Annotated in this window: 102 protein-coding genes, 1 pseudogene and 1 riboswitch (2 of these 104 running past the window's edge); of the genes and pseudogenes, 58 read left to right on the top strand and 45 right to left on the bottom strand. The window is 65.9% G+C overall.

Annotated features, from left to right (window positions below):
• The 5 genes from AC1DIQ_RS15035 to AC1DIQ_RS15015 form a co-directional block, all read left to right on the top strand.
• Positions 1–1,267: the 3' portion of a CsgG/HfaB family protein gene (locus AC1DIQ_RS15035; RefSeq protein ID WP_346467241.1), read on the top strand. Its footprint begins 377 nt before the window's first position; 1,267 of the gene's 1,644 nt are visible here — the last part of the coding sequence; the start codon falls outside the window, past its left edge; it ends in the stop codon at positions 1,265–1,267.
• Positions 1,268–1,357: 90 nt separating this feature from the next.
• On the top strand, positions 1,358–3,007 hold the full coding sequence (locus AC1DIQ_RS15030) for a M28 family metallopeptidase (protein ID WP_152153011.1): 1,650 nt from the start codon (positions 1,358–1,360) through the stop codon (positions 3,005–3,007).
• Between the two features lie 228 nt (positions 3,008–3,235).
• Positions 3,236–4,495: a sensor histidine kinase gene (locus tag AC1DIQ_RS15025; protein WP_121042413.1), complete on the top strand. Its 1,260-nt coding sequence runs from the start codon at positions 3,236–3,238 to the stop codon at positions 4,493–4,495.
• The gene (locus tag AC1DIQ_RS15020; RefSeq protein WP_121042416.1) at positions 4,485–5,258 is read left to right on the top strand and encodes a LytR/AlgR family response regulator transcription factor; all 774 of its coding nucleotides are present in this window, start codon (positions 4,485–4,487) and stop codon (positions 5,256–5,258) included. Before AC1DIQ_RS15025 ends, AC1DIQ_RS15020 begins: the two co-directional genes overlap by 11 nt.
• A gap of 29 nt (positions 5,259–5,287) precedes the next feature.
• Positions 5,288–5,632, top strand: coding sequence for a hypothetical protein (locus AC1DIQ_RS15015; protein WP_121042418.1), 345 nt, complete (start codon positions 5,288–5,290; stop codon positions 5,630–5,632).
• 39 nt (positions 5,633–5,671) lie between these two features.
• Here the strand turns inward: AC1DIQ_RS15015 and AC1DIQ_RS15010 are convergent, their stop codons facing one another.
• Positions 5,672–6,286: a hypothetical protein gene (locus tag AC1DIQ_RS15010; protein WP_026070179.1), complete on the bottom strand. Its 615-nt coding sequence runs from the start codon at positions 6,284–6,286 to the stop codon at positions 5,672–5,674.
• A 318-nt stretch (positions 6,287–6,604) separates the two neighbouring features.
• On the opposite strand from AC1DIQ_RS15010, the gene AC1DIQ_RS15005 reads away from it, so the two are divergent.
• On the top strand, positions 6,605–7,522 hold the full coding sequence (locus tag AC1DIQ_RS15005) for an oxygenase MpaB family protein (RefSeq protein ID WP_478050310.1): 918 nt from the start codon (positions 6,605–6,607) through the stop codon (positions 7,520–7,522).
• A 1,090-nt stretch (positions 7,523–8,612) separates the two neighbouring features.
• On the opposite strand, the gene AC1DIQ_RS15000 is transcribed toward AC1DIQ_RS15005, so the two are convergent.
• Complete coding sequence (locus tag AC1DIQ_RS15000) at positions 8,613–10,733, bottom strand: M13 family metallopeptidase (protein WP_478050309.1); 2,121 nt, start codon at positions 10,731–10,733, stop codon at positions 8,613–8,615.
• A 305-nt stretch (positions 10,734–11,038) separates the two neighbouring features.
• On the opposite strand from AC1DIQ_RS15000, the gene AC1DIQ_RS14995 reads away from it, so the two are divergent.
• A complete protein-coding gene (locus tag AC1DIQ_RS14995; RefSeq protein ID WP_478050308.1) occupies positions 11,039–13,987 on the top strand; it encodes a bifunctional diguanylate cyclase/phosphodiesterase in 2,949 nt (982 codons plus the stop codon).
• A 32-nt stretch (positions 13,988–14,019) separates the two neighbouring features.
• Here AC1DIQ_RS14995 and AC1DIQ_RS14990 read toward each other — a convergent pair whose 3' ends face one another.
• The gene (locus AC1DIQ_RS14990) at positions 14,020–14,904 is read right to left on the bottom strand and encodes a LysR family transcriptional regulator (protein WP_478050307.1); all 885 of its coding nucleotides are present in this window, start codon (positions 14,902–14,904) and stop codon (positions 14,020–14,022) included.
• A 99-nt stretch (positions 14,905–15,003) separates the two neighbouring features.
• On the opposite strand from AC1DIQ_RS14990, the gene AC1DIQ_RS14985 reads away from it, so the two are divergent.
• Both AC1DIQ_RS14985 and AC1DIQ_RS14980 read left to right on the top strand, forming a co-directional pair.
• Complete coding sequence (locus AC1DIQ_RS14985; RefSeq protein ID WP_152153021.1) at positions 15,004–15,813, top strand: dioxygenase family protein; 810 nt, start codon at positions 15,004–15,006, stop codon at positions 15,811–15,813.
• Between the two features lie 131 nt (positions 15,814–15,944).
• Positions 15,945–17,588, top strand: a complete 1,644-nt coding sequence (locus tag AC1DIQ_RS14980) for a Na+/H+ antiporter (protein ID WP_121042433.1) — start codon at positions 15,945–15,947, stop codon at positions 17,586–17,588.
• Between the two features lie 85 nt (positions 17,589–17,673).
• Here AC1DIQ_RS14980 and AC1DIQ_RS14975 read toward each other — a convergent pair whose 3' ends face one another.
• On the bottom strand, positions 17,674–17,925 hold the full coding sequence (locus tag AC1DIQ_RS14975; RefSeq protein WP_088432755.1) for a DUF3297 family protein: 252 nt from the start codon (positions 17,923–17,925) through the stop codon (positions 17,674–17,676).
• A 136-nt stretch (positions 17,926–18,061) separates the two neighbouring features.
• Here AC1DIQ_RS14975 and AC1DIQ_RS14970 point away from each other — a divergent pair, with 136 nt between their 5' ends.
• Positions 18,062–18,604: a DUF6630 family protein gene (locus AC1DIQ_RS14970; RefSeq protein WP_121042435.1), complete on the top strand. Its 543-nt coding sequence runs from the start codon at positions 18,062–18,064 to the stop codon at positions 18,602–18,604.
• A 42-nt stretch (positions 18,605–18,646) separates the two neighbouring features.
• On the opposite strand, the gene AC1DIQ_RS14965 is transcribed toward AC1DIQ_RS14970, so the two are convergent.
• The 5 genes from AC1DIQ_RS14965 to msrB (AC1DIQ_RS14945) form a co-directional block, all read right to left on the bottom strand.
• On the bottom strand, positions 18,647–18,922 hold the full coding sequence (locus AC1DIQ_RS14965) for a DUF4031 domain-containing protein (protein ID WP_121042437.1): 276 nt from the start codon (positions 18,920–18,922) through the stop codon (positions 18,647–18,649).
• 14 nt (positions 18,923–18,936) lie between these two features.
• Complete coding sequence (locus AC1DIQ_RS14960; protein ID WP_152153024.1) at positions 18,937–19,434, bottom strand: hypothetical protein; 498 nt, start codon at positions 19,432–19,434, stop codon at positions 18,937–18,939.
• Between the two features lie 101 nt (positions 19,435–19,535).
• Positions 19,536–20,483 carry a flagellar motor protein MotB gene (gene motB, locus AC1DIQ_RS14955; protein WP_478050306.1) on the bottom strand — a complete coding sequence of 316 codons (948 nt, stop codon included), beginning with the start codon at positions 20,481–20,483 and terminating at the stop codon, positions 19,536–19,538.
• 9 nt (positions 20,484–20,492) lie between these two features.
• Positions 20,493–21,347 carry a flagellar motor stator protein MotA gene (gene motA / locus AC1DIQ_RS14950; protein ID WP_088432758.1) on the bottom strand — a complete coding sequence of 285 codons (855 nt, stop codon included), beginning with the start codon at positions 21,345–21,347 and terminating at the stop codon, positions 20,493–20,495.
• Between the two features lie 91 nt (positions 21,348–21,438).
• Positions 21,439–21,906 carry a peptide-methionine (R)-S-oxide reductase MsrB gene (gene msrB / locus AC1DIQ_RS14945; RefSeq protein WP_121042443.1) on the bottom strand — a complete coding sequence of 156 codons (468 nt, stop codon included), beginning with the start codon at positions 21,904–21,906 and terminating at the stop codon, positions 21,439–21,441.
• A 127-nt stretch (positions 21,907–22,033) separates the two neighbouring features.
• Between msrB (AC1DIQ_RS14945) and AC1DIQ_RS14940 the strand changes: the two genes are divergently transcribed.
• The gene (locus tag AC1DIQ_RS14940; RefSeq protein WP_121042837.1) at positions 22,034–22,450 is read left to right on the top strand and encodes a classical arabinogalactan protein 4; all 417 of its coding nucleotides are present in this window, start codon (positions 22,034–22,036) and stop codon (positions 22,448–22,450) included.
• A 174-nt stretch (positions 22,451–22,624) separates the two neighbouring features.
• Positions 22,625–22,795 carry a lana protein gene (locus tag AC1DIQ_RS14935; protein WP_121042445.1) on the top strand — a complete coding sequence of 57 codons (171 nt, stop codon included), beginning with the start codon at positions 22,625–22,627 and terminating at the stop codon, positions 22,793–22,795.
• Between the two features lie 85 nt (positions 22,796–22,880).
• Here the strand turns inward: AC1DIQ_RS14935 and AC1DIQ_RS14930 are convergent, their stop codons facing one another.
• Positions 22,881–23,360 (bottom strand): Lrp/AsnC ligand binding domain-containing protein, encoded by a 480-nt coding sequence (locus tag AC1DIQ_RS14930; protein WP_046272909.1) that lies wholly within the window; start codon positions 23,358–23,360, stop codon positions 22,881–22,883.
• A gap of 149 nt (positions 23,361–23,509) precedes the next feature.
• Between AC1DIQ_RS14930 and AC1DIQ_RS14925 the strand changes: the two genes are divergently transcribed.
• Both AC1DIQ_RS14925 and alr read left to right on the top strand, forming a co-directional pair.
• Entirely contained in the window at positions 23,510–24,820 is a 1,311-nt protein-coding gene (locus AC1DIQ_RS14925) for a D-amino acid dehydrogenase (RefSeq protein ID WP_478050305.1), read from the top strand.
• Positions 24,799–25,869 (top strand): alanine racemase, encoded by a 1,071-nt coding sequence (gene alr / locus AC1DIQ_RS14920; protein WP_478050304.1) that lies wholly within the window; start codon positions 24,799–24,801, stop codon positions 25,867–25,869. The genes AC1DIQ_RS14925 and alr overlap by 22 nt, the downstream gene beginning before the upstream one ends.
• Positions 25,870–25,877: 8 nt before the next feature.
• Here alr and AC1DIQ_RS14915 read toward each other — a convergent pair whose 3' ends face one another.
• Positions 25,878–26,444 (bottom strand): DUF3016 domain-containing protein, encoded by a 567-nt coding sequence (locus tag AC1DIQ_RS14915; protein ID WP_282263381.1) that lies wholly within the window; start codon positions 26,442–26,444, stop codon positions 25,878–25,880.
• A 217-nt stretch (positions 26,445–26,661) separates the two neighbouring features.
• Between AC1DIQ_RS14915 and AC1DIQ_RS14910 the strand changes: the two genes are divergently transcribed.
• Positions 26,662–28,665 carry a hybrid sensor histidine kinase/response regulator gene (locus tag AC1DIQ_RS14910; RefSeq protein ID WP_259462196.1) on the top strand — a complete coding sequence of 668 codons (2,004 nt, stop codon included), beginning with the start codon at positions 26,662–26,664 and terminating at the stop codon, positions 28,663–28,665.
• A 65-nt stretch (positions 28,666–28,730) separates the two neighbouring features.
• A complete protein-coding gene (locus tag AC1DIQ_RS14905; protein ID WP_121042456.1) occupies positions 28,731–29,021 on the top strand; it encodes a DUF3247 family protein in 291 nt (96 codons plus the stop codon).
• 31 nt (positions 29,022–29,052) lie between these two features.
• Here the strand turns inward: AC1DIQ_RS14905 and AC1DIQ_RS14900 are convergent, their stop codons facing one another.
• Positions 29,053–29,316, bottom strand: coding sequence for a hypothetical protein (locus tag AC1DIQ_RS14900; RefSeq protein WP_121042458.1), 264 nt, complete (start codon positions 29,314–29,316; stop codon positions 29,053–29,055).
• 142 nt (positions 29,317–29,458) lie between these two features.
• Between AC1DIQ_RS14900 and AC1DIQ_RS14895 the strand changes: the two genes are divergently transcribed.
• From AC1DIQ_RS14895 to AC1DIQ_RS14885, 3 genes are read left to right on the top strand one after another with little or no spacing between them, the layout of a single operon-like run.
• Complete coding sequence (locus AC1DIQ_RS14895; RefSeq protein ID WP_152153033.1) at positions 29,459–30,580, top strand: class I SAM-dependent methyltransferase; 1,122 nt, start codon at positions 29,459–29,461, stop codon at positions 30,578–30,580.
• Positions 30,577–31,281, top strand: a complete 705-nt coding sequence (locus AC1DIQ_RS14890) for a pseudouridine synthase (RefSeq protein ID WP_121042462.1) — start codon at positions 30,577–30,579, stop codon at positions 31,279–31,281. Before AC1DIQ_RS14895 ends, AC1DIQ_RS14890 begins: the two co-directional genes overlap by 4 nt.
• Positions 31,278–31,970: an HAD family hydrolase gene (locus tag AC1DIQ_RS14885; protein WP_478050303.1), complete on the top strand. Its 693-nt coding sequence runs from the start codon at positions 31,278–31,280 to the stop codon at positions 31,968–31,970. Before AC1DIQ_RS14890 ends, AC1DIQ_RS14885 begins: the two co-directional genes overlap by 4 nt.
• A gap of 76 nt (positions 31,971–32,046) precedes the next feature.
• On the opposite strand, the gene fabB is transcribed toward AC1DIQ_RS14885, so the two are convergent.
• Positions 32,047–33,255: a beta-ketoacyl-ACP synthase I gene (gene fabB / locus AC1DIQ_RS14880; protein WP_121042466.1), complete on the bottom strand. Its 1,209-nt coding sequence runs from the start codon at positions 33,253–33,255 to the stop codon at positions 32,047–32,049.
• Complete coding sequence (fabA, locus tag AC1DIQ_RS14875; RefSeq protein WP_070471641.1) at positions 33,255–33,770, bottom strand: 3-hydroxyacyl-[acyl-carrier-protein] dehydratase FabA; 516 nt, start codon at positions 33,768–33,770, stop codon at positions 33,255–33,257. The genes fabB and fabA overlap by 1 nt, the downstream gene beginning before the upstream one ends.
• A 231-nt stretch (positions 33,771–34,001) precedes the next feature.
• Between fabA and dinB the strand changes: the two genes are divergently transcribed.
• The gene (gene dinB, locus AC1DIQ_RS14870) at positions 34,002–35,084 is read left to right on the top strand and encodes a DNA polymerase IV (RefSeq protein ID WP_478050302.1); all 1,083 of its coding nucleotides are present in this window, start codon (positions 34,002–34,004) and stop codon (positions 35,082–35,084) included.
• 282 nt (positions 35,085–35,366) lie between these two features.
• Here the strand turns inward: dinB and AC1DIQ_RS14865 are convergent, their stop codons facing one another.
• Positions 35,367–36,290 carry an MBL fold metallo-hydrolase gene (locus AC1DIQ_RS14865; RefSeq protein WP_478050301.1) on the bottom strand — a complete coding sequence of 308 codons (924 nt, stop codon included), beginning with the start codon at positions 36,288–36,290 and terminating at the stop codon, positions 35,367–35,369.
• Positions 36,291–36,341: 51 nt separating this feature from the next.
• Positions 36,342–36,980 (bottom strand): NAD(P)-dependent oxidoreductase, encoded by a 639-nt coding sequence (locus tag AC1DIQ_RS14860; RefSeq protein WP_478050300.1) that lies wholly within the window; start codon positions 36,978–36,980, stop codon positions 36,342–36,344.
• Positions 36,981–37,077: 97 nt separating this feature from the next.
• On the opposite strand from AC1DIQ_RS14860, the gene AC1DIQ_RS14855 reads away from it, so the two are divergent.
• Together AC1DIQ_RS14855 and gph are read left to right on the top strand one after the other, a co-directional pair.
• Positions 37,078–37,980, top strand: a complete 903-nt coding sequence (locus tag AC1DIQ_RS14855; protein WP_478050299.1) for a LysR family transcriptional regulator — start codon at positions 37,078–37,080, stop codon at positions 37,978–37,980.
• A gap of 85 nt (positions 37,981–38,065) precedes the next feature.
• Entirely contained in the window at positions 38,066–38,716 is a 651-nt protein-coding gene (gph, locus tag AC1DIQ_RS14850) for a phosphoglycolate phosphatase (protein WP_478050298.1), read from the top strand.
• A 115-nt stretch (positions 38,717–38,831) separates the two neighbouring features.
• Here the strand turns inward: gph and btuB are convergent, their stop codons facing one another.
• A complete protein-coding gene (gene btuB / locus AC1DIQ_RS14845; RefSeq protein ID WP_478050297.1) occupies positions 38,832–40,673 on the bottom strand; it encodes a TonB-dependent vitamin B12 receptor in 1,842 nt (613 codons plus the stop codon).
• Between the two features lie 124 nt (positions 40,674–40,797).
• A riboswitch (cobalamin riboswitch) is annotated at positions 40,798–41,029 on the bottom strand.
• A 152-nt stretch (positions 41,030–41,181) separates the two neighbouring features.
• Here btuB and AC1DIQ_RS14840 point away from each other — a divergent pair.
• On the top strand, positions 41,182–41,760 hold the full coding sequence (locus AC1DIQ_RS14840; protein ID WP_461770676.1) for a histidine phosphatase family protein: 579 nt from the start codon (positions 41,182–41,184) through the stop codon (positions 41,758–41,760).
• Between the two features lie 37 nt (positions 41,761–41,797).
• On the opposite strand, the gene AC1DIQ_RS14835 is transcribed toward AC1DIQ_RS14840, so the two are convergent.
• Complete coding sequence (locus AC1DIQ_RS14835) at positions 41,798–42,169, bottom strand: TfoX/Sxy family protein (protein WP_121042482.1); 372 nt, start codon at positions 42,167–42,169, stop codon at positions 41,798–41,800.
• Positions 42,166–42,648 (bottom strand): GAF domain-containing protein, encoded by a 483-nt coding sequence (locus AC1DIQ_RS14830; RefSeq protein WP_121042484.1) that lies wholly within the window; start codon positions 42,646–42,648, stop codon positions 42,166–42,168. The genes AC1DIQ_RS14835 and AC1DIQ_RS14830 overlap by 4 nt, the downstream gene beginning before the upstream one ends.
• Positions 42,649–42,767: 119 nt before the next feature.
• Here AC1DIQ_RS14830 and bioD point away from each other — a divergent pair, with 119 nt between their 5' ends.
• Positions 42,768–43,451 carry a dethiobiotin synthase gene (bioD, locus tag AC1DIQ_RS14825; RefSeq protein ID WP_121042486.1) on the top strand — a complete coding sequence of 228 codons (684 nt, stop codon included), beginning with the start codon at positions 42,768–42,770 and terminating at the stop codon, positions 43,449–43,451.
• A 3-nt stretch (positions 43,452–43,454) separates the two neighbouring features.
• On the opposite strand, the gene AC1DIQ_RS14820 is transcribed toward bioD, so the two are convergent.
• The 4 genes from AC1DIQ_RS14820 to msrB (AC1DIQ_RS14805) all read right to left on the bottom strand — a co-directional run bounded on the left by AC1DIQ_RS14820 (position 43,455) and on the right by msrB (AC1DIQ_RS14805) (position 48,098).
• Entirely contained in the window at positions 43,455–44,885 is a 1,431-nt protein-coding gene (locus AC1DIQ_RS14820) for an aminotransferase-like domain-containing protein (RefSeq protein WP_226956653.1), read from the bottom strand.
• 157 nt (positions 44,886–45,042) lie between these two features.
• Positions 45,043–45,786, bottom strand: coding sequence for a peptide-methionine (S)-S-oxide reductase MsrA (gene msrA, locus AC1DIQ_RS14815; protein WP_478050296.1), 744 nt, complete (start codon positions 45,784–45,786; stop codon positions 45,043–45,045).
• 11 nt (positions 45,787–45,797) lie between these two features.
• Positions 45,798–47,555: a cytochrome c biogenesis protein DipZ gene (locus AC1DIQ_RS14810; RefSeq protein ID WP_478050295.1), complete on the bottom strand. Its 1,758-nt coding sequence runs from the start codon at positions 47,553–47,555 to the stop codon at positions 45,798–45,800.
• Between the two features lie 36 nt (positions 47,556–47,591).
• Positions 47,592–48,098: a peptide-methionine (R)-S-oxide reductase MsrB gene (gene msrB / locus AC1DIQ_RS14805; RefSeq protein WP_121042494.1), complete on the bottom strand. Its 507-nt coding sequence runs from the start codon at positions 48,096–48,098 to the stop codon at positions 47,592–47,594.
• A gap of 146 nt (positions 48,099–48,244) precedes the next feature.
• Between msrB (AC1DIQ_RS14805) and AC1DIQ_RS14800 the strand changes: the two genes are divergently transcribed.
• Both AC1DIQ_RS14800 and AC1DIQ_RS14795 read left to right on the top strand, forming a co-directional pair.
• The gene (locus tag AC1DIQ_RS14800) at positions 48,245–48,967 is read left to right on the top strand and encodes a response regulator transcription factor (protein WP_478050294.1); all 723 of its coding nucleotides are present in this window, start codon (positions 48,245–48,247) and stop codon (positions 48,965–48,967) included.
• Positions 48,964–50,430, top strand: a complete 1,467-nt coding sequence (locus tag AC1DIQ_RS14795; RefSeq protein ID WP_478050293.1) for a sensor histidine kinase — start codon at positions 48,964–48,966, stop codon at positions 50,428–50,430. The genes AC1DIQ_RS14800 and AC1DIQ_RS14795 overlap by 4 nt, the downstream gene beginning before the upstream one ends.
• A gap of 17 nt (positions 50,431–50,447) precedes the next feature.
• Here the strand turns inward: AC1DIQ_RS14795 and AC1DIQ_RS14790 are convergent, their stop codons facing one another.
• Both AC1DIQ_RS14790 and AC1DIQ_RS14785 read right to left on the bottom strand, forming a co-directional pair.
• A complete protein-coding gene (locus AC1DIQ_RS14790) occupies positions 50,448–51,893 on the bottom strand; it encodes an ATP-binding protein (RefSeq protein ID WP_152153064.1) in 1,446 nt (481 codons plus the stop codon).
• Positions 51,781–52,470: a winged helix-turn-helix domain-containing protein gene (locus AC1DIQ_RS14785; RefSeq protein WP_121042503.1), complete on the bottom strand. Its 690-nt coding sequence runs from the start codon at positions 52,468–52,470 to the stop codon at positions 51,781–51,783. The genes AC1DIQ_RS14790 and AC1DIQ_RS14785 overlap by 113 nt, the downstream gene beginning before the upstream one ends.
• 334 nt (positions 52,471–52,804) lie before the next feature.
• Here AC1DIQ_RS14785 and AC1DIQ_RS14780 point away from each other — a divergent pair, with 334 nt between their 5' ends.
• Both AC1DIQ_RS14780 and AC1DIQ_RS14775 read left to right on the top strand, forming a co-directional pair.
• Complete coding sequence (locus AC1DIQ_RS14780; protein ID WP_152153068.1) at positions 52,805–53,416, top strand: porin family protein; 612 nt, start codon at positions 52,805–52,807, stop codon at positions 53,414–53,416.
• Between the two features lie 97 nt (positions 53,417–53,513).
• Positions 53,514–55,433: an asparagine synthetase B family protein gene (locus tag AC1DIQ_RS14775; RefSeq protein WP_478050292.1), complete on the top strand. Its 1,920-nt coding sequence runs from the start codon at positions 53,514–53,516 to the stop codon at positions 55,431–55,433.
• 95 nt (positions 55,434–55,528) lie between these two features.
• Here AC1DIQ_RS14775 and AC1DIQ_RS14770 read toward each other — a convergent pair whose 3' ends face one another.
• On the bottom strand, positions 55,529–55,894 hold the full coding sequence (locus AC1DIQ_RS14770) for a phasin family protein (RefSeq protein ID WP_121042509.1): 366 nt from the start codon (positions 55,892–55,894) through the stop codon (positions 55,529–55,531).
• A 204-nt stretch (positions 55,895–56,098) separates the two neighbouring features.
• Positions 56,099–56,452 carry a 6-carboxytetrahydropterin synthase QueD gene (gene queD, locus AC1DIQ_RS14765; RefSeq protein ID WP_152153074.1) on the bottom strand — a complete coding sequence of 118 codons (354 nt, stop codon included), beginning with the start codon at positions 56,450–56,452 and terminating at the stop codon, positions 56,099–56,101.
• 188 nt (positions 56,453–56,640) lie between these two features.
• Between queD and AC1DIQ_RS14760 the strand changes: the two genes are divergently transcribed.
• The 4 genes from AC1DIQ_RS14760 to AC1DIQ_RS14745 all read left to right on the top strand — a co-directional run bounded on the left by AC1DIQ_RS14760 (position 56,641) and on the right by AC1DIQ_RS14745 (position 65,528).
• Positions 56,641–59,286, top strand: coding sequence for a TonB-dependent receptor (locus AC1DIQ_RS14760; RefSeq protein WP_478050351.1), 2,646 nt, complete (start codon positions 56,641–56,643; stop codon positions 59,284–59,286).
• Between the two features lie 72 nt (positions 59,287–59,358).
• Positions 59,359–61,941, top strand: a complete 2,583-nt coding sequence (locus AC1DIQ_RS14755; RefSeq protein ID WP_478050291.1) for a M14 family zinc carboxypeptidase — start codon at positions 59,359–59,361, stop codon at positions 61,939–61,941.
• Between the two features lie 250 nt (positions 61,942–62,191).
• Positions 62,192–63,043 (top strand): EF-hand domain-containing protein, encoded by an 852-nt coding sequence (locus AC1DIQ_RS14750; RefSeq protein WP_478050290.1) that lies wholly within the window; start codon positions 62,192–62,194, stop codon positions 63,041–63,043.
• Between the two features lie 178 nt (positions 63,044–63,221).
• The gene (locus AC1DIQ_RS14745) at positions 63,222–65,528 is read left to right on the top strand and encodes a TonB-dependent hemoglobin/transferrin/lactoferrin family receptor (protein WP_478050289.1); all 2,307 of its coding nucleotides are present in this window, start codon (positions 63,222–63,224) and stop codon (positions 65,526–65,528) included.
• A gap of 69 nt (positions 65,529–65,597) precedes the next feature.
• Here AC1DIQ_RS14745 and AC1DIQ_RS14740 read toward each other — a convergent pair whose 3' ends face one another.
• Positions 65,598–66,998, bottom strand: a complete 1,401-nt coding sequence (locus AC1DIQ_RS14740) for a DEAD/DEAH box helicase (protein ID WP_259261745.1) — start codon at positions 66,996–66,998, stop codon at positions 65,598–65,600.
• Positions 66,999–67,486: 488 nt separating this feature from the next.
• On the opposite strand from AC1DIQ_RS14740, the gene AC1DIQ_RS14735 reads away from it, so the two are divergent.
• Positions 67,487–68,476 (top strand): fumarylacetoacetate hydrolase family protein, encoded by a 990-nt coding sequence (locus AC1DIQ_RS14735; protein WP_121042521.1) that lies wholly within the window; start codon positions 67,487–67,489, stop codon positions 68,474–68,476.
• A gap of 20 nt (positions 68,477–68,496) precedes the next feature.
• Positions 68,497–69,150, top strand: a complete 654-nt coding sequence (maiA, locus tag AC1DIQ_RS14730) for a maleylacetoacetate isomerase (RefSeq protein WP_282259203.1) — start codon at positions 68,497–68,499, stop codon at positions 69,148–69,150.
• 68 nt (positions 69,151–69,218) lie between these two features.
• Here maiA and AC1DIQ_RS14725 read toward each other — a convergent pair whose 3' ends face one another.
• Entirely contained in the window at positions 69,219–70,346 is a 1,128-nt protein-coding gene (locus tag AC1DIQ_RS14725) for a PilT/PilU family type 4a pilus ATPase (RefSeq protein WP_121042525.1), read from the bottom strand.
• A gap of 98 nt (positions 70,347–70,444) precedes the next feature.
• On the opposite strand from AC1DIQ_RS14725, the gene AC1DIQ_RS14720 reads away from it, so the two are divergent.
• From AC1DIQ_RS14720 to AC1DIQ_RS14645, 16 genes are all read left to right on the top strand, one after another.
• Complete coding sequence (locus AC1DIQ_RS14720; protein ID WP_183073797.1) at positions 70,445–70,828, top strand: DUF4398 domain-containing protein; 384 nt, start codon at positions 70,445–70,447, stop codon at positions 70,826–70,828.
• A gap of 14 nt (positions 70,829–70,842) precedes the next feature.
• Entirely contained in the window at positions 70,843–71,724 is an 882-nt protein-coding gene (locus AC1DIQ_RS14715; RefSeq protein WP_282259245.1) for a coiled-coil domain-containing protein, read from the top strand.
• Positions 71,725–72,088: 364 nt separating this feature from the next.
• Positions 72,089–72,307 (top strand): HP1242/YdcH family protein, encoded by a 219-nt coding sequence (locus AC1DIQ_RS14710; RefSeq protein WP_121042527.1) that lies wholly within the window; start codon positions 72,089–72,091, stop codon positions 72,305–72,307.
• 152 nt (positions 72,308–72,459) lie between these two features.
• On the top strand, positions 72,460–73,830 hold the full coding sequence (locus AC1DIQ_RS14705; protein ID WP_102788976.1) for a pyridoxal-phosphate dependent enzyme: 1,371 nt from the start codon (positions 72,460–72,462) through the stop codon (positions 73,828–73,830).
• Between the two features lie 118 nt (positions 73,831–73,948).
• Positions 73,949–75,151 (top strand): cystathionine gamma-synthase, encoded by a 1,203-nt coding sequence (locus tag AC1DIQ_RS14700; protein ID WP_461770666.1) that lies wholly within the window; start codon positions 73,949–73,951, stop codon positions 75,149–75,151.
• A 52-nt stretch (positions 75,152–75,203) separates the two neighbouring features.
• Positions 75,204–76,562, top strand: coding sequence for a glycosyltransferase family 4 protein (locus AC1DIQ_RS14695; RefSeq protein WP_282259190.1), 1,359 nt, complete (start codon positions 75,204–75,206; stop codon positions 76,560–76,562).
• Positions 76,562–77,350 carry an ABC transporter permease gene (locus AC1DIQ_RS14690; protein ID WP_121042533.1) on the top strand — a complete coding sequence of 263 codons (789 nt, stop codon included), beginning with the start codon at positions 76,562–76,564 and terminating at the stop codon, positions 77,348–77,350. Before AC1DIQ_RS14695 ends, AC1DIQ_RS14690 begins: the two co-directional genes overlap by 1 nt.
• A 2-nt stretch (positions 77,351–77,352) precedes the next feature.
• A complete protein-coding gene (locus tag AC1DIQ_RS14685) occupies positions 77,353–78,111 on the top strand; it encodes an ABC transporter ATP-binding protein (RefSeq protein ID WP_121042535.1) in 759 nt (252 codons plus the stop codon).
• Positions 78,086–80,509 carry an FkbM family methyltransferase gene (locus tag AC1DIQ_RS14680; protein ID WP_121042845.1) on the top strand — a complete coding sequence of 808 codons (2,424 nt, stop codon included), beginning with the start codon at positions 78,086–78,088 and terminating at the stop codon, positions 80,507–80,509. The genes AC1DIQ_RS14685 and AC1DIQ_RS14680 overlap by 26 nt, the downstream gene beginning before the upstream one ends.
• On the top strand, positions 80,506–81,138 hold the full coding sequence (locus AC1DIQ_RS14675; RefSeq protein WP_121042537.1) for an acetyltransferase: 633 nt from the start codon (positions 80,506–80,508) through the stop codon (positions 81,136–81,138). Before AC1DIQ_RS14680 ends, AC1DIQ_RS14675 begins: the two co-directional genes overlap by 4 nt.
• A 4-nt stretch (positions 81,139–81,142) precedes the next feature.
• Positions 81,143–82,267, top strand: coding sequence for a DegT/DnrJ/EryC1/StrS family aminotransferase (locus tag AC1DIQ_RS14670; RefSeq protein WP_282259180.1), 1,125 nt, complete (start codon positions 81,143–81,145; stop codon positions 82,265–82,267).
• Between the two features lie 2 nt (positions 82,268–82,269).
• On the top strand, positions 82,270–83,310 hold the full coding sequence (locus tag AC1DIQ_RS14665) for a glycosyltransferase family 4 protein (protein WP_121042541.1): 1,041 nt from the start codon (positions 82,270–82,272) through the stop codon (positions 83,308–83,310).
• Positions 83,307–84,344, top strand: a complete 1,038-nt coding sequence (locus AC1DIQ_RS14660) for a glycosyltransferase family 4 protein (RefSeq protein ID WP_121042543.1) — start codon at positions 83,307–83,309, stop codon at positions 84,342–84,344. The genes AC1DIQ_RS14665 and AC1DIQ_RS14660 overlap by 4 nt, the downstream gene beginning before the upstream one ends.
• On the top strand, positions 84,341–85,636 hold the full coding sequence (locus AC1DIQ_RS14655; protein WP_121042545.1) for a glycosyltransferase family 4 protein: 1,296 nt from the start codon (positions 84,341–84,343) through the stop codon (positions 85,634–85,636). Before AC1DIQ_RS14660 ends, AC1DIQ_RS14655 begins: the two co-directional genes overlap by 4 nt.
• Positions 85,637–85,689: 53 nt before the next feature.
• Positions 85,690–86,724, top strand: a complete 1,035-nt coding sequence (gene gmd / locus AC1DIQ_RS14650) for a GDP-mannose 4,6-dehydratase (protein ID WP_121042547.1) — start codon at positions 85,690–85,692, stop codon at positions 86,722–86,724.
• Positions 86,725–86,803: 79 nt separating this feature from the next.
• Positions 86,804–87,691, top strand: a complete 888-nt coding sequence (locus AC1DIQ_RS14645) for an NAD-dependent epimerase/dehydratase family protein (protein ID WP_121042549.1) — start codon at positions 86,804–86,806, stop codon at positions 87,689–87,691.
• A gap of 80 nt (positions 87,692–87,771) precedes the next feature.
• Here the strand turns inward: AC1DIQ_RS14645 and AC1DIQ_RS14640 are convergent, their stop codons facing one another.
• From AC1DIQ_RS14640 to AC1DIQ_RS14600, 9 genes are all read right to left on the bottom strand, one after another.
• The gene (locus AC1DIQ_RS14640) at positions 87,772–88,359 is read right to left on the bottom strand and encodes a hypothetical protein (protein WP_121042551.1); all 588 of its coding nucleotides are present in this window, start codon (positions 88,357–88,359) and stop codon (positions 87,772–87,774) included.
• A gap of 53 nt (positions 88,360–88,412) precedes the next feature.
• Positions 88,413–90,599, bottom strand: coding sequence for a hypothetical protein (locus tag AC1DIQ_RS14635; protein WP_147433914.1), 2,187 nt, complete (start codon positions 90,597–90,599; stop codon positions 88,413–88,415).
• A 49-nt stretch (positions 90,600–90,648) separates the two neighbouring features.
• Positions 90,649–91,047 (bottom strand): GtrA family protein, encoded by a 399-nt coding sequence (locus tag AC1DIQ_RS14630; RefSeq protein WP_183073798.1) that lies wholly within the window; start codon positions 91,045–91,047, stop codon positions 90,649–90,651.
• Positions 91,048–91,070: 23 nt separating this feature from the next.
• The gene (locus AC1DIQ_RS14625) at positions 91,071–92,018 is read right to left on the bottom strand and encodes a glycosyltransferase family 2 protein (RefSeq protein WP_121042557.1); all 948 of its coding nucleotides are present in this window, start codon (positions 92,016–92,018) and stop codon (positions 91,071–91,073) included.
• Positions 92,011–92,760 carry an NAD-dependent epimerase/dehydratase family protein gene (locus AC1DIQ_RS14620; RefSeq protein ID WP_259462190.1) on the bottom strand — a complete coding sequence of 250 codons (750 nt, stop codon included), beginning with the start codon at positions 92,758–92,760 and terminating at the stop codon, positions 92,011–92,013. Before AC1DIQ_RS14620 ends, AC1DIQ_RS14625 begins: the two co-directional genes overlap by 8 nt.
• Positions 92,761–94,164 carry a mannose-1-phosphate guanylyltransferase/mannose-6-phosphate isomerase gene (locus AC1DIQ_RS14615; protein ID WP_121042561.1) on the bottom strand — a complete coding sequence of 468 codons (1,404 nt, stop codon included), beginning with the start codon at positions 94,162–94,164 and terminating at the stop codon, positions 92,761–92,763.
• Between the two features lie 15 nt (positions 94,165–94,179).
• Positions 94,180–95,538 (bottom strand): phosphohexomutase domain-containing protein, encoded by a 1,359-nt coding sequence (locus AC1DIQ_RS14610; RefSeq protein WP_121042563.1) that lies wholly within the window; start codon positions 95,536–95,538, stop codon positions 94,180–94,182.
• A gap of 148 nt (positions 95,539–95,686) precedes the next feature.
• On the bottom strand, positions 95,687–96,625 hold the full coding sequence (locus AC1DIQ_RS14605) for an electron transfer flavoprotein subunit alpha/FixB family protein (RefSeq protein WP_121042565.1): 939 nt from the start codon (positions 96,623–96,625) through the stop codon (positions 95,687–95,689).
• Positions 96,625–97,371 (bottom strand): electron transfer flavoprotein subunit beta/FixA family protein, encoded by a 747-nt coding sequence (locus tag AC1DIQ_RS14600; RefSeq protein ID WP_121042567.1) that lies wholly within the window; start codon positions 97,369–97,371, stop codon positions 96,625–96,627. The genes AC1DIQ_RS14605 and AC1DIQ_RS14600 overlap by 1 nt, the downstream gene beginning before the upstream one ends.
• A 261-nt stretch (positions 97,372–97,632) precedes the next feature.
• Here AC1DIQ_RS14600 and rfbB point away from each other — a divergent pair, with 261 nt between their 5' ends.
• Genes rfbB through AC1DIQ_RS14570 form a run of 6 tightly spaced genes read left to right on the top strand, consistent with a single transcriptional unit; the run spans position 97,633 to position 102,465 of the window.
• Positions 97,633–98,688 carry a dTDP-glucose 4,6-dehydratase gene (gene rfbB, locus AC1DIQ_RS14595; protein WP_478050288.1) on the top strand — a complete coding sequence of 352 codons (1,056 nt, stop codon included), beginning with the start codon at positions 97,633–97,635 and terminating at the stop codon, positions 98,686–98,688.
• A gap of 14 nt (positions 98,689–98,702) precedes the next feature.
• Entirely contained in the window at positions 98,703–99,590 is an 888-nt protein-coding gene (gene rfbA, locus AC1DIQ_RS14590) for a glucose-1-phosphate thymidylyltransferase RfbA (protein ID WP_121042571.1), read from the top strand.
• A complete protein-coding gene (gene rfbC / locus AC1DIQ_RS14585; RefSeq protein ID WP_282259158.1) occupies positions 99,587–100,144 on the top strand; it encodes a dTDP-4-dehydrorhamnose 3,5-epimerase in 558 nt (185 codons plus the stop codon). Before rfbA ends, rfbC begins: the two co-directional genes overlap by 4 nt.
• Entirely contained in the window at positions 100,141–101,040 is a 900-nt protein-coding gene (gene rfbD, locus AC1DIQ_RS14580; RefSeq protein WP_478050287.1) for a dTDP-4-dehydrorhamnose reductase, read from the top strand. The genes rfbC and rfbD overlap by 4 nt, the downstream gene beginning before the upstream one ends.
• Positions 101,041–101,099: 59 nt before the next feature.
• The gene (locus tag AC1DIQ_RS14575) at positions 101,100–101,834 is read left to right on the top strand and encodes a CoA transferase subunit A (RefSeq protein ID WP_478050286.1); all 735 of its coding nucleotides are present in this window, start codon (positions 101,100–101,102) and stop codon (positions 101,832–101,834) included.
• A gap of 1 nt (position 101,835) precedes the next feature.
• Positions 101,836–102,465 (top strand): CoA transferase subunit B, encoded by a 630-nt coding sequence (locus tag AC1DIQ_RS14570; RefSeq protein WP_121042580.1) that lies wholly within the window; start codon positions 101,836–101,838, stop codon positions 102,463–102,465.
• Here AC1DIQ_RS14570 and AC1DIQ_RS14565 read toward each other — a convergent pair.
• Complete coding sequence (locus AC1DIQ_RS14565; protein WP_478050285.1) at positions 102,455–105,283, bottom strand: rhamnan synthesis F family protein; 2,829 nt, start codon at positions 105,281–105,283, stop codon at positions 102,455–102,457. The genes AC1DIQ_RS14570 and AC1DIQ_RS14565 overlap by 11 nt on opposite strands.
• A gap of 248 nt (positions 105,284–105,531) precedes the next feature.
• Between AC1DIQ_RS14565 and AC1DIQ_RS14560 the strand changes: the two genes are divergently transcribed.
• Entirely contained in the window at positions 105,532–106,122 is a 591-nt protein-coding gene (locus AC1DIQ_RS14560; protein ID WP_121042584.1) for an alpha-ketoglutarate-dependent dioxygenase AlkB family protein, read from the top strand.
• On the opposite strand, the gene AC1DIQ_RS14555 is transcribed toward AC1DIQ_RS14560, so the two are convergent.
• From AC1DIQ_RS14555 to AC1DIQ_RS14540, 4 genes are read right to left on the bottom strand one after another with little or no spacing between them, the layout of a single operon-like run.
• On the bottom strand, positions 106,100–106,759 hold the full coding sequence (locus AC1DIQ_RS14555; protein WP_121042586.1) for an ABC-type transport auxiliary lipoprotein family protein: 660 nt from the start codon (positions 106,757–106,759) through the stop codon (positions 106,100–106,102). The genes AC1DIQ_RS14560 and AC1DIQ_RS14555 overlap by 23 nt on opposite strands.
• Positions 106,756–107,682: an MlaD family protein gene (locus tag AC1DIQ_RS14550; protein ID WP_121042588.1), complete on the bottom strand. Its 927-nt coding sequence runs from the start codon at positions 107,680–107,682 to the stop codon at positions 106,756–106,758. Before AC1DIQ_RS14550 ends, AC1DIQ_RS14555 begins: the two co-directional genes overlap by 4 nt.
• A 3-nt stretch (positions 107,683–107,685) precedes the next feature.
• Entirely contained in the window at positions 107,686–108,516 is an 831-nt protein-coding gene (locus AC1DIQ_RS14545) for an ABC transporter ATP-binding protein (protein WP_121042589.1), read from the bottom strand.
• A gap of 3 nt (positions 108,517–108,519) precedes the next feature.
• Entirely contained in the window at positions 108,520–109,671 is a 1,152-nt protein-coding gene (locus AC1DIQ_RS14540) for an ABC transporter permease (protein WP_428999465.1), read from the bottom strand.
• A 121-nt stretch (positions 109,672–109,792) separates the two neighbouring features.
• On the opposite strand from AC1DIQ_RS14540, the gene AC1DIQ_RS14535 reads away from it, so the two are divergent.
• Positions 109,793–111,052, top strand: coding sequence for a threonine/serine exporter family protein (locus AC1DIQ_RS14535; RefSeq protein WP_121042593.1), 1,260 nt, complete (start codon positions 109,793–109,795; stop codon positions 111,050–111,052).
• Between the two features lie 89 nt (positions 111,053–111,141).
• Here the strand turns inward: AC1DIQ_RS14535 and AC1DIQ_RS14530 are convergent.
• Positions 111,142–111,516: pseudogene (locus AC1DIQ_RS14530) on the bottom strand (H-NS histone family protein); the annotation flags it as partial.
• Positions 111,517–111,668: 152 nt separating this feature from the next.
• A protein-coding gene (locus tag AC1DIQ_RS14525; RefSeq protein WP_121042597.1) for a proline--tRNA ligase crosses the window boundary here: on the bottom strand, positions 111,669–113,277 show its 3' portion. 83 nt of this gene lie beyond the right edge of the window; only the last 1,609 of its 1,692 coding nucleotides appear in the window; the start codon falls outside the window, past its right edge; it ends in the stop codon at positions 111,669–111,671.

Here is a 113,277-nt window from a genome sequence, read left to right as displayed (position 1 = left end):
GGCGTCGCAGGGAGCCGTGCTGGGCTACGAGATCCTCTCGCAGGAGGAAATCCGTCAGATTGATGAGGAAGTGATTGAACGCGTGCGGGCCAGCGATGCCGGCTTCACGTACGCCGCCTCGGCGTCGGCCAGTGGCTCGGCACAGGCGCAGGCCGACGCGAGCGGACAAGGCGGTTCGGCTTCGGCCAGCGTCAAGCAAAGCTACAAGGAAAGCGCGAAGGTCGATGCCAAGCGGGGGGCGAGTTCGTACGAGTCCGACGTCAGCCATCGCACCATGCGCAGCTACTGGAAGGTCCGCATCCGTGCCGACATCGCCAAGTACCGCGCACCGGACGAGCAGGGCCGGCCGAAGATCGTCGTCGCCCTGCCGCACGTCCGGTCGGGTAGCTATGCCGTCGGCGATGGCCGGGTAAGCAGCGAAGAGGTGGCGCGTGCCATCCGTGCACGCCTGTCCGACACGCTGACCCAGACCAAGCGTTTCATCGTGCTCGATCGTGAGTTCGGCGATGAAATGCAGGCCGAGATCGATCACATCAACAGCGGCAACGTGCGCCTGCAGGACACCGCACGCCTGGGCCAGCAGCTGGCGACGGATCTGATCCTGATTCCGAGCATCGAGCGTTTCGAGTACCCGCGCAGCGTGCGTCAGCTGCGCATGTCCGATCGCCAGGTGAGCTCGTACTCCGGCGGCGGTCGCATCACGTTGCGGCTGATAAACGCGGCCACCGGTGAAGTGGTGATGTCCGACAGTTTCGACCACCAGTTGGCCTCGACCGGGCCGAGCACGCTGCCGCGTGTGGTGGACGGCAAAGGCATGGCCGCGACGATGATGGATTCGCTGTCCGGCCAGATCGGGACCGCGATCATCACCGAGATTTTCCCGGTCTCGGTCGTATCGTTGAGCGGTGACCAGGTGGTGCTGAGCCAGGGCGGCGACGCCCTGCAGGTCGGCCAGCGCTGGCAGGCGGTGATGCTGGGCGAGGCCCTGAAGGACCCGCAGACCGGCCGCTCGCTGGGGCGCAATGAGACCCCGTGCTGCACGATCCGCATTGATCGCGTGGCCGCGCAGACCTCGTACGGGACGCTGGAAGAAGGTGCGGATCTCGGCGGCGCAGGCTTCCGCCCGGGTGCCATTGAACTGCGCAAGCAATTGGGTGCGGTGAAGCCGGCCACGACCGCTGCGGCGCCGTCGGGTAGCGGCAAGGCACCAGTCCGTGCCGCCAAGCCTGCCGCGGCGGCCAAGCCGGCAGAAGATCCGAACTGGTAAACGATGGCGCCGGGCCTTGGCCCGGCGCCTGTCCAGCTGCGGCATCGCCTACACTCGGGGTCCAGGTTTGGTCCCGTTGTGGAGAGAGCGATGAAGCGAGTAGTACTGAGCGTGCTGGCCCTGTCGGTGTCTGGCGCCCTGATGGCGGCGACGCCCAAATTCGACGGCGCGCGGATCTCCGCCGACGTCAAGGAGCTGGCCTCCGATGCCTACGAAGGCCGCTCGCCGGCCACGGCCGGTGAAGAAAAGACCATCGCCTTCCTGAGCAAGCAGTTCGCCGCGGCCGGCCTGCAGCCGGGCGGCGACCTCAAGGACGGCAAGCGCCTGTGGACACAGGCCGTGCCGCTGCTCAAAGGCGATATCGTCGGCACCCCGAGCCTGTCGCTGAGCAGCAAGGGCACGCCGCAGACGCTGAGCCAGGGCAAGGAAATCGCCGTGCGTGCCGCCATGAACGGTGCCAGCGAGGTGGACATCAAGAACGCGCCGCTGGTCTTCCTGGGCTACGGCGTCAAAGCCGGCGAGCGCAACTGGGACGACTTCAAGGGCGTGGACCTGAAGGGCAAGATCGCGGTCGTGCTGATCAACGATCCGGACTTCGAAACCGGCCAGGGCGATTTCGACGGCAAGGGCATGACCTACTACGGCCGTTGGACCTACAAGTACGAAGAAGGCGCGCGCCAGGGCGCCCTGGGTGTGCTGATCGTGCACGAGACCGCACCGGCCTCGTATGGCTGGGCCACCGTGGCCGGCTCCAACACCAACACCATGTTCGACGTGGTCCGCGACAACCCGGCCGAAGCGCATCCGCTGCTGGAAGGCTGGATCCAGCGCGATCTGGCGGTGGAACTGTTCAAGCGCTCGGGCCTGGATTTCGAGGCGCTGAAGAAGCAGGCGCAGACCCGCGACTTCAAGCCGGTCGAGCTGAAGGGCGAGACCTTCTCGGCCAAGTACGCGGTCAAGACCGAGGTGATCACCTCGCACAACGTGGCCGCGCGCCTGGAAGGCAGCAAGCATCCCGACGAGACCGTGATCTACAGCGCGCACTGGGATCACATCGGCGTGGGCAAGCCCGACGCCAACGGCGACACCATCTTCAACGGTGCGCTGGACAACGCCAGCGGCACCGCCTCGCTGGTCGAGCTGGCGCGCGGCTTCGCCAAGGCCAAGCGTCCGGAGCGTTCGGTGCTGTTCCTGGCCGTCACCGCCGAGGAAAAGGGCCTGCTCGGCTCGGAGTACTACGCCAGCCACCCGCTGTATCCGCTCGGCAAGACCGTGGCGCTGATCAACATGGATGGCATGGCGCCCTTCAGCCCGTCGCGTGATTTCGGCATCTACGGCTCGGCCAAGCTGGAACTGCTGGACCAGCTCAAGGACGTCGCCAAGGGCTGGGACATCCGCTACACCCCCGATCCGAAGCCGGAAGCCGGCCTGTTCTTCCGCTCCGATCACTTCCCGTTCGCCAAGCGCGGCGTGCCGGCGGTGTCGTACTCGGCGGGCCAGGATTGGGTGGAAGGCGGCGTCGCCGCGGGCAAGGCGGCGTCGGATGACTACACCGCCAAGCGCTATCACCAGCAGGGTGACGAATGGCAGCCGGACTGGACCTTCGCCGGTGCCTCGCGCGATCTGGAAGTGCTGTACACGCTGGGCAACCAGCTGGCCAACTCGCGCGCCTGGCCGAACTGGAGCGAAGACTCCCAGTTCCGCGCCCCGCGTGACGCCAGCGCCGCCGAGCGGAAGTAGTGCCGGCCGCTGGCCGGCTCCTCGCTTGAATGATCGGAAATGTGGGAGCCGGCCGCTGGCCGGCCTCCCCAGCAGCACGGCCGGGAAACAACGCAGCCGACCAGCGGCCGGCACGACCACCGGCCACCGGCCGGCTTCAATCCCCCAAACGCCGCCTTCGTCGCATGCCGCTTGTTCCCCGTGGCGGCAGGGCTATGCTCGCCTCACTCCCTATGTGATGACGCCGCCGTGTTCGCCAGCCTCTCCCTGATCTTCCGCATTCTGTTGGCCTGGGCCGCCGCCATCGTGGTGGCGGGGTTTGTCTGGAGTGGCTTCTTCCATGGCATGGACGAAGGCCCCGGCTGGGTGTTCGGCTTGTTGGCCCTGTTCGTGATGGTGACGGCCCTGGGCAGCTGCATCGCCCATATTCGCCGGGTCCAGCATGCGGCCGGGCGCCTGGACGCGGCCACCCTGTCCAGCCGCCAGCGGCGCCAGATCGAGGTCCCAATGGATGCGGGCCCCGCCTTCGCCTTGGTCGAAGCCGCCATCGCCGAGCTGCCGCGGGTGGAAGACATCGAAAGCGCTCCGGGCAGCCTGCAGGTCCGTGCCTACGTACGCCGCGTGGATCCCTACAACGGCCGCCCACCGTCACGCTGGAACCTGCCTGCGCGGCTGGCGATCAAGCGCAACAGCGTGCTCGCCACGGTCACGCCGGGGCAGGGCACCAGCAGCGTGACGCTGCTGTTCGAGCCCGATGCCGGGGTCTGGGCCGATCTGCTCGCCGTCGACGAAGGCAGCAACCATGAGAACGCCGAAGCGGTCGGCCGTGCGATCACCCGTCGGGTGGCCGAGCAGCGCCGCGATGAGCAGGCCGCCGCCGAGCAGACAGCGACCGAGAAGGAACTCTCGGTGGCCAAACTCAACCTGCTGCATGCCCAGGTCGAGCCGCACTTCCTCTACAACACCCTGGCCAACGCGCAGGTGCTGACTCGCACCGATCCACCGCGCGCGGATCAGATGCTCGGGCACCTGATCCAGTACCTGCGCAGTTCGCTGCCCAGCGTGGACGAATCGATGTCCACCCTGGGCGTGGAGCTGGAGCGCACCCAGGCCTACCTGGAAATCCTCAAGATCCGCATGGGTGCACGCCTGGCCCTGCAGGTGGATGTGCCGCCGGCGCTGACCAGCCTGCCGCTGCCGTCGATGGCGCTGCAGACCCTGGTGGAGAATGCGATCAAACACGGGCTGGAACCCAAGCCCGGTGGTGGCACGGTGTGGATCATCGCGCGCGCCTTCGAGGACCATGTCACCCTCACCGTGGCCGATGACGGTCTCGGCTTCGGGCAGGGCACCAGCGGTACCGGGATCGGCCTGAAGAACCTGCGCGAGCGCCTGCGCCTGACCTGCGGTGAGCGCGCCGGCGTGGCCATCGTGTCCAATTTCCCCAGCGGCGTGGCGGCAACGATCACCCTGCCGCGCGATGCCCGGGAGGCGATCCATGCAGCTTGATGCACTCATTGCCGAAGACGAAGACCTGCTGCGCCAGTCGCTGGTCGCCCAGCTGCAGCGGCTATGGCCCGAGCTGCGGCTGGTGGCCGAATGCGAGGATGGCGCCAGTGCGCTGGAGCGCTTGGCCGAGCTGAAGCCGGACCTGGCCCTGCTCGACATCCGCATGCCGGGCATCACCGGCATCGAGGTGGCCCGCGCGCTGCCCGAGATCAGCCCGCGCACCCAGGTGGTGTTCGTCACCGCTTACGACCAGTATGCGATCGATGCCTTCGAACAAGGCGCGATCGACTACCTGCTCAAGCCGGTCAGCGATGAGCGTCTGCTCGCCACGCGCGAGCGGATCCTGGCCCGCATGCAGCTGGGCCGACCGGACAGCGGGATGCTCGAGCAGCTGCTGCAGCGCCTCGGCAATCAGCCCGCCGCCGCCTCAAGCGCGCCGCCACTGGCCTGGATCACGGCCAGCAACGGACGCGACACGCAGCTGATCATGCTCGAAGACGTGATCTACTTCCGTGCCGACAGCAAATACACCACCGTGGTCACCGAGCAGGGCGAAAGCCTGCTGCGTACCTCACTGCGCGAACTGCTCGATGCGCTCGACCCACAACGGTTCCGCCAGATCCACCGCTCCACCATCGTCAACATGAAAGCCGTCGCCGCGGTCACCCGCGATGACACCGGCCGCGGCCAGCTGCGCTTGAAGCACCGCGCCGAAGTGCTCAATGTCAGCCAGCCCTTCATGAGTCTGTTCCGCGGGATGTAACGCGCCTTTTCTTTCGTCTGGAGCCTGCCATGCGTATCGCCGTTGTCGCCAGTCTCTGCGTACTGGTGCTGGCTGCCTGCCAGCAATCGAGCAACACCTCCGTCACCCGCATCCGCGCCAATGGCGTGGATACGCTGTACAGCAAGACCACGGTCGACAACGGGGTGGCCAACTTTGATTGCATCGCCAGCAGCAGCGGCCACTGCCATTACCTGGTGCTGGACGCGCGCTGCGGGAAGGACACCGACTGCCCCTATCCGCCGCTGCACCGGCTGTCGGTGGCGGTCGGCAAGACCGAGCAGATGGCCGGGCTGCCGGCCGGCTTCCGGCATTGCGTCAGCGCGGTCCAGAAAGAACAATGCCACCGTGAGTGATCACGGTGGCATCGTGGCTCCCCCCGCGTTTCAGTAGGGTCAGAACGCCGGTTGCAGATGCAGGTTGGTACCGTTGGGCTGCTCGCCGACGTGGTTGAGCTGGCCGACCAGTTCGGTGTGCTGCTTCATCCGGCCGATCTCACGCATGATGCGGATATCCTCGTGGCGCAGCTCGCGCTTGGCGCTCACGGCCTGCTTGTAGTCCAGCACTTCCGGGTAATGCTGGGCCATGTCCAGCGCTTCGGCCACGCACTCCACCGTATCGGCATCGGAGGTGATCCGGGCGCGGCTGTTGAAGGCCTTCATCCAGCGCTCGAAGCCGGCGGTGTGATCGAACATGTTGGCCATGAACCAGATCACGAACAGGATCGACACCCATGAGCCGAACACGATCACCACGCGGGTGAAGGTGATATGGAAGTCATCCTTCCACAGGTAGTTGCTGATCAGGCCCAGGATCAGCAGCGAGGACGCCTGCCACCCGACGATCGAGGCCATCAGCCATTGGCCCTTGGCCTTGGCGAGCACCGCGACTTCTTCGCGGATCTGCTGTTCACTCTTGTTACGCCAATGCGCGACCTGTTTTTCGAACGGGCTGCTGTACAGCTCGTTGTCCTGCAACAGCAAACCCAAACCTTTGAACAAAGCGATCATGACGAGCTCCTTCTGGAACGTGCGGCAGCGCATTGGACGACGTTGTGGCACGTCCAGTTCTAGCACTTTCACGGCGCTTGGCAATGGGCAAAGCGCAAAGATCCGGCGTCATTCCTGCCTGAATGGGCAAACTCGCAGCGGATTTGCGCACTGCGGCACGTAAATCACCGGGTAAATAGGCCGCGGACGCCGGTTCTCATGCTGCAGTTGCACAATGCGCAGGCCCAGCGCCACCGTGCCCTCGCCAGCCCCGGCGGTATCACGCAGAATTGACGCATCCGCGCGAAACGCCGGTCCGCTCCGCCCTCGGTACTGTTGATGTCTTCCCTGCTGCGTTCGCTTGCCCGCCCTGCCACCGCCCCGATCCGCCGCTGGGTGCTGGGCGCCTTCCCCCGCGGCCAGAGCGGGATCGATTACGACCATCCGCTGGGCGATCCCGGCTGGTTCGGCCCGGACAGCATCACCTGGCGCGTGCACTCCGAGTTTCCCGGCATGCTCGCCGGCGGCCTGTGTGCCCTGATGCTGCAGACCCTGCATCCATTGGCACTGGCCGGGGTGTACGACCACTCGAACTTCCGCGATGACCTGGTGGGCCGCCTGCGCCGCACCACCGCGTTCGTCGCCGGCACCACGTACGCACCGAGCGCGGAAGTGGAGGCGCTGATCGCCAAGGTGACCCGCATCCATGCACAGGTACGCGGGCACACCGCCGACGGCCGCGCGTATTCCGCCGACGATCCGGCGCTGCTCACCTGGGTGCACGTCACCGAAGCCTACGGCTTCCTGCAGGGCTCCCGACGCTATTGCCGCGACGTGCCCACGGCGGTCGCCGACCGGTATTACCGCGAGTACAAGCGCGTTGCCGAGGCGCTCGGCGCGACCGATGTACCCGCCTCGGAAGCGGAGGTCGACGCGTACTTCGCGCGCCAGCAATCCGAGCTGGTGTTCGATGCCCGTTCGCAAGAAGTGCTGGCGGTGTTGTCCGGCATCCGCTTGCCGGTGCCGATGGCGGGGCTGTCGCGCGAGCTGTTCCTCGGTGCGGGCGCGGCGCTGTTGCCGGACTGGGCGACGTCGATGCTGCCACGCACGCCGATGCAGCGTGCGCAGTCGCGTGCCTCTGCGGTGATGTTGAGAGGCATGGCGCCTTTGTTCCGACGTGCCCTGCAGGATGGCCTGGCGACGCGCGCATGCACGCGTATGGATGTGCCGGCTGGCGTGCTTGCTGATTGGCCTTGAAGCGGTAGGTGCCGATCGTTGGTCGGTACTCGCGAGTGCCTGTGTCTGATGGTTAGGTCGGACACGTGCAGGCTTCCGGGACCCGCTGCAAGTCCCGCTCCGCGGCCCGGCCCAGCCGCTGGCGGCTGTGCGTTCAGTCGCATGCGAGGCAGTGCCTCGCAAGCAATGCGCCTTCACCCAAGTAAGCTCGAATGCCGCCATCCATGGCGGCAGACGGTCCCTCCAGCCTGCACGTGCCCGCCCCCCGACACTTGGCTGGTGGCCATGCTGAGATCAAAAGCCGGCAAGCGGAGCTGAGCGGCATCGCGGAATAGCAGCGCTGCAGAAGCGCGGAGCAGTAGGGCTAAGCAGCAGACTGAGTAGCAGTGCCAACCAGTGGATCAGAGTGGCGATGCTGGGCAGCTAAAGAGCTAAAGAGCTAAAGAGCTACACGGCTAACAGCTGAACAGCTGAACAGCTGAACAGCTGAACAGCTGAACAGCGAAGCAGCGAAGCAGCGAAGCAGCACAGAAGTGCGGAGGAGCAAAGCGGAGCAGCAAAGCAGAGCGGCAAAGCAGAGCGGCAAAGCAGAGCGGCAAAGCAGAGCGGCAAAGCAGCAGAGCACAGCAGCAGAGCACAGCAGCAAAGCGGCGCTGTGTCGCTCGACGAAGCCGAGCAGCAAAACTACAGAACGAATCTGGGTAGCAAAACAAACGTACTCACTGTCGCAGCTGCGGAGCCAGCGCCAGCTTTTCCCCGTGCGCACCAGCCCACTGTCAGAGGGTGGGCATGGGTGGGGTGGCGGGACCGTCTGCCGCCATGGATGGCGGCATACGAGCTTATTTGGGTGAAGGCGCATTGCTTGCGAGGCACTGCCTCGCATGCGACTGAACGCACAGCCGCCAGCGGCTGGGCCGGGCCGCGGAGCGGGACTTGCAGCGGGTCCCGACACCCCACCCATGCCCGCCCAGTTCAGAGAAGCCGCAAACCCCAGCCGTTGCTCTGCTCCAGCTCCGAAGCTCTGCAGCTCTGTAGCTCTGTAGCTCTACAGCAAAAAAAACGGGCGCCGAAGCGCCCGTTCTTTCATCTCAGCAAAGCGCGATGAAAAGCCTCACCACACCTTGACCCGCTTCTCCGGCGCCAGATACAGCTTCTGGCCTTCCTTCACCTCGAAGGCCGGATACCACGCATCCAGATTGCGCACCGTCAACGCACGGAACTGCCCCGGCGCATGCACATTCGTCAACAGCGAATTACGCAACGCCTGCTCGCGCGCCTTGCTGCGCCACGCCTGCGCAAAGCCCAGGAAGAACCGCTGATCCGGCGTAAAGCCCTCCAGCGTCTGGCCCGGCTTGCCCTGCAACGACAACTGATACGCGTCGTAGGCCGTCGACAGACCTGCCACGTCCGCAATGTTCTCGCCCAGCGTCAAACGACCATTCACCGACACCCCGGGGAACGGACTGTAGCTGCTGAACTGCGCCGCCAGCGCATCGCCGGCCGCGTTGAACTTCTTCAGATCTTCCGCCGTCCACCAGTTCTGCAGCTTGCCCGTCTCATCGAACAGCGCACCGGCGTTGTCGAAGCCGTGGCTGATCTCATGGCCGATCACCGCACCGATCGCACCGTAGTTCACCGCATCATCGGCCGCACCGTCGAAGAACGGCGGCTGCAGGATCGCGGCGGGGAACACCAGGCGGTTTTCCAGCGGCACGTTCATCGCATTGATGGTCTGCGGCAGCATCGCCCACTCGCTGTGGTCCACCGGCTTGCCCAGCTTGGCGATGTTGCGACGGTACTCGAACAGCTCTGCACGCTCGGCATTGCCCAGCGCGTCATCGCGCTTGATCTCCAGACCCGTGTAATCGCGCCACTTGTCCGGGTAGCCCATGCCCACCGTCAGGCCGTCGACCTTGGCCTTGGCACGCGCCTTGGTCTGCGGCGACATCCACGCCAGCGCATCGATGCGCTTGGCGAAGGCGGCAATGATGTTCTTGGCCATCTCGTCCGCACGGGCCTTGGTGGCCGGGTCGAAATGACGTTCGACGTACAGCTTGCCGATCGCTTCACCCACGGCATGGTTGCTGTCATCCACCGCACGCTTCCAGCGCTCGCTCTGCTGGGGGGTGCCGTTGAGCGTGGTGCCGTGGAAGGCGAAGCGCGCATCGGCGAACGACTTGGGCAGGTACGGGGCGGCGCGGTCCAAAGCATGGAAGGCGAGGTAGTCCTTCCAGACTTCCAGCGGCTCGGTCGCGACCAGGCGCGAAATGCCGGCCACGGCCTTGGGCTGCCACACGATGAAGTCCTGCTGGGCGTCCAGGCCGGCCGAGGCCAGGAAGGCGCTCCAGTCCATCCCCGGCGCCTTGGCGCTCAGGTCGGCCTGCTTCCAGGCGTTGGCGCCCTTGGCGACGTCGTTGGTGTCTTCCTGGGTGGCGTGGGCCTGGGCGATCTTGGTCTCCAGCGCGAGGATGCGCTGCGCCTTGGCCGCCGGATCGGCGACGCCGGCCAGCTGCAGCACCTGGGCGATATACGCCTGGTACTGCTTGCGGATCTCGGCCATGCGGCCGCCCTGCAGGTAGAAGTCGCGGTCCGGCAGGCCCAGGCCGCCCTGCACCAGGTAGGGCGCGGTGCGGTCCGGCTGCAGCAGATCCACCGAGACCCACACGCCGAACAGGCGGTCGGTGTAGAAGTTGGTGGCGTTGAGCAGGTCCACATCGGCGCGCAGGGTGCCGCCCAGCGCGGTGGCCAGCGCGGCCTTGTCGCCGATGCCCGCGATGGCGTCCAGCGCTGGCTTGACCGGGGCGGCACCGCGTGACTCGATGCCGGTCTCGTCCATGAAGGCGGCGTAGTAATCGCCGATCAGCTTGGTCTCGCCCTCGGCCGTGGTATCGGCCGCGGCGCCTTCGAGGATCGCGCGGGTGTCGGCCAGGGTCTTTTCGGAAATGACGTTGAAGCTGCCGTAGCTGGAACGGTCGGCCGGGATCTCGGTGTTCTTGACCCAGGTGCCGTTGGCGAAGCCGAAGAAGTCATCGCCGGCGGCGATGCTGCGGTCCATGCCGGCGGCGTCGAAGCCGAAACTGCCGAGCTGCGGCTTGGGCGCGGCCGGTTCGGCCGGAGCGGCGTCGGGCGCGGCCGCGGCCGGCGCAGTCGCCTGGCGGTCACAGGCGGCCAGGCTCAGCGACAGGCTGGCGGCAATGGCGAGCATCAGGGTGGGGCGGCGCAGCTTGGACATTGAGCTTCTCTGCAACGGAAACATCCAAGTCTAATCCTGTCCCGGGCGCACGGTTATGCCGGCTTCGGCGGCATCGGGTACCGGATCTGCCCGTCCCCGGATTCACCGAGGTGAACGGCCTATTGCGGTGCTTCCCGTCCTGCGCGTGCTCGTGCATGCTGGTACGGCACGGATTCCGCGCGCGCCCGTCGGCGCCCGCGTGACGATCATGGCGTCAAGAATCCCGGGCAGCGGCCGCTCAGGTTTGGGGAAACCAGGAAGCGTGTACAGATGAAGTCAGCCTGTCGTTCGGGAAAAGGGTTGCGATGCCCGCGTTGAACCGTGCCCTGGCGCGGCCACTGCGGACGTTCGTGTGGCTGGGGGTTTCCCTGGGCGCGCTGCTGGCTGCCGGGCTGGTGGCGACACTGGTCAATGATGGCCAGCGCCGACAGGAAGCCGCGCAGCGCCAGAGTTCGGCGCTGGCGACCGGCGCCCAGCGCCTGCTGCGGCTGGAGCTGCGCAATCTGGAGCGGGTGATGCAGGGCATTTCCCGGGATGGTGCGCTGCTGTTCCAGCGCGTGCCGGCGCAGGCTCCCGATCTGCTCGATGCCAGCATCGCCGGCGCCCTGCAGCGGCATGCAGAACTGCACAGCATCGTGGTGGTCGACCAGTACGGGCGCGCCCTGACCAGTGGCAGTGGCGACCTGCAGCTGCCGTTATGGGCGGTGGATGACAACCGCGGCCACGGCAGCCAGGTGTTCCTCGGCCCGCCCCAAGCGCTGGATGCCGCGCAGTGGATCCTGCCGCTGGCGCTGCCCATGGGCGGCGACCGCTGGCTGCTGGCGCGGCTGCGCACGGCCGAACTGCAGTCGATCATCGGCGGTATGGACACCGGCGATGCCGGCGTGATCTCCATCACCGACCCGCATGGCTATGTGCTGGCGCGCAGTCCGGACCCGGCCGGGGTGGTGGGGCGTCGTTTCGGCCTGGCCAAGCGCGAGCTGCTGCGCCGGGACGCGTTGACCCCACTGGGGACCGAGATCAGCGCGGTCGATGGCATCGAGCGGATTTCCAGCCTCAGCACGCTGGCGCAGTACCCGCTGGCGGTCTACGCCGGGTTGGGCCGGCGCGATGTGCTGGCAGCATGGTGGCCGTATGTGCAGGCCTCGATCGGCGTCTACCTGCTGTACTGGGCGCTGTTCGGCGCGGTGTATGTGAGCCTGCGCCGTGCCACCCGCGATCAGGACACGCTGAGCGAGGAGCTGCGCACCGGCCATGCCGAACTGCGCATGGCGCACCAGGTCGGCAAGGTCTGCACCTGGTACGTGGATGAGGATGCCTGCCTGCTGCGCTGGTCACCGCTGGCGCGCGAGATTTTCGGCATCGACATCGAGAGCCTGCCGGTCGCCGATTTCTTCGCACGCGTGCACCACGAAGATACCGTACGCATGCAGCAGGCCTTCGACGCCGCGTTTGCCGGCAGCGGCGTGCTCGATGAAATGTTCCGCCTGGTGTTGCCGGGGGGCGCGATCCGCTGGGTGTCCGCGCGTGGCCAGCGGGTGGCGGTGGTGGACCGTGAGCGCCGCATGATCGGTGCATTGACCGATGTCAGCGAGCGGGTCGATGCGCTGGCCCGGGTGCAGCAGGCCGAGCGGCAGTTCCGGCTGCTGTTCGACCGCAACCCGGCGCCGTTCTGGGTGTTCGATCCGGACACGCTGCGCTTCCTGGAAGTCAACGAAGCGGCGGTGCGCCAGTACGGCTACAGCCGCGATGAATTCCTGGCGATGAGCATCCTGGATATCCGCCCGCGCGAAGGCTGGGAGGAGATCCGCGGGGCGATTGCACAGGCCCGCATCGGCGACGTGCAGGATGCGCAGGTGCGCCTGCACCAGCGCAAGGACGGCACCGTGTTCGAGGTCCGCGCGCATCTGGCCCGGCTGGATTTCGACGGGCGCCAGGCCTGCCTGGTACTGGCCGAGGATGTCAGCGAGCGCCTGGCCTACGAGCGCGATCTGGCGTATCACGCCACCCACAACCCGGCGACCGGCCTGCTCAATACGCGTGCGCTGGCCGCGCAGCTGGACGAGGAGGGCGGGGCGTACACCATTGCCTACGTGCAGTTCCGTGGCCTGCAGCTGGTCGCCGATACGCTCGGCCGGGAGGTCGGCGACGTGGTGCTGCAGGCGATGGCCAAGCGCCTGGGCGGGCTCGGCGTGCGCTATGGGCTGCTGGCCTTCCAGCCGGCGGAGGATTTCATCTTCGCCATCCGCGACGACCATCAACGCCAGACTGCGCTGGATACGCTGGTGCAGACCGTCTCAGAGCCGGTGCGCGGGCAGGACTGGCTGCATCAGTTCGAGCCGCGCATTGGCGTGGCGGTCAAGGCCGACGCCGACATCAGCACCGCCGAGCAGGTGATCGGCATGGCCGCGCAGGCCGCGCATGCGGCGCGCGACGAAGGCAACGTGATCGCTTGGTATGACGCCACGGTGAGTTCGCGCTTGTCCGAACGCCTGCGCCTGGCCGGGCGCATCCACAGCGCGATCGACACCGAGTTCGAGCTGTATTACCAGCCGATCTGCCACGCAGGCGACAGCAGTCCAGCCGCGCTGGAAGCCCTGCTGCGCTGGCCGCAGGCCGACGGCAGTTTCATTCCACCGGGTGAGTTCATCCAGCTGTGCGAAGACACCGGCCTGATCCTGGCGCTGGGCCGCTGGGTGATCCGCGCCGCCGCGCAGGCACAGCGGCAACTGGTCGATGCCGGCTGGGACCTGCCGATCGCGGTGAATGTCTCGGCGGTGCAGTTCTTCAACAGCGACCTGGTGGCCGAGTTCACCCGCGCCAGCCAGGAATACGGGCTGGCCCGCGGTGCGCTGCAGGTCGAGCTGACCGAGAGCAGCCTGATGCGCAAACCCGGCCAGGCCAAGCAGACCATGCAGCGGCTGCACGAGCAGGGCATCTGCATCTCGCTGGACGACTTCGGTACCGGCTATTCCAATATGTCCTACCTGCAGCACCTGCCACTGGACATCCTCAAGATCGACCGCAGCTTCGTAGCCGACGTGGAAACCAATCCGCGTAATGCCTCGATCTGCCGTGCACTGCTGTCACTGGGGCACAGCATGGGCCTGACCATCATCGCCGAAGGCGTGGAGACCCCCGGGCAGCACCAGTGGCTGGCTGCGCACGGCTGTGACCAGGTGCAGGGCTATCTGCTCGGCCGCCCGATGCCGCTGGCCAACGTCATCGCGCAGTTGGAGGCGGTGGAGGCGTAGTGCGCCGGGCGCTGCCCGGCCGCCGCCACGCGTCATCCGCCCAGTGCTTCCACCAGGTAGTCGATGAAGCTGCGCACCTTCGGCGCCAGATGGCTGCGGCTGGTGTACACCGCATGGATGCCGATGCCCGGCACCGCCCACGCGGGCAGTACCCGTTCCAGTCGGCCATCGGCGATGGCCTCGGCGACCAGGAAGTCCGGCTGCACGATGATGCCCATCCCGGCGATCGCGGCCTCGCGCAGCACATCGCCGTTGTTGGCACGCACACCGCCACGTACCGGCACGGAGACCTCCCCGCGTGGCCCCTGCAGCTGCCACGCATCCCCGCCGCCCCAGTAGCTGTACTGCAGGCACTCGTGCGCGGCGAGATCTTCGGGTTGCTGCGGCCGGCCATGCGCATCCAGATATGCCGGCGCCGCGCACAGGCTGATCTGCGCGTCGGCCAGCTTGCGGGCGATCAGTGCCGGGCTGGGCTGGCGGGTGATGCGGATCGCCACGTCGTAGCCTTCTTCGACCATGTCCACCAGGCGGTCGGACAGCGACAGGTCCAGCTCCACCTGCGGGTAGCGCGCGCGGTAGCCGGCCAGCAGTGGGCCCAACCGGGCGATGCCATAGCTGACCGGCGCGTTGATGCGCAGCCGCCCCGAGGGCTCCAGGGCCTGCGAGCTGATGCCGGCCTCCAGCGCATCGAACTCGGCCAGCAGCCGCACGCACTCGGCGTAATAGGCCGCGCCCGTGCTCGTCGGGCTCACGCGGCGGGTCGTACGGTTGAGCAGCCGGGTCGAGAGGCGCTTTTCCAGCGCGGCGATCTGCCGGGTCACTCCCGCGGTGGACAGGTCCAGGGCCTGCGCGGCGGCACTGAAGCCGTTGCGCTCGACCACGGCGACAAACACACGCATGGCATCCAGAGTGTCCATTGTTTCTATTTCCGAAATAAACAGCGTCGATACATCGTATTTATTGGTAAGGCTGCGCGCAATAAGCTCAGGGCCGTCGTCGCGCTATTGGAGTCCGTGATGTCCCGCTTGCCCTCCCTGTATATCTCCCACGGCTCGCCGATGACCGCGCTCAACCCCGGTCTGGTCGGCGAGCGCCTGGCGGCCCTGGCGGCGCGCCTGCCGCGTCCGCGCGCGATCGTGATGGCCTCGGCGCACTGGCTGACCCATCAGCCGGCGGTGGGCGGGCATGCCCAGCCGCCGACCCTCCATGATTTCGGCGGTTTTCCGCAGGCGCTGTTCGATCTGCAGTACCCGGCGCCGGGCGACCCCGCGCTGGCGCAGGAGATCGCGCAGCGGCTGACCGCGGCCGGCCTGCCGACCGCGATCGACCCGCAGCGCGGTCTCGACCACGGTGCCTGGGTACCGCTGCGCTTTCTGTACCCGCAGGCGGACATCCCGGTCGTACCGCTGGCTATCCAGCCGTTGCTTGGGCCGGCCCATCAGTTCGCACTGGGCCGCGCGCTGGCACCGCTGCGCGAGCAGGGCGTGCTGTTGATCGGCTCAGGCAGCATCACCCACAACCTGCACGATTGGCGCAGCTACCCGGACGGCAAGGAAGCGCCGTATGTACGGCCCTTCATCGAGTGGGTGGAGCAGCGCCTGCAGGCCGATGACAGTGCCGCCTTGCTGGACTACCGCCGTCAGGCCCCGTACGCCGTGCAGGCGCACCCGAGCGACGAGCACCTGCAACCGCTGCACGTCGCGATGGGCGCGGCCGGTGGCGATGCGCTCGGCGCGCAGCGTATCGATGCCGGGATTGATGCCGGCTTCCTGGCGATGGACATCTATCGCTTCGACGGCGCCGACGCGCAGCAGCGCGCCGCATGAGTGCCGTGCTGTCCGCGAACTGAGCCTGGCGCGCCCCGCGCATTCGCGTGGCGGCGCACGTGTGGTACGTTTTTTCCTGTTTCCGGCGCCGGCTGCCTGCAGCCCCCCCCGCGCTGCTTACTGGAAAATGCATGCATACCATTGAAGTCGTCCTGGCGATGCTGGTGGCGGTGGTCGCCAGCGGCTACCTGGTCCGCGTATTGCCGTTGTCGCTGCCGCTGCCGCTGGTGCAGATCGGGCTGGGCGCGGTCATAGCCGGGGTGTTCAACCGCGGCCACGCGCTGGAGCCGGAGATGTTCTTCCTGCTGTTCCTGCCGCCGCTGCTGTTCCTGGATGGCTGGCGCATCCCCAAGCAAGGCCTGTTCCGCGATAAAGGCGTGATCCTGGAGCTGGCCTTCGGGTTGGTGGTGTTCACCGTGATCGGGGCCGGCTTCCTGATCCATTGGATGATCCCGGTGATGCCGCTGGCGGTGGCGTTCGCGCTGGCCGCGATCATCTCGCCGACGGACCCGGTGGCGGTCAGTTCGATCGCCTCGCGCGCGCCGATCCCCAAACGGCTGATGCACATCCTGGAAGGCGAGTCGTTGCTCAACGATGCCTCCGGCCTGGTCTGCTTCCGCTTCGCGGTGGCGGCGGTGATGACCGGCTCGTTCTCGCTGGCGACCGCCTCGCTGACGTTCCTGTGGGTGGCCGTGGCCGGGCTGGCGATCGGTGTCGCGGTGACGCTGGGCGTGTCCACCTTCCAGCGCTGGCTGTGGCGGCGCTTCGGCGAGGAGCCGGGCGCGGCGCTGCTGGTCAACCTGTTGATTCCCTTCGCGGCCTACCTGCTGGCCGAAGAGTTCAACGCCTCGGGCATCCTCTCGGCGGTCGCTGCGGGCATCACGATGAGCTATGTGGAACTGAGCGGCCGCGTGTCCGGCAGCATGCGCGTGCAGCGCACGGCCGTGTGGAACATGCTGCAGTTCAGCTTCAACGGCATCATGTTCGTGCTGCTCGGCGAGCAGCTGCCGGGCATCGTGGAGCGCGCGATCAAGACGGTCAGCGAAAGCGGGCATCACAGCGCGTGGTGGCTGCTGGTCTACGTGGTGGTGATCAATCTGGCGCTGGTACTGCTGCGCCTGGCCTGGGTGTGGCTGTCGCTGCGCTGGAGCCTGCTGCGCGCGCGCCATCGTGGCGAGGCGCGGCAGGGCACGTCCTGGCGGATCGTGGTGGCCACCTCGGTGGCGGGTGTGCGCGGTGCGATCACCCTGGCCGGCGTGCTGACGCTGCCGCTGTTCCTGCCCGATGGCAGTGCCTTCCCGGCGCGCGATCTGGTGATCTTCCTGGCCGCGGCAGTGATCCTGATCTCGCTGGTCGGCGCCAGCATCGCGCTGCCCCGCCTGCTCAAAGGGCTGGAACTGCCGGCCGATTCGGGCGAACGCAAGGAAGAGGATCTTGCCCGCAAGCTCGCCGCCAAGGCCGCGCTGGCCGGTGTGGAGCGCACGCGCCAGCAGCTGGTGCAGAACCAGACCACCGAGAACGTGCAGCTCTACAACGACGCCGCCTCACGGGTGAGCCTGCTGTACCAGCGCAACCTGGAGAAGGACGCCGGGCCGGATGCCGATCCGGACAAGGTGAAGCGGATGGAGCAGGGCTACCGCCAGCTGCGCACCGCCGGGCTCACCGCCGAGCGCGAAGAGCTGTTCCGCCTGACCCGGCGCGGCAAGATCTCCGATGAGATCTCGCGCAGGCTGATCCGCAATCTGGATCTGCTGGAGACGCGGCAACGCGATTGAGGCCGCACCGTGCCACGGGTGGAGCCACCCCATGGGTGGCTCTACCCTGGCACACGTGGATCAGGCGTCTCCGGCAACCGTGGGATCAGGCGTCCGGCTTCTGATCCAGGAAGTAGGCCACCACGGTGCCCTTGATCTTGATCGTCATCGGGTTGCCGCGGCGGTCGCGGGCCTTGCCGGCCTGCACGCGGATCCAGCCTTCGCTGACCGAATACTCTTCAACGTTGTCGCGCTCGACATCGTTGAAACGGATGCCCACGCCGCGCTCCAGCGCAGCGGCATCGTGGAAGGGGCTGGCCGGGTTGATCGCCAGGTGATCGGGAGGGGTATCGCTCATGGTCACAGGATGCTGACGACCACCAAGGCCGCCTTCTGCCGTACAGGATAAACCGCAGCGGGCCCTGCGCCGAATTTCGCTTCCTGCCAACGCCCTTGCACGGCAGAATGCGCCCCTGTCTCCAGGAATACCGGCCATGCCCGACAACAGCGATTATTTCGACTTCGAAGAAGAGGAACGCGATTTCGACGAGGACGATTTCGAGGCGCGGATCTGGAATCTGTTCGTGCTGATCAACCCGGGCGATGAAGAACTGGCCCTGCAGCAGTTCAACCGCTGGCGCGAGGCGCTGCTGGAGAGCGGCGAAGGCATCGATGAGGACGCCGACTGGCTGCCGCCGATGATGGCGGCGATCGCCTGGCAGTCCGGGTTCGAGGTGGAGCGCAGCGATGCCGATGCGCTGATGTCGGCGGTCAACGAGCTGTCCGCGCGCTGGAACCTGCAGATCGACTGGGGCGGCGACCTGGACGATGAGGATTTCGCCGCCGGGGTGGATGCCCCGATGCTGATGGGCACCGCCCATGACCGCCTGCGCGAGCACAACTACGCGCTGTGGAGCGTGGATACCGGCAATGACACCCTGGCCGGGTGGATGGCGCTGAACCGCGATGACGATGCGATGCTGGCGCTGTGCTCGCTGCTGGGCGTGGAAGTGCGGCCGGGCAGCGATCCGTTCTGAGGGCGCGATTGCGGTCTGCGTGTGCCGACCAACGGTCGGCACCTACGCCTGATACTGGCCGCGCGCGTTTGAGATCACGGCTTTGACCAGCGCACGGTCCGTATGCCGTGAGATGGCCTGTGCGCCCAGGGCAATGGCCTGCAGGCGCAAGGGGGCGGGCACGTCGTAATGCGCCCCGCTGCGGCGGTTCTGGAACGCCCGCCGCGGAATCCCGAGCTGCGCCGCCATGGCGTGCAGCTCGGGCAGGGTGTCGGCCATCAGATGCGCCCAGCGCTCGCCGCGCCAGGGATGTACCGCATCGTCGATATAGACCGTCACCGGATCGCCGTGGCTCAGGCCTGCGGCTTGTCGTCGCTGGCGGCCGGGGCCGGCTCGCCATCGGCTTCGGCTTCGGCAGCAGCGTCGGTCACGATCTCGGCGTCTTCGGCCTCGTCGTCACCTTCGCCTTCCACGCCTTCGAACTCGGAGACCAGCTGCGACAGGTACTCGTCGGCGGTCTTGCCTTCGTCAGCGGCGAGGTCGTCGATCAGCTGCTGCAGCTGGGTCGAGTATTCCAGGTTGACCTTGCGGCCTTCCTTTTCCTGGACGTTGGACAGGTGCTTGAGCATGGCCAGCATCGGGACCGGGTTGTCGGCGTTGCCCATGGTCTGGCCGCCGATGGCCAGCAGCCACTCGGTGCCCTGCAGGCCGATCGCAGCGACGACCTGGCCTTCTTCGTTGGTCAGCACGGCATGGTTCTGCACCGGCTGCTGGGCGTTGAGGCGGTTGATCGGGCGCTTGGGCTGCTGCTTCTTGCGCTTGTCGCGCTTGGCCTTGGACTGCTTGGACATGGGTGCGGTCTATCTACAAAAGGAAGACCCCATTGTAGTGCCGGCCGCCGGCCGGCTCCACGGATTCCCTGAATTTCCCTCTGCAGCTGCCGCCGCGCCGCTCAAGGCGCGACAGCCGGCGCCAGCGTCGCCTGGATATCGGCGTCGGCAGCGGTGGGCGACAGCGCCACTTCCTGCCCGGCACCGGCCAGGGCCGCCGCTTCGGCCGCCTTGGTCATCACCACGATGCTGATCCGGCGGTTGATCGGGTTGTCCGGCTGGGTCTTGTCGAACAGCACCGAGGAGGACAGGCCGACCACACGGGTCACCTTGTCTTCGGTCATGCCGCCATCCAGCAGTGCACGCCGGGCGGCGTTGGCGCGATCGGCACTTAGCTCCCAGTTGCTGTAGCCGTGGGCGGCGTTGTAGGCGGTGATATCGGTATGGCCGGTGATGCTGATCCGGTTCGGCACGTGATTGATGAACTGCGACAGCTCGCGCAGGATCTCGCGCGTATACGGCTTGAGCGAGGCGCTGCCCATGTCGAACATCGGGCGGTTCTGCTTGTCCACGATCTGGATGCGCAGGCCTTCGGGAGTGAGGTCGAGCAGCAGCTGGTCCTTGAACGGCTCCAGTGCCTGGCTCTTGCTGATCGCTTCTTCCAGCTCCTGCTTGAGCGCTTCCAGCTGGCGTTTTTCGCGCTCGCGCTCGTCTTCCTGCGGCACCGGCCTGGAGGCCTGCTGGTTCTGGAAGGGATCGTTGCTGTTGCCGCGCGAGATGTCGGTCGCGCCGCCCAGCTTGATCATCGAGGTACTGGCGCCGCCCGGGCCGGCCATGCCCGGGGCCGGGGTGGAACTGCTGCCGGCCAGCGGGCTGGGGTTGCGGAAGTACTCGGAGACCGCCGCGCGCTCGGGCTTGCTGGTGGCGGCCATCAGCCACAGCACCAGGAAGAAGGCCATCATCGCGGTCACGAAGTCGGCATAGGCCACCTTCCAGGCACCGCCATGGTGCGCGGCGTGGCCGGCCTTCTTGACCCGGCGGACGATGACGGTGGGTTTGGTCTCGGCCATGGCGCTGCCTTACTTGACCGTCTTGAGGTGCTGTTCGAACTCGCTGAAGCCCGGGCGCACGTTGGACGGCAGGGTCTTGCGGGCGAATTCCAGGGCGATCTTCGGGTTGTAGCCGCGCAGGCAGGCCAGCAGGGCGGTCTTGACCGATTCGTAGATGCGCGCGTCCTGTTCGGCACGGGCTTCCACGGCCGAGGCCAGCGGGCCGACGAAGCCATAGGCCAGCAGGATGCCCAGGAAGGTACCGACCAGCGCGCCGGCGACGTGCGCACCGACCTCGGTGATTTCCCCGCCGATCGAACCCATCGTGATCACGATGCCCAGCACTGCGGCGACGATGCCGAAGCCAGGCAGGCCGTCGGCGACCTTGTTGAGCACGGCGGCCGGCTGCATCGCCTCGCCGTGGTGCTTCTCCAGCTCCAGCTCCAGCAGCGGTTCCAGCTCGTGCGGCTCGATGTTGCTGCCGATCATCAGGCGCAGGCAATCGGTGATGAAGTCGACCAGGTGGTGGTCGGCCTGCACCTTGGGGTAATTGGCGAAGATGCTGCTCTCGGCCGGGCGCTCGACGTGGTCTTCCAGCGCCATGAAGCCTTCGCGCCGCGCCTTGTTGAGCAGTTCGTAGAGCAGGCTGAGGACGTCGATGTAGTCCTGCTGCTTGTAGCGCGGGCCCTTGAACACGCCCACGGTGGCCTGCAGGGTCTGCTTCACGGTTTTGACCGGGGTGCCGACCAGGAACGCGCCCAGCGCCGCACCGCCGATGATCACCAGTTCATAGGGCTGCCACAGCGCGCCGAGTTTGCCGTGCGCGCCGACATAGCCGCCCAGCACGCTGAGGATGACGACGAGAAGTCCAACGATGATGAGCATGGGGCCGACGCGGGAAGGGGATACCTCCATGTCGGCCCCTTCACACCTTTTCTGAAGGGGGGCGGTCGCTCGATGTCACACTTTTCCGGATTCAGGCGGCCGGCTCGGCTTCCGCACCACCGCGCTGCAACGGATCCGGATAGGCCTGTCCGTTGGGCGTGAACGATAGCGAGACCGAGTTCAGGCAGTGGCGTTCATGGGTCGGCGGCGGGCCATCCGGGAAAACATGGCCGAGATGGCTGTCACACCGCGCACAGACGATCTCGGTGCGGACCATGCCATGGCTGGCGTCGCGGATCTCGCGGACATGGGCCGGATCGAAGGGCGCGAAGAAGCTCGGCCAGCCGGTGCCGGAGTCGAACTTGGTGCTGGAGCGGAACAGCGGCAGGCCGCACAACCGGCAGCCGTAGACCCCGTCCTGCTTGTTGTCCAGGAAGACCCCGCAGAACGGTGCTTCGGTGCCGTGATGCAGCAGCACGCGCTGCTCATCGGCGCTGAGGCCGGCCACCAAGGCCTGGCGCTGGGCGTCGGTAGGCGGGGAAAGGTCGAAAACGGTCATGGGGAGTCCTCGTGGGGATGCACTCTACATTGGGTCGTGGGCGGGGCGTTCCAAGCGGGCGACATTCATCGTGCTGATACCCGTGGCGGTGCATGGTGAAGACCTGAACCGCCGCCGGGAGATCGCCATGTACCGCCCACGTCGCCTCGCCGCTGCCTTGCTGGTGCTGCTGCCGTTGACCGCGGCCGCGCAGATCGGCCCGCCGCCCACCCCCACCGCGACGCGGCCGGTGGTCACGCCGCAGCGCGCGCCACAGCCCCCGGCCGTGCAACCGGTGCCGGTCGACAGCCTGTCCGACAGGATGGCCCCGGTGAAGTCGTCCTCGCAGACCCAGCAGCAACTGCGCACGCACCCGATCCAAAGCAAAGGCCCGGCGCAGCCCGCACCGATGCAGGGTCCGGCCGTGCAGAGCAAGGTCTACGACCGCCACGGCCGGATCCTTCCGGGGGTCAAGCAGGTAGGCCCGAACCGCGTGCTTGATACCCGCACCGGCCGCTATTACGACGCCGTCCCCAGCGGTGACGGTCAACAGATCAAGCCCTGACTGTTGGAGTGGCAGGCCGGCAACATGAATGGTTTACATCGCTGCCCGCGCAGTCATCCCCGTCAACGCAAGGCCTCACTGTTTTTTCGCCTGTGATTAACCGGATCGGCGGGACCCTGTACACGCGCCGCAACACAGGCGCATCCCCCGAGGTTTTTCGAGAAGAGTGCAATCATGGCTAACCAGCAGAACCGCAGTCCCGGCAAGACGCCGCAGGAGCAGCAGGGCAGTCAGCAACAGAACCAGAAGCCCGGCCAGCAGAACCAGCAGCAGTGGGACCAGCAGAATCAGAAGGGCGGCAAGCAGCAGGACCAGAAGCATCAGGACCAGAAACAGCAGCGCTGATGCGCTTGGCGCAATGAACGAAGGCGGTGCGCACATGCGCGCCGCCTTTTTGCGTTTCAGCCACGCAGCTCAGCACGCGACCGGATCAATCGGGAATCGGCAGGGTCAAAGTTTCCTTGACCTCTTCCATCACGATGTAGCTCTTGGATTCGCGCACGTGCGGCAAGGTCAACAAGGTGCTGCCCAGCAGCTTGCGGTACGAGGCCATCTCGCTGATGCGCGCCTTGAGCAGGTAGTCGAAGTCGCCCGAGACCAGATGGCATTCCAGCACGTTGGGCAGCTTCAACGCCGCGCGCCGGAACTCTTCGAAGATGTCGCCGGATTTGTAGGCCAGGCTGATCTCCACGAACACCAGCAGGCTGGCCTTGAGGTAATGCGGATCGAGCTTGGCGTAGTAGCCGGTGATGGCCCCGTCGCGCTCCAGCCGGCGCACGCGCTCGGTGCACGGCGTGGTCGACAACCCGACCCGCTCGCCCAGTTCCGTGAAGGAGATCCGGCCCTCGGCCTGCAGGATGCGCAGGATCTTGCGGTCGATCTTGTCCAGTTCGCGGGCGCGCGTGGCCATCGGCGTCAGCCTCTCGAGGATGTTGGCGAGACAATACCCTGCCTGATGCTGGAAAAACAGGCGAATTGATTGGTTGCGGCTGACTATACTTCCTCAATTATGGTCCCGGCGTGCTCCTGCGCAGGGAATGATCGGGTTGGAGGGGTGTCATGCGCGTTCTAGTCCTTGGCAGCGGTGTGATCGGCACGACCAGTGCCTGGTACCTGCGGCAGGCCGGGTTTGAAGTCACGGTCGTCGACCGCCAGCCCGGTCCGGCGCTGGAAACCAGTTTCGCCAACGCAGGCCAGCTGTCGTTCGGCTACACCTCGCCGTGGGCCGCGCCGGGCGTACCGCTGAAGGCGGTCAAGTGGCTGTTCTCCGAACATGCCCCGCTGGCGATCCGCCCGGGCCTGGACTGGCACCAGTACCGCTGGCTGGCGCAGATGCTGCGCAACTGCACGCATGAGCGTTATGCGATCAACAAAGCGCGCATGGTGCGCATGTCCGAATACAGCCGCGATTGCCTCAACGAGCTGCGCCGAGAGACCGGTATCGCGTTCGAAGGCCGCGACCTGGGCACGACCCAGCTGTTCCGTACCCAGCAGCAGCTGGATGCCTCCGCGCAGGACATCGAAGTGCTGGCCCAGTACGGCGTGCCGTATGAGGTGCTCGACCGCGACGGCATCATCGCTTACGAACCGGCACTGGCGGGCGTGGCCGACAAGCTGGTCGGCGCGCTGCGCCTGCCGCGCGACCAGACCGGCGATTGCCAGCTGTTCACCCGTCGCCTGGCGCAGATGTGCGTCGATGCCGGGGTCGAATTCCGTTTCGACCAGGACATCGCGGGCCTGCAGAGCGATGGCGACCGCATCACCGGTGTACGCATCGACGGCAAGCTGGAAACCGCCGATCACTACGTCGTCGCACTGGGCAGCTATTCGCCGTCGCTGGTTGCGCCGCTGGGCCTGCAGCTGCCGGTGTACCCGCTCAAGGGCTACTCGCTGACGCTGCCGATCACGGATCCTGCGATGGCCCCGACCTCGACCATCCTGGATGAAAGCTACAAGGTGGCCGTGACCCGTTTCGACGACCGCATCCGCGTGGGTGGCATGGCCGAGGTGGGCGGGTTCGACCTGTCGCTCTCGCCGCGCCGCCGCGCCACGCTGGAGAAGGTCGTGCGCGACCTCTATCCGGACGGCGGCGACCTGTCGCGCGCCGAGTTCTGGACCGGCCTGCGCCCCGCCACGCCGGACGGTACCCCGGTGGTCGGCGCCACGCCGTACCGCAACCTGTTCCTCAATACCGGCCACGGCACCCTGGGGTGGACCATGGCCTGCGGCTCCGGCCGCTACCTGGCCGACCTGATGGATGCCCGCCAGCCGCAGATCAGCACCGAAGGCCTGGATATCTTCCGCTACACCCACCATGCCGCGTCCGTCCGTCACCGTGAGCCGAGTTCATGCGCCCAGCCCGTGCGTTGATTGATCTGGACGCGCTGCGCAGCAATTACCGGCTGGCACGCGAACTGGGAGGCGGCAAGGCCGTGGCCGTGATCAAGGCCGATGCCTACGGGCACGGTGCAGTGCGCTGCGCGCGCGCGCTGCAGGCCGATGCCGATGGGTTCGGCGTGGCCTGCATCGAGGAAGCGCTGGAACTACGGGCGGCCGGCATCACCGGTCCGATCCTGCTGCTGGAGGGCTTCTTCGATGCCGGCGAACTGCCGCTGATCGTTGAGCACGACCTGTGGTTCGCCGTTGGCGCACCGTGGCAGGTCGAGGCGGTGGCCGCGTTCCAGACCACCGCCACGCTCACCGTGTGGTTGAAGCTGGATAGTGGCATGCATCGCCTGGGCCTGTGGCCGGACGAGTTCCGCGCCGCGCACGCCACGCTCAGTGCGCTGGCGCATGTAGGGCCGATGGTGCTGATGACCCACATGGCGCGTGCCGACGAACTGGACAGCCCGCGCACCCGCGAGCAGGCCGACGTCTTTGCCGCCGCCATCGAAGGCTTGGCCGGGCAGACCAGCCTGTGCAACTCGCCGGCACTGCTGGGCTGGCCGGAGGTGCGCAGTGACTGGGTGCGCCCGGGCCTGATGCTGTACGGGATCAACCCGATGCCGGCGCATACGGCGCTGACCGAGCGGCTGCGCCCGGTGATGACCATGCGGTCGAAAATCTTTGCCGTGCGCGACATCGCGGTCGGCGAGCCGGTCGGCTATGGCGCGCGCTTCGTCGCGCAGCGACCGACCCGGGTCGGCGTCGTGGCACTCGGCTATGCCGATGGCTACCCGCAGTTCGCGCCCAACGGCACCCCGGTGCGCATCGACGGCCAGTCCGGCATCGTGATCGGTCGGGTCTCGATGGACATGCTCACCGTGGATCTCACCCACCTGCCGCAGGCCGGGATCGGCAGCACGGTGACACTGTGGGGCGATGCGCCGCGCATCGAGGCCCTGGCGCCGCTGTGCGGGGTCAGTGCCTACCAGCTGCCGTGCGGCGTGAAGCGGGTGGTGCGCGAGTACACCGGCTGAGGGATGGCTCAGGTACTCGCCGTGGCCTCATTGCGCAGATCGCGCCGGATCCAATCATCCAGCAGGCGCTTCTCGTAGCGCAGCGGATCGGTGTCGCTCTGCCGGCCGATGTTGTGCAGGTAGCCGGTGTCCTGCAGCTTGCGCTCGCCTTCGCCGATCACCTTGCCCTGTGCATCCTTCAGGATGTAGGTCAGGGTCACGCGCGGGGGGTAGATATCGCGCATCACCCGGATGTCATTGGCGCGCGGGCCGTGCCACGGCTCGTAATCGCCGGCGCGCTTGATGTCGGTGAAGGTCACCTCCAGCGTCTGGCCGGGCTGCAGCGCCTTGCTGGCGGTGGTCTGCACGTATTTGGCCAGCTGCTGCACCCAGTCACCGCGTTCGGCTTCAAAGCGGTTGTTGCTCAGGCGGATCTCGGTGAACTGGGCCGGGTCGGTCCACGTCACCTGGACAGGACCCTCCGCCTTGAGGGCGCGCGGGGCCTGCGGGTCGGTCACGGTGCGCGGGGCCGCCGCGGCGCTGCCGATGAGCAGCAGGCCGGCCAGGGCCCCGGCGATCAGGGATGTGCGGTTCATGACAACTCCTGGGTCGCGATCACAAGTGGGATCAGGCACCCAGTGTGATCCTGATCCGGGTGAGGGACAATCCACGCGTGTATGCTCCGCCTCTGCGGTTGGCGCCAATTCACCCAGGCCGCCCCCGACCCACGGCGCTTGACGCTGCGAATACGCGCGTTGGCCGATCCTGTCCTCCTCTGTTTCGCCAGTTGCCTCATTGACGCCCTTGCCCAGCCTGCCCACCTCTACGTTGGAACGCGCCTCCTTCCTGGCTTCATCGCCGGATCCGGCCCTGTATCGCACGGTACTTGAGCGCCTGAATGCGGGGTTCTGCATCATCGAAGTGATCTTCGACGATGCCGGGGTGGGTGTGGACTACCGGTTTGTCGAGGTCAACGAGGCCTTTTCACGCAATACCGGGCTGAGCAACGTCTGCGGACAGCGGATGAGCAGCCTGCAACCCGGCCATGAATCCGACTGGTACCGCACCTATGGCGAGGTGGCGCGTAGCGGGCAGGCACGGCAGTTCGAGATGGAAGCGCGCGCGCTGAACCGGTGGTACTCGGTGGAAGCGGTCAGCGTGGGCGAGCCGGACGAGCCTCTGGTGGCCGTGGTGTTCTTCGACATCACCAATCGCAAGCACATCGAGGTGGAACTGGCCGAAAGCGAGGCGCGCTTCAGCGCGCTGGCCGATGGCCTGCCGATGCCGGTCTGGGTGCTGGATGAGCGCGGCCATTCGCGCTTCGTCAATAGTGCCTTCAGCGAGTTTTTTGGAGGCGATGAGCAGCGCGTGCCGGATGATGTCTGGCGTGGCCTGGTGCATCCCGACGATGCTTCGGTGTTCGATTACGAACTGCAGGAGGCGCTGAAATCGCAGCGCTCCATGCATGCGCTGGTCCGCGGCCGCCGCGCCGATGGCCAATGGCGCTGGCTGGAAATGAACGCGCGGCCGCGCTTCTCGCGGATGGGCCGTTTTATCGGCCTGGCCGGCAGCAGTCCGGATGTGACCGAGCGCCGCGAGATCGAAATGGCGCGCGAGGAACTGCTGCAGTCCGAACGTGCGGCGCGCAGCGCGGCCGAGAACATGGCGCGGTTGAAGGATGAATTCCTGGCCACGCTCTCGCACGAGCTGCGTACCCCGCTGACCACCATCCTGGGCTGGAGCGAACTGCTGCTGCAGCGCATCGACAACACCAGCCCGATGTACAAGGGCCTGGGCGTGATCGCCAACAGTGCGATGGCGCAGAAGCGGCTGATCTCGGACATGCTGGACCTCAGCAGCATGTTGCTGGGCAAGGTGCAGCTGGAAGTGGAAATGCTGGATCTGCGTGCGCAGCTGGAAGAGGCGATGCGCGCGCAGGAGCTGGTCGCCGAAGGCAAAGCGTTGTCGATGGAGCTGGTGATGCCTGACGAGCCCTGCCTGGTGCTCGGCGACGCCACCCGCCTGCAGCAGGTGCTGTGGAACCTGCTCTCCAACGCGATCAAATTCACCCCGGCCGAGGGGCGCGTGGTGCTGACCCTGGCTGCCGATGGCGGGCATTGGTCGATCACCGTGACCGATTCCGGTGACGGCATTGCGCCGGAGTTCCTGCGCCATCTGTTCAGCCGGTTCCGCCAGGCCGACGGCACCACCACACGCCGCCACGGCGGATTGGGGCTGGGGCTGGCGATCGTGCAACAGCTGGTGGAACTGCACGGCGGCGCGGTGGCGGCCAGCAGCGACGGCCACGGGCACGGGGCCAGCTTCAACGTGCGCCTGCCGCGCTATCAGCCGCAGGCCGATGGCCGCCCGTTGCGCGAAGTATTCAGCGGCCCGATCACCGAGCAGATCATCGAGCCGTATCCGCTCAAGGGCCTGCATCTGCTGGCCGTGGAAGACCAGCCCGAAGTGCTGGAGTACCTGCGGCGGCTGCTGGAAGAGCAGGGGGCCTCGGTCACCACGGCCTCCTCCGCCGGCGAGGCGCTGGCGCTGCTCAATGAGAATGGCCATGACGGCATCGATGCGCTGCTGACCGATATCGGCATGCCCGGCATGGATGGTTACGGGCTGGTACGCACCCTGCGCGACAACATGGGCGTCGAGCCGGAGGCATTGCCTGCTGTCGCGGTGACGGCGCTGGCACGTGCGGACGACCGCAAGCGTGCGTTGGCGTCGGGCTTCCAGGAGCATGTGGCCAAGCCGTATTCGGTGGCGCAGCTGGTCGCCGCTGTACGCGGTGTCCTGAGCGGTACGCGCTGAGTCCTGCGTTGGCGGCGTGTTGACGCCGCCGCGGGCACACTGGGGCGTACGCCACAGGAGTCGCCATGTCCCGTTACGCCCCCCGCATCCATACCGATCCGGCCGCCATCGCGGCGCTGGAAGCCCTGCTGCCACAGCTGCACGGCCAGACCCAGGTCGAACTCACGCTTGAGGATGGCAGCCGCCTGCTGGGCACCGTCGCGGTGCAGCCGACGCTGCAGCAGTACCGCGACGCCGAGGAGAACGAAGGGAGCAATGGCCAACTGCGGTTGGACGATCTGGATACCCCTGTGCAGCAGCACGTGGTGTGGCTGGACCAGATCACCGCCATCCGGCAGCTGCCCTACCGCGAGTGATCGCGGCGGGCAGGTGCGGGTGGGGCAGGGCTCAGTGGGTGAATTCGCTGGGTTCGGCCTCGAAGCGGCGCGCGTAGGCCCGTTCATCGGCGATCCGGGCTACCTCTTCATCGGCCAGGTCCGGGGCGCCATACACCGCATAGGCCACGCTGCCATCGGCGGTCTTGCCGACCTGATGCAGGCGGTAGCGGGAATGGCCGCCGCCGGTGTCTTCGGGGTAATGCACCGGTGGCTGGCTGCCCTCCATGTCCATCTCGCTGTTGTCGACTACGCCACCGACAAACAATGCACGCATGAGCCATCTCCACGGGAAGTGAGGCTCCACCCTGCCGGTTTGGATGTTGTCAGGGCATCAACAGGACGTTGAATAAACGCAAATCCGGGTGGGGCGGGGCGAACCGGTAGAATGGCGGCCTCTTTTCAAGATGTGCCCCCGCATGGCTGCCCAGCACGACGCTCCCCTGGAAACCCTGTTCCTGCCGTTCGCCAGTGGCGCACTGTCCTGGCCGGCCGGCCCCGTGCTGTTCCTGCGCGCCCGCGATGGCGCACCGCTGCGCGAGCACGCCCAGCCGGCGCAGCTGGTCTGCGAGCAGAGCTTCCGTCCGTTTGCCGACGCCTTGGAAGCCAGCGGCTGGACCGTGCGTGACGAGCAGCAGCTGGCCGGTGATGCCACCCGCTACGCCGTGGTGCTGGTGCTGCCGCCGCGCCAGCGCGAGGAAGCCAAGGCCCTGTTCGCCCGTGCGCTGGCCCTGACCGCCCCGGGCGGCATCGTGGTGGCCTGCCAGCACAACAACGAAGGCGCCCGCTCCGGCGAAGGCGACCTGCAGCAGCTGGCCGGGCTCGGCGGCAAGCTGACCAAGAACCACTGCCGTGCCTACTGGACGGCGCCGCTCAACGGCCAGCACGACGCCGCGCTCGCGCAGCGCTGGGCAACCCTGGACGCGCCGCGCGCGATCCTTGGCGGCCGCTTCCAGAGCCGCCCCGGCATCTTCGCCTGGGACCGCATCGATCCCGCCTCGGCGCTGCTGGTGGAGCAGCTGCCGGCCGATCTGGCCGGGCGTGGCGCCGATCTGGGCGCCGGCTTCGGTTATCTCTCGGCCGAAGTGCTGGCGCGCTGCCCGAACGTGACCGCGCTGGACCTGTATGAGGCCGAAGGCCGCGCGCTGGCGCTGGCCCGCGAGAACCTCGCCGCGCTCGGCAAGCCGGCGGCGCTGGCCTATCACTGGCAGGACGTCACCGCCGGGATCGAGGGCGAGTACGACTTCATCGTGACCAACCCGCCGTTCCACACCCCGTCGCGCGCGGATCGCCCCGACATCGGCCAGCGCTTCATCGCCGTGGCCGCGCAGGCGCTGCGCCCCGGGGGCCGGATGTGGCTGGTGGCCAACCGCCACCTGCCGTACGAGCAGATCCTCAACGAGAGCTTCGGCCAGGTCCGCGTGGCCGCCGAGCGCGATGGCTTCAAGCTGATCGAAGCGACCAAGGCCAGCAAGAGCGCCACGCCGGTCCGCACGCCGCGCAGCACCGAGCCGAAGTGGGGCCGCGGAGGCCGCGCATGAAGCTGGTCAAGCTGTTGGCCAACCTGGGCTATGGCAGCCGCAAGCAGGTGCAGGGGATGTTCCGTGCCGGCCTGATCACCGATGCCGAGGGCGAGGTGCTGTACGCCGATGACGCGGTCGCGCATGAGGCGATCCGGGTCGAGGGCGAGCCGCTGGACCCCCCGCAGGGGCTGACCCTGCTGTTGCACAAGCCGCGCGGCTACACCTGTTCGACCAAGGACAAAGGCCGGCTGATCTACGACCTGCTGCCGCCGCGTTACCGCGACCGTGCGCCGGTGTTGTCTTCAGTGGGCCGCCTGGACCGCGACACCAGCGGCATGCTGCTGATGACCGACGATGGCGCGCTGCTGCACCGGATCGTGTCGCCCAAGTCGCGCCTGGACAAGGCCTACGAGGTCACCCTGGCCGAAGACCTGCGCGGTGATGAAGCCGCGCGCTTCGCCAGCGGCGGTCTGCTGCTGGAATCGGACGACAAGCCGTTGTTGCCGGCCGAGTTGCACGTGAACGGCCCGCGCCAGGCGCAGCTGGTCCTGCACGAGGGCCGCTACCACCAGGCCCGCCGGATGTTCGCGGCGGTCGGCAACCACGTCGAGGCGCTGCACCGCAGCCGCATCGGCGGGCTGTCGCTGGGCGAACTGCCTGAAGGCGAGTGGCGCAGGCTGGATGCGGCCGATCTCGAGACGCTGTTCAACGTCCCATGAGTGCTTTCGCCGCGCTGCCGTTCCTGCCCGACGCCGTCATCTTCGACATGGACGGTCTGATGATCGACAGCGAACGGGTCTCGATCGCGTGCTGGTCGCAGGCCGCACAGGAAATGGCGCTGCCGTTCCCGGAGGGGTTCTGGCTGCGCATGGTGGGCCTGGGCGATCGCGACTGCGAGCGTCTGCTGCTGCAGACGGTGAATGCCGAGCAGGTCGCCGCGCTGTTCGCGCGCTGCCACGACCTGTACGAAGCGCGCACGCAGCAGGGGCTGCCGTTGCGCCCCGGCATCCTGGAGATCCTGCAGCTGCTGCACGAGCACGGCGTTCCGCGTGCGGTGGCGACCTCCACCCGCCAGCCGCGTGCCTCGCGCAAGCTGGCCGCCGCTGGGCTGCTGCCGTTCTTCGAGGTGGTGGTAACCAGCAGCGATGTGTCCCATCCCAAGCCCGCCCCGGACATCTACCTGCTGGCCGCGCAGAAGCTGGGCAAGGACCCGGCGCGCTGCCTGGCGCTGGAAGATTCCCCGGCCGGTATCCGCGCGGCCGTGGGTGCGGGCATGACCGCCATCCAGGTGCCGGACCTGGTGCATCCGGATGAGGAACTGCGTGCGCTGGGGCATCGCATCGTGGATTCGCTGCTGGATGCACGGCAGTTGTTGGTGCCGCTGCTGCCGGTGACCGGCGCGCGGTAACGAACGGCGTTGCCCGTTTGGACCACAAAAAAGCCCGGCACATGGCCGGGCTTTTTCATGCGGACACGGGCTGCAGTCAGAGGCGACTGAACACCAGCGCCGCATTCGTGCCGCCAAAGCCAAAGCTGTTGGACATCACGGTGTTCAGCTGTGCCGGCTGCGTCTCGCGCACGATCGGGAAGCCTTCCACCAGCGGGTCCAGCTCGCCGATGTTGGCCGAGCCGGCAATGAAGCCATCGCGCATCATCAGCAGGCAGTAGATCGCTTCGTGCACGCTCGCCGCACCCAGCGAGTGGCCCGACAGCGCCTTGGTCGAGGACAGCGGCGGAATGCTCTCGCCGAACACTTCGCGGACCGCCTTCAGCTCGGTGACGTCGCCCAGCGGGGTCGAGGTGCCATGCGTGTTGAGGTAGTCGATCGGGGCGGTGATGTGCTCCATCGCCATGTTCATGCAGCGCACCGCGCCTTCACCGGAGGGGGCGACCATGTCGGCACCGTCGGAGGTGACGCCGTAACCGACCAGCTCGGCATAGATGCGTGCGCCACGGGCCACGGCGTGGTCGTAGTCTTCCAGCACCAGCATGCCGCCGCCACCGGCGATGACGAAGCCGTCGCGGTCCTTGTCGTACGGGCGCGAGGCCGAGGCCGGGGTCTCGTTGAAGCGGGTCGACAGGGCGCCCATCGCATCGAACATCACGCTCATCGACCAGTGCAGGTCTTCACCGCCACCGGCGAACATCACATCCTGTGCGCCATGGCGGATCAGATCCGCGGCAGCGCCGATGCAGTGGGCGGAGGTGGCGCAGGCGGCCGACAGCGAGTAGCTCAGGCCCTTGATCTGGAACGCGGTGGCCAGGCAGGCCGACACGGTGGAGCACATCGTGCGCGGCACCATGTACGGGCCGACCTTGCGCACGCCACGGGCGCGCAGGATGTCGGCCGATTCCACCTGCCACTGGCTGGAGCCGCCGCCGGAGCCGGCGATCAGGCCGGTCCGCGGGTTGGCGACCTGCGCCTCGTCCAGGCCGGCATCGGCGATCGCATCGCGCATGGCGATGTACGCATACGCCGAGGCATCGCTCATGAAGCGCTTCACCTTGCGGTCGATCTGCGCGTCCAGGTCCAGCTCGATGTTGCCGCCAACGTGGCTGCGCAGGCCGGCTTCGGCGTGATCAGGCAGGTGGCGGATGCCGGCGCGGCCTTCGCGCAGTGCCGAGGACACGGTGTCCAGATCGTTGCCCAGGCACGAGGTGATGCCCATTCCGGTAATGACGACGCGACGCATCAGAAGTTCTCAGTGGAAGTGAACAGACCTACACGCAGGTCTTTGGCAGAGTAGATTTCGCGACCGTCGACGAGCATGCGGGCGTCGGACTGCGCCATCACCAGCTTGCGGTTGATGACGCGCGAGATGTCGATTTCGTAGGTAACGCGCTTGGCGCTCGGCAGTACCTGGCCGGTGAATTTGACTTCGCCGCAGCCCAGGGCGCGGCCACGGCCGGGCGCACCGATCCAGGTCAGGAAGAAGCCGGTCAGCTGCCACATGGCATCCAGGCCGAGGCAGCCAGGCATGACCGGGTCGCCGAGGAAGTGGCAGTCGAAGAACCACAGGTCAGGGCGGATATCCAGTTCCGCGCGTACCATGCCTTTGCCGTGTGGGCCGCCGTCCTCGCGGATATCGGTGATGCGATCGAACATCAGCATCGGATCATTGGGCAGGCGGCCGCTGCCCGGGCCGAACAGTTCACCGCGGGCGCTGGCCAGCAGCTGGTCGCGCGAGAACGCGTTGAGACGAGTCATGGAAAACGCAATCCTGAGGAAGTTGTCATCGGGGTGAGCCGACCACAGGTCGACTGCTCTTGCATGAAGCAAGTGCTCAAGAGTGCATGAGAAAAAGTGATTCAATCAAACGTTTTAACCGTACGCCGCCGTAGTGTTTTCAGGTTCAAAAACGCATGTTGTTGTTATCCAACAACCATACTGCGGCGTGTGGCTGTAATCTTGTTCATCTGAATTCGAGTGCCAACGCCCGTGTCCCGCCCCCGCAAGATCATTCACGTCGACATGGATGCGTTTTACGCGTCCGTGGAGCAGCGTGACGACCCTTCGTTGCGGGGCAAACCGGTGGTGGTGGCGTGGCGGGGCATGCGCTCGGTGGTGTGCGCAGCCTCGTACGAGGCGCGTGTGTTTGGCGTGCGTTCGGCGATGCCTGCGGTGCGTGCGGAGCGGCTGTGTCCGGATGCGGTGTTCGTGCCGCCGGATTTCGCCCGCTACAAGGCGGTGTCACGCCAGGTACGCGAGATTTTCCTGCGGCATACGGATCTGGTGGAACCGTTGTCGCTGGATGAGGCCTATCTGGATGTGACCGAGCACAAGGGCGGGATGACGGTGGCGACGGAGATCGCGCAGATCATCCGCGCGCAGATCCGCGAGGAGACGCAGCTGACGGCGTCGGCGGGGATCGCGCCGAACAAGTTCCTGGCCAAGATCGCCTCGGATTGGCGCAAGCCGGACGGGCAGTTCGTGGTGCCACCGCATCGTATCGAGCAGTTTCTGACGCCGTTGCCGGTGAACCGTGTGCCGGGCGTGGGCAAGGTGATGGCGGCCAAGCTGGCCGAGCTGGGCGTGGCGACGGTGGGTGATCTGCGTGCGCTGCCGCTGGAGGAACTGGAGGCGCGGTTCGGGACGTTTGGGGGACGGTTGTTCAATCGTGCGCGCGGTGTGGATGAGCGGCCGGTGGAGCCGGATCAGCCGGTGCAGTCGATTTCGTCGGAGGATACGTTCGCCGAGGATCTGTTGTTGGAGGATCTGGCGCCGGCGATCGTGCAGTTGGCGGAGAAGACCTGGCTGGCGACGCGCAAGACGGACCGCGTGGGGCATACGGTGGTGTTGAAGTTGAAGACGTCGCAGTTCCGGATCATTACGCGCAGTTTTACGCCGGAGTCGCCGCCGGATTCGTTGGAGGAGCTGCGCGATATTGCGTTGGGGTTGCGGGCGCGGGTGGAGTTGCCGTTGGAGACGCGGTATCGGTTGGTGGGGGTGGGGTTGGGGGGCTTCCGGGAGCGGGAGGTGGTGCGCCAGCCGGGGTTGTTTGATCATCTGGGTGATGGCTGACGGCTTTACTGTTTGCGGCAACGGCAACGGCAACGGCAACGGCAACGGCAACGTCAACAACTGATGCGCTGGTGTGCGGGTGGTGAGGGTTTGGGACGACGCGGGTGGGGTATCGGGACCCGCTGCAAGTACGTCCCTGTAAGCTCGTGTGTTGCCATCCATGGCAACACACGGTCCCGATACCCCACCCGCGCCGTCCCTCCGACACAGGTCGGTGCGCAGAGAGGAAACGCGTCGCGCTTTTCAATGTGCGCAATGACGTTGGCTTCTACGAATGCGCGATTACGGCCACTGCATTTCTCCCTTGGCTACTTTCGCGCTCAGTTCCAATGAGCTCTCGCCGGCCAGGTTCGGATAGCGTTTTTTCATGGCGGCGATCAGTGCGTTGGCATCTTTGCTGCGTGCGGTTTCTTCGTCGAAGGCGCGGATGTAGTTGGCGGTGAAATCCACGGCGCTGATGTCCAGGGCGGCATCGGCTGCGTAGTGGCCCGGGATGACGCGGGTGGGGTTCAGGGCTTTGATCGTGGCCAGTGTCTGCAGCCAGTGCGCGTGCGATTGGGCGCTTTGGGTGTCGGCCATCCAGACGTGTTCGCCGGCGACGATGGGGATGCCGCCGAGGAGGGTGCGCAGGGCGGGAATCCACAGGACGGTGCGGTCCGGGGTGGGGCCGGTGAGGCCGATGATCTTGATCGGTTGGCCTTCGAGGGTGAGGGTGTCGCCGTCCAGTGGGGCGGGGATGACGATGCGGCTCGGCTTGCCTGCGCCCATCTGGGGGCCCCAGAACGCGAGTTTGGCGGCCTGGGTGGCGTTGATGTGGGCGACGGTGGCGGGGGTGGCGAGGATGCGGGCGTCGGGGAAGGCGTCCTGCAGGGTGGCCAGGCCGAAGTAGTAGTCGGGGTCGCCGTGGCTGATGTAGATCGTGGTCAGGCGTTTGCCCGAGTCACGGATGCGCTGGACCAGCTGCGCGGCATCGGTGGCGGCGAACTGGGCATCCACGAGCATGGCGTCATGGCGGCCGGTGATCAGGGTGGAGGAAACCGCGAAGAGGGCGTCGTCTCCGGGGTGGTAGGGCTGCACTGCCAAGGGGGCGTCCTGCGCGGGTGCGTTCGCGGCGGGGCGGGCAGGGCTGGTAGCCGGGGTGAGGGCGGTGAGGCCGGTGATCAGAGCGAGGCTGAGGGCCAGGGTGGTGCGGGAGAGCGTGGGCATGGGGGCGGTTCCATCCAGTGCCCCGGCGGGGATCGCCGGGGCGGGCAGGGCTCAGTACGCGACGGTGGCGATCTGGCGCAGGTATTGCGGGGTTTCGATTTCGCTGACGAAGGCGTCGGCGTAGTCGGGGTAGCTGATCCGGCTGTGGCCGTCATCGCCGACCAGGAAGTTCTTCGCTTGGGTGCGGAAGCCGCCGCGCTGCGGGCCGGGGCCGATTTCGGCGGCCGGGGAGTAGAACGTCCAGTCGAGGTCGTCTACGGCGCGCAGCTGCTTCAGCGTCTCGCGGGCGGCCAGGGCGACCGGCTTGTAGGCATCCGGGAAGCCCTCGGTGTCCACCAGCTGCACACCGGGGGCGACTTCCAGGCTGCCGGCGCCACCGACCATGATGAAGCGGGGCACGCCGGCCTGGCGCGCCGCGGCGACCAGGGCGGCACTGGTGGTGGTCACCGTGGCGGGGTCATCGCCCGGGCGCGGGCCGAAGGCGCTGGCCAGGACGTCATGGCCGGCGATCACGGCGGCCAGCGCGTCTGTGTCATCCAGCGCGGCCACGGCCAGCTGGGCGCCGTCCAGTTCCGCCGGGAGGTCGGTCTCACGGCGGACGATGGCGGTGACCTGGTGGCCGCGGGCGAGGGCCTGGCGGGTGATTTCACGGCCGATGTTGCCGGTGGCACCAACGAGAGCGATTTTCATGGGGGAACGTCCGTTGAGGAAGGATGGCCAGCGTATGCCTCTGGAATCGAACGAAAAACCGCGTATAACGGCCTAATTTGTTGCACGGATCGATCAAATGGACCGGATGACTGCCATGAACGTGTTCGTCGAGGTAGCCGAGCGTGGCAGCCTGACCGCTGCGGCCGAGGCGCTGGAGATGTCGCGGGCGATGGTGACGCGCTATCTGGCCGAGGTGGAGCGCTGGCTGGGCGCGCGTCTGCTGCACCGGACCACGCGCCGGATCAGCCTGACGGGGCCGGGAGAAGCGGCGCTGCTTCGCTTCCGGCAGATGCTGGCGATCGGCGATGAACTGCACGCTGAGCTGGCCACTGACAACCCCGAGCCACACGGGCTGATCCGGGTGACCGCGAGTGTTTCTTTCGGGCAGCTCCACCTGGCCGCGGCGGTGGCCGAGTTCGTCAAACGCCATCCGCTGACGCGGGTGGAACTGCTACTCGTCGACCGGGTGGTGAATCTGGTGGAAGAGCGGGTGGACATCGCCGTACGCATCTCGCGCGCGATCGACCCGAGTCTGATCGCGCGCCATCTTGGGCCGTGCCGGTCGGTGTTGTGTGCGGCGCCGTCGTACGTGGCCGAGCGCGGTGCACCGGGCTCGGCCGATGCATTGGCCGCGCATAACTGCCTGACCCACCACTACGTGGGCAAGAGCGTGTGGCACCTGCAGCGCGACGGGCGACAGATCGCGGTGGCGGTGGGCGGCAACATCAGCGCCAATGAAGCATCGTTGCTGCTGGAAGCCGTACGCGCCGGTGCGGGTATCGCCATGTTGCCGATGTACCAGATCGCGCCGCTGCTGCGTTCGGGCGAACTGGTGGCCGTGCTGCCCGACTACGCGGTGGAGACGCTGGGGCTGCACGCCGTGTACGCCTCGCGCCGGCAGCTGCCGACGATCATGCGCAGCTTCCTGGATTTCCTGGTGGAGCGTTTCAGCAGCCCGCAGTTCCTGGCGTTGCTCTGAGTGCCTGGGGTCAACGGCGCATGAGCAGAGCCGTGGCGGTGCCGCCGTACAATGGGGCTCCCACGTCGTTGAAGTGAGTGTCGTCTTGTCGTATCCGTATCCGTTGGTGGTGTTCGATCTGGATGGCACGCTGGTGGACAGCGCGGCCGATATCGCCGAAGCGCTCAACCGCACGCTGCAGGATTGGCAGTTGCCGCGCGTGCCGGAGGCGACGGTGTTGACGTGGATCGGTGATGGCGTGCGGCGGCTGGTCGAGCAGGCGTTTACCGCGGCCGGCAGCGATATCGATCTGGACGAGGTGATGCCCGGTTTCATGCGGCACTACGAGGCGTGCCTGTTGCGCAGCCCGCGCCTGTTTGATGGCGTGACCGAGACGTTGGCGGCATTGCGCGAACGTTCGGTGACGCTGGCGATCTGCACCAACAAGCCGTCCGCACTGGTGGCGCCGCTGCTGCAGCACTTCGGTCTGCAGGACGTGTTCGCACTGGTGCTGGGTGGGGATTCCCTGCCGGAGCGCAAGCCGAATGGTGCGCCGTTGCGGCATATCGCGGCGCACTTCGACGTGGCTGTCGAGGCAGCGTTGATGGTGGGTGATTCGATCACCGATTACCGCGCGGCGGTGGATGCAGGCATGCCGGTGGCGCTGGTGCGCTATGGGTATCCGCGTGGGCTGGATCTGGACAACGTCGAGGCGGTTGCCGTGGTGGATGATCTGCGGGAATTGCTGGTGTTGTAAGGCGTTCGAGCGTGTGCCGACCAACGGTCGGCACCTACCAGGTTCAATGATTGTGCCGACCAACGGTCGGCACCTACCGGAGGTGGGACGGCGGCAGTGCCGCCGTCCAGATCCCTTACTTCGGCTGGTAACGCACGCTCAGGCGGTACTCGCGGCCGGGCTGGTTGTACCAGGCGACGGTTTCGTAGTCGCGGTCGAACACGTTGCTGACCCGGCCCAGTACGGACCAATCGCGGGTCAGCGCGTATTCCAGGCGCAGATCCACGGTGCCGTAGCCGCCCAGGCGCACGGTGTTGGCCGCATTGTCGTACCGCTTGCCGGCGCCGTTGGCGGTGAGGCCGGCGCGGAAGTCACCGAAACGGCGATCGACGTCCAGACGCGCGGTGTTCTGTGCGCGGCGGGCCAGCCAGTTGTCGAACTGCGCGCTGCCGTCGGTGCGGTTGCGCGGGTCGGTGTGGCTGAGTTGTGCGTTGAGGTCGAATCCGGCGACGGTGATCGCACCGGTCAGTTCGGCACCGCGGATGCGGGCCTTCTCGACCTGCGACATCATGAAGGTGGTCGCGTTGTAGGTGATCAGGTCATCGATGCGCGTTTCGTATACGTCCAGGCCCCAGCGCCAGCCATCACCCTGCTGGGCGATGCCGATGTTCGCGCTCTTGGATGTCTCCGGATCCAGGGTCGGCACGCCGCTCCACGGGTCGTAAAGGTCGCTGAAGGTCGGGGCCTTGAACGCGGTGCCGTAGCTGGCGTTGAGGCGGAACCCGCTGCCCAGCTCCAGGCCCCAGCCGAGGCTGCCGGTGGTGTGGTTGCCGAACTGCTCGTTGTCGTCGTTGCGCACGCTGGCCTGCAGGTGGTGCGCGCCGAAGCGGCCCTGGTACTGCACGAACACGCCGGTGTTGTCGCGGCTGTCGACCAGGTAGCCGGCGCTGCTGCCGTCCAGGTTGTCCTGGCTCCAGTCCACACCGGCGCTCAGCAGCTGGCCATCAGCGATGCTGATGTCGGCCTGCACCGAGGCACTGTCGCGGTGGGTCTGTGCATTGCCCAGCCAGGTATCACCGTTGAAGTTGTCCGATTCGTTATCGGCGCGGCCGACGTTGACCGTCAGGTTCAAGCGCTCGCTCGGCGTGTAGCGCAGCTTGCCGCCGAGTACCTGCTGCAGCGTTTCGGAGTAGTTGTAATAGCCGTCGTAATGGTTCTCGCCTTCGGCGCGCAGGGCGGTGCCCTCCACGCTCAACGTGTCCGTCAGGGCATAGCCACCGCGCAGGCTCATGGACAGGTTGCGGTAGCCATCGCGGTCGGGCTCGTCGGCGCCGCAGCCGGCGAAGGGCGACACCGAGCCACGGCAGGCGTTGATGCCATCGGTGTGCTGGTAGGCGATGTCGGTGCCGAACCAGCCACGCTCACCGCTGCCGCCGAAGCCACCGCTGGCCTCGCGCAGGCCGTTGCTGCCACCGCCGAGCTGCAGGTGCGGCGCGAACTGGCCGGCGTTGCGGCGGGTGAAAATCTGGATCACGCCGCCGATCGCATCGGCGCCGTACAGGCTGGACTGCGGGCCACGCACGATTTCGATGCGCTCGATCTGTGCCAGCGGCAGATCCTGGATCATCGCCAGGCCGAGGTCGCCCGTGTTGATGCGCACGCCATCGACCAGCACCAGGGTGTGGGCCGAGTTGGTGCCACGCAGGAACAGCGAGCTCTGCTTGCCCAGGCCGCCGCTGTTGTTGAGGTTGATGCCGGCACGGCCGCGCAGCAGATCCTGCAGCGACGGCGCCTGGCTGCGCTCGATCTCGGCGCGGTCGATCACCTGCGCCGGTGAGATGCTGTCCTGCAGGGCGATCGGGGTACGCGTGGCGGTGACCAGCACCTGGTCCAGCGCGGTGGCGTCGTCCTGTGCGGCGGCCAGCAGGGGCAGGGCCGAGAGCACGGCCAGGGAAAGAACGCGGGTTTGCAGCTTCATCGATGACTCCATGCACCGCGCACGCCCGCGCGGCAAGGGGTGGGGATGATCGCGCTGTAGGGAGGTTCGACGGTGGGCGGGCGCGCGCAGGCGCCAGCTTGCCGCCGCCATGCCCGCCGCATCGCAACCAGTCGTCTTCCAGGCCGGTCTCCGGGCTCGCGGGTCGATGGCGGTGCCATCGTGCCAGGCGCCTTCCCATGCCGGAGCACAGTGGCGTATTGCCTGGTGTTTCCACGCTTACCGTTGCGGGGGCAGCGCCGGAGTGGCGGCGTGGCACAGGGCCTGACGCGTCACCGGCTTCCCGTTTCAACCTGGCGGCATTGCAGCCCCAGGTCACCTGAAAGTGGGCGCAGTCTAAGCCATCCGCCGGGCCCATGGCGCGCACCGGTTAGAATGCGCCTCGCTTTTTCGATGTGATCTCCATGACCCCAACGTGGTTGCAGCACCCCGGCACCGACGCCCGTGACCCGCACCGGCCGGACGCAGCGGGCAGCAGACGGGGCGCGGCATGATCCTCGATCTGATCCGCCACGCCAGCACGGGCCGCGACGATCATCTTGATGGCCGCACCGATCCGCCGCTGCACGAGGGCGCGACCGACGCCCTGTGCGCGCGCTACGCCGGGCTGCCCTGGCAGCGGGTGCTGTCCTCGCCTCGGCAGCGAGCGCTGTTGACCGCCGAGGCATTGGCCTTGCCCCACGCGGTGGACGTGGAGGCCGATGAGGAATGGGAAGAACTGGATTTCGGCGACTGGGACGGGCTCGCGCTGGAGGCGCTGCCGATGGATGCGCTGTCAGCGTTCCATCTGGACCCGCACGCCAACCCGCCGCCGCATGGCGAAAGCTGGGGCCACTTCGAGCGCCGCATCGCGCGTGGACTGCACCGGCTGCTGGATGAGCCCGAGCCGGTCCCGACCCTGATCGTCAGCCATGGCGGACCGCTGCGGATGGTGCTGTCGCAGGTATGCGGCCTGCCGATGGCGATGTGCTGGGCGCTGCGCATCGATCACGGCACGCGGCTGCGCCTGCGCGTGGAGCGCGAGGACGACCGGCTGTGGGGCGAACTGCTGGAGCTGCAGCAGGTATGAGGCGCGCGGCTACCGACGGTGTGTCGGTAGCCGTGGATCAGCGGTTGTCATCGTCCATCTCGAACGGCGGCGCTTCGTCGCCGTCATCGTCGCGATGCTCCACGGTGCGGTCGTAGACCGGGCCGGAGGCGGGCGGCGCCTTCTTCAGCGGCTGGTCGGCGATGATCGCTTCGTACTCGGCCACCAGCACGGTGCGGCGCGCCTCCGGCAGTTCCTGCCAGTGGCAGTCCTGCAGCGCACCTTCCAGCGAGTAGAGCAGGTTCAAGCTGGGCTTGAAGCCGGCGCGGCGCACTTTGACGAAGGCACCGACCGCGCCGACCGCCACCAGATCTTCCGGCGTACGCAGACCGACCTGGCGCAGCCATGCTGCGCTCTTCGGGCCGATGTTGCGCAGCTTGACGCCACTCATCCCAAAGCCTCGACGAACACCGCGGCGATGGCTTCCAGCCCGGCCTGGTCCTCGGCATCGAAGCGCGCCAGCGAGGGGCTGTCCAGATCGAACACGCCGACCAGCTCGCCGTGGTGGACCAACGGCACCACCAGTTCCGAGCGCGAGGCCGAGTCGCAGGCGATGTGGCCCGGGAATGCATCGACGTCTTCGATACGCTGGGTCACCCGCTGCGAAGCCGCGGCGCCACACACGCCCTTGTCGAGTGGAATGCGCACGCAGGCGGGCAGACCCTGGAACGGGCCGACGACCAGCTCCTTGCCATCGAAGAAATAGAAGCCGACCCAGTTCAGGTGCGGCAGGGCGTGGTAGACCAGCGCCGACAGGTTGGCCGCATTGGCGATGCGGTCGCGCTCGCCGTGCACCAGGGCGCGGGCCTGGGCCAGCAGCTGGCCGTACTGTTCCGGCTTGCTGCCGGTGAGCGTGGAGGTATCGAACATGGCCGCAGTCTACCAAGCGCAGCGGTTGGGTGCCCCCGGGGCCGGCCGAACACAGCGGACCGCACCGCAGCGCTGCCGGGACGGCGGATAATGGCGCGTTTCCGCCCCCGGTCGTCCCCATGCCCCTGCCTGCGCCGCGCCCTGCCGCCCTGTTCGTCACCGGTACCGACACCGGCATCGGCAAGACCTTCAGCAGCTGTGTGCTGCTGCATGCCCTGCGCCGCCACGGCGGCACCGCGGTGGGCATGAAGCCGGTCGCCAGTGGCTGCGAGCGCACGCCCGAGGGCCTGCGCAACGAGGACGCCACGGCCCTGCTGGCCGCCAGCATGCCGATGCCCGCATATGACGACCTCAACCCGTTCGCGCTCGAGCAGCCGCTGGCCCCGGAGATCGCCGCGGCGGAGGCGGGCGTGCAACTGTCGCTGGCGCCGATCGAGGCCGCCTTCGCGCGCCTGCGCGCCAGCGCGGACACGGTGGTGGTCGAGGGCGTCGGCGGCTGGCTGGCGCCGCTGTCGGCCAGGCTGGACCAGAGTGATCTGGTGCACGCGCTGGCGCTGCCCGTGGTGATGGTGGTCGGGCTGCGGCTGGGCTGCCTCAACCATGCGCGGCTGACTGCCGAGGCGATCGCGGCCCGTGGCGCGCGCTGCATCGGCTGGATTGCCAACGACGTGGACCCGAGCATGGCACGCCGCGACGAGAACGTCGCACTGCTCACCGCGCGGCTGCCGATGCCATGTTGGGGGCGCCTGCCGTATGCGCCGGGCGTGGACCCGGCCCGCCTGGCGGACCGGCTGGTGTTCTGAGTGTCAGGTGCCTGCGCGCGTCTGCAGGGCGGTCGCCAACCGGCCGACCGTGGCGATCGCGCCGAGGAAACGCGCGTCGAGTTCCTGGCAGCATGACAGGCGCAGGCAATGCCGGTAGCGGGCACCGCGCGAGTACACCTGGCCGGGCATGAACACCACGCCCTCGGCCAAGGCCTGCTCGAACAGCTCCCCGGCATCGATCGCGGCAGGCAGCTCCACCCACAGCAGGAACCCGCCGGTCGGCTGGGTGGCCGACGTGCCGGGCGGGAAGTGCTGCGCGATCAGGCCACGCACGTGGCTGACCTGGTCGCTGTAGAGCCGACGCAAGCCCCGCAGATGATGCTCATAGTTGCCGGCCTCCAGGAACGCGGCAACCGCGTCCCCGAGCAGGCGTGATTCTGCGCCGGAAGAATGGAACTTCAGCAGCTGGATATCGGCGGCGAAGCGGCCACCGTCGAGCCAGCCGATGCGGTAGTCCGGTGCCAGCGTCTTGGAGAAGCCGCTGCAGACCATGATCCAGCCATCGCGGTCAAAGCTCTTGGCCAACGGCTCCAGCGGTTCCTTGAACTGCAGTTCGGCGTAGACCGCGTCTTCGATCAACGGCACCTGGTAATGGTTCACCAGCGCGGCAAGGCGCTGCTTGTTCGGCACGGGCATGCTGCCGCCGAGCGGATTGTGCACGGTCGGCATGGCCATGATCGCGGCGATGCCGCCGGCGGCGAGCAGCGCTTCCAGTGCATCCAGATCGAGTCCGTCGCGCGGATGGGTGGGCAGCTCGATCGCGCGCAGGCCCAGGCTGCGCAGCAGCGGGTAGATGTTGAAGTAGGAGGGCGCTTCGATCGCCACCGCATCGCCGGGTTGGGTCACCACGCGCAGCGCAAGCTGCAGGGCTTCCATCGCGCCATGCGTGAGCACCAGCCGGTCCGTGGTGGTGTGCAGCCCCAGCCGTGGCCCACGCTGCACGATCTGCGTCAGCAGCCGTGCCGCACCGTTGGGACGTGCGTAGGTCTCCACCGTGGTGGCGGCCCGGCGCAGTACCTGCGCGGTGGTGCGTGCCAGCTGGGCACCGGGATAGAAACGCTTGCCGCGCGGGCCGGCGAACGCCAGATCGACGATGTCCGGTTGCTGCTGTGCGGCCAGTACGCGGGCCATCATCGCCTGCTGCGAGGGTGCGGTCGGTGGTGAGGGCGCCTGCCGCAGCGACTGGGTCGGTTCGGGCAGGCGCGGGCTCACCACGAAGCCCGCCTTGGGCCGCGGCAGCACCAGCCCGGCATCTTCCAGCTGCCGATACGCGGCGATCACCGTGTTGAGGCTGAGGCTGCGCTGTGTCGCCAGGCCGCGCAGCGACGGCAGCCGGGTGCCGACCGGCAAGCGACCACTGCGGATCGCATCGGCCATTTCATCGGCCAGGGACTGGTAGAGGTTGGTCGCCATCGGCATCTGCATCCACGGGTATCTGTAACCGTGCGGATGCCAGCCATCTGCATCTGTATCCGCCTCGGGACGCAGCCTACCATGGGGCTCGATGACTTCCCTCGCGCACGGCAGAGCGATGTGTGCCGTGCGTCTTTTCTTCTGGTTCCCCGCGTGATCAGCGCGCCGAAATGGTGGTGCTCACCAGGCGCGGCTGCTCGCGGTACAGCGCCGGGTACTGCTGCTTCAGCGCGGCCACCTTGGGCAGGTCGTTGATCCGGATGTACAGCGATTCCGGATGCAGCGTGAGGTAGTTCTGGTGATACCCCTCGGCGGCGAAGAACGGCTTGCCGCCATCGACCTGGGTCACCACCGGCGCGGCGTAGGACCTGGCCTGCTGCAACTGGGCGATATAGGCGCGGGTGGCATCGCGCTGCGCCGCGTCGTCGGCATAGACCGCCGAGCGGTACTGCGTGCCTCGGTCCGGGCCCTGCCGGTTGAGCTGGGTCGGATCATGCGCCACCGAGAAGAACACCTGCATCAGTTGGCCATAGCTGACCTGGGCCGGATCGTAGGTGACCTGCACCGCTTCGGCATGGCCGGTACCGCCGCCGCCGACGCGCGGGTAGGTGGCATTCGCCGCACTGCCGCCGATGTAGCCGGAGAGCGCGTTGTCCACGCCCTTGATGTGCTGGAACACGCCCTGCACACCCCAGAAGCAGCCACCGGCGAATACCACCTGTGCACGCTTCACACCGGGTTGGCGCAGGTCGGCCTTGCCTGCAGGTGGCGGCATCGCCGCGGCTGTGATGGCTGCGGCGGCGTGTGCCGGTCGATCCAGACCCAGCACCACGCTGGCGGTGAGTGCCGCGATAGCGACAGCGATGCCGCCTGCAACGAGTTTGTCGACTGCGATCTTCATGCGATGGCTCCTCACCCAAACGTAAAGGCGTAGGCGTGCACGCCCGGATCGAGGAACTCGATCTCGAAGGTGCGCTCCTGCACGGCGCCGGACTGGCGGATCAGCTGATACAGACGGTTTTCATCCACGCGGCCGTCGCCGTCGGCGGAGATGTCTCCACCGGCCGCAGCGCCGGGCGCCTGCCCGTCGATGCGCACGCGGAACCGGACCGGCTTGCCGTCCTCGCCCGGCGCCAGCACCAGGTGCAGGTCGCGCGCATGGAAGCGGAAGGCGATGCGGCCGCCGCGTGTCTCCAGCCGGGCGTCTTCGTTGCCCACGGTCCAGCGCCCGGCCAAGGCCCACTGGTTGTGCTGAAGGGTGGCAGGCACGGTGTAGTCGGCAGGCTTATCCTGGTGCAGGCCACCGGGCGAGGCGAAGTTCTCGGCACGCGCATGGCCGAGGTAGGTCTCCGGTGATTTGAGGTTGCTCATGTCGGCCTGGCGCGCCACGCCGTCCAGCGTCATCGCGACCGGTGCATCGTCACCGGGCAGGATGTTGCCGGCCTCGCGCAGCAGCTGGCGGATGATCTGCTCGGACTGCGCGTAGTTACCCTCGCCGAAGTGATGCGCGCGGATCCGGCCCTGCGCATCGATGAAGTAATGCGCCGGCCAGTACTTGTTGTTGAAGCCGCGCCAGATGGCGAAGTCGTTGTCGATCGCGACCGGGTAGGTGACCTTCAGGTCCTCCACCGCCCGCTGCACGTTGGGGAGATTGCGCTCGAAGGCGAACTCCGGCGCATGCACGCCGATCACCACCAGACCGTGATCGCGATAGCGCTCGGCCCACTCACGCACGTAGGGCATCGCGCGCAGGCAGTTGATGCAGGAGTAGGTCCAGAAGTCGACCAGCACCACCTTGCCTCGCAACGCCTGCGCGTCCAGCGGCGGGCTGTTGAGCCAGCCGGTCGCACCGGCCAGCGAGGGCAGGGTGCCTTCCACCGGCAGCGGCTGCCCAGGGGCACCGGCGGTGCTCATCATCGCCGCACCGGCCGCGGGCTGCTGCGCCGGAAGTACATCGAGCAGGCCCTGCTCCAGCTTGGCGGTGCTGACCGTGGAGAGCCGGGTCAGCACGCCGGTATCCCACCCCATCGCGATGGCGACCACCGCCAGCAACGCGGCGATGCCGAGCCCGCGGCGCAACCACTCCCCCACGCCGAGGCGGCGCTTGAGCGCGGCGAACACGCGCCCGCCGATCCAGATCGCCAGGGCCAGCGAGGTGGCCGCGCCCAGTGCGTAGGCCAGCAGCAGCCCGCTGGTGCCGACGCTGGCGCCCTGCAGCGCCGCGCCGGTGAGGATCAGGCCGAGGATCGGCCCCGCACATGGCGCCCACAGCAGGCCGGTGGCGATGCCGATCAGCAGCGAGGTGCCCACGCCCCCCCGCCCCGCGTCACTGGCCGCATCGGCCGAGGCGCTGAGCCGTGCGCCCAGCCGCTGGAACGGCGACAGCAGGCGGTCGGCCAGCGCCGGCCACAGCAGCGCCAGCGCGAACACTGCCATCACCACCAGCGCGATCCAGCGCCCGATCTGGTTGGCCTGCGCCACCCATTGGCTGCTCACCGCCGCCAGGCTGGCGACCACGGCGAACATCAACGCCATGCCGATCAGCAGCGGCAGGCCACTGCGCAGGAACGGGCGGTCCGAGCGGGCGAACACGAACGGCAGCACCGGCAGGATGCAGGGGCTGAGGATGGTGAGCACGCCACCGAGGTAGGCCAGCACGAGCAGAAGCATGGAGAGGTCCTTCTATGACGCAGGGGAGTGCGGCGCTCAGGCCGCGACGAAATTCATGGCCACGCCGTTCATGCAGTAGCGCAGGCCGGTGGGCCGCGGGCCGTCATCGAACACGTGGCCGAGATGACCACCGCAGCGCCGGCAGTGCGCCTCGACGCGGACCATGCCCAGGGTGGTGTCGCGGTCTTCGCCGACGGCATCGTGCAGCGGCGCCCAGAAGCTTGGCCAACCGGTGCCGCTGTCGAACTTGGTGGAGGAGGAGAACAACGGCAGCGCGCAGCCGGCACAGCTGAAGGTGCCACGCCGATGCTCTTTGTTGAGGGGGCTGCTGAACGGCCGCTCGGTACTCTGCCGCCGCAGCACGCTGTACTGGGCGGGCGTGAGCTGCTCGCGCCACTGCGCATCGCTGCGCATCACCTCGAACTGGCGTGCGGGTGCGGCGGGCGCCGCCGGGGCAGGGTTGCTGCAGGCGGTCAGGCCAAACAGACCGGCGGCGGCCGTCATGCCACCCATTCCAAGCACTTTGCGACGTGTGAAGCGCATGACCGATCTCCGGACACGGGGACGATGCGGCCATGCTGCGCCCGGCCCGGTCAACGAATCCTCACGCAGGGTTAAATTTTCCGTGACACATTCAGGTCGCGATCCGTCGACAATGCCGCCATGCCCTCCTGCCGCCCCCTGAGCCGATGAGCAGTGCCAAGCGTGTCCTGATCGTCGAAGACGATGTCCACATCGCCAACCTGCTGCGCATGCACCTGCGCGATGAAGGCTATGAGGTCACCCATGCCGCCACCGGCGATGAGGGCCTGGCCCTGCTGGAGGCGCAGCCGTGGAGCGCGCTGGTGCTGGATCTGATGCTGCCCGGCGTGGACGGCCTGGAGATCTGCAAGCGTGCCCGGGCGATGACGCGCTACACCCCGATCATCATCACCAGTGCGCGCGCCAGTGAAGTGCACCGCATTCTCGGCCTGGAGCTGGGTGCGGACGATTATCTGGCCAAGCCCTTCTCGATGCTGGAACTGGTGGCACGCGTGAAGGCGCTGCTGCGCCGTGTCGAGGCGATGGCGCAGAACGCACGCATCGACGCCGGCGAGATCGAGGTGGCCGGGCTGCGCATCGACCCGGTCGCACGCACGGCACTGGTCGACGGCCGGCCCCTGGAACTGACCCCGCGCGAGTTCGACCTGCTGTACTTCTTCGCCCGTCATCCGGACCAGGTCTATTCGCGGATGGACCTGCTCAACCAGGTCTGGGGCTATCAACACGACGGCTACGAGCACACCGTCAACACCCACATCAACCGGCTGCGCAACAAGATCGAGCGCGATTCGGCCAACCCGCAGCGTATCCAGACGGTGTGGGGGCGCGGCTACAAACTGGTCGATGGCCACGAGGGGGCAGACACATGATCCGCCTCACCTTGTCCCAGCGCCTGTCCGCGGTGTTCTTCGCGCTGTTGCTGCTGTGCTGTGGCGCACTGGTCTGGATCCAGATGCGCAGCACCACTGTGCATGAGCAGGAAACCGTGCAGCGCCTCTCACGCGGGCTGGCCGAGCACATCGCGCGCAGCGGCGAGTTGATGGATGGTCGCGGCATGCGCAATGGTGAAGTGCGCGCTTTGTTCGGCAAGCTGATGGCGGTCAACCCGAGCGTGGAGGTGTATCTGCTCGATGACCAGGGCCGCATCCTTGGCCATGACGCGCCGGACGGTCACCTCAAGCGCAGCCGTGTCGATCTGGCGCCTGTGCAGGCGCTGCTGCGCGACGAGCCGTTGCCGATCCTCGGCGATGACCCACGCAGCGCGACCGGCCGCAAGGTGTTCAACGCGGCGCCGCTGTGGGTGCAGGGGCATCAGGCGGGCTACATCTACGTGGTGCTGGTCGGTGAACAGCGCGAGGCGCTCGCCGCCAATATCGCGGCCAACAGTACGCTGCGCACCACGTTGTGGTCGCTGGCGATCGTGGCCGTGGTGGGGCTGCTGGCTGGCCTGGTCGCGTTCCGCTGGGTGACCCGCCCGTTGCGCCAGCTGACCCGGCGCATCCAGTCCTTCGATGTGGATAGCGCTACCCCGGACGCCGCGCCGCCACCGGCACCGGTGCGTCCCGGCGAGCGCGACGAACTGGCGATCCTGCAGCACAGCTTCGGGCACATGGCCCAGCGCCTGGGCGAGCAGTGGCAACAGCTGCGCCAGCAGGATCTACAGCGGCGCGAACTGGTCGCCAACATCTCGCACGATCTGCGCACGCCGTTGTCGTCGCTGCACGGGTATCTGGAAACCCTGGCGCTCAAGGACGCCACGCTCAGCGCCGAGGAGCGCCAGCGCTATCTCTCCATCGCCTTGTCGCAGAGCCACAAGGTCGGCCGGCTGGCCCAGGCGCTGTTCGAGCTGGCCCGCCTTGAACACGGCGGCGTGGTGCTGGACCGCCAGACCTTCTCGCTGCCCGATCTCGTGCAGGATGTGTTCCAGAAGTTCGAGCTGGCGGCGCAGTCGCGTCGGCAGACGTTGAGTGCCGACATTCCGGCGGGCGTGCCGCCGGTGATCGCGGATCTGGCGTTGATCGAGCGGGTGCTGACCAACCTGCTCGACAACGCGATCCGCCACACGCCCGAGGGCGGCCGTATCGCCGTGACCCTGCGCGCGGTCAGTGGCGAGGTGCAGATCAGCATCGCCGACAGTGGTCCGGGCATCGCCCCGGAGCGGCGCGACACATTGTTCACCGCCATGCCGGCGCTGGGCAGCCAGCGGCCGGACAGCGGCGGGCTGGGCCTGCTGATCGTGCATCGCATCCTGCAACTGCATGGGCGCGATATCCGCCTGCTGGAGAGTCGCGAGGGGGCGCTGTTCGTGTTCTCGCTGCCGGCCGCGCGCTGAGCGCCCGCGGGAGCGCGTCAGGCATCTGGCAGCAACAGCCGGAACCTTGCACCGCCGAGAACCGAGTCGCAGACGTCCGCGCGGCCACCGTGTTTGATGGCGATGATATGGACCAGGGCCAGCCCCAGTCCGAAGCCATCGGGGTGCCGCTGCAGCTGCACGTACGGCTGGAAAATGCGTTCGCGGTCTGCCGGGGCGACGCCAGGTCCGTCATCGTCCACGGCGATGACCACCCATTGCTCGACCGTGGATGCGCTTACCACCACCTCGCTGGCCGCATGGCGGCACGCGTTGCCGATCAGGTTGCCCAGTGCCAGCAGCAGCGCATCGCGGTTGGCGACGAGGGTGCGTTGATGCGAGGGCAGGAAGCGCAGGCGCCGCACCCTGCCGCCGGGCGGAAGACGCTGGTCGAGCGCGTCGAACACCTCGGCAACCTCCAATCGTTGGGTGCTGATCCGCAGGCTGCGCCCGAACTGCGCATAGGTCACGCCAGCCGAGGCAAGTTGCTCCAACCGGGTGACATCGGCTTTCAGACCTTCGAGCAGCTCAGTGCCTTCCGGGTCCTCGTCACCTACCTGCATCATTGCCAGTGCGAAACGCATCCGCGCCAGCGGGGTGCGGGTTTCGTGCGCAACCGCCTGGGACAGGATCCGCTGCCCTTCCATGACGTCCTGCAGTTGGGTGGCCATCCTGGACAATGCTTCGCGCAGGGGTCGCACCAGGTGCGTGCCGACCGCCGGTGCACCGACGGCGAGGTCGCCCTGCTGTATCGCCAGCGCCATGTGGCCCAGCGCATAGACATCACGCCAGAGCCGATACACCAGAAAATAGAGCGGCAGTGCGATGGCGATGACGAAAATGCCGACCATTACCAGCGTGTCCACGCTCGGGCTGTCGTACCAGGCGACATCGGCCTTGTCGGGTTTGGAGAAATCGCCCAGCACCAGCACCTCGCTGGAGCCAGGCAGCCGCTGATAGCTGAAATGGGCATCGTCGGTCACCACGAGTCCCCCCTGTTCGAGATGTTGCAGCGATTGGGGATAGAGCGTGTGCGGTGCCTCGGCCATTGGTATCACCCGCACTGGGTAGGCGAACTGCGTCTGCAGCAGCCGGGTCAGTTGCGGCCATTGCGCCTGCGGGGTATCGGCATAGCGAGCCTGCAGGAGATGATGGATGCCTTGCAGCTGTGTGCGGATCTGCTGGTCTTCGCCCTGCTCGGTGAGCGCGGCCCATAGGTACAGTCCGGAGCCGATAAGGATGAGGTAGGCCAGTACGAAGCCCAGGCAATAGCGCAGGAAGAGGCGGAAATGCCCGGCGTGGTGAATGGCCGTACCAGAGGACGCCATCGGGTCAGTCCCACCCGGCCCGGTTGAACAGATAGCCCTTGCTGCGGATCGTTTTGATGCGATCCGGCACCTCGCCCAGGTCGCCGAGCTTGCGGCGCAGCCGTGAGATGCGTGCATCTATCGAGCGATCCAGTCCGTCAAATCCGATGCCGCGCAGGTCGCGCAACAGATCGTCCCGGCTGAGTATCGTTCCGGCGCTCTCGGCCAGGCACAGCAGCAGATCGAATTCGGCCGTCGTCAATTCGATGCGTTTGGACTGCAGGGTCACCTCGCGGATATCGCGCTCGATGCGCAGCTGCCCGAAGCACAGCGTCGGGCGGGTCTGTCGTTGGCCGCTGTCGCGACGCAGATGCGCACGGATACGTGCCAGCAGCACGCGCGGCTCGATCGGCTTGCCGATGTAATCGTCGGCACCCAGCTCAAGCCCCAGGACCTGATCGATATCATCGGTACGGGCGCTCAGCATGCATATCACGCCGGGATAGCGGGGACGCAGCGCTGCGCACACCGCAAAGCCATCGATGCCCGGCAGGGTCACGTCGAGCAGCACCACGGCCGGATCCAGCGCAGGAATCCGCTCCACGGCACGCTCGCCAGTGAGTTCATGCAGTACGTCATAGCCGTGTCTGGCCAGATAGCCGCTCACCAGCCTGCCCAGACGCTCGTCATCCTCCACCAGTACGATATCGACCATCGCTGCATCGCCTGCCTGACCTGACGCGATCGTAAAGCAGTACGGCAAGGCATCGCCCGTCACACGCAATGCGGTGGGCCGTTCGTGAGCCGTGGTGCCGCCACGCTGAAACAAAGGACGTCAATTGGTGCAGACAACGACTGCCCGTGGCGTATACAGCAGCTTCAGTGGTGCGGCGATGGATCCGGGACGGACACTGCTGCAGTGTCGCATTCTGCACGTTGTCACGCGCGGTTACACACAGTCGACAACGGTTTCGACAGGCACACGCGCACGCCACTGACATGCGGCCGGCAGGGATCCACGCTGTGTACTCCCAACCACGGAGTCACCCATGTACATCAAGCGTTCCCTCATTGCCCTGTCGCTCGCCCTGGTCGCCACCACCGCCCACGCTTCTTCCCCTGATCGCGAAGGTGCCTATGTTTACGGTGGTCTCGGCAAGACGCACGTCAAGTCGAAGACCCCTGCAGCGGACGTGGTGCCCGGTGAAAAGCGCAAGCAGAGCGATTCGGGGACCAGCTACGCCAGCGGCGCCGGATATCGCTTCGGGCCATTCCTGGCCGCAGAAGCTTCGTTCGAGAACACACTCAAGAACAGCCGCAGCAAGGACGTGTCGCGACTGACGAACCGCTCGCTCAATGTCGGCGGGCTTGCATTGCTGCCGATTGGCGACCGTGTCGAAGTGTTCGGCAAGGCAGCGGTCGGCAGTCGCCAGCAGAGCTTGGCCCCGCCCAAGAACGCGGTGGGGGATACCAAGCGAATCCGCCAGAGCAAGTTCGGCGTCACGCCCAGCGTCGGTGCCAACGTGTACCTGACCGAGGCACTTGCCGTGCGCGCGGAGTACAGCATTCCACAGTCGGTCAACAAGAAGGTGACGCAGGCCTCGGGGGACGAAAAAATGCGCCTGAACACCTGGAACGTGGGTATGTCCTACCGCTTCTGATTCGAGCGACCGCCGCCGATCCGTGCGGATCGGTGGCGGCTTCCCAAAGTGAGCGGGTGCAGTGCCGCGCGCTCACATCCCGGTAGGAGAAAGACCCATGAGTGGTATCTGTGGCGCGGTCCTGCGTCCTGGACGGTGCGCAGCGGAACTGTCGCAGCACGTGCAAGCCATGAGTGTGACACCACGCCATCGTGACAGCGTGCCACCTGCGCCCTGGTGTGAAGAGGATGACGGCGTGGCACTGGCCCAGTTGCACGCCGGCCCGGCGCGGCATGGCTCGCCCCGCAGGTCCCGGTGCGGGCGCTACGTGCTGTGCATGGATGGCAGGTTGAACGTGCGCACCGCCCTTGAGCGCGAGTACGCCACGAGCGTCCATCCAGGTGCGGATGATGCGACCCTGCTGTTGCTGTCCATCGCGGCGCGCGGGGTGCAGCGTACGCTGCACGATTGCGATGGCACGCTTGCGCTGGCGGTATGGGACTGCCAGGACAAGGTGCTCTGGCTGGCCCGCGACCGGGTGGGGGCCCGTCCGCTCTATTACGGGTGGTGCCATGGCGACGTGTTGTTTGGCTCCAGTGTTACATCGCTGCACGGCTATCCCGGCTTTCAGGCGCCCATCAGTCGCGATGCACTCACCCTGTTGCTTCGCTATGGCTACATCCCCGCCCCGCACAGCATTCAACAGGGCATTTTCAAGGTTTCAGCGGGCTGCGTGGTCCGTCTCAACCTGGCCGCGCGCGAAGCCGGCGCAACTGCGCATGTCGATCACGCCGGAGGTCGCCGCTACTGGGATGCCCGAGAGGACATGTGCGCCGCGATCGACGAGCGGGCCTACTCAACACTGAGTTTCGACGATGCGACGGGAAAACTGGAGCTGCTCCTGCACCAGGCTGTCTCGCGATGCAGGCCTCACGGCGCTCCGGCGGCCGCATTTCTTTCCGGCGGGACCGATTCATCGCTGGTGACCGCCGTGCTGCAATCCCAATCCACGCTGCCGGTGGAGACCTTCACGGTCGGCTTCGATGATCTGCGTCATGACGAATCGGACTGGGCGGATCAAGTTGCTGGACGCCTGAGGACGCGGCATACCCGGCACATCCTGCGTTGGAACGAGGCTGCGGCGCTGGTGGCGTCCCTGCCGGACGTCTGGTGTGAGCCCTTTGCCGATGCCTCCCAGATGCCGACGCTGCTCGCGTGCGCGCTGGTCGCCAAAGACCACAGCAGCGTGTTCACCGGCGATGGGGGCGATGAACTCTTCCATGGCCATGGGGCCTATCAGCGGGCCCTGCGTAATGCGGCCTGGACGGCGCGCATGCCTACGCCCTTGCGGCGGATGCTGCAGCAATGGCCGCAGCGTGACGGGGAGCGTGCCCGGCTGGGGGGATGGCCCGCGCTGCGCTCGGAGCTGCAGGCAGACAGTCTGGAAGCACATTACCTGCTGCGCGTATCGCGGTGGCGCGATCCCTGCCGTGCCGTGCTGCATGCAAGTGAGCCTCTTACGCTCTTTACCGACTGCCAGCGCTGGCTCCCTGCGGGCGATCCGGCCGACCGCGTCCAGTACCTGGATTTCATGATGGATCTCGGCAACGGGATCATGACCAAGATCGATCGTGCCGGTGCCGCGCATGGGCTGGACACGCGCTCTCCACTACTCGATGCCGCCGTCGCACGCTTTGCCTGGTCGCTCCCCAGCCCGCTCAAATACGCCGGTGGCGAGCACAAGCGCATCCTCAAGCGGCTGTTGTGCCGGCATCTGCCGGAGCACCTGGTCCACCGTCCGAAAATGGGCTTCGGGCCACCCGTGGCGGCCTGGCTGGCCGGCCCACTGCTTCCGTGGGCCGACGCGCTGCTCGACGAGGAACGCCTGCGCCGGGAGGGGTACTTCGATGCGGCCGTGGTCGGGCGTATCTGGGCCGAATTCCGTGAGGGGCGGCGCAAGTGGCACACCCACCTGTGGCCGATCCTGATGTTCCAGGCGTGGCTGGAGCGCCATCGGCGCGCCATTGCCGAGGCCTGACCGCCGCCCAAAAAAAAGACCCGACAGAGGGAGGGTTCTGTCGGGTCTGGGATTGCGTGGGGGGAGGGACCCACGCAAATTCGATGTTGTCCGGCTCAGCCGCGGGTCTTGCCTGCGCTGGGCGTGGCGGCCGCGAACGGCTGCCGGGCGAGTTCGCCGAAGGCTTCGGAGGCCTTCAGCCCCAGACCGGCCACTTCCTGGCTGGCGCTGGTCCAACGGGCGAGGTTGTCACGTGCCAGTTGCGCGCCTTTGGGCAGCAGCGACTGCAGCGTGCCAGCATCCTGTGACTGCACCATTTCACCGAAGAACCCGCTGGTGGCGGTGATGTTCTTTTCCAGCGTCTTCAACTGCACCCCGAACATGCTCTCGGCATTCTCCAGTGCGAGCCGGTTGGCACGCGTGGCCGTGGCGGCCAACTGGCGGGTGTAGTCGCTGAAGGAATCGGTGAACGCGGACGCCATGGTCAGGACGGCTCGAGAACGTTGATGCAATGCAGCATACGCCGAAAATATTGCATTGCAACATTCCGTTGACGGTTGTCGTCCGGATTCAGTCGAATGTTTTACATATCAATGGGTTGCGCAGTGTTTCGGGCGGTAGCTTATGGCCCGGAGCCGGCCAGGGGCCGGCACTACCGCGCCGTATGATGCCCGCGTGCCATCGGATCAGCCCCGGTAGCGGCAGCCGGAGGTGCAGGTTTCGTGCACGGTGACTTCGCTCAGCTCGGGCAGGGCCGGCTTGAGTTCGTCCCAGATCCACATCGCCAGGCGCTCGCTGGTCGGGTTTTCCAGCCCGGGGATGTCGTTGAGGTAGTGGTGGTCCAGACGGTCGTAGATCGGCTGGAAAGCGGCTTTGACGTCGCCGAAGTCCATGATCCAGCCGGTCTGCTCGCCGGGCTCGCCTTCCACTTTGAGTTCCACCCGGAAGGAGTGGCCGTGCAGGCGCGCGCACTTATGGCCCACCGGGACGTTGGGGAGGTGGTGAGCGGCCTCGAGGGTAAAGACTTTGAAGATTTCCATGGCCGCATTGTAGCGGTGGGCTGGGGCTCCAGCAGGGGTCGGGCGTTAATTGTTGCTAACGAAAACATTTCCATCCGGATGAAGAGATGTTAGGTTCTCTTATATCCGTATGAAGAGATGTTATTGGCCGTGGTTCAGCCAGGCATGGACTACTGCGGAACTTGTCGTCCACCACCCCACTGAAGTTCATGCCCAAGCACACTCTTCTTGTAGCGGCGTTGTCCGTCGCTCTGGCAACGCCTTTGACCGCGTTCGCCGACGCCGCCCCCGATGCCGCCGCCACCGGCGACAGCAAGACCCTCGCCGCCGTGCGGGTCACCGGGTCCAACATCAAGCGCACGGATACCGAGTCGGCCAACCCGGTGCAGGTGATCGAGCGCCAGCAGCTGGAGGAGACTGGCAAGGCCACCGTCGCCGACCTGCTGCGCTCGATCTCGGCCAACACCGGCAACGCCGCCAACGAAACCACCAACAACGGGTGGGCCTCCGGTTCGGCCGGCATCGGCCTGCGCGGCCTGTCGCAGAAGAACACGCTGGTGCTGCTCAATGGCCGCCGCCTGGCCAACTACGGGTTCCCGGCCGGCGGCCTGTCGGACACCTTCGTCAACCTCAACGCGCTGCCGCTGGTTGCGGTGGAGCGCATCGAAGTGCTCAAGGACGGCGCCTCGGCCGTGTACGGTTCGGATGCCGTGGCCGGCGTGGTCAACATCATCACCCGGCAGAATTTCGAAGGTGCCGAACTCGGTGGCAGCCTGGGCACCGCCGATCAGGGCGGGCTGGACGAGCAGAACCTGAAGTTCATCGGCGGCATCGGTGATCTGGACACGGACGGCTACAACATCCTGGTCAGCCTGGAAGGCTACAACCGCGAGCGCCTGGACCAGGACCAGCGCGACCTGACCAAGTCCGGCATCTACACCGACAAGCCCGGCGGCCGCTGGAACGGCTGGTCGGCCAAGGGCGCACGCTATCTGGTCAATGGCACGTCGGTACCGATGCTCGATGCCAGCGGCAACTGCCCGGACGGCACCACCCTGGTCGCCAGCGCACCGATCGACGGCCTGGCCGGCAACACCTGCGGCTTCAACCAGGCGCCTTACACCACGCTGATCCCCTCGACCAAGCGCTACCAGGCCTACGTCAACGGCACCTTCCGGGTGAACGACAACGTCGAAGCGTTCGGCGAAGTGCTCTACAGCGACATCAAGGGCGTCTCCTGGTTCGGCAGCAGCCCGTTCTTCACCCTGGAAAGCGGCCGCTTCGCGCTCAACGCCGATACCGGGCTGGCCGAGCCGGTGTCGTCCAACCTGCCCGCCAGCAGCCCGTACAACCCGTATGGCCGCGCGGTGCCGATCGAGTACACCTTCTTCAACCTCGGTGCGACCATCAAGACCAACCGCTCGCAGGCCTACCGCGGCCTGGTCGGGCTGCGCGGCAGCCTGCAGAACTGGGATTGGGAAGTGGGTGCGTTCGGCGCCCGCAGCAGTGAGCGCGAGACCGTCTCCGGCGGCTTCGCCAACCGCTATGCGCTGGCCGATGCGCTCGCCACCGGCAGCTACAACCTGCTCAATCCGTCGGCAACCTCGCAGGACGTGCTCAACGCGATCAACATCAGCACGCTGCGCCCGGCCGAGTCGGTGCTGCAGGGCGTGGATGCCAAGATCTCCGGTGCGATCGGCCATACCTGGGCCGGCGAGATCGGGTTCGCCGCCGGTGCCGAATGGCGCCGCGAGAAGCTCGATTCCAACAACCCCTGGCAGATCGACGCGGGCCTGCAGATCCGCCCGGCGATCGCCGAGGTGCACGGTGAGCGCAAGGTCACCGCGGCCTATGCCGAAGTGAACGTGCCGCTGGCCGACCGCCTCGAACTGCAGGCCGCGGCGCGTGCCGATCACTACAGCGATTTCGGCGATGCGTTCTCGCCCAAGCTGAGCCTGCGCTGGCAGCCGTGGGACATCCTGCTGGTGCGTGCCGCCGCCTCCAAGGGCTTCCGCGCGCCGTCACTGTCGGAGAACTCCAACAGCACCAGCATCGCCTACGGCAGCGTGATCGATCCGCGCGACCCGGACGTGCCGGGCTCGCGGCAGAACCCGACCTTCTTCACTGTCGGCAACAACGATCTCAAGCCCGAGCGCACCAAGAGCTTCAATGCCGGCATCGTGCTCTCGCCGTGGTCCAACACCAGCCTGAGCGTGGACTACTACCGCATCGAGCTGGAAAACCTGGTGGGCACCAACAACACCCAGACCCTGGTCACCGACAACGTGCCGGGTGCGGTCAGCCGCGATGAGCGCGGCAAACTGCTGGCGGTGTTCAACCGCTACCAGAACCTGAGCGAGCTGAAGACCTCGGGCTTTGATGTCGAACTGCGCCAGCGCTTCCCGACCACGCAGGCCGGCGACTTCGGCCTGAGCACCGCCTTCACCCACGTGCGCGACTACAGCCGCCCCACCGTGGTCGGTGGCCCGCTGGTGGATTACGCCGGCAGCAACCTCGGCGCCACCCTGCCCAAGAACAAGGCCACCACCACCTTCGACTGGAGCTATGGCGACTTCCGCACCGCGCTGACCTGGTACTACACCAGCGGGTACGACCAGAAGGCCAGCGCCGCGGCCACTGCCGTGCAGGATCGGGTGGATGCGTACAACCAGTTCGATCTGTACCTGGGCTACACCGGTATCGACAAGCTGACCGTGTACGCGAAGATCCAGAACCTGGCCGATGAGGAACCGCCGTACGACGCCTCGTTCCCGGGCATCCGCGCGCCGTACGACTTCAGTCAGTACGACCTGCGTGGTCGCTACTTCACGGTCGGCTTCGACTACCGCTTCTGACCTCATCCACTGCACCGGAGCGTGCGTAGCCACAGGGCCGGAAGGAACCGGCCCGTCTTTCGGGGAATCGCTGTGTCTTTGCAACGTCGTCTGTTCTCTCCCATCGCCTGGGTGGCGCTGGTGCTGTCTGTGTTCGCTGCGCCTGTCTCCGCGCAGAGCGCGTACTTCTTTCCGGGCAGTGGTGATTTTGATCCCGCCGTGCCCACGCCCCAGCAGTTTCTCGGCTATGAGATCGGCAGCCGCTATACGCGGCACGACCAGCTGGTGGCCTACTTCAACGAACTGGCCAAACACTCGGACAAGATCAAGGTCGAAGAAATCGGCCGCAGCTACGAGGGCCGCCCGCTGCTGATTGCCACGGTGACCTCGGCGCAGAATCTCCAGAACCTGGACGCGCTGCGCCGCCAGCACGTCACCCTGGCCGATCCGGCGCAGCCGCTCTCGGCCGCCGGCAGCAGCCCGGTGGTGGTGTGGCTGGGCTACAGCGTGCACGGCAATGAAACCTCCAGCGGTGAAGCGGCGATGCTCACCGCCTACTACCTGGTCGCCAGCCGCAGCGCGGAGACCGCGCAGTGGCTGCAGCAGGCGGTGGTGCTGTTCGATCCGGCGCAGAACCCGGATGGGCGCGACCGCGCGGCGAGCTGGCACAACGCCTATGCATCCTCGCCTGCCTCGGCCGATCCGGCCGACAAGGAACATGTCGAACCGTTCCCGCAGGGCCGCACCAATCACTACTTCACCGATCTCAACCGCGACTGGCTGGCGCTGACCCAGCAGGACACGCGGCCGAAGATCGCCTATTTCCACCAGTGGTACCCCAACGTCCAGATCGATTTCCACGAGATGGGCAAGGACAGCACCTACTACTTCGAGCCGTCGCCGGCGAGCATGCACAGCCCGCTGATTCCGGCGGCATCGTATGACTTCAACAAGACCCTGGCCAAATACCACGCCCAGTCGCTGGATGCACTGGGCTCGCTGTATTACACCGGGGAGAACTTCGACAACTTCTCGCCGGTGTACGGCTCGACCTACCCGGACTTCCACGGTGCGGTCGGCGTGACCGTGGAGCAGGCCAGTTCCCGCGGCCGCGTGCAGGAATCGGTCAATGGCCTGCTGACCTTCGGCTTCACCATCCGCAATCAGGTCGCCACCGGACTGGGCACAGTGCGTGGCGCAGTGACCGAGCGCGACGGGCTGCTGAAGCTGCAGAAGGAGTTCTTCCAGTCCGCACTGAAGCAGGCCAACCAGCAGCCGGTGAAATCCTTCGTGTTTGGTGATGCCGCCGACCCGGGCTTGACCCAGCGGCTGCTGGATCTGCTGCTGCAGCACCAGATCACGGTGCAGGCGCTGACCGCCCCGGTCACCGTGGATGGGCTGCGCTTCGAGCCGGGCAGCGCGTACGTCATCCAGGCCGCGCAGCCGCAGTTCCGCCTCGTGCATTCGATCTTCGCCGACACCCCACCGATCAAGGGCGATGTGTTCTACGGCAGCACCTCCTACGCGATCGCGCCGGCCTACGGCATCGCCTTCGCCGCGAGCCGCAGCCGGATTGCCGGTGGCGAGCGCGTGGCCAGCGTGCCGGCCGCCAACGGTGGCGTGGTCGGCGGTCAAGCGGGCTACGCCTACGTGTTCGATTGGCGCGATTACAACGCCAGCCGCGCGCTGTATGCACTCCAGGCCAAGGGTGTGTTGACCCGTGCGGCCTTCCAGCCGTTCACCGCAGCCACCGCCCAGGGCGAGCAGTCATTCGGCTATGGCAGCGTGGTGGTGCCGGTCGCGGGCCAGCCGCTGGCCGGTGCCGAGCTGCTTGCCGCGGTCGATGCGGTCGCACGCAGCAGTGGGGTGCACATCCAGGCGCTGTCCAGCGGGCAGAGCCGTGGTGGCATCGATCTGGGCAGTGACAGCGTCAAGGCGCTGCGCAAACCGGCGGTGGCGCTGGTGATGGGCGAGGGCGTCAGTGCCACCGAGATCGGCTCGGCGTGGTTCCTGCTTGATCAGCACGTGCAGTTGCCGGCCAGCAAGATCGACCCGGCACAACTGGGCAAGATCACGCTGGACCGCTACACCACGATTGTCCTGGCCGGCGGTACCTATGCCGGCGTGGACGCCACCGCCGTGGCGGCGCTCAAGCGCTGGATCAACGCCGGTGGCTCGCTGATCACCTACGGCACGGCCGCGCGCTGGGCGATCGAGCAGAAGCTCAGCGACGAAGTGCTGGGGCCGGAGGAGAAGGAACCGGAAGCCGCACGACGTGCGTTCGGCGATCAGCGCGACATCGCGGCGATCGAACGGGTGAGTGGCAACATCCTCAGCGCGGACGTGGACAACACGCATCCGCTGGGCTTCGGCGTACCGCGTCGGCAGCTGGCGGTGAACAAGGAAAACGGCCTGAGCTTCCAGCCCAGCCGCAACCCCTTCTCCACCGTGGTGCGCATCGACGAGGCGCCCAAGGTCAACGGTTACCTCTCCGAGCGCAACCGCAGCCGGGTCGCCGGTGCCGCGTGGCTGGTGGTGTCGCCGCAGGGGCAGGGCAATGTGGTGCTGTTCGCCGATGATCCGGCGCACCGCAAGTACTGGCACGGCACCGAGCGCCTGCTGTTGAACGCGATCTTCTTCGGCAACCAGCTCAACCCGACCAAGCCGCGCGGCTGACACCCCGGGTACCGGTAGTGCCGCCCGCCGGCCGGCTCCGGACCGTTCCCACCGCGACGCGCCGCTCCGCCACACTCACCTGATGGCGGGGCTTCCAACCCCCAAACAACAGCCGACCAACGTCGGCTGTTTCCGTTTGTCAGACACCCATCACACCCCATGTGAAATTTCCGTATTGCGAATCATTCGCAATACGCATAGGATGGCGCCCGCCGGCTCGACCCGCAGCCGTCCCTCCAGGGGAACCACCATGAAGATCGTTCCGCTCACCGCTGCCCTGATGGCACTGGTGTTGGCCCCGGCCGTCCTCGCGCAGCCGGCCAGCAAGACCGCCACCGCCTCGCCGACCGCCACCGCTTTCCTCACGCAGTTCGCCACCGATGGGACCGACAGCGTCAGCTGGGCCCAGTTCGAGGCCTTCCGTAAACAGCGTTATGCCGAGACCGACCGCAACCACGACGGTCATGTCGACGAACAGGAATACGTCGACGAGTACCTGCAGCGCTTCGACGTGCGTCTGGCCGACGCACGCGCCGGCCATCTGCGCCAGACCGACACCCGCTTCAAGGCGTTGGACCGCGACAAGAACGGCGCGGTCAGCCGAGCCGAGTACGATGCCGCCGGCGAACGGACCTGGGCCGGCTACGAGACGTCGCAGAACGCCACGCAGGAGACCGCCGCGGCGTCTTCGCGCGATCCGCTGAAGATGCCGACCTCGCATACCGCCAACGGCATGCTGGAACTCTACGACCGCAACAAGGATGGCGCGGTGGATCGCGAGGAGTTCGACGCGGTGCGTGCAGCGAGCTTCGCCGCCACCGACACCGACGGCAACGGCACGCTGTCGCTGGCTGAGTACACCGCCGAATTCGAAGGCCGCCTGGACCAGCAGCGCCAGCGCGTGCGCGCCGATGCCGAGCGCCAGGCACGCGTGCGCTTCGCCTCGCTGGACAAGGACGCCGATGGCCGCATGACGTTCGCCGAGTACCAGCTCTCGGGCAAGCGCATGTTTGATCGTGCCGACAGCAACGGCGATGGCATCGTCGACGCACGCGATCCCGAGCCGGTTGCCGGCGCACACTCGGCCAACGGCAACCGCTAGCGGCCAGGACGTGCCGTGAACGTCCCACGTATCAGCCAACGATGATTCCGGCGCGCGATTCCCCGCGCGTCCTTGCGCCTCCCAGCCCCGCTCGGTCCACCGATCGCCGCAGCCAGGAACGGCCCGCCGCCAACCGCGGCGCTCACGCCATTCCCTACCTCTCCTGCGGAGCCTGATCATGACGTCGTCCCTCACCCTGCTGGCCATGGCGGTTGCCGCCAGCCTGTCCGTTACCGTGCACGCTGAAACCTTCAACGATGCCAGCACGCTGGATACCGTGCGTGTGCAGGCCGAGCGCGCCAGGAAAACGCGCTCGGCCAACCAGAACGTCACCGTGCTGACCGCGGCCGATCTCGACAACGAGATGGCCAACACGATGGAAGAGGCGATCCGCTACATCCCCGGTGTCAGCGTCGTGGACATGGGCCGCTTCGGCGATAACGGCTTCAACATCCGTGGCCTGGAAAGCGACCGCGTGGCGATCACCGTCGATGGCCTGAGCCTGGGTGAATCGGTGGAAACCGCGCGCTCCTACGAGTTCTTCCGCGGTGGCCGCGGCGACGTGGATATCGATACGCTCAAGAGCCTGGCGGTGATCAAGGGTGCCGATTCGATCAGCGCCGGCAGCGGCGCACTGGGGGGCGCGGTGGTGTTCACCACCAAGGACCCGGCTGACTATCTCAAGGCGAGCGGCAACGATACCCACCTCGGGTTCAAGGCGGGGTACTCCGGTGCCAACGACGAAACCATGGGCACGCTGACCTTCGCCAACCGCACCGGCATCGTCGAATCGATGCTGGTCTACACCCGTCGCGAAGGCCATGAATCCGAGTCGTGGTACGACACCACGAACGATCGCATCGGGGTCGGCCGCCGCACGCCGGACCCGGTCGACAGCACGCGCGACAACCTGCTCGGCAAGCTCGACCTGCAGCTGGACGACGCCAACACGCTGGGCTTCCTGTACGAGCGTGGCCGCGCCACCAACGACGTGGACAACCTGTCGCGCGTCTATGCACCGGGTTACTTGTCGCGCAAAGGCCATGACACCAACGATCGCGACCGCTACGGCGTGAACTACCAGTGGCGGGCCGACACCGCGCTGTTCGATACCCTGGATGCGCAGGTGGACCGCCAGGTGACCGACAGCCGTGGCATCACCACCATCGTGGCCGGCAGCGGCTGCCCGGGCGGTACTACGCCCTGCCTGCGCAGCGAGAACCGCTCGACCAAGCAGACGCTGGACCGCGCCGCGGCCGATTTCAGCAAGGTGTTCGCCACCGCCGGCGCGCGCCATGACGTCGTCTACGGCCTGGGCTGGCAGCAGCGCGACATCGACTTCACCGCGGTTGATACGCGCTGGAATGCGGCGGGCGCCGTGGCCTCGGTCGAGATCGATCCGCGCCAGGTCCCCAAGACCGATGTGACCGCCTGGAACCTGTACCTGCGCGACAGCGTGCAGCTGCTGGACGAACGGCTCACCCTCAGTGCCGGCGCACGCTATGACCGCTACGACTATTCGCCGCAGGTGGACGCCACCTTCGTGGATCGCACCGGCACCGTGCGCGATGTGAGCTTCGCCGCGCCGAGCTGGCAGGCCGGCGTCGAGTATCGCTTCCTGCCCGACCACGCGCTGTGGGCGCAGGTGGGTCGCGGCTTCCGTGCGCCGACCGTGGCGGACATGTATTCGCCGACCAGCGCCACCCAGGTGATCAATGCGCAGAATGGCCAACCGCTGCTGCTCAACGACACCGTGTCCAATCCGGACCTGGACGCAGAGAAGAGCCTGAATCTCGAGTTCGGCTACCGCTGGAGCACGGATCGGGCGCAGCTGGGCCTGTCGCTGTTCCGCGACCGCTACGAGAACTTCATCGAGTACACCAACCTGGCGCAGTCGGTGCCGGGTGGCTTCCGCACGACGGCGACCGGTCCGGTGCTGTACTCGCGCAACTACACGATGCCGACCAACGCGGGCGAAGTGACGGTCAAGGGGGTGGAACTGGAAGGACGCTGGCAGATCAGCGATGCCTGGTCCTCGCGCCTGGCCGCCTCGTACAGCGAAGGCGAGAAGCGCAACGGCGATCCGCTGGAGAGCATCGTGCCGGCCAGTGCCGTGCTGGGCGTGCGCTATGCACCGTCGCCGGTGTGGAACCTCACCGCCAGCGTGACCCATGCCGTGGCCAAGAAGGCCAAGGATGCCTACACCACCGATGCCACCACCGGCAGGGTCACCACCCCAGCCTTCGTCGACAAGGCCGACGGCTACACCGTGCTGGATCTGTACGGCACCTGGAACGTCACCCCACAGTGGAAGCTCAGTGCCGGCTTCTACAACCTGACCAACGAGGAATACTACCTCTGGCAGCGCGTACGCAACATCAACAAGGGCACCAACACGCTGTACGGCTACGTCAACGATGAAGGCATCGGCCGCTACAGCGAGCCGGGCCGCAATGCACGCATCACGGTGGCCTACAGCTTCTGAGGCAGAGACACAAAAAAAGGGCGACGCAGATGCGTCGCCCTTGTTGCGTTTCAGCGATGCCCGAAGGAATCAGCTGGCGCGACCGCCACCGCCGCCCTGGCTGCGACCGCCGCCGGTGTTGCCACCGCCACGGCGCTGGCCCTGCGGCTGGCCACCGCGCGGTGCACCGCGGCCGGCGCCATCACGCTGACCGCCACCGGCCTTCTTCGGGCCGGCATGGGCGTGGCGCGGGGCCTCGGCGTGCGGGCGACGTGCATGCTTGCGCGGCGAACGATCGCCACCCGGCAGTTCGGCCTTGCCCGGCGCGCTGTTGCCCCAGCGGATCGGGGTCTGCGGCTCGAAGCCCGGCACGTCGCGGATGTCCATGTCCTTGTCGAGCAGGCGCACGATCTGGCGCAGCAGCTTGGCTTCGTCCTGCGCCACCAGCGAGATCGCCTGGCCGGTCGAGCCGTTACGACCGGTACGGCCGATGCGGTGCACGTAATCCTCGGCCACCATCGGCAGGTCATAGTTGATGACCTTCGGCAGCTCGTTGATGTCGATACCACGCGCGGCGATGTCGGTGGCGACCAGCACGGTCACGCGGCCGGCCTTGAAGTCGCCCAGCGCACGCAGGCGCTGGCCCTGGCTCTTGTTGCCGTGGATCGCCGCGGTCTTGATGCCGGACTTGTCCAGGAACATGGCCAGCTTGTCGCAGCCGTGCTTGGTACGGCCGAACACCAGGGTCTGCTCACGGCTGTCCTGGGCCAGAAGATGCAGCAGCAGCTCGCGCTTGCGCGGGCCATCGACCGGGTGCACGCGGTGGCTGATGTTCTCGGCAACGGTGTTCTTCGGCGTGACCTGGATCTGCTCCGGGTTGCGCATGAACTCCAGCGCCAGCTGCTTGATGCTCTCTTCGAAGGTCGCCGAGAACAGCAGGGTCTGGCGGTTCTGGCGCGGCAGCTTGGCGAGGATCTTCTTGATCGACGGCAGGAAGCCCATGTCGAGCATGCGGTCGGCTTCGTCCAGCACCAGGATTTCGATGCCGGAGAGGTCGACGCTGCGACGCTCGATGTGATCGATCAGGCGGCCCGGGCAGGCGACCAGCAGGTCCACGCCACGGCGCAGCACGTCGAACTGGTTGCCCATGCCGACGCCGCCGTAGATGCAGGCGCTCGGGATCCGCAGGTACTTGCTGTAGCCGCGCAGGCTGTCATGCACCTGGGTGGCCAGCTCGCGGGTCGGGGTCAGCACCAGTGCACGCGGGCGGCGCGGGCCATCGACGGCCTGCGGGTTGGTGCCCAGGTGCTGCAGCAGCGGCAGGCCGAACGCGGCGGTCTTGCCGGTACCGGTCTGTGCGCCGGCCAGCAGGTCGCGGCCTTCCAGGGCGAGCGGGATGGCCTGCTCCTGGATCGGGGTGGGGGTTTCGTAGCCCTGCTCGGCCAACGCGCGCAGCAGGAACGGGGCGAGGCCCAAGGATTCAAAAGACATCGGGTGGAAGCTCCAAAGACAAAGTAACGCCAGGCCGAATGGCCGGACGCGAGGCAGATCAATGTGATCGGCTGACTCGGAGCGTTCCCGTAAACCGCGCTGCGAGAATTGGGTGCAGTCGACGCGGTGCGCAGACTGGAATGCATGACGAATGGCGTCGGAGTGGGGGCGGGCGACGGATCGTTTGATCCATATCGCCGGCGATCCCGAAGGGAAACGGACGGCCGCTGCAGACCCGGATAGTCTAACGGATGTTTGAGACCCATACCAAACCCCCCTGTTCAGCTTGGGAGGATCTGCGGACGTATCCGGATCTGCCCGGGACCCCTAGCAATCCGTAGCGACCGGCCGTTGGCCGGGCGGCCTTCGCAAGCGACACCGTCAGCATCATTCGCATGAGCTATCGTCGTTCTGGCGCAGTGCGACTTGGATTGACCGCGCATTTGATTACACTTGAAACCTATTTTCGCGATCCCGGATACCCACCCATGAAGCTTGGTTCTTTGAAGGAAGGCGGCCGCGACGGCACCCTGATCGTGGTCTCGCGCGATCTGCGCCAAGGCGTGCGCGCCACCGGCATCGCCGTGACCCTGCAGCAGGCACTGGAAGACTGGAGTCACCTGGCGCCGCGCCTGAACGCCCTGTATGAATCGCTGAACGACGGCGACGCCGACGGCGTGTTCGATATCGACCTGCAGGCACTGGCCGCCCCGCTGCCGCGTTCCTATGAGTTCGTCGACGGCAGCGCCTACCTGCCGCACGTGGCCCGCGTGCGCCGCGCCCGTGGCGCCGAGGTGCCGGAAAGCTTCTACACCGATCCGCTGATGTACCAGGCCACCAGCGCTGGCTTTTACGGCCCGCGCGATGCGGTCAAGGTGGTCAGCGAGGACTACGGCATCGATCTGGAAGCCGAACTGGTGGTGATCACCGACGACGTGCCGATGGCCGTGACCCCGGAGCAGGCGGCCGGCCACATCCAGCTGATCGGCCTGGTCAACGATGTCTCGCTGCGCAACCTGATCCCGGGCGAGCTGGCCAAGGGCTTCGGCTTCCTGCAGTCCAAGCCGCGTTCGGCGCTGTCGCCGGTGTTCGTCACCCCGGATGAGCTGGGCGAGGCCTGGCAGGACAGCAAGGTCCACCTGCCGCTGGTCACGCACATCAATGGCACCTGGTTCGGCGCGCCGGAAGCAGGCGTGGACATGCAGTTCAACTTCGCCCAGCTGGTCGCGCATGCGGCCAGGACCCGCCCGCTGGGCGCCGGTGCGATCGTCGGCTCGGGCACCATCGCCAACGAAGACACCAGCAAGGGCGCCTCCTGCTTCGCCGAACAGCGCACCGTGGAAACCCTGCGCGACGGCAAGCCGAGCACCCCGTTCATGTCCTTCGGTGATGTGGTGCGGATCGAGATGTTCGACGCGGCCGGCGAGAGCATCTTCGGTGCGATCGAGCAGCGCATCGAGCAGGCGGCCAAGCCCTGATCGCGGGGGCGGAGACCGTCATGGAACCGATCGAACTCTTCAGTTACTGGCGGTCCAGCGCGGCCTACCGCGTGCGCATCGGGCTGAACCTCAAGGGCCTGCCGCACCGGATCACCCCGGTGCACCTGGTCCGCGAGGGCGGGGAGCAGCACAGCGCGGCCTATGCCGCGCTCAACCCGCAGGAACTGGTGCCGACGCTGCGCCATGGCGAGCGGGTGCTGCAGCAGTCGATGGCGATCCTGGACTACCTGGACGAGGTGTTTCCGGCCACGCCGTTGCTGCCCGGCGATGCCGAGGGCAGGGCGCGCGTGCGTGCGCTGGCCCAGCTGGTGGCCTGTGACATCCACCCGCTGAACAACCTGCGGGTGATGCAGTTCCTGGAGCGCACCTTGCAGGCCAGCGCCGAGGCGCGCACGCAATGGACGCTGCACTGGATGGCGGAGGGGCTGGCGGCGATGGAAACGCTGCTGGCCGGCCATGCCGCGACGGGGACGTTCTGCCATGGCGAGCAGCCCGGGCTGGCCGATGCCTGCCTGGTGCCGCAGCTGTACAACGCGCACCGGTTCGGCCTGGCGCTGGCGCCGTACCCGACCCTGCAGCGGATCGAGGTGGCGTGCCTGGCGTTGCCGGCATTCGACGCGGCGCGGCCGGAGAACCAGATCGACGCAGGGTGAGGGGCAGGCATCGACCGTTGCTCGATGCGCCGTGTCAATTGCCCCCACCAACGGTGGGGCCTACACCGTCAGAACCCGTGCGTGATCGCCGGTGCCGAGCTGGCTGAGTAATCCGCGTACGGATCGTGCTCGTTGCCGCCCTCGGACAGCCGGAACTTCAGCGCCAGGCCATCGCGCGAGTCGGCCGCGCGCAGCGCCTCCTCCTGCTCGATGATGCCGTTCTTGGCCATCCGGAACAGGCACTGGTCGAAGCTCTCCATGCCTTCTTCCAGCGAGGCTTCCATCGCCGCCTTGATCTCGTGCACCTGGCCGCGGCGCAGCAGGTCGCGGATCATCGGGGTGTTGATCAGCACCTCGGTGGCCGGCAGGCGGCGCCCGTCCTTGCCCTTGACCAGGCGCTGGGAGACCACCGCGCGCAGGTTCAGCGAGAGGTTCATCAGCACGTTGCGGTGCGCGCTCTCAGGGAAGAAGTTGAGGATGCGCTCGATGGTCTGGTCGGCGTTGTTGGAGTGCAGGGTGGCCAGGCACAGGTGCCCGGTTTCGGCGAAGGCGATCGCCGCTTCCATGGTTTCCGCATCCAGGATTTCGCCGATCAGGATGACATCGGGCGCTTCACGCATCGCGTTCTTCAGCGCGTGGTGGAAGGTATGTGTGTCCAGCCCGACCTCGCGCTGGTTCACGATCGACATCTTGTGCTTGTGCAGGTACTCGATCGGGTCCTCGATGGTGAGGATGTGCCCGGTCGTTGTGCTGTTGCGGTGGTCGATCATCGAGGCCAGCGAGGTGGACTTGCCCGAGCCGGTCGAGCCGACCACCAGCACCAGCCCGCGCGGGGTCATGATGACGTCCTTGAGCACCTGCGGCAGGTTGAGCTCTTCGATGCTGGGGATCTTGCTGCGGATCGCACGGATCACCATGCCGACCTCGCCGCGCTGCTTGAACACGTTGACGCGGAAGCGCCCGGCATCGGGCAGGGCAATGGCCATGTTGAGCTCGAGCTCGCGCTCGAACTGCGGGGCCTGGCCTTCATCCATCAACGAGTAGGCGATCTTCTTGACCATCCCGGGCGGCAGCCCGGTATTGCCCAGCGGATAGAGTTTCCCCTCGATCTTGATGTATACCGGTGCTCCGGTCGTCAAGAACATGTCCGACGCGTTCTTTTCGGTCATCAGCTTCAGGAAATAGCCGATATCCATGCGAAATGTTTCCCCAACAATCAGCGGCTTGCCATTGCAAGCGCACCGCAGGCTTCCGACAATGGCCGTGCACACAACTTCTGGCGACGGCACCCCCAATGAAACCTAGCTTCGCACAAATACGACGGGCCCTGTATGTGACGGTGTGCGCATTCGCGCTCTCTGGTGCCGCACAAGCGCAGGATGGCGCCCTGGAACTGATGCAGGCCCGGCAGGCGGTCGACAAGGCCACCCAGGCCGATGCCGACCAGTACGCCCCGGACCTGATCGCCGTGGCCCGCCAAGGGCTCGAGCAGGCCCAGCGTGCCGCTGGCGACCGCCGGGAGCGCAAGAACGCGCCGATGCTGGCCGTTCGCGCCACCGTCGATGCCGACCTGGCCCGCGCCCGCAGCGAAGAAGCCACCGCCACCGCCCAGCTGCAGCTGCGCCGCAATGAAGTCAGCCAGCTGCAGCGCCAGCTCGCCACCGGGGAAGACCGCTGATGATGTCCACCAAGATGCGCCTGCCCTGCCTGCTGCTGGCCGCCAGCCTGAGCCTGCCGGTGCTGGTCCAGGCCGCCGATGACCCGGCCGTGGCCCAGCTGACCCAGCGCCTGATGGCGATCCAGGCCAATCCGGATGCGGCCCAGCTGGCCGCCTTCGAGCGCCTGCAGGCCCAGCAGGCCGTGGCCGATCTGGCCAAGGCCAAGCGCCGGGATCTGGACCAGGCCCGCTACCTGGCCGAGCGCCGGGTCGAGATCGCCGAAACCAGCGTCCGCGCCGCCCTGGCCCAGCGTGAGGTCGATCAGCTTGAACGCACCCGCAGCGAGCTGCTGATCGAAGCCAGCCGCCGCGACGCCCAGCGGGCCCGCCAGGAAGCCGAGCGCCTGCGCGTGCAGGCCCAGATCCAGGCCGAGGAAAGCGAACGCCTGCGCCAGGCGGCCGAACAGGAAGCCCTGGCCCGCCAGGACGCCGAAACCGCGCTGACCAGCGTGGCCGGCAAGCAGACCGCCCGCCTGAGCGCGGCCCAGCAGAACGCGGCCAAGCTGGCCCGCGAAGAAGCCGAGCTGGTGGCAGGCAGCAAGCTGCCGGGCTCCAAATTCGACAGCCGTGGCGAAGTATTCACCTTCAATGGCGACGCCTTCGCAGCCGGCAAGGGCAGCCTGTCCGGCGGCGCCAAGGGCCAGGCCAAGGCCTTGGCCGAGTACCTGAACATCGGCAAGAAGGGCCGGGTCCGGATCGAGGCGTACGACGCTGCGGCCGGTGTCGGGCAGCAGCGCGCCGAGGCGCTGCGCGATGCGCTCGTGGCTGCCGGTGTCAGTGCCAGCCGGCTGCAGGTCAGCGGCAAGAAGGCCGCCGCGACCAAGGCCCGCTCGGCGGAGGTCATCATCGCGCCCTGATGCCGGGCCGGTGCTGCGTCATGATCGGGGGTCATGACGCAACTGGTTGTTTTTGTTTAATTTTCGTTGTTCTGCGCGTTCAGCCTGAACCCTGCTTAGGCGGGGTCGACGATATCGTTTGAAAGGGTTGAACCGGCCCCGAAGCAAGCGTAGGGTCAGTTGTCCGGGTCGCCTTCCGCGGCCCGGACGATAGGAGGGCCGGCAATGCACCAGCGCCACGAATCACAGCAGTCGCAGGTCCAGTCAGTACTGGACGCCGCTGCGGGTTCGCAGGTCAGGGTTGCCCGTCACTCCGCCCCAAGCAGCGCCCCGTGCCGTCAGGCCGGGGCGTTCTTGTTTCTGCAGAAGCGATAGGAGGTTCATCATGTTTGAAGGTCAGCCCCAGAGCGATATCGACGCACGGCGCAAGCAGGATCCGGAATTCAAGGCGCTCTACGAACGGCACCAGAAGTTGAACAAGAAGTGCATGGATGCCGAGCTGGGTGTGCTTCCGATAGACAGCCTCACCCTGGGACAGATGAAGCGTGAAAAGCTGCTGGCCAAGCAGAGACTGGAACGGATGTACGCCTCCCCCGTGCACTGACCCCCCTTACCGCCCTACGTCGCGGGCGGTTCCGGTCTCCTCGTCGACCGGTGCCGTCCGCGCCGCTTATGAACGCGGCAACCTGACTTTCGCCGCCAACCGTCGGATAATCACCGGTCCGGCCGCCTTGCGGCGCGAATCGATGTGAACCGATGGCAATCCACTCCTCCGTACTCGAACTCATTGGCCAGACCCCGATCGTCAAGGCCCAGCGCCTGGATACCGGTGTCTGCGAGCTTTACCTGAAGCTCGAGAGTGCCAATCCCGGAGGATCGATCAAGGACCGCATCGGCCTGTCGATGATTGAAGCCGCCGAGCAGCGTGGCGACCTCAAGCCGGGCGCGACCCTGGTCGAGGGCACCGCCGGCAACACTGGCCTGGGCCTGGCGCTGGTCGCCCAGCAGAAGGGCTACAAGCTGATCCTGGTCGTGCCGGACAAGATGAGCCGCGAGAAGATCTTCAATCTCAAGGCGATGGGCGCCGAAGTGCGGCTGACCCGTTCGGACGTGGCCAAGGGCCACCCGGAGTACTACCAGGACATGGCCAAGCGCGTGGCCGAGGAAACCCCTGGCGCGTACTTCATCAACCAGTTCGGCAACCCGGACAACCCGGCCGCCCATGAATTCGGCACCGGCCCGGAAATCCTGGCGCAGATGGACGGCGACCTGGACGCGATCGTGTTCGGCTGTGGCAGCTCCGGCACCATGACCGGCCTGTCGCGCGCCTTCTCCACCCTCTCGCCGAAGACCGAACTGGTCCTGGCCGACCCGGTCGGCTCGATCCTGGCCGAATACATCAATGACGGCGTGCTCAACGACAAGTCGGGCAGCTGGCTGGTGGAAGGCATCGGCGAGGACTTCCTGCCCTCGATCGCCGATTTCAGCCGCGTCACCAAGGCCTACGCGATCAGCGATGCCGAGAGCTTCCATACCGCACGCGAGCTGCTGGGCAAGGAAGGCATCCTCGGCGGTTCCTCGACCGGCACCCTGCTGGCCGCGGCGCTGAAGTACTGCAAAGAGCAGACCACCCCGAAGAAGGTGCTGGTGCTGGTCTGCGATACCGGCAACAAGTACCTGTCCAAGATGTACAACGACTACTGGATGCTGGACAACGGCTTCCTGGAGCGCCCGCAGTCGGGCGACCTGCGCGACCTGATCCTGCGCCCGTACGGGCAGCGCGACACCGTCGTGATCGGTCCTAATGATCTACTCACCACCGCCTACCAGCGCATGAAGCTGTATGACGTGTCGCAGCTGCCGGTGATGGACGGCGACCAGCTGGTCGGCATCGTCGATGAAAGCGACGTGCTGCTGCATGTGTACGGCGACGAAGCCCGCTTCCGCGACCCGGTTGCCACCGCGATGGTCAGCAAGCTGGATCGCCTGGACGTGAAATCCCCGATCGAGGCCCTGCTGCCGGTGTTCGACCGCGGCCAGGTCGCCATCGTCATGGACGGCGCCAATTTCCTCGGCCTGATCACCCGCATCGATCTGCTGAACTACCTGCGCCGGCGGGTACAGTAAGCGTCTGCGTCGCAATGAATTCCTGTTTATCCGCGTCAACGGCCGATTAAGCCGCCGCTGATAGACTTCCGCTCCTTTTGCGGAGCCCCCATGGGGGCTTCTATTGCTGGGAAACAACATGTCCGATCACGCTTCTTCCGGGCACGGCGACCGCTCGCTCGCCCTGGCCACGCTGGCGATCCATGGCGGCCAGTCGCCGGATCCGAGCACCGGCGCGGTGATGCCGCCGATCTATGCGACCTCCACCTATGCCCAGTCCAGCCCCGGTGAGCATCAGGGCTTCGAGTACTCGCGTACCCACAATCCCACCCGCTTCGCCTACGAACGTTGCGTGGCCTCCCTGGAAGGCGGCAGCCGCGGTTACGCGTTCGCCTCGGGCATGGCCGCCAGCTCCACCGTGATGGAGCTGCTGGATGCCGGCAGCCACGTGGTGGCGATGGACGATATCTACGGCGGGACCTTCCGCCTGTTCGAGCGCGTGCGTAAGCGCACCGCCGGCCTGCAGTTCAGCTTCGTCGACCTGACCGACCTGGCCGCGTTGGAGGCCTCGATCACCCCGCAGACGAAGATGGTCTGGATCGAGACGCCGACCAACCCGATGCTGAAGATCGTGGACATCGCCGCAGTCGCTGCGATCGCCAAGCGCCACAACCTGCTGGTGGTGGTGGACAACACCTTCGCCTCGCCGATGCTGCAGCGCCCGCTGGAGCAGGGCGCGGACCTGGTCCTGCACTCGGCCACCAAGTACCTCAACGGGCACTCGGACATGGTCGGTGGCATGGTCGTGGTCGGCGACAACGCCGAACTGGCCGAGCAGATGGCCTTCCTGCAGAACTCCATCGGCGCCGTGCAGGGCCCGTTCGACAGCTTCCTGGCGCTGCGCGGCCTGAAGACCCTGCCGCTGCGCATGAAGGCGCACTGCGCCAACGCGCTGGCCCTGGCCCAGTGGCTGGAAAAGCACCCGGCCGTGGAGAAGGTCATCTATCCCGGCCTGACTTCGCACCCGCAGCACGAGCTGGCGACCCGCCAGATGAACGGCTACGGCGGCATCGTCTCGATCGTCCTCAAGGGCGGTTACGAGGCGGCCAAGCGCTTCTGCGAGAAGACCGAACTGTTCACCTTGGCCGAGTCGCTGGGTGGCGTGGAAAGCCTGGTGAATCATCCGGCGGTGATGACGCATGCGTCGATTCCGGTGGAACGTCGGGAAAAGCTGGGCATCAGTGATGCGCTGGTGCGGCTGAGCGTGGGCGTGGAAGACCTGGGTGATCTGCAGGTGGATCTGGAGACGGCTCTGTCGGCCGGATCGGGCGGCGTCGGCTGAGATGGCCGATCCCACTGTCATGGTTCCGCTGCGCCATCGCCTGGTGCAGTGGGTGGTCAGCCAGGCCTGGTTGAGGGCGATATACCGGCTCGTGCCGGCCGCGCTGCGCAACCGGGTGACCGGGCGGCTGATGGCGCCCCCGGAGCCGGTGTACTGTCGCTTTGAGAATGAAGACCGCTGGGAACAGCGCCGGCACGCGGTTCCCGATGCGCCGGTGCACTTCTTCGGGCAGGCCGACCCCGCCTGGGCGGGACACGGTGTCAACGTGTTCGCCTACCTGCGCGGTCAATTCGGCCTGGCCGAGTGCGCGCGTCTGTACTCCCGCGCGCTGCTGGGGGCACGTTATCCCGCCGCGCTGGTGGACGTGGACATCAACTTGCCGCACGGTTGGAATGATCGCAGTCTCGACGCATACATCAGCGACGCGGCGCCACATCGGGTGCATCTGGTCTTCATCAATCCTGATTTCCTGGACGCTGCACTTGATCAGATTGGCAAGGCCCGCCTGGAGGGTGGCTACATCATTGCGTGCTGGTTCTGGGAACTTGAGAACATCCCCTCGACCTGGCTGCCGGCGCTGCAGCAGGTCGACGAAGTCCTAGTTGCATCGCGCTACGTCGGCGAGGCCTTCGCGCGGGTTACCGACAAGCCCATCCTGTGCGTTCCGCTGCCTCTCAGTGATGTCGGCGACAGTGGCCTGCAGCGCGAGGACTTCGGCATTGCGTCGGGCGACTTCGTGTTCCTGACTTCGTTCGACTTCAACTCCTACGTACACCGGAAGAACCCGTTCGCTGCGATCCAGGCCTTCCAGCAGGCGTTCCCGGCCGAGCGCAAGGGCGTGCAGCTGCTGATCAAAACCAGCAACGGTTATCGTCGCCCCGAGCGCCTGCAGCTGTTGCTGGACGCGACGTCGGGCGATCCGCGCATCGTGGTGCGCGACCAGGTGCTTGACCGCGCTGACGTGCAGGCGCTGCAGCGCTGCGCCGACGTCTATGTATCGCTGCACCATGCGGAAGGATTTGGCCTCGGCCTGGCCGAGTGCATGGCCCAGGGCAAGCCGGTCATCGGCACTGGCTGGTCCGGCAACATGGAGTTCATGGATGCCAAGAACAGCGCTCTGGTCGACTACACGTTGGTACCGGTCATGGAAGGCGAATATGCGCACCATGAAGGCCAGCGCTGGGCAGCGGCGGACGTGGTCGACGCGGCGCGCTGGATGCGCCGGCTGGCCGACGAGCCCCAGCTTGCTCTGGCCATGGGCGAACGCGCCCGTGAGTCGGTATTGCAGACGCTGTCGCCCGAACGCGCAGCGCGCGCGCTTATCGCCCGGATCGAACAGATCCACCAGCAGCGCGGACTGATCTCCACCCCGTCCACCGTTCCCCCCTCCCGCCAGGAAGGATCAAACTGATGCACAGCTATTCCGCCACCTTCAAGGACCTTCGTGAAGGTATCCAGGGGGCCAAAGTTTCATTCCATATTGCCAAGGGGGACATCCAGGCGCGCTACCGGCGCAGTGTGCTAGGGCCGTTCTGGCAGTCGCTGGCCACCGCCGTCGGCGTGGTCGGTCTGGGCCTGCTGTGGAGCCAGCTGCTCAACATTGACCGGGAAAAATTCATTCCTACCCTTACCGCCGGCCTGATCATCTGGCAGATGCTGGCAGGGGTACTGATCGAAAGCTGCGGGCTGTTCGTCCGGCAGGCGTCGATCATCCGTAACGTGGTCATGCCCTTGTCGGTCCATCCGATGAGCATCGTGATTCGCTATGTGGTCAACTTCGCGCACAGCCTGATCGTCTTCGTGATCGTGGCAGTGTTCATGAAGATCGAGGTGAACTGGAACACGCTGCTGTTCATTCCCGGCCTGCTGCTGGTCATGGCCAACATGCTCTGGCTCTCGTTCGCGTTCGGCGTGATGGGCGCTCGTTACCGCGACCTCGAGTACGGCGTGGCATCGATCATGCCGATGCTGTTCCTGATCAGTCCGGTCATGTACCGCTTGGAGAACCTTCCGTTCTCCTCGATGATCCTTGAGTTCAATCCCTTTACTTACCTGATAGAAGTGCTGCGCGCCCCGATGCTGGGTCACGTACCGTCCCTGACCACGTACGTGGTGTTGGTCGTCGGCGCTGTCGTCGGCTGGATCGTGGCGTTCTGGTTCCTGCACAAAGCCAAGCTGCGCCTGCCTTTCTGGATCTGATGATGACCGCCAAGCTCAATTTCGAGAACGTTACCCTCCGCTATCCCATCTACAACTCGCACAGCCTGTCGCTGCGCCGGAAGATGATGGGCATCGCCACCGGTGGCCGCCTGCAGGCCGGCAGTGGTCAGATTACCCAGGTCACCGCACTGGACAATGTGTCCTTCTCCCTCAAGCAGGGCGATGCGATTGGTATCGTCGGCCACAACGGCGCAGGCAAGAGCACTTTGTTGCGAACCATGGCCGGCATCTACACCCCGCTGGAAGGCCGTATCGAGCGCGTTGGCCGGGTCGCCACCATGCTCGAAGTCGGTGCCGGCATGGACCCGGAACTGTCCGGGTATGAAAACATCCGCCGGATGGGCTTGATGCTCGGGCTCACCCTGAAGGAAATCAACGCGCGCATTCCGGAAATCGAGGAGTTCACCGACTTGGGCGATTTCCTCCAGCTGGCGGTGCGCACCTATTCGGCCGGCATGGCCATGCGCCTGATGTTTGCCGTGGCGACCTGCACCACACCCGATATCCTGCTCGTTGACGAGGTTTTCGATGTTGGCGATGAAGCGTTCAAGGAGCGTGCTTCGGCGCGCATGCACAACTTCATCAAGTCCTCCCAGATCTTCTGCCTGGCCTCGCATTCGATGGACACAATCGCCGAATATTGCAACCGCGTATTCGTGCTCAACCACGGCACGCTTCGCGAAATCCCGGTCTCACAGCTGACAACGGAAGGTTATGGCATTGAATCTCAGGCTGGGTAACGCGGTCAGATCCGCGGCGGACAAGGCGGTGCAGTCGCGCGCCACCGACGGTTTCCTTGCGCCCGGGCAGGAGGTCGAGATCTCCAATGCTCGCTACTCGGGAACGGAGGCATTGACCATGCGCGGCTTCGCGGTTCCGGAGGAAGACGGCGTATGGTCAACCGCGGCAGTAGCCAGGGTGGACGTCCGCATGCGTGCTGCCAAGGTCAATCGGCGCTACCGCGTTGTGATAGGCGCCATGCTCTTCCAGGTGCCCGGTCATCGCGCGCTGGTGGCGATCAGCGTCAATGGCGGGCCGCCGAACCAGGTGCTTGGCAGCGGGGCCGGATGGATGCAGATCGAAGCCGATTGCCAACTTGGCAAAGTCGGTCGGTCACCGGGCGTTTCCATTGAGTTTCAGATCGCCAATCCGATGTCCCCCAACGCACTGAACATGGGGGACGATCATCGATTGCTGGGGCTTAAGCTCAGGTCCATTCGGATCGTGGACATCGGCCTTTCCGCGGGTGCTGAGTCGGACGAGGAGGAGGATGCTGCGCCGGTGGTCAACCCGTCGGGTGTTGACGTTCCCAGCGCTGCAGCAGTCGAAGAGCTGTCGCCGCCCCGCTCGCCGGGTGAGGTGATCCATGCGCTGGCCAGCCGTGGTCCCCTATGGCGAAAGGTTCTGATCGACAGGAATCCGCTGGTTCGAATCGCGCGCTGGATGCGTCGCGTCACGCGTTCACTGCAGGGAATGCAGCAGCAGTTGGACCTGATTCGCCTGGATTCCGCGCGGCAGACCCGCGAACTGGCCCAACGGGTCAGTGAGATTGAACTCGACGCGGCGGCCAAGCGGGCCGAACATGAGCGCGTCATGTCAGGCGGCGATGCCATCATGCAGCAGCTGCAGCAGAACCACGCGCGCCTGATGTCGATCGATACCGCGCGTGGGGACCATGCCCAGGGGCTAGGCGCGCTTGCCAGCAGTACGTCGGACTTGGCGCGCAATTACGACCAGTTCGTCGAAACACTGCGCAAGAAACAGCAGACCCAGCAGGCCCTGGTGGAAGCTTTCGACGCCGTGGATGCCCGCATGCGCACGTTGGACGAGCGTATGGCGCAGCTGCGCACCGATCACGAACGGCGGTTCGGGATGGGTGTGGGAGAGCTGACTGCCCGCCAGGCTGACCTTCTGGATCTCATGAATGCCGTCGACCACCGTTGGCGTGAATCCCATGCGGCGTTGCACGACTCGATGCAGAAAGTGGTTGATGTCTCCATAAGCAAGGGGCGTTCGAATGACGATGCTGCGGCACTGGCCAGGCTGGACGACCTGGTGCGTTCAATCGCCGTGGCCCAGACGGGGCTTGGCGAGAGTCTGCAGGAACAGGCCGATCAGCTAAGCAACCTGATTGCACACGGTGGCGCAGCTGACCCGGAGGCAGCCAGCCTGCCGGCGATGTTCATTGCCGCCCACGAAAAACTGGATGCAATCGGGTTGCAGACGGCACAAGCGGTAGACGTTCTGGTGGCTGCGCATGAAAAACTCGATGCCCAGCGTCGCGGGCTGGAAGCTTTGCCCGCGATGGTTTCGAGCCATGCCACAGGCAATAGGCGGGTGCTGCGTGCCCAGCATGGCTGGCTCATCGCGACCGGCTTCGGGTACTTCTCATGCGACGAGCACGATGACCTCTTGGCGATGTGCCTGGCGGAGTTCGGGGACGTGGAGCGGGGCCTTCGCCTCTTCCTGGAGGCAGTGCTCGCCCCCGGCGATTTCTTCGTGGACGTCGGCGCCAATATCGGCCTGCACACCGTGGTTGCGGCGCGTCGCGTCGGGAGGGAAGGACGGGTGGTAGCGGTGGAGGCGATGCCGCGTACTGTCCAGCATCTGCGTACGTCGCTGCGCCTGAGCGGAGTGGAGGATCGGGTCACGGTGTTCCCCTTCGCAGCAGGTGCCCGCGATGAGGTTGGTCACGCATTCCACATTGCATCTGTGGCAGGGCACAGCTCCCTGTATCCCCTGGATGAGGAAACCGTCGAAGAGGTACGGGTGGACATCCGGACCCTTGATGGATTGGTGCCCGCAGGTACGGTGAAGTTGGTCAAAATCGATGTCGAAGGGGCCGAGCTGGACGTCATTGCCGGCATGACCCGTTTGATCGAGCAGAATCCACACGTTGGCATCATTGCAGAATATGCGGAATCCCATCTCGCACGCGTGGGGACGGCGCCCGACCATTGGGAGCAGATGCGTGCCGAGCATGGGTTCGAGCTGTATCTCATCGACGACCTGAATGGGCACTGCCAGCGCCTCTCCGCGTTCGGAGAACTCGCGGGGCGAGTAAGTTCCAACATTCTGCTCTGTCGTGATGGCAGCGATGTGGCATGGCCCGGAATTCCCGGTCGGGCGGGCACATGACCAGGGTCGCCGTGGTGGGCGCCGGCGGGCATGCCAAGGTCATTATCGATCTTCTGCGCGCGGGAGGGCACGAGGTGGTTGCCTGCCTTGATGCCGGGCGGGAAGGCCAGGTTGTCAATGGGGTGCCCGTACTCGGTGCCGAGGCAGCCGTACTGCCCGTGCTGGCCGCCGATGGAGTTGCGGCTGCCTTCGTCGCGCTAGGAGATAACCGGCTGCGCCGCAAGGTGGCTGCAACAGTGGAGGCGATGGGCTTTGAAATCGTCAACGCCATTGGGAAAACCGCGGTCATCTCCCCGTCGGCGTCGCTGGGAAAAGGCTGCGCCATCATGGAAGGGACCGTGATCAATGCGGATGCGCGTATCGGCGATTTCGCTATAATCAATACAAATGCGTCAATCGATCATGATTGCCAGATTGGCGCATTCGCCCATATTGCCCCCGGTAGTGCGCTGGCTGGCACCGTGACGGTCGGTGACGCGGTGTTCATGGGGGTCGGTTCACGCGCGATCCCAGGGATCACCATTGCAGAAGGTGCCATCGTTGGCGCCGGCGCTGTGGTTGTCCGGGACATTGGCTCGCCAAGCACGTGGGTGGGAGTACCGGCCCGACAAATTTCGAAAAAGGATTGATCCAATGTTGTCGACAAAGCGGATCCCCGTTGCCGTTCCTAGTCTGAACGGAAACGAGAAAAAATATGTGAACGAATGTCTCGATTCGACCTGGATCTCATCGGCCGGCGAGTTCATTGGAAGGTTCGAGAAGAGTTTCGCTGACTTCTGCGGCGTCCGCCACGCTGTAGCCATCAACAATGGCACCACGGCAATTCACCTGGCTTTGGTGGCGCTGGGCATTGGCGAAGGTGACGAGGTTCTGATCCCGACCCTTACCTATATCGCCACCGCCAATGCTGTCGCCTACTGCAATGCGAAGCCGGTGCTGGTCGATTCCGAACCGGGCACGATGAACATTGACCCGGCTAAGCTCGAAGCTAAGATCACGCCCCGCACCAAGGCCATCATCGTGGTTCACCTGTATGGCCACCCGACGGACATGGGCCCGGTGATGGAGATCGCGCGCCGACACAACCTCAAAGTGATCGAAGACGCTGCGGAGGCGCATGGCGCCGAGTACAACGGCAAGCGTGTCGGTGGTATCGGCGACTGCGCAACCTTCAGCTTCTTCGGCAATAAGATTGTCACCACCGGCGAAGGAGGGATGGTAACCACCGATGACGACGATCTGGCCGCGCGCCTACGCCTGTATCGTGGGCAGGGCATGGATCCCAAGCGTCGTTACTGGTTCCCGGTGGTGGGTTACAACTACCGGATGACCAACGTCGCCGCGGCGATCGGGCTGGCGCAGATGGAGCGGATCGAAGAAGCGCTGGAAACGCGCCAGAAGATCGCAGGCTGGTACGACCAGGCCTTTGCCGCGCACACAAACATCATCGAACGCCCCGTGGTGGCCAGTTACGCCCACCACGTGTACTGGATGTATACCGTGCTGCTCACGGGACTGTCCGACGCCCAGCGCGATGAGGTCATGCGCCTCATGGATGCAGATGGCGTTGAAACCCGACCGGTGTTTTACCCGATGCACGTGCTTCCTCCCTACCTTCAGGACGGCGCCGAATTCGCAGTGGCCAATGACCAGGCTGCGCGCGGCGTGAACCTGCCCACTCATGCCCAGCTGGACGCCGGGGACATCGAAAGGATTGTCGCCTCGCTGGTATCGGCCATCCGCCAAGCAGGTCGCTGACGTTGCGTATCGCGATCTGTTCATCGTTCGTACCCTTCGTCAACGGCGGCGCGCGTTTCATCGTCGAATGGCTGGAGCAGCGTCTGCGCGAGCACGGGCACACAGTGGAGCTGATCTACCTGCCCATGAGCGAAGAGCGTCCGGAGACGCTGCTTCGCCAGATGAGCGCGTACCGGATGATGGACCTGAGTCAGTCGGTGGATCGCATCATCACCACGCGACCACCGTCCCACCTGATCCAGCACCCCAAAAAGGTGATCTGGTTCATTCATCATTTCCGGCGCTTCTACGACCTTTGGGAAACCCCACACCGCGGGTTCCCGGACGACGCACGCCATCGCGCCCTGCGCGACGCAATCGTTCGCGCTGACACCGTGGGCCTGTCCGAAGCGCATCGCCTGTTCTCCAACTCGCAGGTCGTTGCTGACCGTGTCAAGCGCTACAACGGGCTGGAGCCGGAGGTGCTGTACCCGCCGCTGCACGACACCCGCCGTTTCAGCGACGCCGGCCAAGGCGACGAGATCGTTTACATCTGTCGAACCGAAGGTCACAAGCGCCAGCACCTGCTCCTGGAGGCTTTTTCCCATGTGCGTACGCCGGTTCGGCTGCGAATCTGCGGAACGGGCAGCAATCCAGCGTACGGCGAGACTATGCGCCAGTACATTGCCGAGAATGGGCTGGAGAGCAAGGTTACGTTCGTTGAGCGTTGGATCACCGAGGATGAAAAGGCGGGCTGGCTGTCGACTGCGCTTGCCGCCGCGTACCTGCCCGAGGACGAAGATTCGTACGGCTATCCCTCTCTCGAGGCGGCCCACTCGCACAAGCCTCTGCTGACGACCACAGACTCCGGCGGCGTCCTCGAATTCGTCCAGCACGGACGCAATGGCCTGGTGGCAGAGCCGGATCCGCGGGCCTTGGCCGAGGCGATCGATCAGTTGTGGACGGATCGCCAGAAAACCCGGGCGATGGGAGAAGAGGCCCATTCCCGCGTCAGCGAGCTGAAAATCGACTGGAGCCATGTGGTGGAGCGCTTGCTGTCATGAAGATTCTGGTTGTTAACAATATGGTTCCGGGCATGCGTGGCGGTGCGGAGGAACTGGCGGACCAACTGGTCCTCAACCTGCGCAAGGCCGGCCATGAGTCCGAATTGTTGCGCGTCCCGTTCACGTGGGAGCCGGCCGAGCGCATCGTCGAAGAGATGGTGATGTGCCGGAACATGCAGATAAACAACGTGGACCGTGTTATTGCGATGAAGTTTCCCGCATACATGATTCCATTCCCGGAGAAAGTGCTGTGGCTGGCGCACCAGTATCGGCAGGCCTATGACCTGTGGGATGCGGGGCAAAGCAACATCGCGGACACGCCGGAAGGGCGCCAGATCCGTGCAGCCATCATGGAGGCCGACAACGCGGCTTTCGAGCCGGTCAAGGACATCTTCGTGGTTGGGCGCACCGTGCAGGAACGGCTGTTGCACTACAACCGGCTGCAATCTACGGTACTTCGCGCGCCCTTGAACGACGAGACGATGTATCCCGGTGGACCATACGGCGACTATGTCTTTGCGGGTGGACGAATCAACTCGGGCAAGCGCCAGCACCGCTTGATTGAAGCCATGGCGCGGTTGCCCGGCACGGGGCGGCTGGTGATCGCCGGTCCGGCCGATACACCGGGGGACGCTGATCGTCTGCGGGCCTTGGTTGAGAAGCATCGGCTGGGCGATCGGGTCACCTTGGACATCGGCTTCCTGCCCCGACAGAAGATTGCCGACTACGCGAACAATGCGCTGGCCTGCGCCTATCTTCCGTTCGCGGAGGATTCCTATGGCTACGTCACGATGGAGGCCTGCCAAGCCCGCAAGGCGGTGCTCACCGTCAACGATTCAGGCGACCTCACCGAACTCATCCATGATGGCGTGCATGGGTGGGTCTGCGACGATGATACCGACCAGCTTGCTGCGGCGCTTTCTGAGCTGTTCGCCAACCGCGCGCGCACTGTCGAGCTGGGCAATGCTGCGCATGCGCACTGGACAGGCAAGAACATCAACTGGACGACGACCGTGGAGGCGCTTGCCCGATGAAGATCATCTGGGCCACCCCATACTCCGAGCACTCGGCCATCGCACGCTACAGCCAGGCGGTGGTTACCGAGTTGCGTGGTCGAGGCCACCATGTTGCGATCTACCGCACCGAAGTCGGTGCCGATGCGGAGCTTCCCCCGCGTGAGAATGCGTGCGTGCTCGTGCACGGATCGGAGGAAGAACACCATTGGCTGCACGAGGCGGACCTGGTGATTGCCAATGTTGGCGATCACTTTGCCTATCACGGTGGCCTGTTCGAACTTGCGCAGAAGCGACCTTATGTTGCGGTACTACACGACTGGTGCGTGCTCAATTTCTTCTGGGGTTGGCTGCTCGCCAATCATCGTTCGCATCACGCTGCGCGCCTGATCACCGGGATGTACGGCGAGAAGGCCGGGGAGTTGTGCGCAACTGCGACGTGGGAAAACCTCCTTGAGCGCGCCACCCAGCACTTTCCACTGACCGAATGGATCACCAGCGACACGCTCGGCTGCATCATCCACTCCGAGTTCTATGGCGAGCGGGTGCGGAACTCGTGTGCTGGTCCGGTGCACAAACTGTCGTTGGCATACCCGGTCGAGGCATTTGACCTTGATAGCCGGGCTGTAACGCCTGCTGGCGGCCCGCTGGCGGTTCGCACCTTTGGCATGGTCAATCCGAACAAGCGTATCGACCGGGTCATTCGCGCGTTGGCGCGTGATCCTGCGCTGGCCGCGCGCACCGACTATCGTGTGCTGGGCCCGGTCGACGATGGCGAACGCCGACGGCTTGAGCAGGTCTGTAGTGAAGTCGGGTTCACCGGCCTTACCTTTGAAGGGAGGGTGAGCAATGAACGCCTGCACGAAGGCATGGCGGAGGCGGATGTTATCTGCTGCCTTCGCGACCCAGCCCTTGAGGGCGCATCCGCGTCCGCTATCGAGGGCATGCAATCCGGCGCACCGGTGATTGTCAGCGACGCTGGGTTTTACGCTGAATTGCCTGATGAATACGTTCTCAAGGTGGGCACTCACGAGCCGGAAGGCGCACTGCTTGGCCACCTCCAGTTCGTTGACCGCGAGCGCGAGCATGCCCGCAGGATAGGTTTGGCCGCTGCGGCCTGGGCGGCCCGTGAGTTTTCCGCATCCAATTACGTAGACGGCCTAGAGCAGGTCATTCCCGGGTTCATCGCAGCCGAGCCCTACCTGTTCAATGCGCAGGAACTGGGCCGGGAGCTGGGTAGAATGGGCCTGCCCGGCAACAGCAAGGCTGCTGCCAACGTCACCAACACCCTGGAGCGCATGTTTTCCCTGTGAACCCCTACAGGACAGCATGCCCGCCACCGCATTTTTTCGAGGAACGAAAAGCCATGAAATCAGCAGTAATCACCGGTATCTCCGGCCAAGATGGCGCTTACCTAGCGCAGTTGCTCTTGGAGAAGGGCTACAAGGTCTACGGCACCTACCGCCGCACCAGCTCCGTAAACTTCTGGCGTATCGAAGAGCTGGGCATTGAAAAGCACCCTAACCTCCACCTGGTTGAGCACGACCTGCAGGACCTGGGTTCGTCGATCCGCCTGCTGCAGGATAGTCAGGCAACTGAGGTGTATAACCTCGCTGCCCAGAGCTTCGTTGGCGTCTCCTTTGACCAGCCTGTGCTGACCGCGCAGATCACCGCGCTGGGCGCGCTGAACCTGCTCGAGGCCATCCGTGCGGTCAACCCGAAAATCCGCTTCTACCAGGCCTCGACCTCCGAGATGTTCGGCCTGGTGCAGCAGGTGCCGCAGACCGAAGACACGTCGTTCTATCCGCGCAGCCCCTATGGCGTGGCCAAGCTCTACGCGCACTGGATGACGGTCAACTACCGTGAGTCCTACGACATGTTCGCGTCCAGCGGCATCCTGTTCAACCACGAATCGCCACTGCGTGGGCGTGAGTTCGTGACCCGCAAGATCACCGACTCGGTAGCCAAGATCAAGCTGGGCAAGCTGGACGTGATCGAATTGGGCAACCTGGATGCCAAGCGCGACTGGGGCTTTGCCAAGGAGTACGTCGAGGGCATGTGGCGCATGCTGCAGGCCGACAAGCCGGACACTTACGTGCTGGCAACCAACCGGACCGAAACGGTGCGTGACTTCGTCACGATGGCCTTCAAGGCAGCTGACATCACAATCGCATGGGCTGGTGAAGGTCTGGATGAAACCGGTACCTGCACCCAATCGGGCAGGGTTCTGGTCAAGATCAACCCGAAGTTCCACCGCCCGGCGGAAGTGGATCTGTTGATTGGCAATCCTGAGAAAGCCAAGCGTGAGCTGGGCTGGGAGCCGAGCACGACACTGGAAGAGCTTTGCGAAATGATGGTAAAGGCCGACCTGCGTCGCAACGAAGCCGGCGCATCGTTCTGATGCAGGGCCTGTATGTGGGCTACCCCAGGGCAGCCTGGCGTGCGGGCGGCACCTGCACTACAACAAGAGAACCATACCGATGACACCGATTGCTCTGGTCACCGGAATCGAAGGGTTCACCGGGCCGTACATGGCCCGGGAACTCGAGCAGCTTGGCTACCGCGTTCATGGTCTGCGGCGTTCCGGCGAGTCGACTGCAACTGTATCCGCAGTGGACCTTCTCGATGCCGAAGACGTCGCCCACGTAGTGGAACGGGTCAAGCCCGACGTGATCGTGCATCTGGCCGGGATCTCAAATGTCGCGCACCGCGACGTTTCTGCGATTTACCAGTCGAACGTGGTAGGAACCCGCAACCTGCTCGATGCGGCCGCGCAACTTCAGCGCCCGCCGTCAGGTGTTCTGGTGGCGAGCAGCGCGCTCGTGTACGGGCCGTCGTCCCATACGCTGCTTTCGGAGCAGTCGCCGATGGCGCCCTTCAACGATTATGCCGTCAGCAAGGTGGCAGCCGAGTACGTATGCAGGTTGTACACGGACCGGTTACCGATCGTGATCGCGCGCCCGTTCAATTACATCGGCATCGGCCAGGCACTGTCTTTCTTCGTCGCCAAGGTCGTTGACCACGCGCTGCGCGGGGAGCGGGTTCTGCGGCTGGGAAACCTGGACGTAGAGCGCGACTTCACCGACGTTCGCGACCTCGTCCACTGCTACGGTCTTCTGATCGAACAGAAGCAGGGCGGTGAGGCAGTGAACATCTGCAGTGGTCGTTCCGTCAGCCTGCGTGCGGTCATCGCACTGATCGAAGAACTGTCTGGTATCCGCTTCGAGATCCACAGCGATACAGAGTTCGTTCGCGATAATGAGGTGAACCGGCTGGCAGGTTCAAACGAGCATCTACTGCAATTGACCGGCGGTTACGCGTTCCGGCCTCTGCGCGAAACAATCGAGTGGATGCTGCAGGCCCGGTGAGCCTGCAGGCCAAGGTCGGAAACAAGAACGCCCGGGTCAGTCGACCCGGGCGTTTTCAATTGCATGCCGGGAATACGGGCTTACTTGGCGGGAACGGGGTTGCCCTGACCGTCGCACAGGCCCTTGCCATCGGCGCAGCGTGCAAACGGACCGATTACCGCCGTCGGCTGCTTCAGGTCGTAGCCGAACCATACGACGTTCTCCTGAAGCGGCTCGAACTCGACCTTGTGGGCAACGGCAAAATCAGCGGGAAGGCTGACATCTGCTTCCCCGGTGGCGCCCGGCTTAATATCTTCCTTGAAGGCAGCGCGGGTATCGCTCGCTCGCGTATCCGGCTGGCCGCCCTGGCCCGGCACCTTCTGAACCACGCCCAGGGTGACAGCGTTTATGCCGGTCACCGGGTACACCACACTGCCCGTGTTCTTGACGGCGATCTTCACAATCAGCTGGTCAGACGCAGCGTCATAGTACGGGCCTTCCAGCACGCTTGCCGACGCACTGACCTGCTCTGGCTTGAGCGGGGTGTTGACCTTGTCATTGCTCGGGGCGGCCGGCTTCGGGCTGGCGCCAATCGGTGTTTCTTCGTTGTTCGACGAGCAGCCGGCAAGGGTGGCCGCAGCAACGGCGACGACGAGGGCCAACTTGAGCGAAGCGATACTGCGGGTCATGCGGGTTCCTTTTTTTGAGGGATGAGGTCGGATCTGTGTCCGGCGTGCTGGGCTTAATGGCGCGGGGAGAATCGGACCCAATCCATGGCGACCCCGACGCCGTAGAAATTCATGTCCACCGGTACGTGGAAGACGGCCTCGTTCCGCCCATTCACCAGCTCACCAGCGGGGATATAAGTATAGAACTCGTTGTCGGTAATCCACACCAAGGGGTGCTCTTGGCTGCCGTTGATCGAGATCGTCAGGGAGTTGCGATCGGTGTTGCCCGCAATGGCCTGGACGCGCCCCTTGACGACATAGGGCGCCTTGCGAGGTTGCATGTTAAACACCAGCGACGCCTCGGGCATATTAGCCCACGCCGTGGAGACCTTCTTGAACCTCCCATCATTGGTCCATTGGCTGTCCTGCCAGCCTCGGCCGTGCACGGCCGCTTCCAGGCTCCACCATCTGCCGAAGTCCCACCGGAACGAATCAGACCCTTCCTGGCTGCGGAACTGATGGAAAGCCAGCGGCCACGGCCTGTCAGCCACAACGTTAGCATAGCGGCGCGACAGGGTGTCCTCACCCCGCTTCAGGCGGGCCAGCTGTGCTGGAACCGGCACGACATTGCCATCCTTGTCGACCCGGACCACGACAGCGTTGGGGTCGGCGACGTTAATGCTGACCTGCGGCTGACGGGTTCCCTGTCCGGGCGCTGCGACGGTCGGTCCATCGGTGAACAGCCAGCCATCGGTCGATCGGGCACAGCTGCCTGGACGACCGAAGGCATCCAGGCGCTGCCAGTAATCGCCTGGCACCGTACAGGTGTACACCAGATTGACGGGCGCCCCGTAAAGATAGGTCAGCGCATGGAACATGTTGTCGCGGAGCATCCAGACGCTGCTGATCCGTTCGCTGCCATCAAGGATCACGACATTGGTTTCCGGACCGATCGCAGGTACGGTGGTGACGACGTTGGCCAGTACCTGACGTTCCGTATCGGAGAGTTTCTGGTAGTGCTGGAACTGGAACATCTGCGCCGCCAGGCCGAGCGTTACCAGCGCCGTTCCCGCAGCGAGGCTGACGCGTGGACGCCTGTTGCCAAACAAAAGCGCAAGCAGGCCAACCGTGGCTAGACCAGCGCCAAAGGTCGCAAACAGGAAGGTGCGCTGCGAAATGGCCATGTGGGCGGGCGAGGAGAGAAACGGCAGATAGCCGAAGGCCGCCATCACCAGGCCGATCAGGACCACGCGCGCACTCAACCCACGCATAGCCACGGCCGGTTCCGGCGTGGTCGTGGCAGGCGGGCCACGACGAGCGGCATAGGCAAGGAGCGCGGCGATGATCGCCCCGGTCACGACCACGTAGATGTAGTTCCTGAACTCCTCGATCAGGATCATCACCGCATCGACCCAGCCACCGACCAGCGCCCGGCCCATCCCGGTGAACGTCAGGACCCAGAGCCGTTCCTGGACCATCTGCATGCTCGTGCTTTGGCCACCGACGACACTGCTCTGGTAGGTCGACCCGTGCGCCAGGACGGTGTAGATGTAGCCGAGGCAGACGGCGACTGCCAAGCCCCAGCAAAGCGTCACTGGCAGCTGCTTGAAGGCGATGCGCAGGGTGCCACGAACGCCATGGCGTGCCCACAGCATCAGGAACGGGAAGGGCACGAAGATTAGCGCTACCTCGTAGATCTGGATGGCAACGCCCAGGCCGACTGCGGACAGCAGCGACAGGACCAGCCCGCCACGGCCCAGAGCCTCCCGACGTTCATAGGCGTACAGCAGTCCGGCCACGCCCGCCATGCCAAGCGCAACGGCACAGTTGATGTGGAACGAGCGGAACGAAAGCTGCATGGTGTCTGCGGGAAGCACGATCACCAACAGGGCCAGCATCACCGCGTACAGGCGCGACCTGAGCAGCCAATAACCCATCAGGCCGGCAGCGGTGCCCTTGACGATCAGCGATGCCATCTGCAGCAGATGCATGCCGACGAAGGAATCGGGCGAGAGGAGGTACGCAACCGCGTTGGGTGCTGCGGTCAATGGTCGCAGCCGGTGGCTGGCCAACGGGCTGTTTTCACCGGCGAAGAAAAACACGCCATGGCGAGTAAGCAGGCTAAGGATGTCCCACTCCTCGATGTTGCCGACCATGCCAAAGCCAAAGGGCAGCCATAGCAGGCAGACAAGTATGGTGGAGGCGAGGGCGAAATAGCCCGCCGCCCTCATCGTGTCTCTACGGTCGGTCGGAGAAATCATGGAATACATCCTGTGGTTGTGTGATGCAGCCTGCGCGCAGTGGGCAGGCTCAATGCGAGGGCGGTACGGCATGGTCGTCGCGCTGGGGCCGGAAAACCCAATAGTTCATCACGATGAAGACGACCACAGGAACGATGACCGCCGAGAACGCGATGCCCCAACGATAATCCAGGCCGAACACGTCGGCTATCAGCTTCATGCCGACCGTGGACAGCGTGAGATTGAACGCATGCAGGCAGATGAAACGCATGCCTTCGCGGCTGATGTGGCCGCTGGAAACGAAGGTGAAGCTGCGATGGGCGAAGAAGTTCGGCGGAACGAGCAGTAGGTAGCACGCCACGGTGGCCCAGGTGGGATCCATGCCGAGCCTGCTCACCGCCAGCCAGGTCAGTACGCTGAAAGCAACAGTGCTGATGCCCCCGACCACGCAGAAGCGCAGGAATTTCATGACTAGCGCACGGTCGGCCTGCATCATCGGGCCGACTCAGCATCGGCCGTGCCGTTCAACACCGTGCCCCGCACGTACTGCGGCCGGTTGCTCACATTGAGCAGCACCCGGCCCACGTATTCACCGACCACGCCGAGCGCCAGCAGCTGGATCCCGCCCATGATCAGCACCGCGACAATCAGTGACGTCCAGCCGACCGCAGTCTGCGGCCAGATGAGCTTCTGGACCACGAGCCCGGCTGCGGCAAGGAAGCCAAGCCCTGAAGCTGCGACGCCCATCAGCGACGCCACGCGCAGCGGCTTGATGGAGAAGCTGGTCGCCATCTGCATCCACAATGAAATCGACTTGGACAGGCTGTAGCCTGATTTGCCGTCGTCGCGATCGTGGTGGTCGGCCTGCAGCGTGGCGATGTTTGACGTGCTCTGCACGATCAGTCCATCAAGATACACAAACGGGCCTTCGTAACGCAGCATTTCGTCGCGTATGTCGCGGACGAAACCGCGGAACGGGGATAGGTACAGGCCCTTGGGTTTGCGCAGCAGCCAGGAGGCCACTTGGTCGTTGAATCGGCTTCCCATGCGCTTCCACAGCGCATGCCGGCGCCGCTTGAACTGCACGTAGCAGACATCGGCACCGCCATCGAGCACCTCGACGATGCGGGCGATGTCGTTGGGCGAATGCTGCAGGTCATCGTCCATGGTCACGATGTAGCGACCCGCACAGACGCCAAGGCCCGCCATGATCGCGTTGTGCTGCCCTGCGTTCTTGCGCAGGCGGACGCCCTTCAGCCACGGGCGGCTGGCGCACAGCCCGGCGATGACGTTCCAGGAATCGTCCGGGCTGCAATCGTAGACAAGCACCACTTCGTAGCTGCGACCCAGCGCGTCCAACGCCTGTTCCAGGCGCTCGGCCAGGCGGGGTAGGATAGGGGCGCTTCCGTAGACCGGAATCACCACCGAAACATCAATCATGTCCAGCTCCGTAATACTTGCGCAGCAGGCGGCGGGTATAGCCCGGGGAGGCATCGATCCCCGCAGGCCCGGCGTAGATGCAGAAGGTCGCTGAATCCGGCGTGGCGCCGCCGCCGCGATCTATCAGGGTGTATACGGCCTGCTGACCGAGCGTTTCTTCCACCAGCGGCAACAGTTGCTGCAAGGTTAGGCTTTCCGGAGGCGCAAGGTCGAGCTTACGGTCCCGCTCCAGCCCGCCCCTGAGCAGGTGCATCGTGATCGCGGCGACGTGGTCGACATCCACCAAACAGCGTACTGCGTGGGACCACAGCTGCAGCGGATCACCGGCGCGGATGTGCGAAACCAGGTGGTTGACCAGGGTGTGCGGATTGTCGGTGTTGCCGACAACCTGGGGCAGGCGCAGGATCAGGTGGTTGCCGCGCGCCTGGATCAACGCCTCCATTTTCCGCTTGTGCACCGCGTAGGGCGTCCCCGCGCGGTCATCATCGGTGACGCTGCAGGTACTGAAGTACACGAACCGCCCCGGGCAGGCCCGCAGCGCGTCGGCCAGCAGGTCGGCCTCGCGCTGGTACTGCGCCGGATCCGATTCCTGTGAATTGGAAACACCGGATGCAAACACAGTCGTGTCGAGCTGCTGAAGCTCGGCGGCATTGAAGGCGCGCGCAAGCAGGCCACGCCCAATGATCGCAACGTGTGCGAGTTGGTTGTCAGCCTGCCTGACTGTCGGCACGGGGCCAGTCACTCAGCTGCGCCCATACTGGTCTTCAAAACGCACGATGTCGTCCTCGCCAAGATAACTGCCCGACTGCACTTCGATCAGTTCCAGCGGCAGCTTGCCCGGATTCTTGAGGCGATGGGTCACGCCTAGCGGAATGTAAGTGCTCTGGTTCTCGGTGAGCAGGATCACGTCGTCGCCGCGGGTGACCTCGGCGGTGCCGCTGACCACGATCCAGTGCTCGGCGCGGTGGTGGTGCATCTGCAGGCTGAGCGTCGCGCCGGGCTTGACCGTGATTCGCTTGACCTGGAAACGGGCGCCATTGTCGATCGAGTCGTAGGCACCCCACGGGCGGTATACCTTGCGGTGGGCGGCCGCTTCGCTGCGGCCATCACGCTTGATCTGGCCAACGATTTCCTTGACGTCCTGGACGCGGTCCTTGTGGCCCACGAACACCGCGTCATCCGTTTCAACTACCACTACGTCCTGCAACCCAACCATTGCGATGAGGCGGGTGCCATAGGCATAGCTGTTACGGCAGTCGAGCGCGATCACATCGCCATGGCAGGCGTTGCCGTCAGCGTCCTTGTCCGAGACTTCCCAAAGCGCGGACCATGAGCCCACGTCGTTCCAGCCGGCATCCAGCGGAACCACAGCGGCATCGGCTGTCTTTTCCATCACCGCGTAGTCGATCGAGTCATTGGGGCTGGCGGCGAACGCATCGGCATCCAAGCGGATGAAATCAGTATCGCGCGAGGCCTTGTCCAGCGCGGTTCGGCAGGCGGACAGGATCGCCGGCTGCAGCGCCTCCAGCTCCTCCAGGTAGCGCGAGGCCTTGAACAGGAACATGCCGCTGTTCCAGTAGTATTCGCCGGAGGCGACATACTGTTGTGCGGTGGCCAGATCGGGCTTTTCCACGAACCGATCAACCGCGCGCACGCCTACGCCTGCCTGCGCCTTGATGTAACCGTAGCCGGTCTCCGGCGCCGTCGGCACGATACCGAAGGTGACCAGCTTGCCGGCGTCGGCCGCGATAGCGGCCTGCCCGACCGCGGCATGGAACGCCGCATCATCGCGCACGACGTGGTCGGACGGCAGCACCAGCAGCAGTGCATCCTCACCCGTCGCCAGCGCCTGCAGCGCGGCGATGGCGATGGCCGGTGCGGTATTGCGGCCGATCGGCTCCAGGATCAGCGCCTGCGGGGTCACGTTGCATTCGCGCAGCTGTTCGGCGGCCATGAAACGGTGTTCCTGGTTGGCCACCACGATCGGGGCTTTGCCCGCGATGGCGGCCACGCGGTTCCAGGTGGCCTGCAGCATCGTGACATCGCCCACCAGTGGCAGGAACTGCTTCGGATACGCCTCGCGCGAAAGCGGCCACAGGCGGGTGCCGGAACCACCGGAAAGGATGACGGGGAGAATGGGCAACATGAAAATCGTCCTGAATCAGTGTTGGGGGGCTTGGCCGCCGATCAGGGCGGTGAGCTCTTCGGTCCGGTCGCGCAGCAGCGCAGCGTCGCCACGGGTTTCGACATTCAGCCGCAGAAGTGGCTCGGTGTTGGAGCTGCGCAGGTTGAAGCGCCACGTGTCGAATTCGACGCTGACACCATCGGTGTAGTCCAGCGCCGGCGTCTGGTCCGCGTAGTGCGCCATCACGCGTGCCACGGTTGCTTTGGCATCGTCGACGCGGAAGTTGATCTCGCCACTGCATGGGAAAGCCTTCATGCGGTCGGCCACCAAATCGCCAAGCGAGGTGCCGGTCTGCGAAACCAGCTCGGCAATCAGCAGCCACGGGATCATTCCGGAATCGCAGTACGCGAAATCACGGAAATAATGGTGCGCGCTCATCTCGCCGCCGTAGATCGCATCTTCGGCGCGCATGCGCTCCTTGATGAAGGCATGACCGGTCTTGCTCATGACCGGCACGCCACCGGCCTGTTCCACCATTTCCACCGTGTTCCAGGTCAGGCGCGGATCATGGATGACCTTGCCGCCCGGGGCGCGCTTGAGCAGCGCCACGGCCAGCAGGCCCACCAGGTAGTAGCCTTCAATGAACTCGCCTTGGCTGTCGAAGAAGAAGCAGCGGTCGAAATCGCCGTCCCAGGCAATGCCGAAGTCTGCGCCGTGGGCGCGGACGGCATCGGCGGTCGCGGCACGGTTTTCGGGCAGCAGCGGGTTGGGAATGCCGTTCGGGAAGGAGCCGTCAGGCTCGTGCTGGATACGGACGAACTCGAAGGGCAGGTGGGGCGCCAGTTCATCGATCACGATGCCCGCGCCACCATTGCCGGCATTGACCACGATCTTCAGTGGCTTGAGCTGATTCACATCCACATACCCCAGCAGGTGCTGGATGTACGCGGTTTTGTCGGCATCGGTGCGGACCTGTCCCGTGCCGGAGGGCAGGGGGGTATCGCCGGCGGCAAAATCGCGCACGTCGAACAGGCCGGTATCGCCGCTGATCGGCCGAGCGTGCTCACGCACCAGCTTCATGCCGTTGTAGCCCATCGGGTTGTGGCTGGCGGTAACCATCACGCCACCAGCGGCTTGGCGGTGGAAGGTCTGGAAATACACCTCCTCGGTACCGCACAGCCCGATATCGATTACATCGCGCCCGGACGCAGTGAAGCCTTTCTCCAGCGCGGCTTGCAGCTCCGGGCTGCTGAGGCGGATGTCGCGTCCCAGAACGACGGGGCCAGGTCCCAGAAGGGACGCAGTGCCGGCGCCAATGCGCTCGGCGAGGGCAGCGTCCAGTTCTTCCGGAACGCGGCCGCGAATGTCGTATGCCTTGAAGCAGGGGAGCGTCATCAATGCAATCCTTACGGGGGTGACCGCCGATTATAGCGACAGCGTTCTGAGGAACGTGTCGCTTTTTCCAGCAGAGGGCCTTCCAGGGCCCGGCAGCAAAACGCCGCGCAGCGACACGTCGCCGCGCGGCCCCGACTTCACGCAGTACTTACAGCGCCTTTTCCAGCTCCGGCAGCAACGTGAACAGGTCCCCCACCAGGCCGATGTCGGCGATCTCGAAGATCGGCGAATCCGGGTCCTTGTTGATCGCCACGATGGTGCCGGCGTCCTTGATACCGGTCAGGTGCTGGATCGCGCCGCTGATGCCCACGGCCACGTACAGCTCCGGCGAGATGATCTTGCCGGTCTGGCCAACCTGCAGGTCGCTGGGCACGTAGCCGGCATCGACCGCGGCGCGCGAGGCGCCGACGGCGGCACCGAGCTTGTCGGCCAGCTGGAAGATCACCTTGAAGTTCTCTTCCGAGCCCACGCCACGGCCGCCAGAGACCACACGCTTGGCGCTCTGCAGGTCCGGACGGTCGGTCGCGCCAGCGGCCAGGCCGACGAAGCGGGTGTGGCTCGGCAGTGCCGCATCCACGCTGGCCGCTTCCACAGCAGCGCTGCCGCCCTTGGCCGCTTCCGGCCAGGAGGCCGCACGCACGGTCGCGACCACGATCTGGTCGGCCGGCACCTCCACGGTGATGATGGCGTTGCCGGCGTAGATCGGGCGCTTGAAGCTGTGGCTGCCTTCGACGGTCATCAGATCGGAGACCTGGTTGACGCCCAGCAGGGCGGCCACGCACGGCATCAGGTCCTTGCCGAAGGTGGTCGAGGGGCCGAATACGTGGGTGTAGCCGGTGGCCAGCTGCGCGATCTGCGGGGCCAGCACCTGGGCCAGCGCCTGGGCATTGGCGGCGTTGGTCACGGTCAGCACCTTGGCGACGCCGGCCAGCTGGGCGGCCTCGGCAGCCACGGCGGCCGGATCGGCGGCCAGCACCAGCACATCGATGCTGGCGCCGCTGATCGCGGCGGCCGCACTGACGGTCTTGGCGGTGGCGGCATTGAGCTTGCCATCGTGGTGTTCAGCGACAACGAGGATCTTGGTCATTACAGCAACCCCTTCTGCTTGAGTGCGGCGACCAGTTCGGCCGCGTCCTTGACCATCACGCCCTTGCTGCGCTTGACCGGCGCGGCGTACTGGGTGGTCTTGAAGGTATCAGCGGCATCCACGCCGAGGTCGGCCAGCTGCAGGGTCTCCAGCGGCTTGGCCTTGGCCTTCATGATGTCCGGCAGCTTGATGAAGCGCGGCTCGTTCAGGCGCAGATCGGTGGTGACCACGGCCGGCAGGTCCACTTCCAGCGTTTCCAGGCCGGCATCGACTTCACGGGTGACCGTGGCCTTGCCGTCGGCGATGTCCAGCTTGCTGGCGAAGGTCGCCTGCGGGCGGCCCCACAGCGTGGCCAGCATCTGGCCGGTCTGGTTGGCATCGTCATCGATGGCCTGCTTGCCCAGGATCACCAGGTCCGGCTGTTCCTTCTCGACCAGCTTGAGCAGGGTGCGCGCAGCGGTCAGCGGCTGGATGGCCTGGTCGGTCACCACATGGATCGCGCGGTTGGCGCCCATGGCCAGGCCGTTGCGCAGGTGCGCCTGCGCATCGGCCGGTGCGATCGTGGCCACCACGACCTCGGTGGCGATGCCCTTGTCGCGCAGGCGCAGCGCTTCTTCCAGCGCGATTTCATCGAACGGGTTGGGGGACAGCTTGACGCCGTCGGTGACCACGCCGGAACCGTCCGGCTTGACCTGAATGCGGACGTTGTAGTCCACCACGCGCTTGTACGCGACGAGGATTTTCATCTGGAGCTGGATCCTTCAATAACGGGAGAACGTCCGGTTCTTTGACTAGCAACCGGTTCGGGGGTGGGACAGCGATTCTAACTGGCGCAAGGGCACCATGCGAATGCGTATGGTTGTGCTGCAGCGCGTCATGAAATCGACGGAAGACGCCTGCTGTTAACGCTGGACGGGCAGTCGTGACGACGGCCGCCATGTATCCTGTTGCGCTGAGCCAGGGCGCCAGCAGGCCCCCTGCACGCATATCGAACAGGAGAACGGGTAGTGCCCACATGGCTTGTCACCGGCGGAGCCGGATTCATTGGCGGTAACTTTGTCCTCGAAGCAGTCGCCAAAGGCGTGCGCGTCATCAACCTCGATGCGCTGACCTACGCGGGCAATCTGAAGACCCTGGCCACGCTGGACGGCAATCCGGACCATGTGTTCGTCGAGGGCGACATCGGTGACCAGGCGCTTGTTTCCCGTCTGCTTGCCGAGCATCAGCCGGACGCCGTGCTGAACTTCGCCGCCGAAAGCCACGTGGACCGCTCCATCGATGGCCCCGGCGCGTTCATCCAGACCAACGTGGTCGGCACCCTGGCACTGCTGGAAGCCGTGCGCGATTACTGGAAGGCGCTGCCGGCCGACAAGGGCCAGGCGTTCCGCTTCCTGCACGTGTCCACGGATGAGGTATACGGCACCCTCGGCGAGACCGGCAAGTTCAGCGAAACCACCCCGTATGCCCCCAATTCGCCGTACTCGGCGTCCAAGGCGGCCTCGGACCATCTGGTGCGCGCGTTCCACTACACCTACGGGTTGCCGGTGTTGACCACCAATTGCTCCAACAATTACGGCCCGTACCACTTCCCCGAAAAGCTGATCCCGCTGGTGATCGCCAAGGCCCTGGCCGGCGAGCCGCTGCCGGTGTATGGCGATGGCAAGCAGGTGCGCGACTGGCTGTTCGTGAGCGACCACTGCGAAGCAATCCGCACCGTGCTGGCCAAGGGCCAGGTGGGCGAGACGTACAACGTGGGCGGTAACTCGGAGAAGCAGAACATCGAGGTGGTGCGGGCCATCTGCGCCCTGCTCGATGCACGCCGCCCGCGCGAGGATGGCCAGCCGCGTGCCAGCCAGATCACCCATGTGACCGACCGCCCCGGCCATGACCGTCGCTATGCGATCGACGCATCCAAGTTGAAGGACCAGCTGGGCTGGGAGCCGAAGTACACCTTCGAGCAGGGCATCGGCTTCACCGTGAACTGGTATCTGGACAACCAGGACTGGGTGAACGGCGTGCTCGACGGCAGTTATCGGCTGCAGCGCATCGGTACCACCGCATGAACCAAGGATTCAATATGACCCAGCGTAAAGGCATCATCCTCGCCGGCGGTTCGGGCACGCGCTTGTATCCGATCACAAAGGGGGTCAGCAAGCAGTTGCTGCCCGTGTACGACAAGCCGATGATCTATTACCCGCTCAGCGTGCTGATGCTGGCGGGGATCCGCGATGTGCTGATCATCAACACGCCGCACGAGCAGGCGCTTTTCCAGAGCCTGCTTGGCGATGGTTCGCAGTGGGGCATGAACATCGAATACGCCGTACAACCTAGCCCGGACGGGTTGGCGCAGGCGTACTTGATCGGCAAGGACTTCATTGGCGGCAAGCCGAGCTGCCTGGTACTGGGCGACAACATCTTCCATGGCCACGGGCTGAGCGATGTACTGCGCAGTGCTGACCAGCGCGAGCAGGGCGCAACGGTGTTCGGGTACTGGGTCAACGATCCAGAGCGCTACGGTGTCGCGGAATTCGACAAGCATGGCAAAGTGGTGGACCTGGTCGAGAAGCCGGAGAAGCCGCGGTCGAACTATGCGGTTACCGGCTTGTACTTCTACGACGGCAACGCCAGCAAGTACGCGGCCGAGCTCAAGCCTTCGCCGCGCGGCGAACTGGAGATCACCGACCTTAACCAGCGCTATCTGCGCGATGGGCAACTGCACCTGGAAGCCCTCGGGCGCGGGTTCGCCTGGCTGGACACCGGTACCCACCAGTCATTGCTGGAGGCATCGAATTTCATCGAGACCATCCAGACACGCCAAGGACTGCAGGTGTGCTGTCCCGAGGAAATCGCGTTCGGGCGGGGCTGGATCGATGCCGCGCAGCTGGAAGCGCTGGCTGCGCCGCTGATCAAGAACGGTTACGGCCAGTACCTGCAGAAACTGCTGCAGCGGGGCGTCGTGCCTTGAAACTCATTCCATCCTCGCTGCCAGGTTGCGTGTTGATCGAGCCGGCGGTATTCGGGGATTCGCGCGGCTTCTTCTTCGAGACGTGGAACGCTGAGCGCTATGCCGCGCAGGGGCTGCCTAGCACGTTCGTGCAGAGCAATGTCTCCAGTTCGGCCAAAGGCGTGCTGCGCGGCCTGCATTACCAGTGGCCGCGCCCGCAGGGCAAGCTGGTGACGGTGCTGCAGGGTGAGGTGTACGACGTGGCGGTGGACATCCGCCGCGGTTCGCCCACCTTCGGCCGCTGGGAGGCGTTCATGCTCAGCGGCGAGAACCGCCGCCAGTTGTGGATACCGCCCGGCTTCGCGCATGGATTTGCGGTGCTCTCCGAGACGGCTTTGTTCAATTACCTGTGTACCGATGTGTATGTCAAAGAGGCCGATGCGGCGATCCGCTGGAACGATGCCGACCTGGCGGTCGACTGGCCGATCAGCGCGCCTTCGCTGTCAGCCAAGGATGAGCAGGCGCCGTTTCTGAACGACGTCGCGGAGGAACGTCTGCCGGTCTACCTGCCATGACGCTGCTCGTGCTGGGGGGCAACGGGCAGCTCGGCCAGGAACTGCGGCGCGCGCTTGCGCCGCTCGGCCCCGTGATCCCGACGACCCGCACCGGTCTGCTCGCAGATGGCATTGCCTGCGAGAGGGCCGACTTCGATGAGCCCGCGTCGCTGGCGTCCTTGCTGGACCGCCTGCTGCCGTCGGTGGTGGTCAACGCCGCCGCGTACACGGCGGTGGACCGGGCAGAGCAGGAGCCGGAAGCGGCACGTCGCGCCAATACCGAGGCACCCGGCGTGCTTGCGCGCTGGTGTGCGCGGCGTGGCGTGCCATACGTGCACTACTCCACCGACTACGTGTTCGATGGCCAGTCGCGCGTGCAGTACCGCGAAGATGCGCCGACCGCACCGCTCAACGTGTATGGGATGACCAAGCGGGATGGCGAAGACGCCATTCGTGCTGCCGCCGGCCATCATCTGATCTTCCGCACCGCGTGGGTATATGCCGAACACAGCGCCAACTTCCTGAGTACGATGCTTCGCGTGGGCGCCGAGCGCGACGTAGTGCGCGTGGTCGCCGACCAGATAGGTACCCCCACGCCCGCAGCGTTGATCGCAGATGTCACCGCGCACGCGTTGCGGCATGCCGGGGGCCTGTCCGGTACCTGGCACCTTACCGCCACCGGTGAGACGAGTTGGTACGGCTTTGCCGAAGCGATCTTCGCCGAAGCCATCGCCAGGGGCGTGTTGCCGCGAGCTCCCCGGGTGGAAGCGATCACCACCGCCGAGTACCCCACGCCCGCGCCACGGCCGGCGTACTCGCGCTTGGACGTATCGCGGCTGCAGAGAGATTTCGATCTCACTCTGCCGAGTTGGCAGGAAGGCCTTGCGCAGGTAATGGCGCACCTGCAACCGCGCTGAGGGGCATGCGGCAGCGAGGGGCTACAATGGCGGCTTACATCAACGAGGTGAGGGCGTAGATGAGCAAGTCCCCAGACAACGCCGTGCGACCTGGCAAGCGGTACGCCAGTGCAGCCGAGGCGCTGCAAGGTGCCATCGCCGATGGCCAGACGTTGGCGGTCGGCGGGTTCGGCCTGTGCGGTATTCCCGAGGCCCTGATCGCTGCGTTGCGCGATACCGGGGCCAAGGATCTGACCGTGATCTCCAACAATGCGGGCGTGGATGGCTTTGGCCTCGGCCAACTGCTGGCGACCCGTCAGATCCGGAAAATGATCTCGTCCTATGTGGGTGAGAACAAGGAATTCGAGCGCCAGTATCTGGCCGGTGAGCTGGAGCTGGAGTTCAATCCGCAGGGCACCCTGGCCGAGCGGCTGCGCGCCGGTGGCGCGGGCATCCCGGCCTTCTTCACTGCAACCGGCTACGGCACGGTGGTGGCCGAGGGCAAGGAAACCCGCGCGTTCGATGGCAAACACTATGTGATGGAAACCGCGCTGCGCGCGGACGTCGCACTGGTCAAAGCCTGGAAGGCCGACGAGGCCGGCAACCTGGTGTTCCGCAAGACCGCGCGCAACTTCAACCCGGCCTGCGCGATGGCCGGCAAGCTGTGCATCGTGGAAGTGGAGGAGGTGGTGACGGTGGGCAGCATAGACCCGGACCAGGTCCACCTGCCAGGCATCTACGTGCACCGCATCGTGCACAACCCGCATCCCGAGAAGCGTATCGAACAGCGTACCGTGCGCCAGGAGGCGAACTGAGATGGCCTGGACCCGCGATGAAATGGCACAGCGCGCCGCGCGCGAACTGACCGACGGCGCCTACGTGAACCTAGGCATCGGCCTGCCGACCCTGGTCGCCAACCACATTCCCGACGGCGTGGATGTGTGGCTGCAGTCCGAAAATGGCCTGCTGGGCATCGGCCCGTTCCCGACCGAGGCCGAGGTGGACGCCGACCTGATCAACGCTGGCAAGCAGACGGTGACTGCACGTGCGGGTGCCAGCTACTTCGGCAGCCACGACAGCTTCGCGATGATCCGCGGTGGTCACATCAACCTGGCCATCCTTGGCGCGATGCAGGTCACCGACAAGGGCGACCTGGCCAACTGGATGGTGCCGGGCAAGATGGTCAAGGGCATGGGCGGGGCGATGGATCTGGTCGCCGGCGTGCAGCGCGTGGTGGTGCTGATGGAGCACACCGCCAAGAGCGGCGAGCACAAGATTCTGCCCGAGTGCACGCTGCCGCTGACTGGCGTGGGCGTGGTCGATCGCATCATCACCGAGCTGGCCGTGTTCGATGTCACCGATAAGGGGTTGGTGCTGGTCGAGGCTGCCCCGGGTGTGGGTATCGATGAGTTGAAGGAAAAGACCGGCGTGGCGTTCAGCGATTGACCGATCCGGCGACACCGGCCGCGACTCTACCGCGGCCGGTGAAGCTGTCCTCCGTGGCGAGCGTCTGCAGCCATGGGCCCGCTGACCAATGGCCATTGGCCAGGCACTGAAGCGGCAGCAGCACACCTTCGGGGTCCAAGCTCAGGTGTTGCACATCCTCTCCCAGTGCCGCGCACGCGTCGGCGATGAAGCTCAATGCGCCCTGATGGACCTGGGCCAGGGATGCCTGGCCCGTGGCGGACAGCTCGGGCGGCGCGAACATCGGCTCGCGTCCACTGCCGGTGCCGCGGAAGCCGCAGAACTGACCGGACGGTGCTGCCAGCAGCGCTTCAAGCAGCAGGTCATGCGCCAAAATGGGGGATGCCTCCTCCGGTACCGTGCGCCCATCGTGATACCGGGCCACGGCCCAGCCATGTCCTTCCACCTTCCGCGCAGTGGCACGTAATGCGAAGTACGCTCCCCCCACGGGGCGGTCAATGATGCTCGACAGATAGGTCTGGATAGTGCCGGCATAGCCGATATCCGCGACCAGGGCAGCATCGTCGCCAACCGTCTCGCGCCAGTAGTCCAGGTAGGCGTCGCATTCGCGTGCTGAGATGTTGAGCAAGGAGGGGAGCGCCGGCGCCAGCGTCGCGATGGCCTGATCCAGCATTTCAGGTAAATAGATGTCGCGGTCTGCCAGGGTGCCCACCTGCTCACGTACGGCCACCGCGGCTTCTTCACCCAAGCGCGAGGCAACAAGGTTCACCAGGGGGCCGGTGTACGTACCATGCAGGAGCCGCTCAAGATCGTTCGCTTCACGCAGGCTGGCCATGCCCGCGGCGCGTCGGGATACCAGAAGATAGGACGACCTCAGCGATCGCAGAGCCGGGGCGCTGCCGGCCAGGACGTCCCATGCTTGCTGCAGCAGGAATCCCTCGCGGCTGAGGAAGAGCACCGTTCCGATCTCGCGCTCTTTCGCGAGGTTCGCCAGCCACACCAGGTAATCCAGAACGACAGGTCCCAGGACCGTATAGCCCGCACTGTAGGCATCCAGTGTGGGCCGCGGCGAGAGATGGGACGGAGTCCAATCGCCTACTGCGGCGAAATGGTTGGCTAGCAGACCCCGCCACAACTGCTCGGGCCACGGTGCGTTGAGCCCGGCTGGATGTCGAAGCGGGCGCAGTGCCGGCACCATGTCCAGCAACGCTGAAGGGCGCACGATATGGACGGGGGAAAGGAGGCCGCACAACTGTGGAATCTGCACATCCGCGTGTTCGTTGTCGCCTACGTGCAGCCAGCGTTTCATCGCAATGCCTTCGCGCTGTGAGATCGCCGCCCACGTGGCGGGATCGTCCTTGCGCATCGCTGTCTCGCACGACACCCACCATTCCGATGTGAGTGCCACCACGGCGGGCGGCAGCACCTGCCGGAGCACTGCGGCCGGCAGGTACATGTCCGATAGCGCTACAACGCGTTTGCCTCGCAACGCCTGCATGGCCGCCAACACACCTTTGCGCGGACGCAGCAGGCGCTGCTCGGTGGTGATTTCCAATTCCAGGAGCGCCTGCGGATCCACGGTGGATGCCAGTGCAGGGAAGTGCGCGTAGATCTCATCAAGTGTGGGGTCGCGCCCACTCGAAATGCGCGCGCGTTCCTCGGCGAGCTGGCGCGCCGCCGAGAAATCATCGACGCCGAAACGGGCCAGGGCCCTGAAGGAGAGGTAGTCGCGCGCGGCGTGTGGTGACAGGAACGGACGGGTCACCAACGTATCGAATACATCGGTAGTGACCAGGTCCGCATCCAGCGCAGAGAGCTGGATGCGGGGGGCAACCGGTGTGGCGAATGCCTCTGTCCAGTTGCGCTGCCCTTCGCTGATCAGGTGCGGTGTATCGCCCGGGGCAAGTACACCGACAAGCAGACCTTGGTGGCGCGTAATGGTGGCCAGAAGGCGCTCCACTGCATGTTGCAGGGTGCCATCCACCTGGCCGGTTTCGGCGGGGAAATCGCTGGTAGTCAGATTCAATGCGAAGAGGGGGCGCAGCGCATCGACCCGTGCCCAGAACATGGAGCCTGCCGGATAATCGATGTAGGCAGTGCGGTCTATTTCCAGGCCCAGCCGTGCCGCCAATGCTGCGCAGACCTCGGCGTTGCTCAGCCATGTGTGTGCCCAGGGCGGGAGGCTTTCATGGGTTTCCGGGTAGACCATGCCCAGACGCGGCTCGGCAGCGAAGATGCCCAGAATCCAGGCGACCCGCGTTTCGCTGCCCAGCAGCGAACGCAGCAGGTAGCGCCGCCACTGCTCCTGCTCGCTGCCCGTGTACAGCGACTTCTTGGTGTGGATATGGCCGACGATATCCAAGGCCGTGATCTCATCGCGGAATGTCACCAGCAGCGGCGCGATATCGCGGCCCCGATTGGGCACGACGCGGACGTGCAATGCAGAAAGACGCGGAACCCTTGCAAAGCGTTCTTCGGCCTGGAGCTTGGCCGAGTCGTCCATCACTGACACGAGCAACTCGAACGGCACCGGGATGTGCGCCAGCAGCCCAGCGAACTCCTCTATCAGGTCCGGGTAGTACACATGGGCCATGAGCCCGACGCGCTGCTGGAGCTGGGCGAGGGGCACCGGCGCGGGAAACAGGTGCTCGACTGGCTGTGCCACCTGGATGCGTGACGCGCTGGCCTGCTTGAGCCGATTGACGAGCCCACGAACACCCATCGCAGAGGCGACCTTGAAAATGCGTCGCAGTACCGACCACAGCCCGACCAGCCCACCGCCATGCCGGGAGACCGCCTGGCGGGCTGCACGGACCGCGCGGGTCACAGAGGAGGTCATCGCGTCACATCCTGATGGCGCGCAGCGAGCGGCGTGGGTGCAGTGAAGTGGCGCGCGCTGGTCACGGCCTCGCTGGCAGCCGGCGCGGTGTTTGAAGCGCTGAGGCGAAGTGGGGCCATGGAATGCTCTTTCAACGATGCCGGTCCGGCAGGCGGTCATTTTCGATCTTTGGTGGACAGGGGGCAAATCCACAGGGTCCTGCCATGGTCGGGATACGCACACCGGCGAAGGAATGCTAGCGTCACCCCATGGATCTCCACCTCCCCGACGCCCAGGTGCACTGGCACCGCCACTGGCTATCCCGTGACGCCGCCGACACCCTCCAGCGCACGCTCCGCGAGGACGTCCCGTGGGAGGTGCACAAGATTCGCATGTTCGGCCGTCAGGTCGATTCCCCGCGCCTGAGCTGCTGGATGGGCGACCCGGCCGCGCGCTACCGCTATTCCGGTACCGAATTCGTGCCGCAGCCCTGGCATCCGGCGCTGCTGCCGCTGCGCGATCAGCTGGGCGAATTCTGTGGTCACGCCTTCAACAGCGTGCTGCTCAACCGCTACCGCGATGGCGATGATGGGATGGGCTGGCACAGCGACAATGAGCCCGAGTTGGGGCCGGCGCCGGTGATCGCGTCAGTGAGCCTGGGCGCGGCGCGGCGGTTCCTGCTGCGGCGCCGGGACGACCATGCCAAGAAGGCCGAGGTACTTCTGGACCATGGCGACCTGCTGGTCATGGGCGGTCAGACCCAGCGCCATTACCAGCATTCCCTGCCCAAGAGCGCCCGGCCGCTGGCCGAGCGCCTGAATCTCACGTTCCGCTGGATTACCGCACCCGGGTCGGCGTGACTGCAGCGCGGGCGTGATCCTGCTCGCCGGTCACCAGCGTCCAGCCCACCACGTTCGTGGTCAGTGTCTGCAGCCCCTGTTCCAGCGCGGCGGTGACCTGGGCGACGTCGCTGCTGCCGACCGGGTTTTCCTGGCGGAAGGTGCGGTCGGCGACCACGCGCTGGTCGATCACGTGGATCAGCTTGGCGTTCACCTCGATCAGCGCGGTGGGCGTGGCCTGGCCGCGGTAGTCCGCTTCGAAACGACGCACGTCCATGGCCAGCTTGTAGTCGGCGCGGATGCCGGTGGTGACCCGGGCCACGCCGTTGATGCGGCCGGAATCCTCGAAGCCGCGCACCAGCGCGTCATCGAGCATGTCGGTGGCCGGCTGGGCCCAGCTCACGCCCTTGTAGACCTCCAGTTCGGAGGGGGTCGGGCGCACGTTGATGCGCGGGCTGTCGACCACGCGCGCGGCGCTGGGCTTGACCAGCACCAGCTGCCAATCGACGGTCGGCCAGCTCGGGTCGGCCTGGATGCGGACCACGGGCGAATAGATGGTCACCGCGCTGCGTTCGTTGCTGCCCAGCAGCGAGCAGCCACCAAGCGCGGCGATCAGGGCGATCGGCAGCAGGGGCCGGAAGAAGGTCGGGTGGCTCATTTGGGTTCGAACTCCTTGGGTGCGTCACGGCCGAGCAGGTAGCGTGCCGGGTTGTTGTCCAGGCGGTCGCTGACCCGGCGCAGATCGCGGATCAGGCCGCGCAGCTCGGTCAGGGTCGGGCCGAGCTGGGCCAGGCCATCGTTGGCGAAGCTGTTGATCGCGGCGCGGTTCTCGCCAAGGATCGAATCGGCATTGCCGGCGGCCGAATCCAGCTTGCTCAGCGTGGTTTCCAGCTTGTCCAGGATCGGCGGCAGCTGCTGCACCAGGTTCTTGTCCAGGCGCTGGATGGTGCCATTGGTGCTCTTCAGGGTGACATCCAGGCTGCGGGCGGCATCGCGCGCGCTGAGCAGCAGCGCCTGGGTGCCCTGGTCGCGGTCGGCCAGGCCGCCGCTGATGGTTTCCAGGTTGGCCAGGGTCGCGTTGATGCTGGCCACGTTGCGGTCGCTGAGCACCTGGTCCATGCGCTCGACGATGCGGTTGGCCACGTCGGTGATGTTCTGCAGCGCAGACGGGGTAGTCGGGATGATCGGGGCCGGGTCCTTGTTGACCGCGGTCAGTGCGGCGGACTGCGGGGTACCACCACTGAGCTGGATGATCGACGGGCCGGTCAGGCTGGTGATCGCCAGCTTGGCGCGGGTGTCGGTCTTGACCGGCGTATTGGAGTTCAGCCGGATGCGCGCGACCACCTGGCGCGGGTCATCCGGCACCAGGTTCAGTTCGGTGATCGAGCCGACCGCGATGCCGTTGTACTGCACCGGGCTGCCCACCGACAGGCCGGTGACGGCCTCGCGGAACACCACGCGGTATTCCGTCCAGGTGCGGTCGGAGGAGTACTTGGCGGCCCACAGGCCGAAGGCCAGCAGCGCCAGGCCCACCACCAGGGTGAAGGCGCCGATCAGGACGTAATTGGCTTTGGTTTCCATGGCTTACTCGCTCTCGTGCTTTGCATCGCGCGCAGCACGCGCGCGCGGTCCGTGGAAGTACTCCTGGATCCACGGGTGGTCCAGTTGTTCGATCTCGTGCAGCGGGGCATTGGCGATGACCTTCCTGTCGGCCAGCACCGCCACCCGGTCACAGATCGCATACAGCGTGTCCAGATCGTGTGTGATCAGGAAGACAGTCAGGCCCAGCGCTTCCTGCAGGGTCTTGATCAGGCGGTCGAAGGCGGCCGCACCGATCGGGTCCAGCCCGGCGGTGGGCTCATCCAGGAACAGCAGCGGCGGGTCCAGCGCCAGCGCCCGGGCCAGGCCGGCGCGCTTGCGCATGCCACCGGACAGCTGCGAGGGCAGCTTGTTGATCGCATCGGCGGGCAGGCCGGCCAGCTTGACCTTGAGCAGGGCCAGTTCGTAATGCCAGCGCTCGGGCAGCTCGCTGTGATGTTCCTTCAGCGGTACCTGCACGTTCTCGCCCACGGTCAGCGACGAGAACAGCGCACCGTCCTGGAACAGCACGCCGGTGTTGCGTTCGATATGCAGGCGGTTGGCCGGGTCGCTGGAGCGGGCATCGACGCCGAGCACCTCGATCTGGCCATCGTCCGGCGTGCGCAGGCCCAGGATGCTGCGCATCAACACCGATTTGCCGGTACCCGAGCCGCCGACCACGCCCAGGATCTCGCCGCGTCGGACATCAAGATCCAAGCCGTCGTGTACCACCTGGGCGCCGAAACGGTTGGTCAGCCCGCGCACGCGGATCAGCAGTTCACCTTCATCCGTGGCGGCGTCGTCGCGGTCAGGGGCCGGGGCGGTGTCGGTGATCATCGGTTACCAGCCCATCTTCATGAACCACAGCGCGGCGAACGCGTCGAGGATGATCACCAGCGAAATGGCCTGCACCACGCTGGAGGTGGTGCGCTCGCCGACCGACTGCGCGGTGCCTTCCACCTTCAGGCCCTCCAGGCAGCCGATCAGGCCGATCACCAGCGCGAACACCGGCGCCTTGGACAGGCCGACCAGCATGTTGCGTACTTCCATGGTGTCGTGCATGCGCGCGATATACATCTGCGGCGGGATATCCAGATCGAAGGCGCCGACGGTGATGCCACCGGCCAGGCCGGCGATCATTGCGATGAAGGTCAGCAGCGGCAACGTGATCAACAGCGCGATCAAGCGCGGCAGCACCAGCAGATCGACCGGGTCCAGGCCCAGCGTTTTCATTGCGTCGATTTCTTCGCGCGCCTTCATCGCACCGATCTGCGCGGTGAACGCACTGGCGGTGCGGCCGGCCAGCACGATCGCGGTCAACAACACGGCGAACTCACGCAGGAAGGCGATGCTGACCAGTTCAACCACGTAGATCTCGGCGCCGAAGTCGCGCAGGATCGTGGAGCCGAGGAAGGCGATCACCGCGCCCACCAGATAGGACAGCAGGGCGACCAGGGGCACTGCATCCAAGCCGACCTGTTCCATCTGGGCGACCGTGGCAGTGAGCCGGAAACGGCGCGGCTCCTTGATCAGGCGCGCACCCTTGACCAGGTTCTCGCCAAGGAAACTGGCCAGTGCCACGATGTTGTGGCCCATGCCGTGCACGCTGACACCGAGCCGCTCCAGCGCGGCCAGCACGCCGAAGTCCCGCTTGGCCTTGGGCCGGTCGTCGGCGACTTCCTCGATGGTCGAGACCAGCGCACGATGTTCCTCGCGGAACGTCACCGCATCCTCGCCGAGATCGGCGCGGTGGGCCACGCGCAGCAACTGCAGCACACCGGCCGAGTCGAGCAGGGTGATCCCGCTGGCATCCAGGCCGGTCACGTTCTCCGGAAGGCCACGCAGCACTTCGGCCGCGTCCAGCGCGGTGCGTAAAGTCCAATGGCCAGACAACCGGATCAGGCCGGGGTCCTGGGCATCCTGCTCGAGATGGGGGGCTTGGTCTGAGGTCATGTAGGCGTCCTGCGCGCAGCATACCCTGTCCGGGTGCATGGCTCGCGTATGCGCCGGGACGGGCTGAACGCGTCGGTCAGTGCGCCCCGTTCCTGCACGCAGGCGCACGATGACACCGGGATTCTTCAGGCCGGGGCGTGTTCGGGTAATACTACGGCGCATGTCTGCCGACGCCCCCACCATCGTTGCACCACCGGCCACCTACGCACAGCGCGTGGCCTTCGTTTCGGAAATGGCCGGGCGCCTGCACAGCTATGGCACCACCGCGCAGCGGCTGGAAGCAGCCGTGGTCGCGCTGGCGCAGCGTCTGGACCTGGATTGCGAGCCGTGGTCGAACCCGACTGGCCTGATCCTGAGTTTCAGCGACCCGACCAAGGCGATCGGTTCATCGGACATCACCCGTGTGATCCGGTTGGCACCGGGCGAGAACGACCTGCATAAACTCAGCATCGCCGACCAGATCACCGATGCGGTGGCCAACGGCGCCATGAGCATCGCGCAGGGCCATACCGCGCTGCGCCAGCTGGACAAGGATCCTGGCCGTTGGGGCAAGATCCGCACCATCCTTTCCTACAGCCTCGGCGCAGCGGGCGTGGCCGGCCTGTGGAAACTGCCGTGGCTGGATATCGCCACCGCCGGCGTGATCGGTCTGCTGATCGGCGTCATGGGCATGTATACCGACCGTCGCCCGGCCACGCGCGAAGCCAACGAGGCGTTGGCGGCCCTGCTGGCCGGCTCGGTGGCGACGCTGGTGGCCTCCTTCATCGGCGCGCTCAACCTCAACACGGTGATCATCGCCTCGCTGGTGGTGCTGCTGCCCGGCATGTCGCTGACCAACGCGGTCAATGAGCTGGCCAGCCAGCATTGGGTTTCGGGCACGGCGCGGTTTGCCGGTGCGGTGACCACGATCCTGAAACTGACGGTGGGCGCGGTGATCGCGGTGACGCTGTCGGGCATCGTCGGGCTGGAGCCGCTGGTCCGCGCTTCGCGGCCGCAGGCCGATTGGGTCGAATGGGGCGCGTTGCTGCTGGCCGCGTTCGCGTTCGCGATGTTGTTCAAGGCCAACCGCCGCGATTTCCCCTGGGTGATGGCGGCGGCCGTCGCCGGTTATGCGATATCGAAATTCGCCGGACAGGCGTGGGGCATCCCGGCCGGCATTTTCATGTCCGCGATGCTGCTGACCGCCGCCGGCAATCTGTTCGGTCGGCTGGCGCAGCGACCGGGCGCGATCATCCGCCTGCCCGGCATCATCATGCTGGTGCCCGGCAGTACCAGCCTGCGCGGCGTGCTGACGCTGGTCCAGCAGCAGGACATGAGCGCCGGGCAGACCGTGCTGATGACGGTGCTCAACGTGGTGATGGCGCTGGTGGCCGGCCTGCTGTTCGGTAATCTGCTGATCCCGGCGCGCAAGAATCTTTGACCGCCCGGTCACCGCGCGCGCCATCAACGGGTACGAAAACGCCGGCGCGAAGCCGGCGTTTTCATGTGCAGCAGTGACTGACCGGCTTACTTCTTGATCAGGAACTCTTCGACCTTCTTGCCCTTGGCGGTATGCGCGGCCAGCCAGCGCGGCTGCTTGCCACGGCCGGTCCAGGTTTCCTTCGGGTTGGCCGGGTTGCGATACTTCGGGGCGACCTTGCCGAGCTTGCGCACGGCCTTGGCCGGGGCCTTGGTGGCCTTGCTCGCGGCGCGGCCACGTGCGGCCGGGGCAGCGCCGCCGAACAGTTCTTCCACCGAATAGCCCTGGGCCTTGGCCAGCTTGGTCAGCTGTGCGCGGACTTTGGTGATCGCCGGACGCTTGGCCACGATGGTCTGCTGCTTCTTGGCGTTCTTGATCAGCGCGCCCAGCTCTTTGGCGGACAGGCCGCTCAGGTCAATGCTCATCTACTACTCCGCAATATATTAAGGACAGGGTGAGCCGGTCCTTGGCGTCGGAAACAGCATACATTCTCTTTTGCGAAATACACAAACAAACCGGAGATATTGAAACCGGGTCCACCATTGAAAAGGCCGGGTTATTCACCCGGCCTTTGTCTTTACTTCGTCAATTTTGCCAGCAGTGTGTCCTTGTCGAGGACCTCCGCTTCGGCGGCATTGCGCGCGCGGTACTCGAACGTGCCGGCGGCGACGCCGCGTTCGGAGACCACGATGCGGTGCGGCACACCGATCAGTTCCATGTCGGCGAACATCGCGCCCGGGCGCAGGCCGCGGTCGTCCAGCGCCACATCCAGGCCGGCGGCCTGCAACTGTGCAAGCAGCTCGGCGGCGGTGGCCGCTACGGTCTCGTCCTGCTTCGGGTTGATCATGCAGACCACCACCTGCCACGGCGCCATCGCGTCGGGCCAGATAATGCCGGCGTCGTCATGATTCTGCTCGATCGCCGCGGCGACGATGCGCGAAATACCGATGCCGTAGCAGCCCATCGCCAACACCGCGGCCTTGCCGTTCTCGTCGAGGACGGTCGCATTCAACGCCTGCGCATACTGGCGGCCGAGCTGGAACACATGGCCGACTTCGATGCCGCGGGCGATCTTGAGTTCACCGCCATCGGCGGCACGATCACCGGCCTTGGCGTTGCGGATGTCCGCCACTTCCGGTTCGGGCAGGTCGCGGCCCCAGTTGACGCCGGCGATATGGAAGCCGGCTTCATTGGCACCGATGACGAAATCGGCCAGCGCGGCGACGTCGCGGTCGGCCACGATGCGGATCGGCAGGGCCGGATTGAGCGGGCCGAGGAAGCCCGGCTCGCTGCCCAGGTGCGTGGCGATCTCCGCCTCGCTGGCCATGCGGTAGCCCTGCAGGCCCTCGACCTTGCCCAGCTTGATTTCATTGACGTCGTGATCGCCGCGCACCAGCGCCAGCACGAAACCGGCTTCGCTCATGATCGCGATCGACTTGACCGTGCGCTCCAGGCCCAGGCCGAGCAGGGCGGCCACGGCTTCACAGGTTTTCTGCGTGGGCGTATCGATTTTGCGCAGCGCTTCGCTGGCGGCCGGGCGCTCGCCCGGGGCCGCGGCGATGGCCGCTTCCATATTGGCCGCGTAATCCGAGCCGGTGGAAAACACCAGTGCGTCTTCGCCGGACTCGGCGATCACGTGGAATTCCTGCGAGGCATCGCCACCGATCGCGCCCGAGTCGGCCTGCACCATGCGGAAATCCAGGCCCAGGCGGGTGAAGATGCGGCTGTAGGCCGCCTTCATGTTCTCGTACTCGCGCACCAGGCAGTCATCGTGCAGGTGGAAGGAGTAGGCGTCCTTCATCAGGAATTCGCGCGAGCGCATCACGCCGAAGCGCGGCCGGATCTCATCGCGGAACTTGGTCTGGATCTGGAAGAAATTGACCGGCAGCTGCTTGTAGCTGGACAGTTCCTGGCGCGCGAAATCGGCGGCGGCTTCTTCAGCAGTCGGGCTGTAGCAGAACACCTGCTCCTTGCGATCCTTGATCTTCAGCAGCTGCGGGCCGAACTTTTCCCAGCGGCCGGTGGCTTCCCACAGTTCCTTGGGCTGGAGGGTCGGAATCTGGAATTCCACCGCGCCGGCACGCTCCATTTCCTCACGCACGATGCGCTCGACCTTGCGCAGCACGCGCAGGCCCAGCGGCGACCAGGTGTACAGCCCCGAGGCCAGCTTGCGGATCATGCCCGCG

This window comes from Stenotrophomonas sp. 05L413, from assembly GCF_056397945.1.
The sequence above is the reverse complement of the archived record's forward strand: the minus strand, read 5'-3'. Positions and strand labels throughout refer to the sequence as shown.

Bases quoted from the DNA above. Each gene is read 5' to 3' on its own strand.
- AC1DIQ_RS15030 (WP_152153011.1), top strand. From the start codon at position 1,358: ATGAAGCGAGTAGTACTGAGCGTGCTGGCCCTGTCGGTGTCTGGCGCC.
- AC1DIQ_RS15020 (WP_121042416.1), top strand. From the start codon at position 4,485: ATGCAGCTTGATGCACTCATTGCCGAAGACGAAGACCTGCTGCGCCAG.
- AC1DIQ_RS15015 (WP_121042418.1), top strand. From the start codon at position 5,288: ATGCGTATCGCCGTTGTCGCCAGTCTCTGCGTACTGGTGCTGGCTGCC.
- AC1DIQ_RS15010 (WP_026070179.1), bottom strand. From the start codon at position 6,286: ATGATCGCTTTGTTCAAAGGTTTGGGTTTGCTGTTGCAGGACAACGAG.
- AC1DIQ_RS15005 (WP_478050310.1), top strand. From the start codon at position 6,605: ATGTCTTCCCTGCTGCGTTCGCTTGCCCGCCCTGCCACCGCCCCGATC.
- AC1DIQ_RS15000 (WP_478050309.1), bottom strand. From the start codon at position 10,733: ATGTCCAAGCTGCGCCGCCCCACCCTGATGCTCGCCATTGCCGCCAGC.
- AC1DIQ_RS14995 (WP_478050308.1), top strand. From the start codon at position 11,039: ATGCCCGCGTTGAACCGTGCCCTGGCGCGGCCACTGCGGACGTTCGTG.
- AC1DIQ_RS14990 (WP_478050307.1), bottom strand. From the start codon at position 14,904: ATGGACACTCTGGATGCCATGCGTGTGTTTGTCGCCGTGGTCGAGCGC.
- AC1DIQ_RS14985 (WP_152153021.1), top strand. From the start codon at position 15,004: ATGTCCCGCTTGCCCTCCCTGTATATCTCCCACGGCTCGCCGATGACC.
- AC1DIQ_RS14980 (WP_121042433.1), top strand. From the start codon at position 15,945: ATGCATACCATTGAAGTCGTCCTGGCGATGCTGGTGGCGGTGGTCGCC.
- AC1DIQ_RS14975 (WP_088432755.1), bottom strand. From the start codon at position 17,925: ATGAGCGATACCCCTCCCGATCACCTGGCGATCAACCCGGCCAGCCCC.
- AC1DIQ_RS14970 (WP_121042435.1), top strand. From the start codon at position 18,062: ATGCCCGACAACAGCGATTATTTCGACTTCGAAGAAGAGGAACGCGAT.
- AC1DIQ_RS14960 (WP_152153024.1), bottom strand. From the start codon at position 19,434: ATGTCCAAGCAGTCCAAGGCCAAGCGCGACAAGCGCAAGAAGCAGCAG.
- motB (WP_478050306.1), bottom strand. From the start codon at position 20,483: ATGGCCGAGACCAAACCCACCGTCATCGTCCGCCGGGTCAAGAAGGCC.
- motA (WP_088432758.1), bottom strand. From the start codon at position 21,347: ATGCTCATCATCGTTGGACTTCTCGTCGTCATCCTCAGCGTGCTGGGC.
- msrB (WP_121042443.1), bottom strand. From the start codon at position 21,906: ATGACCGTTTTCGACCTTTCCCCGCCTACCGACGCCCAGCGCCAGGCC.
- AC1DIQ_RS14940 (WP_121042837.1), top strand. From the start codon at position 22,034: ATGTACCGCCCACGTCGCCTCGCCGCTGCCTTGCTGGTGCTGCTGCCG.
- AC1DIQ_RS14935 (WP_121042445.1), top strand. From the start codon at position 22,625: ATGGCTAACCAGCAGAACCGCAGTCCCGGCAAGACGCCGCAGGAGCAG.
- AC1DIQ_RS14930 (WP_046272909.1), bottom strand. From the start codon at position 23,360: ATGGCCACGCGCGCCCGCGAACTGGACAAGATCGACCGCAAGATCCTG.
- AC1DIQ_RS14925 (WP_478050305.1), top strand. From the start codon at position 23,510: ATGCGCGTTCTAGTCCTTGGCAGCGGTGTGATCGGCACGACCAGTGCC.
- alr (WP_478050304.1), top strand. From the start codon at position 24,799: ATGCGCCCAGCCCGTGCGTTGATTGATCTGGACGCGCTGCGCAGCAAT.
- AC1DIQ_RS14915 (WP_282263381.1), bottom strand. From the start codon at position 26,444: ATGAACCGCACATCCCTGATCGCCGGGGCCCTGGCCGGCCTGCTGCTC.
- AC1DIQ_RS14905 (WP_121042456.1), top strand. From the start codon at position 28,731: ATGTCCCGTTACGCCCCCCGCATCCATACCGATCCGGCCGCCATCGCG.
- AC1DIQ_RS14900 (WP_121042458.1), bottom strand. From the start codon at position 29,316: ATGCGTGCATTGTTTGTCGGTGGCGTAGTCGACAACAGCGAGATGGAC.
- AC1DIQ_RS14895 (WP_152153033.1), top strand. From the start codon at position 29,459: ATGGCTGCCCAGCACGACGCTCCCCTGGAAACCCTGTTCCTGCCGTTC.
- AC1DIQ_RS14890 (WP_121042462.1), top strand. From the start codon at position 30,577: ATGAAGCTGGTCAAGCTGTTGGCCAACCTGGGCTATGGCAGCCGCAAG.
- AC1DIQ_RS14885 (WP_478050303.1), top strand. From the start codon at position 31,278: ATGAGTGCTTTCGCCGCGCTGCCGTTCCTGCCCGACGCCGTCATCTTC.
- fabB (WP_121042466.1), bottom strand. From the start codon at position 33,255: ATGCGTCGCGTCGTCATTACCGGAATGGGCATCACCTCGTGCCTGGGC.
- fabA (WP_070471641.1), bottom strand. From the start codon at position 33,770: ATGACTCGTCTCAACGCGTTCTCGCGCGACCAGCTGCTGGCCAGCGCC.
- AC1DIQ_RS14865 (WP_478050301.1), bottom strand. From the start codon at position 36,290: ATGCCCACGCTCTCCCGCACCACCCTGGCCCTCAGCCTCGCTCTGATC.
- AC1DIQ_RS14860 (WP_478050300.1), bottom strand. From the start codon at position 36,980: ATGAAAATCGCTCTCGTTGGTGCCACCGGCAACATCGGCCGTGAAATC.
- AC1DIQ_RS14855 (WP_478050299.1), top strand. From the start codon at position 37,078: ATGGACCGGATGACTGCCATGAACGTGTTCGTCGAGGTAGCCGAGCGT.
- btuB (WP_478050297.1), bottom strand. From the start codon at position 40,673: ATGAAGCTGCAAACCCGCGTTCTTTCCCTGGCCGTGCTCTCGGCCCTG.
- AC1DIQ_RS14840 (WP_461770676.1), top strand. From the start codon at position 41,182: ATGATCCTCGATCTGATCCGCCACGCCAGCACGGGCCGCGACGATCAT.
- AC1DIQ_RS14835 (WP_121042482.1), bottom strand. From the start codon at position 42,169: ATGAGTGGCGTCAAGCTGCGCAACATCGGCCCGAAGAGCGCAGCATGG.
- AC1DIQ_RS14830 (WP_121042484.1), bottom strand. From the start codon at position 42,648: ATGTTCGATACCTCCACGCTCACCGGCAGCAAGCCGGAACAGTACGGC.
- bioD (WP_121042486.1), top strand. From the start codon at position 42,768: ATGCCCCTGCCTGCGCCGCGCCCTGCCGCCCTGTTCGTCACCGGTACC.
- AC1DIQ_RS14820 (WP_226956653.1), bottom strand. From the start codon at position 44,885: ATGGCGACCAACCTCTACCAGTCCCTGGCCGATGAAATGGCCGATGCG.
- msrA (WP_478050296.1), bottom strand. From the start codon at position 45,786: ATGAAGATCGCAGTCGACAAACTCGTTGCAGGCGGCATCGCTGTCGCT.
- AC1DIQ_RS14810 (WP_478050295.1), bottom strand. From the start codon at position 47,555: ATGCTTCTGCTCGTGCTGGCCTACCTCGGTGGCGTGCTCACCATCCTC.
- msrB (WP_121042494.1), bottom strand. From the start codon at position 48,098: ATGCGCTTCACACGTCGCAAAGTGCTTGGAATGGGTGGCATGACGGCC.
- AC1DIQ_RS14800 (WP_478050294.1), top strand. From the start codon at position 48,245: ATGAGCAGTGCCAAGCGTGTCCTGATCGTCGAAGACGATGTCCACATC.
- AC1DIQ_RS14795 (WP_478050293.1), top strand. From the start codon at position 48,964: ATGATCCGCCTCACCTTGTCCCAGCGCCTGTCCGCGGTGTTCTTCGCG.
- AC1DIQ_RS14790 (WP_152153064.1), bottom strand. From the start codon at position 51,893: ATGCACGCATCTCACGGCTGCGCCGCAAGCTCGGCGACCTGGGCGAGG.
- AC1DIQ_RS14785 (WP_121042503.1), bottom strand. From the start codon at position 52,470: ATGGTCGATATCGTACTGGTGGAGGATGACGAGCGTCTGGGCAGGCTG.
- AC1DIQ_RS14780 (WP_152153068.1), top strand. From the start codon at position 52,805: ATGTACATCAAGCGTTCCCTCATTGCCCTGTCGCTCGCCCTGGTCGCC.
- AC1DIQ_RS14775 (WP_478050292.1), top strand. From the start codon at position 53,514: ATGAGTGGTATCTGTGGCGCGGTCCTGCGTCCTGGACGGTGCGCAGCG.
- AC1DIQ_RS14770 (WP_121042509.1), bottom strand. From the start codon at position 55,894: ATGGCGTCCGCGTTCACCGATTCCTTCAGCGACTACACCCGCCAGTTG.
- queD (WP_152153074.1), bottom strand. From the start codon at position 56,452: ATGGAAATCTTCAAAGTCTTTACCCTCGAGGCCGCTCACCACCTCCCC.
- AC1DIQ_RS14760 (WP_478050351.1), top strand. From the start codon at position 56,641: ATGCCCAAGCACACTCTTCTTGTAGCGGCGTTGTCCGTCGCTCTGGCA.
- AC1DIQ_RS14750 (WP_478050290.1), top strand. From the start codon at position 62,192: ATGAAGATCGTTCCGCTCACCGCTGCCCTGATGGCACTGGTGTTGGCC.
- AC1DIQ_RS14745 (WP_478050289.1), top strand. From the start codon at position 63,222: ATGACGTCGTCCCTCACCCTGCTGGCCATGGCGGTTGCCGCCAGCCTG.
- AC1DIQ_RS14740 (WP_259261745.1), bottom strand. From the start codon at position 66,998: ATGTCTTTTGAATCCTTGGGCCTCGCCCCGTTCCTGCTGCGCGCGTTG.
- AC1DIQ_RS14735 (WP_121042521.1), top strand. From the start codon at position 67,487: ATGAAGCTTGGTTCTTTGAAGGAAGGCGGCCGCGACGGCACCCTGATC.
- maiA (WP_282259203.1), top strand. From the start codon at position 68,497: ATGGAACCGATCGAACTCTTCAGTTACTGGCGGTCCAGCGCGGCCTAC.
- AC1DIQ_RS14725 (WP_121042525.1), bottom strand. From the start codon at position 70,346: ATGGATATCGGCTATTTCCTGAAGCTGATGACCGAAAAGAACGCGTCG.
- AC1DIQ_RS14720 (WP_183073797.1), top strand. From the start codon at position 70,445: ATGAAACCTAGCTTCGCACAAATACGACGGGCCCTGTATGTGACGGTG.
- AC1DIQ_RS14715 (WP_282259245.1), top strand. From the start codon at position 70,843: ATGCGCCTGCCCTGCCTGCTGCTGGCCGCCAGCCTGAGCCTGCCGGTG.
- AC1DIQ_RS14710 (WP_121042527.1), top strand. From the start codon at position 72,089: ATGTTTGAAGGTCAGCCCCAGAGCGATATCGACGCACGGCGCAAGCAG.
- AC1DIQ_RS14705 (WP_102788976.1), top strand. From the start codon at position 72,460: ATGGCAATCCACTCCTCCGTACTCGAACTCATTGGCCAGACCCCGATC.
- AC1DIQ_RS14700 (WP_461770666.1), top strand. From the start codon at position 73,949: ATGTCCGATCACGCTTCTTCCGGGCACGGCGACCGCTCGCTCGCCCTG.
- AC1DIQ_RS14690 (WP_121042533.1), top strand. From the start codon at position 76,562: ATGCACAGCTATTCCGCCACCTTCAAGGACCTTCGTGAAGGTATCCAG.
- AC1DIQ_RS14685 (WP_121042535.1), top strand. From the start codon at position 77,353: ATGACCGCCAAGCTCAATTTCGAGAACGTTACCCTCCGCTATCCCATC.
- AC1DIQ_RS14680 (WP_121042845.1), top strand. From the start codon at position 78,086: ATGGCATTGAATCTCAGGCTGGGTAACGCGGTCAGATCCGCGGCGGAC.
- AC1DIQ_RS14675 (WP_121042537.1), top strand. From the start codon at position 80,506: ATGACCAGGGTCGCCGTGGTGGGCGCCGGCGGGCATGCCAAGGTCATT.
- AC1DIQ_RS14670 (WP_282259180.1), top strand. From the start codon at position 81,143: ATGTTGTCGACAAAGCGGATCCCCGTTGCCGTTCCTAGTCTGAACGGA.
- AC1DIQ_RS14660 (WP_121042543.1), top strand. From the start codon at position 83,307: ATGAAGATTCTGGTTGTTAACAATATGGTTCCGGGCATGCGTGGCGGT.
- AC1DIQ_RS14655 (WP_121042545.1), top strand. From the start codon at position 84,341: ATGAAGATCATCTGGGCCACCCCATACTCCGAGCACTCGGCCATCGCA.
- gmd (WP_121042547.1), top strand. From the start codon at position 85,690: ATGAAATCAGCAGTAATCACCGGTATCTCCGGCCAAGATGGCGCTTAC.
- AC1DIQ_RS14645 (WP_121042549.1), top strand. From the start codon at position 86,804: ATGACACCGATTGCTCTGGTCACCGGAATCGAAGGGTTCACCGGGCCG.
- AC1DIQ_RS14640 (WP_121042551.1), bottom strand. From the start codon at position 88,359: ATGACCCGCAGTATCGCTTCGCTCAAGTTGGCCCTCGTCGTCGCCGTT.
- AC1DIQ_RS14635 (WP_147433914.1), bottom strand. From the start codon at position 90,599: ATGATTTCTCCGACCGACCGTAGAGACACGATGAGGGCGGCGGGCTAT.
- AC1DIQ_RS14630 (WP_183073798.1), bottom strand. From the start codon at position 91,047: ATGAAATTCCTGCGCTTCTGCGTGGTCGGGGGCATCAGCACTGTTGCT.
- AC1DIQ_RS14625 (WP_121042557.1), bottom strand. From the start codon at position 92,018: ATGATTGATGTTTCGGTGGTGATTCCGGTCTACGGAAGCGCCCCTATC.
- AC1DIQ_RS14615 (WP_121042561.1), bottom strand. From the start codon at position 94,164: ATGTTGCCCATTCTCCCCGTCATCCTTTCCGGTGGTTCCGGCACCCGC.
- AC1DIQ_RS14610 (WP_121042563.1), bottom strand. From the start codon at position 95,538: ATGACGCTCCCCTGCTTCAAGGCATACGACATTCGCGGCCGCGTTCCG.
- AC1DIQ_RS14605 (WP_121042565.1), bottom strand. From the start codon at position 96,625: ATGACCAAGATCCTCGTTGTCGCTGAACACCACGATGGCAAGCTCAAT.
- AC1DIQ_RS14600 (WP_121042567.1), bottom strand. From the start codon at position 97,371: ATGAAAATCCTCGTCGCGTACAAGCGCGTGGTGGACTACAACGTCCGC.
- rfbA (WP_121042571.1), top strand. From the start codon at position 98,703: ATGACCCAGCGTAAAGGCATCATCCTCGCCGGCGGTTCGGGCACGCGC.
- rfbD (WP_478050287.1), top strand. From the start codon at position 100,141: ATGACGCTGCTCGTGCTGGGGGGCAACGGGCAGCTCGGCCAGGAACTG.
- AC1DIQ_RS14575 (WP_478050286.1), top strand. From the start codon at position 101,100: ATGAGCAAGTCCCCAGACAACGCCGTGCGACCTGGCAAGCGGTACGCC.
- AC1DIQ_RS14570 (WP_121042580.1), top strand. From the start codon at position 101,836: ATGGCCTGGACCCGCGATGAAATGGCACAGCGCGCCGCGCGCGAACTG.
- AC1DIQ_RS14565 (WP_478050285.1), bottom strand. From the start codon at position 105,283: ATGACCTCCTCTGTGACCCGCGCGGTCCGTGCAGCCCGCCAGGCGGTC.
- AC1DIQ_RS14560 (WP_121042584.1), top strand. From the start codon at position 105,532: ATGGATCTCCACCTCCCCGACGCCCAGGTGCACTGGCACCGCCACTGG.
- AC1DIQ_RS14555 (WP_121042586.1), bottom strand. From the start codon at position 106,759: ATGAGCCACCCGACCTTCTTCCGGCCCCTGCTGCCGATCGCCCTGATC.
- AC1DIQ_RS14550 (WP_121042588.1), bottom strand. From the start codon at position 107,682: ATGGAAACCAAAGCCAATTACGTCCTGATCGGCGCCTTCACCCTGGTG.
- AC1DIQ_RS14545 (WP_121042589.1), bottom strand. From the start codon at position 108,516: ATGATCACCGACACCGCCCCGGCCCCTGACCGCGACGACGCCGCCACG.
- AC1DIQ_RS14540 (WP_428999465.1), bottom strand. From the start codon at position 109,671: ATGCACCCGGACAGGGTATGCTGCGCGCAGGACGCCTACATGACCTCA.
- AC1DIQ_RS14535 (WP_121042593.1), top strand. From the start codon at position 109,793: ATGTCTGCCGACGCCCCCACCATCGTTGCACCACCGGCCACCTACGCA.